Here is a 115343-nt window from a genome sequence, read left to right on the forward strand (position 1 = left end):
TTGGTCCAGGTCGATCACATCCATACCGGACGCCGAGCTCTCCACCGGTGCCTCAGAAGGTGTTTCCACCTCTTTGGTTGCCACCGCATCTGCCGATTTGGTCTCTTCCGCTTTGGATTTGGATTTCGAGCGGCGGCGGCGGCGCGATTTGGGCTTTTCGTCTTCCGCAGCCTGCGCCTCGGCATAGGCGCGTTCTTCTTCCAACAGCGCCTGACGATCCGCAACCGGGATCTGGTAATAATCCGGGTGAATTTCCGAAAACGCCAGGAAACCATGACGGTTCCCGCCATAATCCACAAAGGCCGCCTGCAGTGAGGGTTCAACCCGCGTCACCTTGGCCAGATAGATATTGCCAGCTAGCTGACGTTTGTTTTCCGATTCAAAGTCAAATTCCTCGACCTTGTTGCCGTCGACCACAACAACGCGGGTTTCCTCCGCGTGGGTGGCGTCGATAAGCATCTTTTTAGCCATATTGTCTTTCTGCACCCGTCATCAGGCGCACGTCCCGGCCGATCTGGCGGGCGCGTGTGTCTGGAAGGGTGGCTTGTCTGGGCGAAAAGTTGCGAGGGGGACAGCAATACCGTCAGGGGCGTCGGCCCCTGATCAAGTCTCTGCTCTGTCCTCACACGCATCATCGCGTTTCTTCTCCGGTGCCGGCGGCCATCCCGGTGCGGTTCCCCGCACCTCTCATAAAGGCGGTTTCCCGCGCTTTGTTCAAAGGCAGTTCCCTGCCCGGTGGCCCGCCCGGCCCCAATTATGTGCCGCCCCCAGTTGACCGGGGTGCGGCGATGTATCCGATCAGATCACGGTCGCTGTGCCGTGTAGGGTTCCGATCTTCAATTCCTGTCGTCCGAGGGGGTATTCAGCCACATATCTGGCGAACCTACCTAGCGCGACGCTCTCAGTCCGTTTCTCAGGCTTGGGCAATTTATCCCCGCGCCCCGGAGAAACCGGCAAAATTCTCGGGAAAAGCACACTCCTGGTGGCTCTCCGTAATATGCAACATAGGTGGCAAGGGGGGGGGATGACAATGGGCAAAATGCAGCGCAGCAATGCAAATCCCGATTTAACCCCGGTCACAGTCGCACGGCGCGTGGCCAACCCCTCTGGGAAACAGGCTCTCGCCAAAGGCGTGAGGGCACGATCAAAACACCGGAATGCGTGTAAAACCACCATGAAAGAGAGGGTATTCCCCCTCTCCCTCATGATTGACGGCCCTTATCCGGCAACCTTTGCACGGGCCCCCGTGGGGAGAGCCTCCTAAAAAGTGGCCGAGAGACTGAACGCCTCAATACTGACCACCGGAAGAGAGCGAGCCGAAATCGGCCTTGCCGGGCACCACCACCTTCTCACCGGTGGATGTGGTCACCACCGAGTTCCCATCACTTTCGCTCGGGGCAAACAGCGGCAGGTTTGACCCCATGGCAAAGCCACCGTCAAACATCACACCAAACAGCGGCTCTTCGCCATCACGGAAATATTCCGCCACCACATGCTCCCCCGACGCATCATTGGGAAGACGTGCACCGGTGAAGCGGTCGATCTTGATGAAATGCCCCCCTTCGGGCACTTTGAACGCCCCGCCGCCATATTCCTTGATCGCCTCTTTCATGAAGCTGTTGAAAACCGGGCCGCACATGCCCCCGCCCGACGCGCCGGGCATGGTGCGGGGACGGTCATAGCCGATATAACAGCCCGCCACGATATTCGAGGTAAAGCCCACGAACCACACGTCGCGCGCGTCATTGGTTGTGCCGGTCTTGCCGGCAGTCGGCACCGGCAGGTTCACCGTGCGCGAGGCCGTGCCGCGCTCGACCACTCCCCGCATCATCGAGGTCAGCTGATAAGCCGTGATCGAATCCATGACCCGCTCGCGGTTTGACACGATCCTGAGTTCCGCCCCATCGGCAAGTTGCGGATTGGCGCAATCCACACAGTCGCGCCGATCATGACGATAGATCGTCTTGCCCCAACGGTCCTGCACCCGGTCAACCAGCGTCGGCTCTACCCGCTCACCGCCATTGGCAAACATCGCATAGGCCGCCACCATCTTGAACAGCGTGGTCTCTTCCGACCCTAGTGAGTTCGCAAGAAAGGGGTTCATCTCCTCATAGACGCCAAACCGCTCGGCATAGGCCGCCACGGTATCCATCCCGATTTCCTGCGCAAGGCGCACGGTCATCAGGTTGCGCGACTGTTCGATCCCCGTGCGCAGCGGCGTGGGCCCGTAGAATTTGTTCGACGCATTCTTGGGGCGCCAGACCTTGCCGCCGCCCACCTGCACCTCAATCGGCGCGTCGATCACGATGGTTGCGGGCGAAAACCCACTGTCCAGCGCCGAGGCATAAACAAAGGGTTTGAAACTCGATCCCGGCTGACGGGTGGCCTGGGTGGCGCGGTTAAAGACGCTGTCCTGATAGGAAAAGCCCCCCTGCATCGCAATCACGCGCCCCGTGTTCACATCCATCGCCATGAACCCGCCCTGCACTTCGGGAACCTGGCGCAAACTCCAGCGCAGGAATGCGCCATTGTCGTCAACCAGGCGGCGCACCAGCACCACCTCACCCTGTTTCAGCAGGTCGCTGGCCACGCGGGCACTGCGCCCGAGCTTGCCGGTTTCCGGGTTACGGCGGCGCGCCCATTGCACGTCCTTGGCCGCAATCCAGTGACCATCCTCATCGTTCTCGACACCTTCGATGCCAATCCGCGCATCGTTTTTGCCCAGTTCCAGCACCACGGCGGGCAGCCAGCCCTCAATGTCACGTGGCATTTTTGCCTCGGCAAGCGCCGCGCGCCAGCTGGTTTGCGCCTGCAACTTATCAACCGGGATGGTCACACCGGTCGGGCGCCAGACACCTTGACGGCGATCATATTTCTCAAGCCCGTCCCGCAGGCTTTTGGCCGCCACATCCTGTAGATGAGGATCCACCGTGGCCCGCACGGTCATGCCGCCGGTGAAAAACTCTTCTTCACCGAAATCGCGTGACAGCTGACGGCGGATTTCATCCGTGAAATAGTCGCGCGGCGGCAGATCCTGGCGAAAGGCCGGGAAATCCCCCGCCTGCACCGAGCGCAGAGGCATTTCCAGCTCAGCCGCATAGGTGGCCTGATCCAGATAGCCGTTCTGATACATCTCGCGCAGCACATAATTGCGCCGCTCCAGCGCCTCCTTGCGATTGCGCACCGGGTGCAGCTTGGCAGGTTTTTTCGGCAAGGTCGCCAGATAGGCCGCCTCATGCGGGGCAAGCTGATCCAGCGTCTTGTTGAAATAGGTCTGCGCCGCTGCGGTCACCCCATAGGAATTCTGCCCAAGAAAGATCTCGTTCAGATAAAGCGCAAGGATCTGGTCCTTGTCGAGAGAGTTTTCCAGCCGCACCGACAGGATCAGCTCCTTGATCTTGCGCTCGGCAGACCGTTCCGACGACAGAAGGAAGTTCTTGACCACCTGCTGGGAAATCGTCGAAGCCCCCCGCAGGCGCCCCCCGCGTGCAGCTTCGATCGCCGCCGCCACAATCCCACGCAGGTCAAACCCCTTGTGGTTATAAAAATTCTTGTCTTCGGCCGAGATGAAGGCCTGCTTCACCATCTCCGGGATCTCATCCGCGGGGGTGTAAAGACGGCGTTCGCGGGCGAACTCATCCATCAGGTTGCCTTCACCCGAATAGACCCGGCTGATCGTCGCGGGCGTGTAATTCGCCAACTGCTCGTGACTGGGCAGGTCCTGCGAATACATCCAGAACACGCCACCAACCACCAAGGCGCCCATAAAGACCCCAATGGTAAGGAAGGTGAAAATCGAGCCAAAAATGCCAAGTATGAATCGGACCACGCGCGCCTCCGGGTTTTGTCCATCTTCCTATAAAGGGCGCGCAGGCGGGGGTCAAAACCCAAGCGCGGGGAAAAATCGGCCAAAACACGCCCGTTTGCGCCCCGGTTGCGATGCCCGCGCGCGCTTTCGCTCTTTTCCTTCTCCAAATACCTCGGGGTGAGCGCAAAGCGCGAGGGGCAGCGCCCCTAATTTGGGCCCCGATTTCTGCCCGGAATTCTCCCGGGATATTCTCAGCTTCCGCACCTTCACCGCATCGCCATTTGCATCCCCCTCTCCCCGCGCCTATGTCTTGGGGAACTGATTTACCGGAGGCCCCATGTTCCACCCCCTTCCCTTTCCCGTTCTTGATGCCAATGCCGGGTCCGGCACCGACAGTTTTGGCGAGTTGCCAAGCTGGGATCTGACCGATCTTTATGCGTCAGAAGACGCCCCTGAACTTGCCCGCGATCTGGACTGGATCGACAGCGCCTGCGCCGAGTTTGCCGAGACATATCAGGGCAAACTGGCAGATCTCGATGCGGCGGGAATGCTGGAATGCATTCTGGCAGATGAAAAGATCACCATGATCGCCGGGCGCATCATGTCCTTCGCCGGCCTGCGGTATTATCAGGAAACCACGGATGCAGAACGCGCGCAGTTTTTCCAGAACTGTCAGGAACGCATCACTGTCGGCACCGCCCCCCTGGTGTTTTTCTCGTTGGAAATCAACCGTCTGGATGATGACCTTCTTGAGGCATGGTTTGCCGAAAACGCCAAGCTTGCCCGCTACAAGCCGATCTTTGACCGGATGCGTGCGCTGCGCCCGCACCAGCTCTCGGATGAGCTGGAGCAGTTCCTGCATGACAAATCATCGGTGGGCGCCGGGGCCTGGAACACGCTGTTTGATGAAACCGTCGCGGGGCTGATGTTCACCGTGAACGGGGAAGAGCGCAACCTTGAAGCCACCGCCAACCTGCTCACCGAACACGACCGCCCGACCCGAGAAGCCGCCGCGCGTGAAATCGCCCGCGTGCTGGGCGAAAACATCAAGATCTTTGCCCGCGTGCACAACACGCTGGCCAAGGAAAAGGAAATCGAAGATCGCTGGCGCAACATGCCCAGCCCGCAGATGGGTCGCCACCTGTCCAACCATGTGGAGCCGGAGGTGGTCGAGGCGCTGCGCAATGCCGTGGTCGCCGCCTATCCGCGCCTGTCGCACCGTTACTACGAGCTCAAGCGCAAATGGCTGGGTCTGGACGTGATGCAGGTCTGGGACCGCAACGCGCCCTTGCCGATGGAAGATGACAAGCTGGTCGATTGGCCCGCGGCAGAGAAAATCGTGATGGAGGCCTATGGTGATTTTGATCCCCGTATGGCCGAGATCGCCAAGCCGTTTTTCACCGATGGCTGGATTGATGCAGGCGTGAAACCGGGCAAGGCGCCGGGCGCTTTTGCCCACCCCACCGTGACCGACGCCCACCCTTACGTGATGCTGAACTATCTCGGAAAACCCCGTGATGTCATGACCTTGGCCCATGAACTTGGCCATGGTGTGCATCAGGTTCTGGCCGCTGATCAGGGGGAACTTCTGTCCTCCACCCCGCTGACACTGGCGGAAACGGCCTCCGTCTTTGGCGAAATGCTGACCTTCCGCAAACTGCTCTCAGAGGCGAAAACCAAGGAAGAGAAAAAGGTGCTTCTGGCCGGCAAGGTCGAGGACATGATCAACACCGTGGTGCGCCAGATCGCGTTTTACGATTTCGAATGCAAACTGCATGAGGCGCGCGCCGAGGGGGAACTCACCCCCGATGACATCAACGCCCTGTGGATGTCGGTGCAGGCGCAAAGCCTTGGCGACGCGTTTGACTTCATGGAAGGCTATGAGACCTTCTGGTCCTATATTCCCCACTTCGTGCATTCGCCCTTCTATGTCTACGCCTACGCGTTTGGTGATGGCCTCGTGAACGCGCTTTATGCGGTCTATGAAGAAGGCGATGCAGACTTCCAGGACAAGTATTTCGAGATGCTGAAAGCAGGTGGCGCCAAGCACCACAAAGAGCTGCTCGCCCCCTTCGGGCTGGATGCGTCCGACCCCAAATTCTGGGACAAGGGCCTTGCCATGATCGAAGGGTTCATTGACGAACTTGAAGCGATGGAGTGAGGCACCTTTTAAAAAACGTGCCAAATGTCCAACCTTTGCTAAGATACCCTCGAGGAGCGGCAAAGGTTGGACCCCATGACCCTATCACATAAGACGGCCCCGCCGAAATCCGCCACCAGCCAATGGACGGTGCTTTTGGGGCTGTGCGGCTATTTCAGCGCGCTTTACCTGCTGCGGGGATCTCAGCTGAGCCGGGTTGAACTCGGGGCTGCGGCCATGGTGGCCACGGCGCTGCCAATGCTGTTGCATGAGGTGTTTATTGAACGCAGTTACCGGCGCAGCTCATCCGGATTGACCGGCTTTGCCGCCCTCTCCCGGGCAGAGATCGTCTGGGCACGTGTTGGCGTCAAACTGATCGGCCTTGCGGGCACATTGGCGCTGATTGCGCTTTTTTACTGGTTGTTTCCCGAATACCACCGGGATTTTTACCAGCCCTTCTGGACCGCCTGCCGCAGCTATCTGCCGATCCTTCTGGCCTTGGCGCTGCCCTATTTCTCGGTGATTGATGCGCGTATGCAGTCGCCGAAAGACGGGTATTATCACGCGGGTCTGCTCTTTCTTTTCCGCCTGGACAGGGTGGATCGCGCGGCCTTGCGCGATCATGCGCTTGGGTGGCTGATCAAAGCGTTTTTCCTGCCGCTGATGTTTGTCTACTTCAGTGCCAACGCAACCTCGCTGATCACGATAGATCCTTTTTCCGCCACAGACAGCATCCGGGCGGGGGTCAATTACATCTCCCGGCTCAGCCTCGGGATTGACCTTGCTTTTGTCAGCATCGGCTATGTGCTGACCCTGCGCCTGACCGACAGCCATATCCGCTCGCCCAACCCGCTGTTTTGGGGCTGGGTGGTCACGCTGGCCATGTATGTGCCGTTCTTTTCGGTGATCGGGCGCAAATATCTGGAATATAATGACGGCATTGGCTGGCTTGACATGTTCGGTCCCGACCAACAGGGCTGGGTCCTGCTCTGGGGCTTTGCAATTGTGCTCAGCAAGCTGCTCTGGGCCTGGTCCAACATGTCCTTTGGGATCCGGTTTTCCAACCTGACCCATCGCGGCATCATCACCAACGGGCCGTTTCGCTGGTTCCGCCACCCCTCCTATTTCTTCAAGAACATCTCGTGGTGGTTGCTGGCGGTGCCGTTCTTTTCACTGGAAAGCCCGCAGGAGGCGCTGCGCAATTCCCTTCTGCTGATGGGGATCAACCTGATCTATTACCTGCGCGCCAAAGCGGAAGAGGCCCACCTGTCGCAAGATCCGGTCTATGTGGAATATGCGCTGTGGGTGGAACAGCACGGGGCGCTCAGCCTGCTGCGAAAGGCACTGCCCTTTCTGCGTTATCGCCCGCCTGCCACCCTGTCAGATCCGGCCCCGGCCACACAATCCGGGCAATGAGGGACGCGCACGCCCCTCATCCAACCAGGCATTTTCCGGCGCAAAACCTTAAAGATTTGGGAAATAATCCTCGCATTCCCCATCGCGATAGACATCCGCGGTGCAGCAGTGCAGGCCGCCTCCGAAGGCATAAGCGTCGCGCAGCTCGACCTCGACCACTTCCATGCCCAGCTTGTCCATCTGCTCCGCCTGATAAACCTCTGACTTCTCGACACAAACCGTTTTCGGGTCCAGCACCAGCACGTTCATGCTGAGCCATGTGGAGGAATAACAGAGCGGCGGCGGGGTGTTATGGGCAGGCTGGGCGGCATCCACGATCTCCCATCCGTTCTTCTCAAACATCCCGCGCTGCTCTTCCGGCAGGCGGCGTTGCGGGTTGTTCACGATCAGCCCCGGTCGCAGCGGCGTAAAGGTCGCGTCGATATGGATCGGATAGGGATCCCCGGGGAAGTTCACCGTGTGCACGCGATGATCGGGGAAGTGACGGCGCAGCCATTCGATGCCCTTCAGATTGGTGGTGAACCCGTGTTGCACCACCAGATCACGGCCAAAACGCAACACGTCCGCCGCGTCAAACAGTGGCTCTTCCTCGGTGGTGACAAAGAACTTTTCCGCCGCCCATTCCAGACGCTTTTCCACGCCGATCTTGTCCGACAGGTAATCCGGGTGGTAATCGGCATCGGTCAGGCGCGGCTTCGGCGCGGCTTCATGGCGGAAATTGGGGTCCTCTTCCCAGTATTTCTTGAGCAGCGGGCGATAGTTCAGATATTCAAACCAGCGGCAGCGATAGGACATGGTGGCCTCAAGCATCTCATGGCCCACGGTCAAGAGCACATCGCGCGGCGGCATACAGCCGAACTGGCTGTCGGTGTGGAAATCCGGGGTGGTCACGGGTTGCGCGTGGTCAATCGACACCGGGCGATCCACGCGAATGCCACGCGCGCGCAGTTGGTTGGCGAAATTGTCCAAAAGTTCATTGGCGCGATCAATGGTTTCCTGCGGGCGACGGCCCCACTGGCCACGCATGTCGCTATCCTCGGGCACTTTCGCGTCCAGCGCCGGCTCTTCCGGCGGAATATGGCAATCATCGGCGCGCCCCACAATCACATGGCGCAGCGTATCCCATTCATTCCAGCTTTTGACTTCAGTTTTTTCCGGCGACCAGGCCATGTATGCCTCCCTCAGACGACTATAGGCGGGGAGACACAGGCGGGGCCCTCAATCTCCCGATTGAAAGTCCCGGCGTACAGGAGCGTAGAAAAGGAACCGAGGATACCCTCGCGGCGACGCCATCGCCGTGTCCTGTCAGGGTTCTAGCACCCATTTGAAAAGCGAAAAAGAGGATTTCGCCCCTATTTCAACTGGCTGTCTTTTGACCCCCGCCGGTTGATACCCGGACGCTGCTTGAACGCCGCATCGCGGTCACGCACGCAGTCGATACAGAGCTTCACACCGGGGATGGCCTCACGTCGGGCCTGGGGGATTTCCTCTTCGCATTCCGCACAATGGGTAAAGCTCTCCCCCACCGGGGACGCCTTTGCCCGCATCCGGGCCAGTTCATCCGACACTGACGCTTCGATCTGTTCACTGACTGCGCCATCGCGCGCCCATCCACCAGCCATGAGGATCTCCTTTCCCTCTCAAATCTACCCCACAACCGCCGGCATTCAAGCCGGTTTCCGCCGGGTTATCATTGGCAAACGGCGCCCCTTTGCGGTTCAATCAAAAAAACAGGGAGTAAGCGGTATGAAATGGGTCAAGCGTGGGCTGGCGGTGGTTCTCGGATTGGGGGTTCTGGCGGGGGCCGGATTTCTGATCTTTGCGCCGCGGATGGCAGATCAGGCGATGAACCCGGTGAATGACCACGCCCCCTACCCCATCTCAGACGCAGCCCGGGCATTGCATCAAAGCCTTACCATCGGGGACTGGCACGCCGACAGCCTGCTGTGGAAACGTTCGCTGCTGGAGCGTCATGACTATGGCCATGTGGATCTGCCGCGCCTGCAGGAAGGCAATGTGGCGGTGCAGGTGTTCACGGCGGTGACCAAAAGCCCGTCTGGTCTGAATTACGACGAGAACGCAGCGGATGCCCGCGATGACATCACGCTCCTGGCCGTGGGGCAGCTCTGGCCGCTGCGGACCTGGAGTTCGATCCTTGAGCGCGCGATTTATCAGGCCGAGCGGCTGCATGGGTTTGCAGCACAGGCCCCGTCCGATCTGCGGGTGGTCCGAACGCTTGGCGATCTGGAGGCGGTGCTGGCGGCACGCGCCGAGGGCGCCGATATGGTGGCCGGCATTCTTGGCGTCGAAGGGGCGCATCCCCTTGAAGGCAAACTGGAAAACCTCGACCGGCTGGAACGCGCCGGATATCGCCTGATCGGTCTTCAGCATTTCTTTGACAATGAATTGGGTGGGTCGCTGCATGGGCAGGGCAATCACGGGTTGACCGATTTTGGCCGTCAGGTGGTGGCTGAGGTCGCCGCGCGCGGGATGGTGCTGGATCTGGCGCATTCCAGCACACAGGTGGTGCGCGATGTGCTGGCCATGACCGACATGCCGCTGGTGATCAGCCATACCGGCCTGCATTCCCATTGCCAGACCAAGCGCAATATTCCCGATGACCTGATGCGGCAGGTGGCGGCCACCGGTGGTGTAATCGGCATTGGATATTGGGCGGATGTGACCTGTGATGACAGCCCGGCAGGGGTGGCCGCAGCAATCAGGGCAGCAATCGCTGCGGTGGGCGAAGACGCGGTCTCATACGGGTCGGATTACGATGGCACCGTGCGCGTGGGGTTTGACACGTCGGACCTTGCGGCCTTGACGCAGGCCATGCTGGATGCCGGGCTGAACGAGCGTCAGATCCGCAAAGTGTCCGGGGAAAACATGCTCCGCGTTTTGCGGGCGCGCCTCCGCCCCTGACTCTGGCCCTGTCTCTGGCCCTGGCCCTTGCCACAAATGAAAAAACCCGCGCCTGAAAGCGCGGGTTCCGGGGTGTCCCATCCCGGCGCGGATCAACGGCGCGGATCAGTTGTGCTCCAACAGACCCTTTTCCATCGCCAGCTCCTGCATCCGTTTCTGCAGCTTCTCAAATGCCCGCACCTCGATCTGGCGGATCCGTTCACGGCTGACATCATAGACGCTCGACAGATCCTCCAACGTCACCGGTTTGTCTTTCAAGCGACGCTGGGTCAGGATATCCTTCTCGCGGTCATTCAGCACATCCATCGCCTGTGTCAGCAGCTCGCGCCGCACCTCAAGCTCGTTTGTTTCCGCATAATCGGCGGCCTGGTCGGCATCTTCATCCTCCAGCCATTCCTGCCATTCCATCGCCCCTTCGCCATCGGCAGACACCTGCGCGTTGAGCGAGGCATCCCCCCCTGACAGGCGGCGGTTCATCGAGATGACCTCTTCTTCCGTCACATTCAGATCATTGGCAATCCGGGCCACATTTTCCGGGCGCAGGTCGCCATCTTCCAGCGCGCCAATCCGCGCCTTGGCCTTGCGCAGGTTGAAGAAGAGTTTTTTCTGCGCGGAGGTCGTTCCCAGTTTCACCAGCGACCAGCTGCGCAGGATATATTCCTGAATACTGGCGCGGATCCACCACATGGCATAGGTCGCCAGACGGAACCCTTTTTCCGGGTCAAACCGTTTCACCGCCTGCATCAGGCCGACATTTGCCTCGGAAATCACCTCGGCCTGCGGCAATCCATAACCGCGATAGCCCATGGCAATCTTGGCCGCCAGTCGCAGGTGCGAGTTCACCATCTGGTGGGCCGCATCCCGATCCTGATGGTCCACCCAGCGTTTGGCCAGCATGTATTCCTCTTCCGGTTCCAGCATCGGAAACTTGCGGATGTCCTGTAGATAGCGGTTCAAGCCCCCTTCCGGGGTCGGCGCCGGCAGATTCTTGTAGTTGCTCATCGTCTCTCAGGCCCTCCCGGCCATAGTCTCAGGCCCGAAATCGGGCCAAACTTATTCTGTGTGCTTCTTGAATGTATCAAGGCTTAACATCCAGATAGGATCTCTCTTGCAGGTTTCAAGTCCTCATAATCGAGGCAAGATGAAAAACCGTTAAAATCAGTTTATCGCTATATGCCCTCAGGAGCAGCCCTTGTGAAGCGACCTCACGGCTTCGTGCTTGAGGTTACATTGCGGGGAACACCAACTGCAGTCTGACCACCTGATGCCGTATGCTCCGGATGTCGGCGCCTCACATTTCCCACAGGTTTCGAGCATGTCCCTCATGGCCAACATCCCGCCCCGTCTTTCGAAGCAGTTCTTGCAATGAATACCCTCGATAAGAGAAATGGTGGACTTGGAACCACCTGACATTGTAACAAGCAATTATGTTTCCGAAGCCGGGCTTTATGAGCCTCATCAGACCTGTGACCCGGCTAGGACATCAGTATGGCGCCCTGTTTTGGCCTGTCAGATTTGGCTGTCAGATCGGGCGTTCTTTGCAAGTGTGAATGATTAAGGAGTTTGTTCATGAATTTCAAAAAGCTATCTCTTATCTCGGCCCTGGTCCTGGGACTGGCAGGCTGTAACGCCGAAACGCAGCAAGCCATGAAGGATGGTCTGCGGTCAGGCACGGCGCTGGAACGGATCGCGGCGTCCGGGTCATTTGTCGTAAAATCCGAACAGCATCTTGTCGAAAGATCCAAGGCACAGATCATGTCGGCGCTCGAAGATTTCTCAAGCCGGTGTCTGTCTGTCAGTGTCAAATACGGGCGGTTCCCGGGGGATGCCGCGGCGCAGATTGATTACGTCCCGCTCTTTACCAATGAAGATGGCACCACCCGCCATGTCCTGTTCCGCAAAATCGGCGGGCATTCCACCCTCGTCTTGGGCAAAGGTGGCAAAGGGTTCAATGCGGCGGTGTCGACGCGGATTGAACCGGTGAATGCCTCCTCCACCAAATTGACGATCGCAGCAACCGTGGGGCTGTCCAGCTATGTGAAGACGCTGGTCGCTGCCGCCCGTGGAGAGAGCATCGTCTGCCCGAAACTGCCCTAAAGCAGATGCCCGGGAACAGGCGCCACGGCCCTGTTCCCGATCTGATCCCGGTCTGGCCCAATCTGGTCATGGACGCGCTCAAATGCGCCTGCCCATGGCCAGATCACCTCTGGTTCAGATCACTTCACGGATTGTTCGCGCCCGTAAGACGAGGTCGTATTCGTGAGACAGGGCCGCCGCAACGGCAGAACCCGCCCGTTTTCCAGAAGATGGACAATGTGCCCATCACGGTTGGACGTCATTCTCAACTCATAGCTCGCGCCCGGTTTCGGCTCAAACAGATGGTCGACAACAACAGTGCCATCGATCTGTCTGCCGACCGTTTCAAACACCGTTCGCAGGTTGTAGGTCTTGCCCGGCGCGACGGCAATCGAACGCGGCAGATCCGCATTTCGAACCACGCCCTGGGTCTCAAACCCGCAGGTTGTCACCTCTTCGGCGATATAGACATTGGCACGACGCACCGCGAGCAGCGCCCCGCCAAGTTGCGGTGTGAGCTGCAAATTAACACCTGTCGTGGGTGACTGATAATCCGAAACGGTCGAGACACAGGCGGTGAGCAAGCTTGCCAGACAAGCTGAAAGGACAAATTTTTTCAAAACAATATGGACCTTTTACGGGTTGAACAAAAAACGTGCGTTTCAACCATTTCCTGAACGCCGCCCGAAGACAACCAAAAACTGGTGATCAGAGCTGTTTTTTCTGCACATCGTGCCAGGCGCCATCCCCAGATAACTGGCGAACCCATCTGATCCCCCTACAGCAGCGGTGCCATGGTCCCCACCGCGTTCATGACCAGCCGGCGCAGGCGCGACCATTGCGCCACATCTTCTGCATCAATCTCGTAAGCGTCTTCCCGAAACGCCTCTTGCTGAAGGCGGATTTCGCGGGTGAGCGCGGGGTCGTAGAGCAGCATCGTGTTTTCAAAGTTCAAATCAATGCTGCGCCTGTCCAGATTGGCAGAGCCAACAAACGCCACTTCCCCATCCACGGTGATCAGCTTGGCGTGCAAAAGACCCGGCTTGAACTCGTTGATCTCGACCCCGGCACGCAGGAAACTGGCGTAATAGCTTTTCGAGGCAAGGTTCACCACCCAGCTGTCATTGCGGGCCGGCAGGGTGATCTGCACCCGCACCCCCCGTTTCGCTGCCGAACAGATCGCCTGATGCAGCGCCTCGGACGGCACGTAATATGGCGTGGTGATCATCACCTCATGCTGGGCAGAGGCCAGAAGGGTCTGGATCATGTCCGACACGCCTTCGCGCGTCTGCACCGCCCCGGTGCCCGCCATCACCCCGACAAATCCCGCCTCCTCCCCTTCGTGACGTGGATCAGGGGCGGGACGTTCCAGCAGGGCCGAGATATCCTCCCCCCCATGGGCCATCCAGTCGCCGATAAACAGCCGCTGTGCCTGCCACGCAACCGGTCCTTCGATCCGCAGCATCGTGTCGACCCAGGGGGCATATTTGGCCTTGATGCGAAATTCGGGATCGGCGCAGTTCTGGCTGCCCAGATAGGTCACACCATGATCAATCACCACAATCTTGCGGTGGTTGCGAATATCCAGCCGCTGGTAAAGCGCGGCAATCAGCGGATAGGAGATGTCAAAGGCCACAACCGTCTGAACGCCTGCCTGTTGCATCTCGCGCCATAGCGGGTGGGACAACAGCCTGCGCGCGCCAAGCCCGTCAACAATCACCCGCGCAGATACCCCCCGCCCGGCCGCCGCCATCATCGCGCGTGCCACCCTTGTGCCATTTTCATCCGGCAGCCAGATATAAAACAACAGATGGGCATGATCCTGCGCGGCTTCGATATCCGCCACCAGCCAGTCGATGCTCTCATTGCTGTCCGCGGTAAGTTCCGCCCGGTTGCCGCCAACCGGGGCAAATCCGTTCACCGCAGCCGCACGGGCAAAGCTTGGCCGATAAGGCGACGGGATATCCGGGGAAGGAACATCCCCCTGCGGATGACGGGCCAACGCCTTGCGCAGCGTGGTCAGCTTGCGATCCATGCGCCAGCTCGCACTCGGGTCACCAAAAAAGAAATAGGCGATGATGCCCAGCCCGGGCAGCGCCATGATCACAGCCACCCAAGCCAGCCGCGATGCGGGCGAGCGATGGTCGCGGGTCAGGGCCCGCCCCATCACCGACAGGTGCAACAGAAAGACGAACAACGTCCAGCCAGATGCCCAGTCGGACGGCCAGTCGGTCAGAAAATCCGTTGCCCAATCCATGAGCTTATCCGTTTCGAAGAGCCTCTATCAGGGCCAGCATATCGTCCGGCAACGGCGCTTCAAAGCTGAGTTTTTCACCACTCACAGGATGTTTGAACCCCAAAGTGGCCGCATGAAGCGCCTGACGGGGAAAGACACGCGCAGCCTCAATCGCCCCTTCCCCGATCGCCTTGGCATTCAGTTTGCGCCGGCCTCCATAGGTCGGATCGCCGATCAATCCGTGGCCCGCATGGGCCATATGCACCCGGATCTGGTGGGTGCGCCCGGTTTCCAGCCAGCAGTCCACCAGCGCAGCCTGGGCGGGCGTGCCGAAGGCCTCGATAATGCGCGCGCGTGTCACCGCATGGCGCCCGCCGGAAAACAGCACCGCCTGTTTCTGCCGGTCTGTCTTGTGGCGGGCAAGCTGCGTGGTGATCTTGAGGATATTGCCCGGCTCAAAGCTTGCCCCTTTCACGCCCCCCAAACGCGGGTCAGCCTGATCCGGCGCCCCATGCACCACGGCGCGGTAATGACGTTCGGCCGTGTGGGCGGCAAACTGTTCGGCCAGCCCGTGATGCGCCGCATCCGATTTTGCCACCACCAGAAGACCTGACGTGTCCTTGTCAATCCGGTGCACAATCCCCGGGCGCGCCACGCCGCCCACACCGGACAGTTCGCCTCCGAAATGATGCAGCAGCGCATTGACCAGCGTCCCCCCCGGCGAGCCCGGCGCGGGATGCACCACCATGCCCGCAGGTTTGTTGACCACAATCAGGTCATCATCCTCATGCACGATATTCAGCGCGATATCCTCAGGCCCGATATGGCTTTCCACAGCCTGCGGCACGGCAATCACCAGCACATCGCCCTCGGCCACCCTGGCGCGGGGATCGGTGATGACCTCACCGGCGCGGGTGATCGCCCCCTCGGCCAGCAGTTTTGCCAGACGCGAGCGCGACAACGCAGCTTCTTCTGGCACATCACGGGCAATCGCCTTATCAAGACGCTTGGGCGGGTTTTCCGCGATCACAACCTCAATCAGGTGCACAGGGGCCGACATGGACAACACTCCTCAGGACGAAATCACCACGGAGACCCCGATCGACGGCACCGTGCGCTTTCTGAAAATTCTTGTGACCACGCTGACCGCAACCACGATTATTGGTCTCATAGTGCTGATCACGGTGATTGTCATGCGCTTCCAGCAAGAAAGCATGGTGCCGTTGCCACAAGAGCTGGTTCTGCCGCAGGGGGCTGTGGCGGTTGCGGTGACACGCGGTCCGGGTTGGTTTGCGGTTGTAACGGAAGATGAGCGGATCTTGATTCTCGAACCGGACGGACGGACCATTCGCCGCGAGGTGGCGATTTCAAAGGCACCGTGAACCGCACCGTAAACCGCACCCTGAACCGACAACCTGCGGAGCACATTCAGAAAATCCGCATGGCAACAAAAAAGGCACCACCGGATCAAACCAGTTGGTGCCTCTCTGTCCTCTCTCACCTTCACCATTTTGGCGGCGGTGGGAGGGTGGTACCGACACCCCGGCTCGAACGGGGGACCTCTTGATCCACAATCAAGCGCTCTAACCTACTGAGCTATGTCGGCACGTGAGCTGCGTCTTAAACCGAGCCTTCATCTTGCGCAAGAGGTGATGCTTGAAAAATTTTGAAAAGATCCGTAACTCGGGGGAAGATTTTTACGAGGCCCCGATGGCGGGCCGGACAGGAGCACCTGATGGGTATCAACGACGAAAGAGATATCGAAGCCAATCTACAGATCGGGCCAACCACCGACGGGATGGTGCGGTTGTTCGTGGAGGGCGGCGGGATCGAGATCCCGATGGATTTCGACCCGGAAGAAGCCGATGAAATTGCCGAGGAATTGCAGGCAGCGGCGGCACAGGCGCGTGCGATCTTGCAATCCGCTGCGGATAAATCGGACAAGGGCGGCAAAAAGAAACGCTGATCCCATTGTTTTCATGGTGGCCAGAGTTTCCATGGGTGAACAGAGGGGCGCTGCCCCTCGCCTTTGCAAGGCTCACCCCGGGATATTTCTGGCAAGAGGAAGAGGCGCGGATTTCCGGGCCTTTTTTGCTCCGGGCGTCAATTCGAGACAAGCGCCGCCACGCCGGGATCCCGAAAAGCGTGCAGGCGGCGCGCGGCATGGGTGGCAAATTTCTGGACCAAAGCTTTGCGCCTTGCGCCAGCCAGCCGATCCTCGGGCCCCATGCGCAGGATGTCGGCATCATAGCCATCCGCAATGATCAGCCCGGTGTCCTCGGGCAAAAGCGCGGTCGGGAAATCCGCGTCAACCGCCCAGAAATAGCGATCACACCATTCGAGATAGCCTTGCCATTTCCGATCGGAGGTAAAGTCCTCTCGGCTTGATTTGCATTCGATCACCCAAATCTCACCTTTTGGTCCCAGCGCCATCACGTCAACCCGCAGGCCACGTGCGGGGACCAGTTCTTCCACCGTCACAAATCCATGAGAGATCATGTGGCGGCAGACGCCACGGGCGAGGATCTGTCCGGGTTTCCGGTCGGGCTGCATGTCATTTGGCTGGGTCATATGCCATGTGAACAATTCATGAACAAATTGTCAATGGAGAGAGGGGTAAGGGAGCGGGAGATCGGTGATCCTACTCAGGATGCCTCTTGCATCACGCCCCCCCTGCCCCTATCTAGGCGGAGGCGGTTTCTGCCCTTTTTGTCACATGCGGGTAATATTCCGGTGGCCTTAAGCAATTCTGAGGGAGCTGGCTCTGGCATAGCCGTGGCTTTGTTACCTGGCGCCCACCTGTACATACAGGTCCTCAGGAATTCAGACCCCGACGACTGCGTGCGGTTCCGCCACCTTTATTCCGACCTTTGCTTCGCTGTTCCTCAGACAAAGAAAGCCCGCCAAGTGGCGGGCCTGAAACTTACAACTTTGACCTCTGGCACGCGGAGAAGTTTAATCTTTGTCCTTTCGGGCCAGAAAGAAGTTTAAACTTTGCCCCGCGGGTCGGTGATCCGGGGCTGACGATCTGCCCGTGCTTCGACCGGCACCGGGATCTGGGTGGCGACGGGAATGCGCTTGCCTTTGCCCGGCCCCTTGTCTTCGTTCCCCATTCGCATGATCACGATGGCAAACTGCACGCCGGAAAACACGATCCCATTGAACATGACCAGCATGGCAAGCGCGACCCACCCCATGTCAGAGTTTGAAATCAGGTGCCAGAGGTTCGCCACATTCAGATAGAGCAGCGCGCCAACAAAGATCGCGGACAGTCCAAAGCCAATCAGAACATGGGTGATATAAAGGCGGACAAATTTGGGCATGAGATTCCCCGGAGTTGTTTCATCCAACAGTCTAGCAGCTTACCAAGGAACGGAAAGGGGCACAGGGTCGCATCCCGCCAGATCGGCGCATTTCATCCCTCCACCCGCTCCGGTTCGATTTGATTCAAGACAAGGTTCACGCCGCAACGATCCCCTAAACTGGCCCCAAGACACCAAAAGGATATCCTTATGTTTCATAAACTTACCGGATTTTTTGCCGCAACGGCCACCCTCGCCTTGATGACCGGGGCCGCCACGGCCGAAGACTGGAGCCGCATTCAGACCGAAGAGGCCTTCAAGGGCTTGGCAGTGGGGCCGGTCTGGCATTTCTCCTCAGGCACACAAGAGGCGTTCGAAGACGGGACATTGACCGGTCATGTGCCGGGCTACGGCAATTTTCGCGGCACCTGGGAATGGCGCGACGAGATGTATTGCCGCAAGATCGATTTTTATGAGATCGACAAGAAAGGCGATGATTGTCTGATCATCGAAGCGCAGGGCAACGAAATCCGGATCACCCGTGATTTTGGCAAGGGCAAATCCTATACGGCCCGGTTACAACCCAAAGAATAATACATCTATTTCAGATTGTTACACGGATCAGAACAGAAAAAGGCCAGACAGTGCGTCTGGCCTTTCCTTGTTTGTAAATGGGCAGCAAACCGGAGGTCAGAACGCTTCGGGCTTGGCCTCACGGGCCATGTGATCCAGAACCGCATTTGTGAATTTCGCCTCGTCCCCCTCCGGGAAAAACGCCTTCACCACATCCACGAATTCAGTGATCACGACCTTCGGCGGCGTGTTGCTTTCGACCAGTTCGGCGCCTGCGGCACGGAAGGTGGCCCGCAAGGTCGGGTCAATGCGCGCAATCGGCCATTTTGCCACCAGCGCACGATCCGTCATCTGGTCGATCTTCGCCTGATGGTTCACCGCATCTTCGATCAGTTTGCGAAAGAGCTTGGTATCGCCTTCCGCCATGGTGTAGCCATCGAATTCTTCGCCAAAGCGGAAATCTTCGAACTCCACCCGCACCTTGTCCACGGTCTGACCGGCCGCTTCCATCTGAAAGAGGGCCTGCACCGCAAACAGGCGGGCTGCGGATTTCATCTGACGTTTCTGGTTGCCGGAAAGGGTCATGCCGAGGGGGTATCCTGCGAGGTTTCTTGTGCATTCCCAGCCAGGCGATAGCTTTCCCCCATGGGCTTGAAGCCGATCCCCTTGCTGGTGTCGCCCCATTTGCGCGAAAGCGCGATCAGATGCAAGGCCGCAGCAGCAGCCCCGCCGCCTTTATTTTGCCCCTCAACCTCGGCCCGCACCTCTGCCTGGGGGCGGTTTTCCACGGTCAGGATGCCGTTTCCGATGCACAGACCGTTCAGGCCCATCAGCTGGATCGCCCGCGAACTGTCATTGCAGACCGTCTCGTAATGTGTTGTTTCGCCACGGATAACACAGCCAAGCGCCACATAGCCGTCGAAGTTGGACATCCGTTCGGCGATGGAAATCGCGGTGGGCACTTCCAATGCGCCCGGCACTTCCACCAGGTCCCAGCTGCCCCCCACGGCCTCAATTTCCGCCTTGGCCCCGGCCACAAGATTATCAGCAATGTCCTTGTAATACGGCGCCACCACGATCAGCAGCTTGACCGGTTTGTCAAATTCCGGGCGCGGCAGGATATAGTGTTGTTCAGCAGCGGCCATGATCAATCCTCCTGAATGGGGCGGGTGGCGGTGATGTTCAGCCCATAGGCGTCGACACCGATATAGCGGGTATCGGGGCTGTCGGTCAGCAGCACAAGGTCGCTGAGGCCCAGCGCCGACAGGATCTGCGAGCCAAGCCCGATATTGCGCACGGTGCCGGGTTCTTCTTCATCGCGGGCATAAAGCGTCTTGCGCGGTTCACGGAACAGGCAGACCACGCCACGCCCTTCCTTGGCAATGATCTGCATGGCGCGCGGCAGCTCATCGGCCGGTTTCGGTCCCATCCCCAGCACATCCTGCGCTTCATTCAGCGCATGGGTGCGCACCAGAACGGGATCAGCGGTGGAGATGTCGCCCTTGATCAGTACCACATGTTCGATCTCGTGGGTCAGGTCGGTGAAAATGCGCATTTCCCACTCCCCTCCATATTCGGAGGTGATCTTCTCGCAGCCGGTTTCGCGCACAAGGTTGTCGTGGCGGCGGCGATAGGCAATCAGGTCCGAGATCGTGCCGATCTTCATCCCGTGTTTCTTCGCAATTTCAACCAGTTCCGGAAGGCGGGCCATGGTGCCGTCCTCATTCATGATCTCACAGATCACACCAGAGGGGTTGCGACCAGCCAGCCGGGCAATGTCCACGGCGGCCTCTGTATGGCCGGCCCGCACCAGCACCCCGCCATTGCGAGCACGCAGCGGGAAAATATGGCCGGGGGTGGCAATTTCGGCCGGACCATTGGCCGGGTTGATCGCAGCGGCCACGGTCAGCGCACGGTCAGCGGCGGAAATGCCGGTCGACACGCCTTCGCGCGCTTCGATCGAGGTGGTGAAGGCTGTTTCATGACGGGACGAGTTGTGCATCGCCATCATCGGCAGTCCCAGCTCTTCGATCCGACGTGCTTCCATCGGCAGGCAGATCAACCCGCGCCCGTGGGTGGCCATGAAATTCACGACCTCCGCAGTACAGGCATCTGCCGGGATCACAAAATCCCCTTCGTTTTCGCGGTCTTCATGATCCACGAGAATGATCATCCGTCCCTTGCGGGCCTCTTCGATGATCTCCTCGGCCGGGGAAATGGCGTCGGCAAGGCTGGCCTCGACCGGGCCCGGCGTTTCATAGGTGGTGCTGTCGCTCATGTCAGGGGTCCCCAGATGGCAGTTCCAGTTCTTTGGCCCGCAATACCTTAGCCCAGAGGGCAAGGAAAGCCAAAAGGCGACAGTTTGACCCGCACACGCGCGCGTGGTCATGGCAATTGCGCGTGGCGGGTGCCTTTTTCAGGTTCTGAGCCTGATCCGCGTTTGCTGTCCACTGCCCTCGATCTGGTATTTCTCGGGACGGGCTTCGAAGTATTTTCGCCAGGTTTTCTCATCGAAATCCGCAAGCGTCACCCTGGCCTGAGACACCACATTCGGGTTGACCTGCGCAATCAACAACCCTGCGGGGCTTGCCGCGAACACCTCTTCGACCCGCCGGTCATTTTCCCCCGGCGGTGAGGCAATGGTCACCCAATCGCTACAGGATTTGCGGAAATGCTCGGGCGCTTTGCTCTCTCCGACCCCGACCACCCAAACGCCCCGCTCGCGCAACAGCGTTGCCGCGTGCGAGAAGTCGCCATCCGAGCTGGCAAGGACCACACAGGTCACACGACGATCCAGGCAAAGCTCCATCGCCTCCAGTGCCAAAAGGATATCGGCCGCGTTCTTACCAGTCCCGGAATGCACCAGCTTGATGCCCGGCGCCTCATCCCAACCGGGAATGCGTTTGGCATTGCCATAAACCCGGCGAATGGTCAGCTCCCCTGCTCGCCTTGCCTCGATAATGATTTTCCCAGCCAGCGCACTGGATATATTCTCTCCGTCAATCAACAGGGCCACCTGCCTGATCGCCGGAGAGAGATCGTCCTTCGCCATAAATTAACCTCCTCAATAAATTCAATCATTAAAGCGTTTCGAGATTAACTTGAGATATGTGTTTATTCCGAAACGCCCACGACATTGAAATCTCTTGCGGCGTTTCGGCTTTTCCCTGTCTCGGGTTAAAGTCGAAACGCATTAGAGGAAAGATAAGCGAGCGCCTCCCAATTGCGAGTAGATCAAAGGATTGGGCTCGGGGAGCTTGATGGCGTGTGGACGGCGGGATCATGGCATCTGACGCAGGATCGTCTGGGACTTTCAATCGGGCGGCCCCGCGTCCGACACCGCCCGGACACCGCCCGGTCACCGCCTGGTCTGTTCTACGAGATCAGAATTGCCACAAGGCCGGCACAAAGCGATAGGCGTCGCCATCGCGCGCCACATGGCCGACACCGGGGAACGGGAAGTGATAGCCCAGAACCGCAATCCGGTCGGTTGCGGCCATATCCAGAAGCCGCTTGCGGGTGGCGCCCGTTTGCGCCCCATCCGCATCGCGGCCACTGAACCATTCAGGATGGGCGAAATTCAGCACCGCATGGGTCATGCAATCGCCCAGCGCCAGAAGTTGCTGCCCCTCGCTTTCCACCATCACCGACATATGGCCCGGCGTGTGGCCAGGGCTGTCGATCATGCGAATGCCCGGCGCAATCTCCTGATCATGGCGCGCAAGCGTCCATTCCAGACCTTCGGCATTGATTGAGTTGACCGCCCCCAGCACGAATTGCTGATCCTCCGGGGCCACCCGGTTCACCAGCCCATCCTGCAACCAATGGGCCCGCTCGGCCTCTCCGATCACGTATTCGGCGTCGGGAAGGATCGGTTCGTCGAAATCATCGCGAATGCCCCAGATGTGATCCGGGTGGGCATGGGTGATCGCCACATGGGTGATGGCAAACGGGTCGATCCCGGCGGCTTCAAGGTTGCCCATCAGTCGCCCGGTGGTGTCAAACCATCGGTTGCCGGATCCCACATCCACCAGAACCTTAGCCTCCCCCAGTTCGATATACATGTGATTGGTGTGAGAATATCCCATTTCAGGATCAATCAGATGTTCAGCCAGAAAAGCACGTCGCTCCTCTTGCGGTGCATTCATCGCCTGCCCCCCGAATGGGAGGGTGAAAAACCCATCCGAAACAATGGTGATCCTTGCCTGCCCGAGCGTGAAGCTGAAATGTGCGGGATTGCCCTCTGCAGGGGCGCCAAGCATTGCTTTTGCCGTGGCGGGCATGGCAAAGGCAGGGGCCAGCGCGGCCATGCGCAACAGCTCACGTCTGTTGAAATTGGGGCGAGTGGGTTTGAACAGGCTCATCACGGGCTCCCTTGGATGGTTCACCCGTCAAGTCATATGCGAATTTATGAATTTAGCAACAGGAGTGTTGCCCCAATGAAACCAACCAGTGAGATCACCCCGGTGTAGCCAACAAAGTGTCCACACCGCTCAGACGGCACGGCAGATTGGGCTCAGCCCCCGTATTCCGCCAGCCGCGCCACGTAACGTGCCAGCGTATCGATTTCGAGGTTGATCCGGTCACCGACCCTGGCATTCCCCCAATTGGTCACCTCTTTCGTGTGTGAAATCAGGTTCACGCCAAACACGTCCCCTTCAACCTCATTCACCGTCAGCGAGGTGCCATTCAGCGCCACCGACCCTTTGGGAGCGATGAATTTGGCCAGCTCAGAGGGGGCGTGGAACTGCACACGGGTGCTGTCCCCCTCGGTCTTCATCGAAATGATGTCCGCCACACCATCCACATGGCCAGACACGATATGGCCGCCCAGCTCATCCCCGACCTTCAGCGCACGTTCAAGGTTGACCTGACGCCCGACCTGCCAGTCGCCCAGATTGGTTTTCGAAACGGTTTCCGCCGAGATATCCACGTCATACCAGTTGTCGCCCATCGCCACCACGGTCAGGCAGACCCCGTCCGATGCGATCGAGGCGCCAAGATCAATCGTCGCCGTGTCGTAGGCGGTCTCGATCCGCGCGCGCAGGTCGCCTTTCTGCTCCAGCGTCACAATGCGCCCCACATCGGTGATAATCCCGGTAAACATCCGCCTCTCCCTTTCAAGATGGCCCGTTTCAACTCAGCCAAACACCTAGCGCGCGGCATGGGATTTGCCAATCCCTGCTCACTCCGTCTTGCAAAAATACCCTGCAAGGCGCAGCGCCGCCCCCTCCTCTTCACCAAAAATGAACCAGATGAGACATATTTTGGCCGCACAGGGCCCTTAGGCTATTTGCGGGTTTGCGCCGCGATGCGCTGGCCCTATAGTCTGGCCAATGGGCTGAAATACCCGCAGAAATGAGTTTCGACGTGATCACCGGTGACAACCACAACTTCCTGTTCCTGCAAGGCCCGCACGGGCCTTTCTTCTGGCGTCTGGGGCAGATGCTGCGCCGGGCGGGGGCCACGGTCTGGCGGGTCGGGTTCAATTGCGGGGACGAGGCTTTCTGGCGTGATCATGACAGCTATATCGCCTTCACCGAACCGCAGGAGAACTGGGCCAGCTCTTTCACGGCCTTGCTGGATGAAAAATCCATCACCGACATCGTGCTTTACGGCGACACCCGCCCGATCCATGCCGAAGCCGTGCGGATCGCCAAGGCCCAGGGGATCACCGTGCATGTGTTCGAGGAAGGGTATCTGCGCCCCTATTGGGTGACCTATGAAAGGGGCGGATCCAACGGCAATTCCCGCCTGATGGAGATGTCGATCCCACAGATGCAGCAGGCCCTTGAAGGGGTGGATCTGGACCAGCCCGAAGCGCCCTCGGTCTGGGGGGATATGCGGCACCATATCTTTTACGGCGCGCTTTATCATTGGTTCGTGATGTTTCGAAATCGCCGCTATGCGAATTTCAAACCCCACCGCGCCCATTCGGTCACGCAGGAATTTCGCCTCTACCTGCGCCGCCTCCTTTTGATGCCTGCCCAGTCCATCGAACGCAGGCTGGCCACGATCCGGGTGAAATATGGGGGGTTTCCCTATCATCTCGTGCTGCTGCAACTGGAACATGATTCCAGTTTTCAAATGCATAGCCCGTTTGAAAACATGACCGCATTTCTGGAATTGGTGATGGAAGGGTTTGCCAAAGGGGCAGCGCCACACCATCACCTCGTCTTCAAGGCCCACCCGCTGGAAGATGGCCGAGCCCCCATTCGACGTGAAATCAAACGCCTGTCCCAAAAACACAACCTCGAAGATCGGGTGCATTACGTGCGCGGCGGCAAACTCGCCCAACTGCTCAATCACACCCGCTCGGTGATCACCGTCAATTCAACCGCCGCCCAGCAGGCCCTGTGGCGCGGCCTGCCGATCAAGGTCTTCGGGGCGGCGGTCTATGCCAAGCCCGAATTTGTCTCAACCCAGGGCCTGCCGGAGTTTCTGGAACAGCCAACCCGGCCGGATCGAAGCGCCTATCGCGATTATCGCCAGTATCTTCTGGAGACCAGCCAGGTGCCCGGCGGGTTTTATTCCGCGCGCGGCAGGCGGCAGCTTTTGCGGCTGGTGGTGGACATGATGCTTGCCCCGCGCGACCCTTACGATGCGCTCTCCACAGGCACAGCGGCGCCACGGCAACAGTTGCATATCGTCCATTGACCACAACAAGGAAGTGCTGGATTTTTCTGCATTTCCTGCATAATCTACCTTTTAATAACAACGAAAACCGAGGCCATCCTCCAACAAAGGAGCCCGAGCAGTGACGAAAATGGGCAAAGTAATTGCGCGCCGTGCGGCGCTTTTGGTGTTGGCAGGCACTGTTGCCGCCTGCGGTCTGCCCCGTGTTGGCCCAAATAAATCCGAGATTTACGCAGGCAGCGTGGAACGGCAGGGCGACGCCTTTATCGTCGCGGTCAATGACCGCGTGACCCGCGCGACGGCGGTTGTGCCCGCGCTTGGATTTGATGAGAAATTTCAAAACGCTTCAATTGTCGGCTCCGATACGATCAGCGCCGGTGACGTGCTGGGGATCGCGATTTGGGAAAACGTCGAGGACGGGATCCTGACCACCGCGGGCGCCCCTGCCACGCTGGATGAAATCCAGGTGGATGGCGCGGGCTATATCTTCATTCCCTATGCAGGACGTATCAAGGCGTCGGGCAACAGCCCTGAAACCATTCGCCGGATCGTGACCTAGAAACTGGCAAGCCAGACCCCCGACCCGCAGGTTGTCGTGCGTCGTCTGGCGGGTGACGGCTCCACCGTCACCATGACAGGGGCCGTATCCGGCCAGGGTGTCTATCCGATCGAACGCCCGACCCGCACCCTGTCTGCCATGCTGGCCAAGGCTGGCGGCGTGGCCGTGCCCCCTGAGATCGCCAAGGTCAAAGTCAGCCGAGGCGCCCAGACCGGCGAAATCTGGTTCCAGGACCTGTTCGACAATCCTCAGCTGGATATCGCCCTGCGCGGCGGTGACCGTATCCTGGTCGAGGCGGACACCCGCGCCTATACCGCACTGGGGGCGACCGGCGGTCAGGCCCGCGTGAAGTTTGAAACCAAGACCCTGTCTGCCATCGAAGCCCTCGCACAGGTCGGTGGCCTGCAAAGTGCCGTGGCCGATCCGACCGGCGTGTTTGTCTTCCGCAACGAACCCGCTGATATCGCCAATCAGGTGCTGGGCCGCGATGACCTGATCGGGCCGCAGCGTCTGGTCTATGTTCTGAACCTGACCGAACCCAATGGCATGTTCATGGCGCGTGATTTCGTGATCCGCGATGGCGACACGCTTTATGTCACCGAAGCACCCTATGTGCAGTGGACCAAACTGCTGTCGACCATCACAGGCACGCTGTCCAGCGCCGGGTCGATCACCTCGCTTGGCAACTCGCTGCAATAAGGCCGCTGCCGTGGCCCGACCACAGACAGATCAAAACGCCGCCGGGGAGAATTCTTCCCGGCGGCTTTGCGTTTACAATGGCGGCTTTCTCACCCAATCGCGCATCCGCCGGATCCTGTCGCTGGCGGGTTGGCGGGTGGAAATTGGCCTGCCGGGCGACGGGGACTGGGTTGGCACCTGGGGCAAAAGCCCCACCTCTGGCCGGGGTGAACGGATCTCGGACTGGAAAAACAGCCCGGTTCTGCGGGTCGAGGATGCCTTTCTCCGCTCTGTCCTGCCTGGACGCGAAGGTGAGCCCCCGATGGGGCTTCTGCTCGACGATATGGGGGTGCATTTTGACAGTTCAGCCCCATCCCGACTGGAGCAGATCCTGTCCGAACACCCGCTGGATGACACCCATCTGCTGAACCGCGCCCGTGATGCCATGGCCCGCCTGCAAGGCGCCCATCTGTCGAAATATAACGCATTCGACCCGGCCATCCCCGCACCTGATGCGCCTTATGTGCTGGTGATCGACCAGACGATGGGAGATGCGTCAATTGCCCATGCAGGCGCATCTGAAGGCACCTTTCGCGACATGCTGGTCGAGGCCCGTCTGGCCCATCCCCATGAGCGCATCCTGATCAAGACCCACCCGGAAACACAACGCGGCCACCGGCAAGGGCATTATGGGCAAGAAGATGAAAACGATCAGGTCCGCCTGATCACCGATCCCGTCAGCCCGTGGGAGCTGCTGTCCGGCGCCACCGCCGTTTACACTGTCAGTTCCGGCATGGGGTTCGAAGCCATTCTGGCCGGGCACAAGCCGCACGTGTTCGGACAGCCCTTTTACGCCGGATGGGGGCTTACCCAGGATGAGCGTCCACCAAACCGTCGAAGCCGCCCCCTCACCCGCGCACAGATCTTTGCCGGGGCAATGATCCTTTACCCCACCTGGTATGATCCGTTTCGTGACCAGCTTTGTGAGATCGAAACCGTTATCGACAATCTGGAAGCCCGCACGCGGGCCTGGCGTGAGGATCATCGCGGTTATGTCGCCTCCGGGATGCGGTTGTGGAAACGCGCGCCCCTGTCGCGGTTCTTCTCGGCGCAGGGCACGGCCCCGTCGATGATCTTCGACAACCGTGCGGCACGCGCGGCGGAAGGGGCCGCGCTTGTCCAGCGTCCGCTGATGGTCTGGGCTGGCAAGGAAGAGCCGGAACACAACGGCGACTCTCCTCTTTTGCGTATTGAAGATGGCTTTCTGCGCTCTCGCGGCCTAGGCGCGGAGCTGGTCCCACCGCTCTCCCTCGTGCGCGACGATCTGGGTATCTACTATGACCCCACCCGTGAAAGCCGGCTGGAGCGGATGATTACGGCAAGGGCATCCCTGCCGGAACACGCACGCAACCGGGTTGAACAGTTGCTGGGTGCCTTACGTCACGCACAGATCGACAAGTATAATCTCAGCCGTCCGGCCCCTGATCTGAGCGCCCTGCCGCCCGGGCCGCGCATTCTTGTCCCCGGTCAGGTCGAAGATGATGCCTCGATCCGTCTGGGCACAGGTGCGGTGGGCACCAATCTTGCGCTGCTGGAACATGTGCGACGCGAAAACCCGCAGGCTGTCATCCTCTACAAACCCCACCCGGATGTGGAGGCGGGGTTGCGCGACGGGATCATCCCGGAGGCAGAAATGGCGCGGCTGGCGGATTTCGTAGCGCGAGATGCCAGCCCGATGGCGCTTCTGGATCAGGTGGATGAGGTCTGGACCATGACCTCAACCCTGGGGTTCGAGGCGTTATTGCGGGGTGTGCCAGTCACCTGCCTTGGGGCGCCATTTTATGCGGGCTGGGGACTGACACGGGATCTTGGCGAGGTGCCCGACCGCCGTCAGGCCCGCCCGGATCTTTTCGCTCTGGCCCATGCCGCGCTGATTGATTACCCGCGCTATTTTGACCCGATCACCAGGTCGGCCTGTCCGGTGGAAGTGGTGGTTGAGCGTCTTGCCAGCGGGGATTTGCCTGCCAGAGGGCGGGCCAACCGTCTTTTGGCAAAACTGCAGGGCGTGTTTGCCAGCTACGCGTATCTGTGGCGATGACGCTCAGGGGCTCTGCCCCTCGGGCTGCGCCCTCACCCCGGGATATTTGAGACCAGAAAATAAGGGCGTTTCAGCCGCCCCCCAAGACCGGAAAACGAGGCGGCGGAAGGTGGAAACGTCGCAGGAAGCTTATGCGCGGGCGCGCGACCAGCGGTGGAGCACATCCCCGCCAAGGGCGCGGGTTTCAATGAGTGTGAACCTCGGAGCATCAGCCAGGTGCGTGATGCCCATTCCCGCCAGCGCGGGGCGGCCTTCGGCGCCCAGGGCGACGCCTGCGGTCATTCCAATGAGTTCATCCACCAGATCCGCGCGCAGGAGCGATGCAGCCAGCGCGCCCCCACCTTCGCAAAACACCCGTGTGAGCCCTTGCCCGGCCAGCGCATGGAGCACCGAACGCGGATCCAGAACGCCGTCAGCCTCTTCGACAGCAAGGCAGGTTGCCCCGCAGTCTTGCCAGAACTTGATGCGCTCGGGCGGTGCTTTGGCACCATGACAGAGGATCACAGGAACTTCCCTCGCGGTGCGCGACAACTGACTGTCCTCCGGCAGGCTCAGATGGCGCGACAGAACAATGCGGGTGGGCTGATGCGCGACGCCGAGGCCGCGGATGGTCAGGCCGGGATCGTCATCACGCGCTGTGCCGCCCCCCACCATGACCGCATCGTGCCGGGCGCGCAGGGCATGCACATAGCGGCGGGCATCAGGGCCGGTGATCCACTGGCTTTCGCCCGAGGCGGTTGCAATCCGGCCATCAAAGCTGTTTGCCAGTTTGAGCGTCACCCAGGGGCGGGTCTTGGTCACTTTGAGCAGGAACCCGGCAAGGTCACGGCGCGCCTCATCTGCACAAAGCCCGGTCTCCACCTCAATCCCAGCCGCGCGCAGCATGGCAAATCCGCCTCCGTCAACACGCGGATCCGGATCACCAAGTGCCACCACAACCCGCGCCACACCGGCGTCAATCAGGGCCTGCGCACAGGGCGGGGTTTTGCCATGATGGGCGCAGGGTTCAAGGGTGACATAAGCGGTTGCCCCTTTGGCATTTCCGGCCTGGGTCAGGGCGACCACTTCGGCATGAGGGCGACCGCCCTTCTGGGTCCAGCCACGGCCAATGATCCGCCCGCCATTTTGATCTGGTCGCACCAGCACACAGCCCACGGCCGGGTTTGGGGCGCACAGCCCCATGCCGCGCCGACCAAGGGCCAGCGCGAGTTTCATATATCTGAGGTCGTTCACTCTTCTTCGGCGGGATAGTTCGGGCGCAACTCACTGACAAATTTGTCAAAATCATCCGCCGCCTGGAAGTTTTTATAGACCGAGGCAAAGCGCACATAGGCCACGGTGTCGATCCGTGCGAGGCTTTCCATAACGATCTCGCCGATTGTCTTGGACGGGATATCCGTCTCTCCCATGCTTTCCAGACGCCGCACGATGCCGGAAATCATCTGGTCGATCCGTTCAGGTTCCACCGGGCGTTTCTGCATTGATATACGGATTGAGCGTTCCAGCTTCTCACGGTCGAAATCTTCACGTCGCCCGTTGGACTTGATCACCACGAGATCGCGCAGCTGCACCCGTTCATAGGTGGTGAAGCGTCCGCCGCAGGCTGGGCAAAACCGCCGACGACGGATGGCCACGTGATCTTCAGCCGGGCGGCTGTCTTTCACTTGAGTGTCGATATTACCGCAAAACGGGCAGCGCATGGAGGCGTCCCTTTCCTGTTTGTGACCGCAAAGAGCCGGGAAAACCGCCTCATAGCGTGGGTGGCAACCCAGTTATCCACAGTCACTATATGGGGCACACTAGGGTTTGTGTAGGGGGTAATTGCCTGCGCTAGATGAAGAATTGCTCCTGTCCAGTGGGAAAAACGCACAAAGCGTCCCCCTCACCCTGCCGGTATCAACATCCCGACCACCTGCCGGTGATGCGGGGCATCCCGATGTTCGAACAGGTAGATGCCCTGCCAGGTCCCAAGCGACAGACGGCCATCCAGGACCGGAATATTCAGACTGACCGGCAGCATCGCTGCCTTGATATGCGCAGGCATATCATCGGGGCCCTCATAGGTATGGGTCAGGTAAGACATGGACGGATCGGTGGTTGGCGGCACCAGCCGGTGGAAAAAATTGCGCAGATCCGTCTGCACCTCGGGGTCGGCGTTCTCCTGAATGAGCAGAGAGCAAGAGGTATGGCGCACAAAAAGGGTGAGCACTCCGTCCCGCACGCCCTGCCCGCCACATTCCTCCGTGACAAATCGCGTCACGTCGCGGGTGAACTCATAAAGCCCCTGACCATGGGTCGAAACTGTGAACCGCATCCGCATCAGACCGACCGGAACAGCCGGTCCCCCATCTGGTCGATGAAAATCTTCGCCTTGCGCAGACTTTCCTCTGTGGCGGCCTCCTTCGACCCAATCACATCCGCCCGGATCATCATGTGGGATTTCAATTCGCCCCCGATCTCTTTTTCAATCCGGGCCGCAATGCGAAAACCGCCAGGCTCTTTGACCGGTTCGGGAAAAATCGTGAAACCGTCATAGATCTGCGGATCTGGCCCGGCATCATTGGCCGCGGAACGGGCCCCGAAGAGTTTGGATAAGAGGGACATTGGGGGATCCTTAATTTGCGGCGGTAAGGTTGGGCGTCACCGCCATCCGCCGGGGGCATCTTGGGCTCGACACTACAGAAATGCCCAACCAGTTGTCATCACAAGATTGGCACCGCTTACTAGGCCGACCTGTGATATACTCCCCCTGTCACATCTGAAAAAAGGAGCGCCCCCATGACCCGGATGACCGCCAAGGACTTCGATCAGGACCTTCTGGAACTGTATGATTTCTATACCCACGGGATCATCACCAAACGGGAGTTTCTTGACCGAGCGGCGAAGTTCGCCGTTGGCAGTGTGACGGCGGCCATGCTTCTGGATCAACTCAGCCCGAACTATGCGCTGGCAGAACAGGTGTCGTTCAATGACCCGGATATTTCAGCCGAGTATATCACCTATCCCTCCCCGCAGGGGCATGGCGAGGTGCGCGGATATCTGGTGCGCCCAGCAGGGACAGAGGCCCCGTTGCCGGCCGTTCTGGTGGTGCATGAAAATCGCGGGTTGAACCCCTATATCGAAGACGTGGCCCGCCGGGTGGCCAAGGCGGGTTTCATGGCGCTGGCGCCGGATGGGCTAAGCTCGGTTGGCGGCTATCCCGGCAATGACGCTGATGGGCGCGAGTTGCAACGCAGCGTGGATGGCACCCTGTTGATGAATGATTTCTTCGCCGCAGCCGAACACCTCATGACCCGAGCCGACAGCACCGGCAAGGTTGGTTGCGTTGGGTTCTGTTATGGTGGCGGGGTCTGCAATGCTCTAGCGGTGGCCTATCCGGAACTGGCGGCCTCGGTGCCGTTTTATGGTCGACAGGCCAAGGCAGGGGATGTGCCGAAAATTCAGGCCCCGCTGCTTTTGCATTACGCTGAGCTGGACGAACGGATCAACGCAGGCTGGCCCGACTATGAGGCGGCGCTGATGGAACATGGCAAAACCTACACGGCCCATATCTACCCGGGCGTGAACCACGGTTTCCACAACGACAGCACCCCCCGCTATGACGAGGCCGCAGCCGAACTTGCCTGGTCGCGCACAGTGGCGTTTTTTGAGACATATCTGACCTGAAACCTGCGCCTCACTGGCACAAAATCGGAACCGCCAAACGCAGCGCCAAACTCCCTATTCAACGCCTTTACCCGACATTTTGACACCGGCCAGTATCGTCCTGGCGCCCAAGAAACATGCCGCCCCGATCACCAGCAAACCCGTTCGCGGAGTGGGTTACGGGTGCAAAATCCAACTCAGGAAACGAAGGGCATTCAGCATCACAAAAAGCCGGCCATATTCCGTAATAAGGATCGCAAAGATGAGCAGATTTATTCCCAGACGAACATTGAGCATCCTCGCAAAGGGCTGCTTTCGGGTTTTATGCCGCAAACGTTTCTGAGCGATCTTTCCTCCCAGAGCTCCACCAAAAAGAAACCACATCTGCAAAGTGGTTTCACTAATGCGCCAGTCCCCTCGTTCCGCCCTGCGTTTATCCAAGAACATCAGAAAGTAGCTGACGGAACTGGTGAAACAAAACCAACCAAAGATAAGTGAAGACGTATTCAATTGGGTCTCCAAAAATAAATTGATTTGAAAAAACAAAAACGCCCCCTTGCGGGGGCGCTTTGATCACTGGTCCAGGAAGCTGCGCAGCTTGCGCGAGCGGCTGGGGTGCTTCAGTTTCCTGAGTGCCTTGGCCTCGATCTGGCGGATCCGCTCGCGGGTCACGCTGAACTGTTGACCCACCTCTTCGAGTGTATGATCGGTGTTCATGCCGATGCCAAACCGCATCCGCAGCACCCGTTCTTCGCGGGGCGTGAGCGAGGCCAGAACGCGGGTCGTGGTTTCCTTGAGGTTCTCCTGAATGGCGCTGTCCAAGGGCAGCACGGCATTCTTATCCTCGATGAAATCACCCAGCTGGCTGTCTTCTTCGTCGCCAATCGGCGTCTCCAGAGAGATCGGCTCCTTGGCGATCTTCATCACCTTGCGGACCTTCTCAAGCGGCATCTGCAGCTTTTCGGCCAGTTCTTCCGGGGTCGGCTCGCGACCAATTTCGTGCAGCATCTGGCGACCGGTGCGCACCAGCTTGTTGATCGTCTCGATCATATGCACCGGGATACGGATGGTGCGCGCCTGATCCGCGATCGAGCGGGTAATCGCCTGACGAATCCACCAGGTCGCATAGGTCGAGAATTTGTAGCCGCGACGATATTCGAACTTGTCCACCGCCTTCATCAGGCCGATGTTACCTTCCTGAATAAGATCAAGGAATTGCAGCCCGCGGTTGGTGTATTTTTTCGCGATCGAGATCACCAGGCGAAGGTTGGCTTCGACCATTTCCTTCTTGGCCTGACGGGCCTCTTTTTCACCCTTCTGAACCTGCTGCACGATGCGGCGGAATTCCGGGATGTCGACGCCGACATATTGGCCGACCTGCGCCATGTCACCGCGCAGTTTTTCCACCTTGTCGGCGGATTTCTCGATGAACATCTGCCAGCCACGCCCGGATTTCTGGGTCATGTCGTCAAACCAGGTCGGGTCGAGTTCACGGCCGCGATAGGCATCGATGAATTCGCGGCGGTTGATCCGCGCCTGATCGGCCAGCTTCACCATGGAGCTATCAATCGACATGATCCGGCGGTTGATGCCGTAAAGCTGGTCGATCAGCGCCTCGATCCGGTTGTTATGCAGGTGCAGCTCATTCACCAGCAGAACAATTTCCGAGCGCAGCTTTTGATAGGCGCTCTCTTCCTTATCGGTGAAACTGTCATCTTCGTTCAGGGTTGCGCTCATGCGCAGGTCCTGCATTTCACTCAGCTCCGCGTAATCACGGGCGATCAGCTCAAGCGTTTCCAGAACGCGAGGTTTGAGAGCGGCCTCCATCGCCGCAAGCGACATGTTGGCGGCTTCGTCCTCATCATCGTCGTCGTCGTTATTCAGCGGGTTGCCATCCGCATCAAGCTCTTGTTCTTTTTCCTTTTTTTCAGCCTTCGGCGCTTCGGATCCCGTGCTCCCCAGCACGGTTTCCTCTTCATCGTCATCATCCAGCTGGTTGCCAAAGGTGGCATCAAGGTCGATCACATCGCGCAGAAGAATGTCTTCGGACAGAAGTTCATCGCGCCAGATGGTGATGGCCTGGAAGGTCAGCGGGCTTTCGCACAAGCCCGCGATCATCGTGTTGCGCCCCGCCTCGATCCGCTTGGCAATCGCGATCTCGCCTTCGCGCGACAACAGCTCAACCGAGCCCATTTCACGCAGATACATGCGCACAGGATCGTCGGTGCGGTCGAGCTTTTCGGTCTCGGCGGTGGCCACAGCCACTTCGCCGCCCGCGTTTTTCACGACCAGTTCGCCAGCGCTTTTCTCTTCTTCTTCCGCCTCTTCATCTTCGATGATGTTGATGCCCATCTCGGACAGCATCGACATCACGTCTTCAATCTGTTCCGAACTGACCTGATCGGGCGGCAGAACCTGGTTGAGCTGATCGTAGGTGATGTAGCCTTTTTCACGAGCTTCCGCGATCATCTTCTTGACGGCGGCTTGACTCATATCGCCGATCGGTTCGGCGTCCTGATCGTCCTTGCGGTCCGATGCGGTGTCTTTGGCGGCCATGGGCACTCCTTGCACTGCGGTCCGATCTGTTGGCCTCTGCCGGGTCCCATCCGGCACGGGGCGAATCGGAGGCGATTGATTCGGGTTGTCGAATCAAAACATTCGAATCGTTGATTCGCCAACCCATGTAATGTGTTTTTGCGTGTGATTCACGCGGAAACCTCCAAAGGGCTTCCCGATTTCCCTAGCTACCGCCGTCTTTCCCCTTGGTCAGGGACAGCCCGGCGAGCATCCGGTCAAATACATCCTTCTCCTCACGGCTGATCAGCAAACCATTTGCCGCCCGTTCAAACGTTGTCTTGTCTTCCGTCTGGTTGACCGTCGCCCGGTTGCGCGCCTCAGCGGCCTGCGCAAGACGCCAGGTCACCCCCTCATCCGCAACCCCGTCCAGATCCCGCGCAGCATCCCCCACCTCGCTTTGAACACTCGGCAGCGCCTCAAGACGTCGCAGAGCGGACATGACCGTTGCTTCGGCAATTTCCGTATCTTCCGGCTGACGAACGCCTGCCGATATTTTTACATGGTTGAGCGCAAACAGTTTTTCAAGGCAGGCCGCACCAAGACGGTTGCATATTTCATCCCGAAGGATCTGCTCGCCGTCCAAGGCATGGCTCAGAAGGATACGCTGGATCTCTGCATGTTCCCGATCCCGCATCTCAATGCGCTCAAGCCGGCTTTCCACACCTTCCAGCAGGTCCGGACGCAGCACCAAAACCGCAAGAACAACCGCCTCGCTCAACAAAAGCTCCGCCTCACCACTTCCCCCGGCCAGCAAAGAGCTTTTTGTCGTGGGCAGAACCGGGTTCTGGACCTTGCCCGAACCGCGACGGGCCTTCCAGTCGCCTTTGTTGTTCCAATCGGTTTTGTTGGATTTCGGGCGGGCCCGAAACAGATCCCACCGCATATCCTTGATGGCCTGCGCATAATGTGCGCGGATTGAAGGATCGGAAATGCGGGAGATCACCTCACGCAGATCCTTGTCCAGAGCGGCCTTGCGTTCCGGGCTGTCGAAAACCCGGCCTTCGGTCTCTCGCCGCCACAGAAGATCGACCATGGGCACGGCCACATTCAGCGCCGCCTGCATGGCCTGCGGCCCCTGCGCCTTGATCAGGTCATCGGGGTCCTGCCCCTCTGGCATGATGGCAAAACGCAGCCCCTTGCCCGCCTCCAGAAGCGGCAGGGCCAGATCAATCACCCGCATCGCAGCACGCAGCCCGGCCGTATCTCCGTCCAGCGCAATCACCGGTTCCGGGTGGATCCGCCACATCAGATGCAGCTGCTGTTCCGTGATCGCCGTGCCCAGCGGGGCGACCGTTGAGGCAAACCCGGCCTCGGACAGGGCAATCACATCCATATAGCCTTCGGCCACGATCAGCGGCTGGCCTTTGCCCGAGGCCGCGCGGGCGGGACCGACATTGTAAAGGGAGCGCCCCTTGTCAAAAAGCTCGGTTTCCGGGCTGTTCAGATATTTCGCATTGTCATTCGGGTCCATCGCGCGCCCACCAAAGGCAATGCAGCGCCCGCGCGCGTCGCGGATCGGGAACATGATCCGCCCCCGAAATGTGTCATAGGGGTTGCCCCCCTTCTGGCTGGGTTTGGCCAGCCCGGCACCAAGGATCAGGTCATCTGCAACCCCCTTGCCCTTCAGGTGATCCCACAGCCCTTGCCACAGATCCGGGGCAAAGCCGATCCCCCAACGCTCCTGCGCGGCGTCATCAAGTCCCCGCCCGACCAGATAATCACGCGCAGCCGCCCCGGCGGCTGTCTTCAGCATCAGGCGGAAATGGGCCACTGCCATCTCCATCACCTCGGCCAGCTGGGTGCGGCGGTCGGCCTTTTCCTGCGCGCGCGGATCACGGGCGGGCATCTGCAACCCGGCCTCTCCGGCCAGGATTTCCACCGCTTCCATGAAGCCGACATTTTCCGTGTCCTTCACGAAGGAAATCGCGTCCCCCTTGGCGTGACAGCCAAAGCAGTAATAAAAGCCTTTTCGGTCATCCACATGAAAAGACGCGGTTTTTTCGTGGTGGAACGGGCATGGCGCCCACATGTCGCCCTTGCCAGGCTGCGATTTTCGCTTGTCCCACATGACCTTGCGACCGACCACATCCGAGAGGGTCAGGCGCGTGCGCAATTCATCAAGGAAACCGGGTGGCAGAGACATGGTTCTTTATCCGCCGAATTGCGAACCGAGTCCAGCGGGTAGTCAGGCCCCAACGGCGCCGCGCACCATATCCCAATAGATATCGGCCACGGCTTCCTGGCTCAGACGCCCACCTTCACGATACCAGGTATTGACCCCTGTCAGCATCGCGATCACCGCCATGGTGGCAAGCCGTGTGTCAGGCACATTGATCACGCCAGCCTCATGCCCCGCATCCAAAATGCGCTCCAACGCGCGCTCATACTGACGGCGCAGGGCTTCGAGTGTGGCGAAGTTTTCCTCACTCAGATTGCGCAACTCCATATAGGCGATGAATACCGCATCGGGACGTTCCAGGTGGAAATGGATGTGAAAACGCGAGAAAACTTCCAGCTGCTCAAGCGGTGTATTCCCCTTTGGCTCCTCTTCCCAAGCGGCCAGCAATTCGTCCATATGGGCGCGCATCAGGTCAAACAACAGGCTTTGCTTGTCTTTGGTATAGAGATATAGCGCCCCGGCCTGCACCCCGACCTCACGCGCGATCTGGCGCATGGAGACAGCGGCGTATCCGTGGCGCGCAAAGAGGCGAAGCGCTGCCTCTCGCACCCTGGGGCCTGTGATATCACTGTGGGATCCGGTTTTACGTGCCATGAGGACATGATAACTGAACAATCGTTCAAATAAAAGCCCAACCTGCCACCTCTCCCACGCTACCTGACCCCTTCCGCTTGCCCCCTGATCAGGGCAGAGCTATGGTCTGCCCCATGCCCTTTCGCCACCTTCAGTTTGCGAGTCAGATGCCTTCCCTTTTCCAATTTCCTGCTGTGATCTTGATTGTGACAGCCCTGATCGGCTGCTCTGCTCCCTCAGGGATCGACATCCCCATGTCACCAGCGGCACTGCGCGCAGATTATCCGCGCATCCAACCTCTTGACCTGCTGCTGGCCCAGCGCACGGATGTCAGCACCGCCACCGACTTTGCCGCCCCTCTGGCCAGCCGGGCCAGTGCCCTGCGGGCCCGTGCGGCCCGGCTGCAGGGGCCAATTGTGGATCAGGCCACACGGGCGCGCATGATGGGCGCCTTGCGTCGGCACTGACGGGCACATTCCGCCTGCAGGCGTCCCCTAGAGGAATTCTTTCCGGTCTGACCGCATTCCGCCAACGATCGCATTGCGTCCTTGACCGCCATTCGCTAGACCTCGCGGGACGCAAAACATCACCGCATCTGATGGAGAACAACATGAGTGACAAATCCGCCTCCGGCGCGCCGCTTCGTCTAGGCATTGCAGGGCTTGGCACTGTTGGCATTGGTGTGGTGAAAATTATCCGTCGTCAGGCGCAGCTTTTGGAAGCGCGGGCCGGTCGCCCCGTGGTGATTACCGCTGTTTCCGCCCGGTCCAAGGACAAGGATCGCGGTATCGACCTGTCGGGGTATGCCTGGGAAGACGACGCCGTTGCTCTCGCAAAACGGGACGATGTGGACGTTTTTGTCGAACTGATGGGGGGCCATGATGGCCCCGCCAAAGCTTCGGTCGAGGCAGCGATTGCAGCGGGTAAGGACATTGTGACGGCCAACAAGGCGCTTTTGGCCCATCACGGACAGGAGCTCGCCCTGGCGGCAGAAGACGCTGGTGTCCGGCTGCGCTATGAGGCGGCGGTCGCAGGGGGTATTCCCGTGATCAAGGCCCTGACCGAAGGGCTTGCCGGGAATGACATCACCCGCGTCATGGGGGTGATGAACGGCACCTGCAACTATATCCTGACCCAGATGCAGGCCACCGGGCGCGGATATAATGCCCTGTTTGAGGAATGTGCCGAGCTGGGATATCTGGAAGCGGATCCGAACCTTGACGTGGGCGGCATTGATGCCGGTCACAAACTGGCGATCCTGTCGTCGATTGCTTTTGGCACCCAGGTCAACTTTGATGCGGTTGAACTGGAAGGCATCCAGCGCATTCAACTGGAAGATATTGAACACGCAGCGGAAATGGGTTTCCGCATCAAGCTTCTCGGGGTTGCGCAGATGACTGGTCGGGGGCTGGAACAGCGTATGTCACCCTGCCTCGTGCCCGAAGCTTCTCCGTTGGGGCAACTGGAAGGTGGCACCAATATGGTGGTGATCGAAGGGGACGCGATTGAGCAGGTTGTGCTGCGCGGCCCCGGTGCCGGTGAAGGCCCGACCGCCAGCGCGGTGATGGGCGATGTCATGGATATTGCCCGCGGATTTGCCCTGCCCACATTTGGCCAGCCCGCCCGCACCCTGCGCCCTGTGAATGGCGCCAAGGCCGCAAAGCCTGCCCCGTATTACATCCGGATGACGCTGCTCGACAAACCCGGCGCTTTGGCCAAGGTGGCGGCTGTGCTCGGCGATGCGGCGGTTTCAATCGACCGGATGCGGCAGATCAGCCATGAAAAAGAGCGCGCCCCGGTGTTGATCGTGACGCATAAATGCACCCGTGACGCGCTGGACACGGCCCTGTCGGGGCTTGCCAAAACCGGCGTGGTGGATGGAGAGCCGGTTGCGATCCGCATCGAAAAGGTGTGATGGCCGGGAGTGAATCACCTGATGACTTCAGAAAAAGGCGCCCTGACCGGGGCGCCTTTTGTCTTTGAACCCCCTGAGAGGGGCGCTGCCCCTCGGGCTTTGCCCTCACCCCGGGATATTTGAAACAAGGAAAACGGGGGGCTGGCGACTTATTCCGGGATTGATGGCGCGAAAAGGGGTCCATTCCCCTTGCCCCGATAGCGCCCCACCACTAAACCCGTGCCAACTGGATTATTCGAGGATTGCTCTCATGGCTGATAAAGTCGTTTTCGCTGACCGTATGTTGTCGCTGGGTCTGGCCCGTGTTTCCGAAGCTGCCGCGATGGCATCCGCCACGCTGGTGGGACGCGGCGACGAGAAGGCGGCCGACCAAGCCGCCGTGAACGCGATGCGGGATCAGCTGAACCTGCTGGAAATCGCCGGCACGGTTGTGATTGGCGAAGGCGAGCGCGACGAGGCCCCGATGCTTTACATCGGCGAGGAGGTCGGCACCGGCGAAGGCCCTGCCGTGGACATCGCGCTGGACCCGCTGGAAGGCACCACCCTGACTGCAAAAGACATGCCCAACGCGCTGACCGTGATTGCCATGGCCCCGCGCGGCACGCTTTTGCACGCGCCGGATGTATATATGGAAAAACTGGCGATTGGGCCGGGTTACCCAACCGATGTTGTCAGCCTTGAAATGAGCCCGGCTGAGCGCGTGAAAGCCCTGGCCGCAGCCAAAGGTTGCGCCACCTCGGACATCACCGTCTGTGTCCTGGAACGTCCGCGCCACGAAGAGATGATCGAGGGCATCCGTTCGACCGGCGCCGCGATCCGCCTGATCACCGATGGGGACGTGGCCGGTGTGATCCACTGCGCCGAGGCCGATATCACCGGCATCGACATGTATATGGGCCGTGGCGGCGCCCCCGAAGGGGTGCTGGCAGCCTCTGCGCTGAAATGTATGGGCGGGCAGATGTGGGGTCAGCTGACCTTCCGCAATGATGACGAACGTGGCCGCGCCGCCAAGGCAGGCATCACCGATCTTGATCGCATCTACACCCGCGACGAGATGGTCACCGCCGATGTGATCTTTGCCGCCACCGGTGTGACCGACGGGTCGATCGTGTCGGGCATCAAGCGTGAACCCGGCTTCCTGACCACCGAAACCCTGCTTATGCGGTCGAAAACCGGTTCGGTCCGTCGCATGATCTATCGCAACCCGATCAAGGCAGGCTGAACCGGATGGTGCGTGCGCTGATCCTTGTGGATATTCAGCAGGGGTTTGACGATCCCTATTGGGGCGCGCGCAACAATCCGGATGCGGAACAAAAAGCGGGTCAGCTTCTGGCGCATTGGCGCGCGCAGGGCTGGCCCGCTTTTCTGATCCAGCACCTGTCAACCAATCCTGACAGCCCGCTTTTCCCCGGAAAACCCGGCGTCGAGCTGCATCCGGCGATTGCCCCCAAGGGCGAGGCGGTCATTCAGAAATCCGCTAATTCCGCCTTTATCGGCACAGATCTGGAAGAACGCCTGCGCACCCTCGGCGCTACAGATCTGGTTGTCGCGGGGATCACCACACCGCATTGCGTATCCACCACCTGCCGCATGGCGGCCAATCTCGGCTTCAACGTAACGCTGGTGCATGACGCGACCGCAGCCTTTGCAGAAGGGGCCAATACGGCCTGGCGCGAAGGTGGCCCGGTGGATCCTGAACAGATCCATCAAAGTGCAATCGACCATATTTCAGGTGAATTTGTCACTGTTAAATCCGTGGCCGAGGTGCTGGTATGACAGCACCGGGAATGAGCTTTCTCGGGGTAGACAGCTCTGCCACGGGCCGACGCTGGGTCGGACCGGGGATTGAGGCAGAACGCCAGGGCGAACACCTGCACCAGCTGACCCAATTGCCCCTGCCCCTGTGCAAAATCCTTGCGCAGCGCGGCATAGGTGCTGAGGGGGCTGCGGAATTCCTCGACCCCACGCTCAAGGCGCTGCTGCCAGATCCACGTGGCTTGAAGGATATGGAGATCGCCGCATCCCGCACCTTGCAAGCCTTTGATCAGCGGGAAAAAGTCGCCGTATTTGCCGATTATGACGTGGATGGGGCAACCTCGGCCGCGCTGCTCATCAACTGGTTTCGTCAGATGGGGCGCGATGTCACGCTTTATATCCCCGACCGGATCGACGAAGGCTATGGCCCCAATGTCCCCGCGATGGAACTGCTGGCAGCGGATCATAGCCTGATCATCTGCGTTGACTGCGGCACGCTGAGCCATGAGCCGATTGCCGCCGCGAAAGCCAAAGGCGCGGATGTGGTGGTGCTCGATCACCACCTGGGGGGCGAAACCCTGCCGCCTGCCGTGGCGGTGGTGAACCCGAACCGCCAGGATGAACTGGACGCGCCGGGCTATCTCTGCGCGGCGGGAGTGGTGTTTTTGATGCTGGTCGAACTGGGCCGGATGTTGCGCGAGGCGGGGCGCACCGGACCTGACCTGATTTCCATGCTCGACCTCGTGGCCCTTGGAACGGTTGCGGATGTGGCGCCGCTGATTGAGGCGAACCGGGCATTGGTGCGTCAGGGCCTGAAGATCATGGCCCGCCGAGCGCGCCCCGGCATGGTGGCGCTGGCGGATGTATCCGGCATGAACGAAGCGCCCCGCGCCTATCACCTTGGCTATATGATGGGGCCACGGGTGAATGCCGGGGGGCGTGTTGGCCGGGCCGATCTCGGCGCGCGCCTGCTGTCGACCATGGATATGCACGAGGCGCAGGCCATTGCGGCACGGCTGAATGACCTGAATGCAGAGCGGCGCGAAATCGAAGCCAATGTGCAGGCCCTTGCGCTGGAACAGGCCGAAGCCCGCGGACTGGACGCCCCTCTGGTCTGGGCCGCCGGTGAGGGCTGGCATCCCGGTGTGGTTGGCATCGTGGCCTCCCGCCTGAAAGAGGCCACCAACCGCCCCGCTGTCGTGATCGGATTTGACGGCAATGACGGCAAAGGATCCGGGCGCTCAATTGCGGGGGTCGATCTTGGGGCATCCATTCAACGACTGGCCTCGGACGGAGACATTCAGAAAGGTGGCGGGCACAAGATGGCCGCAGGGCTGAGCCTGTCGCGTGACCAGCTGGAACCGGCCATGAACCGCCTGAGCGACCTTCTGGCAAAACAGGGGGCCGGATTGCAGGGGGCCGCTGACCTGCGCCTTGACGGTGTGCTGATGCCCTCAGCCGTTACCGTGGACCTGATCGAAGAACTGGAACAGGCCGGACCGTTTGGGGCCTCTGCCCCTGCCCCGCGCTTTGCCTTTCCGGATGTGCAGATCCTGTTCGCAAAACGGGTTGGGCAAAACCATCTGAAACTCAGCTTCGGCGACGGGATGGGCACGCGGATTGATGCCATTTCTTTTGGGGCTTTTGATGGGCCACTCGGTCCTCTTCTGGAAAACCATGCCGGTCGCCGCTTTCATCTGGCCGGCAAGCTGGAGGTGAATCACTGGCAGGGCAGATCAAGCCCGCAGCTGCGCCTTGACGACGCCTCAACCGCCTGATCCTAAACGGTTTTCAAGTTTTTTACAAAAAGCCGATTTTCCCCCTTGCGTGCCCAGTCCGCTTCCCCTAAAACCCGCCTCACACGACAGAGTGGCCCGTTCGTCTATCGGTTAGGACGCCAGGTTTTCAACCTGGAAAGAGGGGTTCGATTCCCCTACGGGCTGCCACTTCTCCCTTTTCAGCGACAATCAGCACAGACCCTCATGACTTTGGTCTTCCGATGACCACAGCGGCGATGTCATTTCCGCGCGATGCCCGTGTAATTTCCCCGATTTCCGCATTCACACACCACTGCTCTGTGCGTATTGTCAGTGTAAAGCGGCAGGCACAGCATCTGAAGTGACCCAGGGAGGAACGCGTGAAAATCGACCTGAATTCTGATCTGGGGGAAGGGTTTGGCCCCTGGCCCATGGGCGATGACGCCACCATGCTGTCGATTGTCACCAGCGCCAATATTGCCTGCGGTGGACATGCCAGCGACCCGGACACCATGTTCAAAACCCTCGCTCTGGCAGCAAAGCATGGTGTGACTGTGGGGGCGCATCCCGGTTATAATGATCGCGAAGGGTTTGGCCGCCGTGTGATCCCGATGACGCCTGAAGAAATCACCCATATGGTTGCAGCCCAGATTGGCGCGCTGATCGGGGTGGCTGCTTTGGTCCCTGTCAAAGTGTCCTATGTCAAACCGCATGGGGCGCTGGCCAATCTGGCCGCAGCGGACGATCGCGTCGCCACGGCCATCGCCAAAGCCATTCACAAAATCGACCCCGGTCTGGCCGTTCTGGCCATTTCAGGCACCGCGTTTGAAGACGCCGCAAAGGCAGCGGGATTGGACACATATTCCGAGATCTTTGCCGATCGCGGCTATCTTTCAACGGGTCATCTGGTGCCGCGCGGACACCCCGAGGCGATGATCGAAGATGCCAAAATCGCAGCAGACCGCCTGATTTCCATGCTTCAGACCGGTCTGATGCCGGTGATTGATGGCGACCCGATCAAACTGGATGCCCATTCCATCTGTGTGCACGGGGACGGCCCCGCAGCCGTATCCATGGCGCGCGAAATCCGTAGCCGCCTGGAAAGCGCTGGCATTACACTTGCGGGTTTTGCAACCAGATGACGCCCCGGTTTCCACATTTTGTACCGGTAGCAGACCACGCCTTGTTGGTGGAACTGGGGGAAGAGGTCTCGGAGCGCCTGTCCCAGCAGGTGCTGGCACTGGATCACGCCATTGCGGCCACCCCGCCCCTCGGGGTGCAGGAGGTGGTCCCGGCTCTTGTCAATCTTCTGGTGGAATTTGACCCGCTTGTCACCGATCATGACGCGCTGCAAGCGAGCCTCGTTGATTTGTTGCAGACCCTGGCCGACATTCGCGTTCCCGTGACCACGCATCAGGTCGATATCTGTTATGATAGCGACCTGTCACCAGACCTGAATGCGGTGGCGTCGGCCCTAGGCGTCAGTATCGACACGGTGATCAATGCCCATCTTGGGTCGAAATTTCGTGTTGGCATGTACGGGTTTGCGCCCGGATATGCCTATCTGACCGGACTGGATCCGATGCTCAACCTGCCGCGCAAATCAACCGCCCTGCGCGATGTTCCTGCCGGCAGCGTGATCATTGCAGGGCCTCAATGTCTGGTTACCACCCTGACCATGCCCACCGGCTGGTCAATCCTCGGCCGCTCCCCCACCCGGATTTTGCGCCACTCGGAAGATCACCCGTTTCTATTCAACGTTGGGGATCACGTGCGCTTCAATCGCATCGACCGCGCGACATATGACGCCCACCTTCGAGGAGAGGCCTCACATGGGTGACGCAAAACTGTCCGTCCGCTTTGCAGGCCCCTTTGTCAGCTTTCAAGACGGGGGACGCCCCGGACATATGCGGTTTGGGGTGCCCCGTTCGGGTCCGATGGATCGGCTGTCCTTCAACGCGGCCAATGCCGCATTGGGTAACAACCTGAATTCCACGGGCATCGAAGTGTCGATGGGGGGGCTGGTGCTTGAGTGCCTGGAAGGGGCGGTCACCCTCGCGGTGACCGGTGGTGAATTTCTCTGCGATCATCCGCGCGGGAAAAGCCTGGATTGGCAGGTTCTCTCCCTTTTTGCAGGCGAAACTCTGAGCTTGCGGGCAGGCCCTTCTGGCAGTTGGGCCTATCTGGCCTTTTCCGGCGACCTTCAGGTTTCAAACTGGCTTGGGGCCAGCACCACGCACTCCATTTCAAATTTGGGTGGCGGGGCCATTCACACGGGACACATCATCACGGTTCAGGCGGCGGAGCTGCGCGAAGACCGGCTCGGCCCCGTTCCCCGCCCTGATTATAAGGAAAATCAGGGGGTTGCCCGTGTCGTAATGGGACCGCAGGACCGATTTTTCCCTCAGGTCTCTCTTGATGCTTTTGCCACGGAAAGTTTTGCACTGACGACGAGCTTTGATCGAATGGGGGTGCGCCTTTCCGGCCCTCCCCTTTCGTTCAAGGATGCGTTGTCCATCCCGTCCGAACCGGTTGCACGCGGATCCATTCAGGTCGCCGGGGACGGCACGCCAACAATTCTGCTGGCAGATCACCAGACAACGGGCGGATATCCCAAAATTGCCACGATCATATCAGCCGATCTGGATCATGTGGCCCAGCTGCGCGCCGGTGACAGTCTGCGCTTTGAACAAGTTACGGCCCAGGAGGCAGTTGAAATCGTACGAGAAAAGGCCTCCACTGCCGCGAAGTATCTCGAAAAAATCAGCATCTCCAGAGGGACGCTGGCCCAGCGGTTGCATCGTGAAAACCTGATCAGCGGAGCGGTGGATGCGCGCCCGGATCAGGCCTGACCAAGCGGGCGCGGCAACGGTGTTTGAAATCTTCCAATATTGCAAAAAACAGGGGTTGCGTCCCCGCCGCGCTTCCCCTAAAAGCCTTCTCACGCCAAGCGCGGCCCGTTCGTCTATCGGTTAGGACGCCAGGTTTTCAACCTGGAAAGAGGGGTTCGATTCCCCTACGGGCTGCCATTTCTCCCATGAAATCTATCATGCAGCCAGATCGGCATATGCTGTTACATCGGCGGGCCCTTCTTTTTTTTGCACGGTTTTTTTGAAGCGCAATCCTGTCTGCACCTCTTTCTCAAAGATGCTGTTTCTACCGCGAAAAAAGGCAACTTGGGAATTTATCCGCCATTTTCAGAGGGCGTCAGCGCAGATGAAAGCGTGTCGCAGAGCCTGAAGACAAAAAGTCGACGGCAATGATCTCACCAGCTTCCCCAAAAACCGGAACCAGAGTGAGGCACGCCCGTGCGCTGTCCAGTCCCCGTTTGATTTCACGGCAGAATTTACCGTCCTCGAGGCTCCAGTCACCCGCGTAGGAAATACCGTTGTAAATCCCATCAAAGGTGCCGTCCGCGTAGATATGGGCATTCTTCACATGTTCGTTCTCAAGCTTTCGCCCAAGAATAGATTGAACCGTCTGCCCGCTGTCGGATGCAGCAAACTCGGCCCAGACCGCACTTCCCAACAATGGAACCAACACGCCTGCTGCAAGCACGTTTTTCATCATGAAAACACCAACGTAACCCTACCCTTTGTCACCAGAGCGAGCGGTAAGCAAACCCAGCAGATGTGTCAAGCACCGCGCATCGCCCCCCCGGCACTTACCCGGCAAAGAGCGCGTTTCTCTCATACATCATTCAGGCCGGGCAGCGAAACCACATCTGGTTCAATCCGACCTGAGCACCTTGGAGTAGATCGTATATTGCGCGCGCCCCGCCTTTTTCGACGCATATAGCGCCACATCCGCATCATCGACCATCTGGGCTGCATCTGGTTGTTCATAGTCGGTGCTTTTAACGATCCCGACACTAGCAGAAATCATGCAACTGTCTCCGCGAAAAGATATCGGTTCTTCAAGCTTTTGGATCATCCTCTGCGCGATGGAGGACAGCCCGCGATCATCTGTCAATTTGGGAAGCACAATGACAAATTCATCACCGCCCACCCGGGCGACAGTATCCCCTTCCCGCGTCTCTTCGGTCAAAACAGAGGCCACCTTTTGCAAAACACAGTCACCGGCTGCATGACCTTTGGTGTCGTTGACCGCTTTGAAAAAGTCGAGATCCAGATGCATCAATGCAAAATTTTCCTGACGTTCCAGCAACCTTTTCACAACCAATTCAAAGGAGCGGCGGTTGTGAAGGCCGGTTAGTTCGTCAGACAGGGCCTCAGCTTCGGCTTCGTTCTTTTCGCCATATAACCGGAGCGCCATCTTGTTCGAAAGCTCCATCGCCGCGGAATTTGCCTCAACCAGATAGAGGAGTTCAACGGTCAGATCCGTTGGAGCAAAGTCGGACCCGGCAAGATCGTAGACCCGGACAGCATCCACCACGCCAATTCCAAAAGACAGGTTCAGAAGGATTAGTTCCGATCCTGGCAGGCATGTAAGATTCCCAATCAACGGCAATCCGAACTGGTCGCGGATGCGCATGTAAAGCTTCACACCATCGAATTGACGGATCTGCTCCATATTGCTTATGCGTTTCGGGCGGCGCAGCTCAACCAGCCGAAAGATGCTCATGCCTTGAATTTTCTTGTCGGGAAACACTTTCTTCAGTGTCGGACCAGCGTGAACTACCCCGCCTTTTGAGTTGAGCACAACCCCCATCGGCATCATGTGGTCGATGGCTTCGAAACTAACCGTCAATGGCAGATGCACTGTCATTCCGCACCTGCCGCCAAGTCGAATTTGCGCCCCTCTGCATGGGCAACATCAAGCAAATATACCATCAACTCCTCCGTCTCGCCCGTGCGGCCATTGTGATCCAGCAAGGCCAAGGCCCCATAATCATCAGCAAGTGCGCGCAATGCCCCCAGAATGACATGTCCGAACCCAGGAACAGGATGGCGGATCATCACCTGATAAGATCCTTCCGAAAGCTCATCCACCTCGATTTCCGGCATATCAAGCTCGGCCACAGCAAGGCGTGCGCGCCCGGGCAGATCCTCAAGAGAATTGAGAAATTCGGTATAATTCACCCCACCAAAGCGCAGCAAACGGCGCACGCGGGAGGAGCGTGGATCGACAATCAGGAAGGTTCCGTAATCTTCAAGCAGGGTTTCATGTGACTTGCCCAGCTTTCGCGCCGCCGTTTCCACCATCTCCTGCGACATGTTTGTTTCGTAATGAAACATTGGCTCGAAGCTTTCAAATCCAAGCCCGAGTTCCCCCACAATTTCACGCCAGAACTCATTGCCGTAGGTTCCACGCAAAAATACTTCAAATGATCGGTTAATCAGACCATGCATTGCCTTCTGATCCTCATCAAACATGCAATAAACGTAGACGAGGGGAGTTAAAAAAAAGGAAATGCGACTTTGGAAAGGAGGGAAAGTTTCCCTCTTTCCCCATTGTTTTCAACGATTACACAAATATTTAATCAGATCTGTGCATCAAATATGTATCAAAGTCGTGCCAACCAACTGGGCAGGTGACCGATATCCGGCATCACCGCGTCAGCAAATGGGGCCAGTTCCTCTTCACTGGCAAGACCCGTCAGAACCCCAACGGTTTTCATCCCGGCAGCCCGCCCGGCATGAAGGTCATGCAGGCTGTCACCCACCATGACCACATCTTCCGGGGCCACCCCCAGTTGCTTGGCGAATGCAAGACATTGCCCCGGTGCAGGCTTTCCACCAAATCCACTGTCATAGCCAACCACGAAATCGAACAGGTCAGTGATCCCTGCCCCCTCCAGATGCGCCCGCGCAGGCATTTCTGCATCATTTGTGGCCACCCCCAGACCAAGCCCGAGGGACCGCAAATGCCCAAGCACATCCCGCAGGTTGACGGCCTGCGCCTGAGGGGCCGTTGCAGCTTCCTCGTTAAGGATGGTTTCCAATTCGTCAGGGGAATGATCAAAAAAACCAGACAATGCGTTAACCACTTCCTCCGGGGTGCCGGCGATCACAATACTGTCTCGGTCAAACTGCCCCGCATCATAGTCGAAACCGATGGCATTCCCGACCTCACGCGCTCGGTCAATATCCTCACCCGTCAGGCGTTTCAAAACGGCGCGCGCCCAACTTTCCCAGGTCGCCGCGAATTGAAACAGGGTCCCGTCCTTGTCAAACAGCAAGGCTTTCACAGTCATTTGGCTTCCTCCCTAACCGCATGCCCGCAATCAACAACTTGGAAATCGGTGCAGGTCAAGTCCAATTCATTTGCCCCCCACCAGGCAGTGCATGTCGGGCCCGCATTGGCGCATCATACGGCAGCGTATTTGCACGACAGAACTCGACAACCCAATCATCGTCCATCGTAAGGAAATCAAGGACTGCGGCCAGAAATTCTGGGTTGCCAGCCCCCTGTTTCAAGTCGTCAATTCCTGCCCCGCTTGCGCCCAGGAACACCGGCAGCAGCTCCTCATTGCCTACCAGCCAGGTCAAAGCCGTTAACCCAATGACCTCTGCATCTTCAGGTTTCATTCATCTTTCCTTCCTTTGGAAAGGTTTTCTTAACCAAATTCCCGCAAGCTGAACATACGCAAAACTCAGACATGCAAGGACCTCATATGTCAGGACGCATCCTCATCGCGGACGACGTGGCTACAAACCGTATTGTGCTGAAGGTGAAACTCACCTCAGCCTGCTACGATGTCGCCCAGGCCGCGAACGTGTCAGATGTCATTGCGATGGCTTCCCAGCAGCGCCCGGATCTGATCCTTCTTGGTCAGACCCTCGAAGGGGGCGGCGGGATTGAGGCCTGTCGTCGCCTGAAAGCCATCAAGGACCTGAGCGCCATTCCGGTGGTGATCATCTCTCCAACAACAGACCGGAACGCACGGCTTGAGGCCCTTCGTGCCGGGGCAGAAGATTTCCTGAGCAAACCGCTCGACGAAACCACCCTTCTGGCCATCGTGCGCAACCTCATGCGTGCCCATGCCGCGCGACAAGAGATGCAGCGGCGTCAGAAACTGGCCGAAGAAATGGGCTTTGCCGAACCGTCCTCCTCTTTCCAGCGCCTTGCCCGGATTGCCCTGCTGGCCCCGGCCGTGGAAACCGGCCTAATGTGGCGCAAAGCCCTGACGCAGGAGCTGGGCCAGAAGGTAGATGTCATCAGCAAAGGCAAGGCGCTTGAAGACAGTGCACAGGGGAATTCCGTCCCGGATGTGTTTGTTATTGCGTCTAATCTGACAGAACAGGGAGATGGGCTGCGGCTGGTGTCCGAACTGCGTTCGCGCCTGTCCACCCGCCACTCCGTCATCATTTTTATTGACGACATCCGCAACGGCCCTGCCGCGGCCATGGCTCTGGATCTTGGGGCAAATGCGGTGATGCCTGGGCATTTCGATGCAGAAGAGATCGCCGCGCGGCTGGAGCTTCTTATCCCGGCTAAGTTCATTTCTGACCGGCTACGCAACACTGTTGACCAGCGACTGTCCATGGCGGTCACGGACCCGTTGACCGGGCTTTATAACCGCCGCTATGCCAGCAGCTATCTTGAACGGCTGGAAATCCAGTCGCAACAAAGCGGCAAGGGTTTTGCGGTGATGCTGATGGATCTGGACAGGTTCAAATCCATCAATGATCGCCACGGTCACATTGTTGGTGACGACGTTCTGGTAGAGGTTTCGGCGCGCCTCCGGGACGGGATCAGGGATATGGATCTTCTGGCGCGTTACGGTGGCGAAGAGTTCCTGATCGCAATGCCGGATACCGAGTTTGAGGGGGCGATGGCGATGGCTGAGCGTTTGCGGGCGATCGTTGGCAATCAGCCCGTCCTGTCCCCCAGCTCCGGGGCTAATGTGCCGGTCACCATGTCAATCGGCGTTGCGGTGGCACATGCCGGGAAGGTTGCACCCGGTGAGGTTCAACGGCTGCTTCAAAGCGCTGATCGCGCTTTGTATGCCGCAAAATCCGAAGGTCGAAATCAGGTGACCTTTATCCAAAGCGCAGCCTAGACAGAAGAACAAAAAGAAAACAAATCTTCACTCGCGTTGCGAAAGTTTTCTTTTGATAAAAGGCACTTAGACAAGCAACCTACAGTTCCCCCTATCAATCACCCAACAGGCTGGAACACGCTGCTGCCCGCTTGACCCGGGCTGAACGGATCAGCGTTTTTCACAATCATAGTCATTTCTGATTGGATGTTTCCGGCGGTCAAAACGCACATTTTGCGACAGTGCCTCTGCAAGCTCCTGCCGTTCCTCATGGCTCATCTGCTCAATGCGATCCAGGACCAGCCCACGCGCCACATCCCCAAATTCCAGCACGCGATTTCGTTGCGCTGTCATGATGCTCTCAAGCTGACCACGGTCATAAGGATCGGCTCGCAAGAGCTCCAACATGCGATCAAAGTCGCGTTTGAGGGCCGTGCGTTTTTCACGAAAACTGCCTTGCTGCTCTCTGAGCGCCCGACCGATGGCCCGGCGATCTTCGCGCGACAACGACGACGCGATCGGTCCCAGCCCGAGATCGCGGATCAAACCCCGCTCGGGTCCCCGCGGATCAAATCCGTGTCCCCCCCTGTCGGAGATCTTGGCCCCGGCCACCAGACCAATCACCAAAAGATTGAGGGTCAGGGAGGCAACAAAAAGCGCCCGCACCCATTTGCGCCTCTTGCGCACAGGGATCTGTTCAGGCTGTGGGGGTGTTTGATGATCAGTCATACTCATCCTTCCTCTGCCAGCATCAGGTCTTCGGAGAAATAGCTCGGGCTAAGGTCTTCGGGGGCATACAGAATTTCGGCGGTCGTGTAATCCCCTGCCAGCACCAGCCCACCGGAAAGCACTTCAAGCTCATCAGGGGCCGCAAACCCGATCCAAAGCCCGGCCACCGTTGCGGTTGCCATACCGGCAAGGGCGGGCCAGCCCCCGATCTGTGAAAGCAGCTCTTGCCAGAAGGACTTCGGCCGCGATGCCGGGGTAAGAACGGGGGAGGAGGGCTGATGGGTCTGTGCATCCTGCAAGATCGCAGCCACCAACCTGTCAGACGGCGCGATTGTCGCCGCACGGCCAGCCTGAAAGAACGTCTCCAATTCGAGATCATCAACGGGGTCTTTATCCATCTTCGCCATATCCCAACTCCTCGCGTCGCCCGGCCAATGCGGCCGCCAACGCCCGTTTGCCCCGAGCGGTCAGACTTTCCACCGCTTCGACGCTGATTTCCAATATTTCGGCAATCTCGGGGTTGGACGCCCCTTCGAGATGCCGCAGGGACACCGCGATACGTTGCCGTTCCGGCAGGGCCATCAGGGCCGTCTGCAAAGCATTTGCCCGGTCCTGCTCCATCATGCTTTCGACCGCACTGGGCATGTCGTCAGCTGGTTCTTCGATGGCGTCAATATCAACCGAACGCCGCTTGCGCAGCCGGTCCGTGCAAAGATTGGACACCACCCTGTAAAGCCAGGTCGTGACTTTCGCTTCGCCTTGGCGCCAGTTTGGGGCCTGTTTCCACAGCCGGAGCATGGCCTCTTGCGTGACATCCTCTGCCTCGGCCCGGTCCCCCCCCAACAGGCGCGCGGCATAGCCCATCACCCGGGGGGCAAGGCGTGCGGTCAGGACCTGCGCAGCCGTCGGGTCGCCGTTGCCATAAAGGATCAACAGGACCTCATCCGAACCGTCAGTATATGCGTCAAGCGCCATATTCATATTGTGTGACTAACCCGGTCCCAGATCCAAAACAACGGTTTCACGGGGATCACGCCCCATACGGGGCGCGACCATTCCGGACCTTGTTAATTGCCACTACGTCCTTTGCCATGCTTTTCCCATTTTCCCCCGTGGTTTTTCCGACCTTTTGTCCGGGTCCAGATTTCTTTCTGCGCCTGGTCAAATTCGGCGGCGGAGAGGGCATTGTCATCATCGGTGTCAAACCGGTCGATCATCCGCTCCAGCCGGGCCTGATCGGGCATCATTTCTGCAGCAGAGAGAGTGCCGCTTTTATCGGCGTCCTGCCGGTCGATCATCTTTTCGGCAAACCAGGCCATGCGCTGCTCCGGGCTGGGCATCCACCCTCGCCCGTCCTGCCCGTTCCGGCCACCCTGACGCTTGGCATTGCCATCCGCCATCCGGTCAGCCATCCGGGCCTCAGCCTGCGCTTTGATTTCATCCAGATCCAACTGCCCGTCACCGTTTTTATCCGCCGCGGCAAAACGCGCCTCAGCCTGAGCTTTCAGGTCATCCACGGTGATCTGACCATTTTTGTCCAGGTCGAGATCGGCAAACTCCATCTGCAGAACCGAACGCATTCCCCCCATCTTGCCAGCAAAACCAGCTTTCCCGCCATGGGCGCTGGCCGCAAGCGAGGTCAGGGTCACGGCCGATCCGGCCAGAAGGGCAATTGCCGCGATTTTTGTTGCACGTTTCATGTCATACTCCAGTGGTCAATCTGTTCCGGGTCGCCTTGTCCGACCCATGCTGTTGGCCTGTCCCTGCCGGAGCCTTTTTGTCCGGCGTCATATGCATTGAACGTGTGGTCCCAAGGTTTCCGTCGCACTTTTCTACGCTCACCTGAATGTGCCTGCCCGAAATGGGGGCCACGCATGGGCAACCAACCAGAGAAGCTACGCAGGGTTACGCTTGACCCTCTGGCTGAATTGACCATGGGTTAGGGCAGTGACGATAAGGGGCCTGACATGGACAAATCCAAGATCATTCGCAACGCCGCAACGGTGATCCTGATCCGCGACGCGGAAACGGCCCCCCAGGTTCTGATGGGGCAGCGCGGGGCAAAAGCGGCCTTCATGCCAAACAAATTTGTTTTTCCCGGTGGCGCCGTGGATACCGCTGACGGCGCGGTGCCACTTGCTCAAGGGGGGGCGGAACCCTGTCTGACCCGGCTGGGAGAGGACGCGGACCCCAACCTGGCCCAGGCCCTGCTGGTGGCGGCCATTCGTGAGCTTTGGGAAGAGACCGGTCAAATCCTTGGCGCACCGGGGACATGGCCCGGCGATGTGCCCGCAGACTGGAAGAGCTTTTCCGAGGCCGGGTATGTTCCCTCTGCCGATGGGTTGGCCTTTGCGTTCCGGGCGATCACCCCCAAGGGGCGCCCGCGCCGATTTGATGCTAGATTTTTCGTGGCAGACGCGTCGAAACTGAAAACGGATCCGGATGATTTTTCCCGCGCTTCAGATGAGCTGAGCCATCTGCAATGGATCCCGATGGACAAGGTGCGTCGCTTTGACCTTCCTTTCATCACGGAGGTCGTTCTGGCTGAGATTGCCGGGAACCTTCCCAATCTCGGAGCGCCGGAACAGGTGCCTTTTTTCAACAACACTGATGAAGAAAGCCTGTTTGAGCGTCTGGGTGGAGTGGGGCCACTCTCCGCACAGGGATGAGGTGCAGTGGGCGCAATGCGTTTGTTGACCTCGCTACGCTCGGCAAGGGGGGCGCCGCCCCCGGCTGCGCCTCCCCCGAGGTATTTGCGGCAAGAAAAATCAGAGAAACAGCACCAACACCAGCACGGACAAAAGGATCAGCGCCGTGCCGGTGATCTCTCGTCTGGTGACAGTTTCACGAAAGACAAAAATCGCAGCGGCATAGCTGAACAGGAGTTCCACCTGCCCCAGCGCTTTCACAAGCGCGGCGTTTTGCAGGGTAAAGGCGGTGAACCAGCAGAAACTGCCGATCATTGAGCTGAGCCCCACCAGCACCCCAACGCGCCAGGCGTGCAGCACGCGCAAGATCTCTCCCGGTTCGGAAAAGCGCATCCAGATGGCCATGATGACGGATTGATATGCGGTCACGCAGGCGAGTGTGAAACCGGCCCGCACAATCACATTCTCGATCCCAAGCGAAAGCGACGCCCCCCGATAACCGGTTGCCGAGACGGCAAAAAGCAGACCAGAAAGCAGGCCCAGACCCGCGGCCCGATTAAAGAACCGCTTCCAACCCGCGCCACCTTCCGGTGGGTCGGATAAGGCGATCAGCCCTGCAAATCCGATCGCAATGGCAAACACGCCCCATAAACCGACCCCTTCGCCCAACACAACCAGACCGACCAGGGCGGTCAGCACCACTTCGGTTTTCTTGAAGGTAATCCCGACCGCGAAATTGCGTTCGGCAAATAACGCAACCACGCACATTGTGGCGAGGATCTGGGCAAGCCCCCCTGCGGCGGCAAAGGTGAAAAACCGGGCATTCGGCGGTGGGAGCGAAATATCCACAACGGAAAGATACGCCCAGAGCAGCCCCGCCACCAAAGGCGCCGAATAGACAAAGCGGGCAAAGGTGGCCCCTTTGGTGGAAAGCTTTGTGTCTTTCAGCCGTTTTTGCAGCATGAAGCGCAAATTCTGACTGAAAGCTGCGGCAATGGTGATGGGGATCCAGGCTTGCATGATCCCCATCTGCCATGGGTGCCTTTAAAAAGCTAGCCTACCTTGATGGACCGCCCCACCCCTTCCGGTGCGGGCAGTTTGGCATGGGCCATCGCGATTTCCACCAGCCTCGCTTCGATATGGTCTGCCGGGGGGGCAGGACGGCGGGTATCCAGGCTGACATGCAGGAGCACATGTTCCCCGGTCGCAAGCAGGCGCTCACCTTCATACATGCTGTGGAACAGGTGCATCTTTTTGCCTTTGCCATACAGGCACCGGGTTTCCACACGGATACGTTGCCCCAGATGGGCCTCTTCAAGATGTCGGATATGGGTTTCGGCGGTGAAATAGCTGCCACCGGTGGCGATATAATCCGCATCACAGCCGATAATTTCCATGAACCGGTCGGTGGCACGCGCAAAGGCATCCAGATAGCGGCTTTCGGTCATGTGGCCGTTATAGTCCAGCCAGTCCACGGGGATCGCGGTGGCCAATGTGGTGATCGGTCGGGATATGTCGACCTCTGCATGTCCCAGACGTTTGTCGACGTCATTCAGAAGGCGCCCTGCCCCCCAATCGCGCCCTTTGAGCGCCCGCATCATGGCCACCAGATTATCGTCACGGCTGCGTTCCAGCTCACGGATCGACATATGGCCGGATTGCGCGTCTGACTGGTCTGCAATCAGGTCCACCAGTTCGTCGGTGAATTCCGGCACATCCATCAGCTTGGTCCAAGGCCATTTCAGCGCCGGGCCGAACTGCGCCATGAAATGCTTCATACCCGCTTCGCCACCGGCAACACGGTAGGTTTCAAATAACCCCATCTGCGCCCAACGCAGCCCAAAGCCGAACCGCATGATATCGTCGATCTCTTCGGTGGTTGCGATGCCATCAGACACCAGCCAAAGTGCCTCTCGCCAGACCGCTTCCAGCAGGCGATCCGCAACATGCGCGTCGATTTCTTTCTTGATCTCAACCGGTTTCATGCCGATTTCGGTCAGGATACCCATTGCCCGTTCCCGGATGTCGGGAGGGTTCGCATCCGTCGGCACCAGTTCCACCACCGGCAAAAGATAAACCGGGTTGAACGGATGGGCGACCAGAACCTGCCCCGCGCGCGCAAGCCCCTCTTGCAGCTCCGACGGCTTGAAGCCCGATGTCGACGACCCTACGATGGTGTCCTCACCGATCGCATCCATCAACGCGCCATAAACCTTCTGTTTCAACTCAAGCCGCTCTGGCACACTTTCCTGCACCCAGACCGCGCCATCCACCGCATCTGCCAAATGCTCGTGAAAGCTGAGCGTCCCTTCGTCGGGCATCATCACATCAGACAGGCCCGGCAGCGCGCGACGGGCATTGTCCAACACCTCACCAATCTTGCGCTCGGCCTCGGGATCGGGGTCAAACACCCGCACATCCCATCCCATCAAAAGGAACCGGGCGGCCCATCCGCCACCTATCACGCCCCCGCCAATGATCGCTGCTGTTTTGGTCATGTTCTCTCCCTGCTGGCCGGATCAGTTCATTTTGAGCCGCGCCAGATTGTAGCCATTGAAATCAAATACTTCTCGGGCAGCCTTGATCCGATCCTCCCCCCCGGACCGGGCACGATCAAGGATCCAGCCAAAACTGCCCGACGGGGTGCCGATTGCGGCGGTGCGATACCCTTCGTCAACCCACAGCACCCAATACTCGGTCTGGTAAGGCTTTTCGCCCAGCGTGAACCGCCCCGCCTGGGGCTGGTCCACATCATAGATGTCGCTTACCCGGCCTCGTGCGTTGTAAAGCGCGATCTGGCGGACCTCCCCCGCATGAACGCGAAATTCGACCACACCGTTCTCCGGCATTTCTCCGGGGTGGACGAATTCCCCGCGGAACTGCCACTTCCCGGCAAAACGCTCTGCATCGAAACGGGTTGTCGAACTGATCCTGGTTTTGGTGTCGCGGTGGAATTCCACCCCACCTACGCCACTGTCCAGACAGGCGGACAGTCCAACCACCGCCAACACAGAAAAAAGAAGCCGTCCAACCGTTCCCGTCATTATACCCTCGTCATAGCCTATCCCCCCGGGCCACCCGGCGGTTCAGCTTCTTCATGCGGCAACCGGGGGACGTTTCACAAGCCCCAGCTTTTTGCGCACCTCTTCAGGGCCGATGATGCGGGCGCCCATGTTGGTGATGATGGTGGCGGCGCGGTCGACCAGTTGAGCATTGGTGGCCAGCACGCCTTTTTCCAGCCAGAGGTTGTCCTCGAGCCCGACCCGCACATTGCCGCCCGCCAGCGTGGCCGCCGCCGCATAGGCCATCTGATCGCGCCCCAGCGAGAAGGCCGACCAGGTCCAGTCAGAGGGAACATTGTTGACCATCGCGAGGAAAGTGTTCATGTCATTGGGCGCGCCCCACGGCACCCCCATGCACAGCTGCACCAGCGCAGGACTGTCCAGAACCCCTTGTTCTACAAGAGTTTTTGCATGCCACAGATGACCGGTGTCAAAGGCTTCGATCTCGGGTTTCACCCCCAGTTCGGTCATCATCCGCCCCATGGCTTCCAACATGCCGGGCGTGTTGGTCATCACGTAATCGGCCTCGGCAAAATTCATTGTGCCACAATCGAGCGTGCAGATCTCGGGCAGGCATTCGGCAACATGGGCCATGCGTTCGGTGGCGCCGATCATGTCGGTGGCCTCGGGATTGATCGGAAACGGGCTTTCGGGGTTGCCGAACACGATGTCGCCCCCCATCCCGGCGGTCAGGTTCAGAACCACATCCACCTCGGCGTCACGAATGCGGTCGGTCACTTCGCGGTAAAGCGCGAGGTCGCGCGACGGGGCGCCTGTGTCCGGGTCACGCACATGGCAATGCACAATCGCCGCCCCGGCCTTTGCCGCATCAATTGCAGACGCCGCAATCTGCGCAGGGCTGCGCGGAACATGCGGGCTGCGATCCTGCGTGCCGCCTGATCCGGTCACAGCAGCGGTGATGAAAACTTCACGGTTCATTTGAAGCGGCATTTGGGCCTCCCTGTTCATTTCCTTCATATTGCGATGCTTGACCGGAGCGAGTTTACATTTAACGATGGAAACATGATGAAAAGCGCAAAAATCTTCCAGCCTGCGACCGCCCCCCTTCGCATCGGCCTGCTCATTCTCAATGCCGCGAACACCTTATCCCTGGCCGCCGTGGTTGATCCCCTGCGTGCGGCGAACAGGCGTGCCGGACGGGAGCTTTTCCAATGGGATTGGTTTACGGTCGATGGACAGGCCGCCACACTGACATCCGGCCTCGCGGTCCCCGGTGTCCCGCTGTCGCAAGAGATCGAGATGGATGCGCTCTTTGTGATCGCCGGGTTTGAGCTTGAAGAGCAAGCCACCCCGCAGCTCAGCCGCACCCTGCGTGGGCTCGCCCGCAAAGGAATGACACTGGGGGGGGTGGACGGCGGGCCATGGATCCTGGCGCGCGCCGGTTTACTCGACAGCTATCGCGCCACAACTCATTGGGAAGACTTGGAAAAGTTCACGGTGCAGTTCCCCGAAATTGATGTTGCAAAAGACAGGTTTGTGGTGGACGGAGATCGCCTGACAACCGGCGGGGCCGGGGCAGCCCTTGACCTGATGCTTCACCTGATCCGCATCCGGCACGGGGATGCTCTGGCCATGCGGGTTGCAGGGGCATTGATCTACGAACCCGCCTCCTCAGATACCCGCCCGCAAAGCGTCACCTCCCCTGCCCGACTGAACGCCCGTGCCCCGAAAGTGGCGCAGGCGATCCGTTTGATGGAGGAACATCTGGAGGATCCGCTGCCGATACGGGCGCTTGCACGTCAACTTGGGCTCAGCCCCCGCAGTTTGGAAACCCGTTTCAAATCTGCCCTTGGCACCTCTCCCGGTGCTTATTTCCTGACCCTGCGCCTGGATGAAGCGCGCCGACTGGCCACCGACACGGCGCTGCCGGTAAGTGAGATCGCGTTGCGGACCGGGTTCGGATCACCTGCTAGTTTTGCGCGCGCCTTCAAATCGGCCCATGGCCAAAGCGTAAGTCACCTGCGAGACCGCAGATGACTTTTTCTTGTTAAAAATATCCCCGCCGGAGGCCTCGGACCCAGCCACATGCGAAGCGTGAATTAAAACGGGAACGGATGCGCCCGGTGGGCCAGATCAATATCTGCCATCACCTCCTCCGACAGCACCAGATCCTTGCCCGCCAGAATGCGCGACAACTGATCCGTGTTCGACGCGCCAAAGATGGTGGAGCCGATGAAGGGGCGTGACATGACAAAAGCCAGCGACATCTGTACCACGTCAAGCCCGTGCTTTTTGGCCACCGCCTGATAGGCCTCCACCGCTTCGAACGCGCGCGCGGTCTTGCGCCCGCCCAGTTCCGGATAGATCTGCATACGCGACCCTTCCGGGATGGCGCCATGCTGGTATTTCCCGGTCAACAGCCCGGTGGCGAGGGGGGAATAGGACAGGATCCGCACGTCTTCATTGTGGCACAGTTCCGCAAGATCCGTGTCGGCCTGACGATACATCAGGCTGTATTCGTTCTGGATCGACACCACCTCGGGCGCCCCCATCTCGCGCGCCAGTCGCAGCCATTGCATTGTGCCCCAGGCGCTTTCATTCGACAGGGCGAAATGGCGCACCTTGCCGGCCTTGACCGCCGCCGTCATCGCCACAAGCACCTCGCGCATATGCGCTTCCGTTGCCACCGGGTCCTGTCCGGTGGGATCATAGGTCCAGTTCTGGCGAAACGCATAGCTGCCCCGGTCCGGCCAGTGCAACTGATAGATGTCGATATAATCCGTACCCAGCTTGCGCAGGCTGTCATCAATTGCGCCGGGAATGATCGCGCCGTCAAATCCGCGCCCTTCGCGGATAAAGCCCCCGTTCACCCCGGACACTTTGGTGGCTATCACCACCTGCTCACGCCGCTTCGACCGCGCCAGCCAGGATCCGATCACCCTCTCGGATTTGCCGCAGTTTTCGGCCCGGATCGGGTTCACCGGATACATTTCGGCCGTATCAATGAAGTTGCCACCATGATCGAGGAACATGTCAATCTGGTCATGCCCCTCTGCTTCTGTATTGGTGCTGCCCCATGTCATTGACCCGAGGCAGAGTGTGCTGACCTCCAGCGCACCCCGTGCAAGGCTGTTCATCTTCATGACAATTCTCTCCTGTTGCGCTGTCTTTTCGGGTCAGATCGTGGCATTCACACCGCCGCCATCCAGCAGCACATTTTGCCCCACGATGAAACCAGCGTGCTGAGAACAGAGAAAGGCACAGGTCGCGCCAAATTCCTCAACTGTTCCATAGCGGTTGGCGGGGATCGTGGCCATACGCGCGGTGCGGGCTTCCTCCATCGTGATCCCCTGTTGGGCCACGACGCCACCGTCCAGCGCCACCGCCCGGTCGGTATCATGAATGCCGGGGAGCAGATTGTTGATCGTCACCCCGTTTGCCGCCACCTGCCTGGCGGTGCCCGCAACAAAACCGGTCAACCCGGTGCGCGCGGTATTGGACAGCCCCAGCACCGGGATCGGCGCCTTCACCGATTGCGACGTGATGTTCACCACCCGGCCCCAGCCCCGCTCCATCATGCCCGGAACCAGCGCCTGCATCAGGGCAACGGGGGTGAGCATATTGGCATCAATGGCGGCGATAAAATCCTCCCGCCCCCAATCCTGCCACATCCCCGGCGGCGGACCGCCTGCATTGGTGACAAGAATGTCGACCGCACCCGCGGCCTCCAGAACGGCCGCCCGCCCCTCTTCGGTGGTGACATCAGCAGCAACCGTTGTGATCGTCACGCCGGTCTCGGCACGCAGCGCCTCAGCGGCCGCTTCCAGCACCTCGGATGAGCGCGCATTCATCACGACATCAACGCCTTCGCGCGCCAGCGCCTGCGCGCACCCGAACCCCAATCCCTTGGAGGAGGCACATACGAGAGCTTTCTTGCCAGAAATTCCCAGATCCATATCAATTCTCCCTATTTGCCCCAGCCCTAACACTCCGGTTCGATCTGGGAAAGAGAGGACGCGGCCAGAGTGTTTACAGTTTGTTGACCAATTCGCCCCAATTCCGGGCCCGGACAGAATTGACCCACTCCTGCATTCATTCTAGAATTTCAGATCGACCCAACCGCAACAACGCAACTGCGACAGGGACTTACAGAATTCATTTCAGGTTGAAACATGTCCAGCTTTGCCGCCCCCGAACACGCAGACTTGCCGTCATTGACACTCCCCGTGCATGACGCAGGTGATTTTCGTGTCGTGCAGGGGGTGAATGAAGGGGACGCTCTGGGCGATGCGTCAGAGCTGCTTTTGGAAGATGATTATGCGCTGATCACCCCTCGCACCCCGCTTCTGTCCATGACCATTCCCGACCATGACGGGCCGCTATGTATCGCTGAAGGATCAGAAGTCGGCACGCCGGGGGCGCCCGTATTTCTGGACTGCGTGCTGACCTTCATGCCCCCCCATGGAGAGACATTGGAGGCGATTGTGCTGGTCGAAACCACGCCGGACAGGACCCGCATCGCCGCCATTTATCTCTACCCGCTGACACCAATGCGCTCCGGGGTTCAATATACGCTGGTGACGATCAACACCGAAAATCCCCGCGCCCGACTGGCACAGACCGCTTCGGTTTCGTTCACCCGTGGCACGCGGATCACGCTGACGGACGGGCGACAGGCACCGATCGAAACCCTCGCCCCCGGTGACCGGATCCTTACCCGTGACAGTGGCCCGCAACCCATTCGCTGGATCGGTCAGCAGACGGTGCGCGCCACCGGGGCCTTTGCGCCGATCACCATCGCGGCAGGGGCGCTGAACAACGAAGCAGAGCTGACCCTTAGCCCGAGCCACCGTTTGTTCATCTACCAACGCGTTGACGCCCTGAAAGCGGGACAGAAAGAGGTGCTGGTGCGCGCGCGCGATCTGGTGGGCGGCCCGGATGTGACCCGCAGCGAAGGCGGCTTTGTCGACTATTACCAACTGCTCTTCGACAAACACGAAATCATCTATGCCGAAGGTATCCCTGCCGAGAGCCTGTTTGTCGACCAGATCAACAGCCCGGCCCTGCCCGAGGGGCTTGCCCCTCACGCCCGGGGAACCCATGCCCGAGAGCTGGGTAAGGATGCGCTGGTGCAATGCGCAAAACCTGACAACGCGCTTGGAGCATTGCGCGCGGTCAAGGGCGCAGGTCCCCGCGGGTTTTGAAGGGCGGCGATTTCCGCTGTCCTTTGAACGGATCAGCCCTCCCCCGGCCATGATGGGTCGCGCGCCCCATTGCACCCGTGACCTTGCACGGCTATAGCGACATCATGTTGGATACGCACACAAACCGCCCCGAATTGCCGCCCGAAATTGCGCGCCGCCGGACCTTTGCGATCATTTCGCACCCGGATGCGGGCAAAACCACGCTGACGGAAAAGTTCCTCCTTTATGGTGGCGCCATTCAGATGGCTGGGCAGGTGCGCGCCAAGGGGGAAGCACGGCGCACGCGCTCGGACTTCATGCAGATGGAAAAAGACCGGGGCATTTCGGTCTCGGCCTCGGCAATGTCCTTTGATTTCAGAAACTTCCGCTTCAACCTGGTGGACACGCCCGGTCACTCCGATTTCTCGGAAGATACCTATCGCACGCTGACCGCGGTGGATGCGGCCGTCATGGTGATCGATGGCGCGAAAGGTGTGGAAAGCCAGACCCAGAAACTGTTTGAGGTCTGCCGCCTGCGGGACCTGCCGATCCTGACCTTCTGTAACAAGATGGACCGCGAAAGCCGCGACACGTTTGAGATCATCGACGAAATTCAGGAGATGCTGGCGATCGACGTCACCCCCGCCTCCTGGCCGATCGGCATGGGGCGTGACTTCATGGGCTGTTACGATCTGCTGAATGACCGGCTGGAACTGATGGACCGGGCCGACCGAAACGTGGTGGCGGAAACGATCCAGATCTCGGGTCTGGACGACCCGAAGCTTGCGGAGCATGTGCCTGCGCATCTTTTGGAACAGTTCCTTGAAGAGGTGGAAATGGCCAAGGAGCTTTTGCCAGCGCTGGATCCGCAATCGGTTCTGGAAGGGCATATGACGCCGATTTGGTTTGGCTCCGCGATCAACTCTTTCGGCGTTCAGGAGCTGATGAATGGCATTGCCGATTTTGGCCCTGAACCGCAGCCGCAACAGGCCGAACCGCGCCAGATTTGCCCCGATGAGAAAAAAGTCGCGGGCTTTGTTTTCAAGGTTCAGGCCAATATGGACCCGAAACACCGTGACCGTGTGGCCTTTGTGCGGCTCGCCTCGGGGCATTTCAAACGGGGTATGAAGCTCACTCATGTGAGGTCGAAAAAGCCAATGGCCATTTCGAACCCGGTGCTGTTTCTGGCCTCGGACCGTGAGCTTGCGGAAGAGGCCTGGGCGGGGGATATCATCGGCATTCCCAACCACGGACAGCTGCGCATTGGCGATACGCTGACCGAGGGGGAAATGCTGCGCGCCACCGGCATCCCAAGCTTTGCGCCGGAACTTTTGCAAGGCGTGCGCGCGGGTGATCCGATGAAGGCCAAGCACCTTGAAAAAGCCCTGATGCAATTTGCCGAAGAGGGCGCGGCTAAGGTGTTCAAACCGCATATCGGTTCAGGCTTTATCGTGGGTGTTGTGGGAGCGCTGCAATTCGAAGTGCTCGCCTCGCGGATCGAGATGGAATACGGGCTGCCGGTGCGCTTTGAACCATCGCAATTCACCTCGGCCCGCTGGGTGTCTGGGGCGAAAGATGTGGTCGAGCGACTGATCAACACCAATAAGCAACATATCGCGCATGATCATGACGGAGACCCCGTGTTTCTGACACGTCTTCAATGGGATATCGACCGTGTTGAACGTGATTTCGAAGGGGTGAAACTGACCGCGACCAAGGAAATGATGGTTTAAGCTTGACCCGTTCTTTCCGGCATTGAATTCTATCAATGATAGATTCTAATGTCGGAGATTTCCCGTGAAACAGGTTTTACTCGCCAGCGTGATGTTGCTTGTGTCTCATCCCGCGCTTGCAAAAAACTCTGCAGAAAGCGAGATCGCAGCTTGCGCAGCTCAGCGTGGGAGTTTGGAGCGACTGCAATGCTACGACGATCTTGCTGAAGCACTTAATCTTAATGGACCGCAGACCGCCGAAGTCACCGGTGTCGAAGGAAACACTGGTAAGTGGGATATACGAGAGAAAATCAATCCGATTGATGACAGCAAAACTGTTGTCCTGGCACTGGAGGCAGAAACCGGGCAAAACAGGTGGGGAAACAAAGTTGGGCTAGTCATCCGGTGTCAATCCAACAAAACTGAAATGTATATTGTTTGGAATGACTATCTAGGAAATGACGGGACTTATGATAACGAAGTGAAATACGTTCTCACGCGAATTGGCGATGCTAAAAGCGAGACTGAGAAATGGGGATTGTCGACCGATTCCAAAGCCACATTCACCCCCGGCTCCCCAATACCGAGATTGAAAAAAATGGTGAAAAGCGATTCATTTGTCGCGCAAACAACGCCATACAACGAAAGCCCGGTTACCGCAGTGTTTAACATTTCAGGACTTGAAGCGGCTCTTTCCCCCGTAATGAAGACCTGCGGTTGGTCACTTTGAATTAATTCATACCACACACTTCTCCCCGTTCCTTCAACACTGGCACTTACATCAATCCGCCACGACAAAAAGAGTATGTGACAAGCAAGCGACGCCGGGATAATCTGCGCGTAATTCTCGTGTCTGATAGGAGTACCCTATGAAAACCAGTCCCCTCGCCTTTGCCGCTGTTTTCGGCACCGTTGCACCGGGTTTTGTTCAGGCCGAGACATCGGTGGATCTGGATATCTGGCGCGTCTTGTCAGAAATCCAGATTGAGGAAATCGTCTCTGAAACCAGCTATGAAGTGCGCAAGACCTTCCCGAAGGACATGGACGCGGATCTGGAAGGGGTTGAGATCACAGGTTACGCTGTGGCCATGCTGCCGGGTGGAGAAATTCGTGATCTGATCCTGACCTCGGACACCGGCAATTGCCCGCTTTGCGGTGGGTTTGGCCACAATGCCACGCTGCAGGTAACGCTGGACACGCCGTTGATGGGGTTTGATGACGGGGCCCGGATCACCGTCTCAGGCACCCTGAGCCGCGTGGAAGACAGCGACACTTGGCAAGCCGCCAAATTGACCGGGGCGCGCATCGTCAAGCTTTGACCGCGGGGGCTGTGATGGTGCAAAACCTTCCGCCCCTTCCCCCATCCCCCTTGCAGAACCGTGTCCTGCCCACAGGAGAGATTGTCGCTCATCCAGCCCGTGGGATGTTTACCGGAAACCGGGGTATTTTGTCGTTTGACAAGGGGCGACTCGGCAGCTCGCGCTGGAAACACCCCCATTGGATCATCTGCACACTGACCCATCCCAGGGGGAAATATCACGGCCCCCAGCCTGACCACGCATGGACGCCACTGTTTTTCCTGGATGAAGCAGTCGCATTGTCTGCTGGGCATCGCCCCTGCGCCTATTGCCGCCCGGCCGCCTATCGCCGGTATAAATCCCTTTGGCAATCGGCATTTGGGACCGCATCGCACACAAAGATAGACAAGGCATTGCACGCAGCGCGTGTCACCCGCCAGCGGCAACAGATCCGGCATGAGGCCTCCCTTTCCCATCTGCCGGACGGCGCATTCGTCAGATTTGGAGATCAGCCCCACCTCCTGTCCGGGAAATGGCTGCTGCCCTTCTCTCCTTCGGGATACGGATCCCCTGTTCCACGGCCACACCACCAGGTTCAGGTGCTGACACCGCGCCCCAGCTTGCAGATCCTCGCCCTGGGCTATGCCCCAAAACGACATGAAAGCGGCCATCTGGCTTAGAAATGTAGCAACAATCGCAAGATATTGCGGGAATCGTCCATATTTCCGGGGAACGCGTTGACCATGGACGGATTTTTCTTTACCCCTTCCTCATCCGAGAGGGCGCGCTGAAAAATGCCAGGCGCGTCACGGCCATCCGGGCCTCCTTTCCTAGATGCACGGGCCAGAAGTGTCCGTGAAATATGGACATATATGACCAAATTTTCTGATCTGAAACTCAGCCCCAAGGTTTTGAAAGCCATTGATGAAGCTGGGTATGAAACCCCGACCCCTATTCAGGCTGGCGCGATTCCCCCTGCTCTTGAAGGGCGCGATGTGCTGGGCATTGCCCAGACAGGCACCGGCAAAACCGCCTCGTTCACCCTGCCCATGATCACCGCCCTTGCGCGTGGCCGGGCGCGGGCAAGAATGCCCCGTTCGCTGGTGCTTTGCCCCACGCGCGAACTGGCGGCGCAGGTGGCGGAGAACTTTGACATTTACGCCAAGAACGTGAAACTGACCAAGGCGCTTTTGATCGGCGGCGTCAGCTTTAAAGAGCAAGACCAACTGATCGACCGGGGCGTTGATGTGCTGATTGCCACGCCCGGCCGCCTTCTGGATCATTTTGAACGCGGCAAGCTGCTGCTCACGGGCGTGCAGATCATGGTGGTGGACGAAGCCGACCGAATGCTCGACATGGGGTTCATTCCCGATATCGAACGCATCTTCGGCCTCACCCCATTCACCCGCCAGACCCTGTTCTTCTCGGCCACGATGGCGCCTGAGATCGAGCGGATCACCAATACGTTCCTGTCAAATCCCGAGCGGATCGAAGTGGCCCGTCAGGCCACCACGTCGGAAACGATCACGCAGGAGCTTTGCATGTTCAAAGCGACCCGCAAGGATCGCGCAGCGTCGCAGAAACGCAAAGTGTTGCGCGCTCTGATCGACCGCGAGGGCGAGGCCTGCACCAACGCCATTATCTTCTGCAACCGCAAGACCGATGTGGATATCACCGCGAAATCGCTGAAGAAATACGGCTATAACGCCGCTGCGATCCACGGCGATCTGGATCAGTCGAAACGGATGGAAGTGCTGGACGGGTTCCGCGCGGGCACATTGAATTTCCTCTGCGCGTCTGATGTGGCGGCACGTGGTCTGGACATTCCCAATGTCAGCCATGTGTTCAATTACGACGTGCCGGGCCATGCTGAGGACTATGTCCACCGGATCGGGCGCACCGGACGCGCCGGGCGTAGCGGCAAGGCAATCATGATCTGCGAACCCCGTGACGAGAAGAACCTCGATGCGGTGGAACGTCTGATCGAAAAGGAAATTCCTCGGATCGAGAACCCGGTGCCGCCGGAAGAGCGCAAGTCGCACGCGCGCAAGGCCACGGATAAGAAAACGGACAGCCCGTCGAAAAGCGAAAGCAAATCATCAAAACCTTCCGCCAGCAGCTCCGCACGCAGCAGCAAAGACAGCCCGGCCTCGACCGCCCCATCGGCTCCTGCCCCCAAGCAAAGCGAGCGTTACCAGAGTGACAGCCGCAGCTCTTCGCGCGGGCGCAGCAATTCCGGCCGTCGTGACAATGGCAGGATCATGGGAATGGGGGATCACACCCCTGATTTCATCGCCAAGAGCTTTGATGAGCGGCGTGAAGGGTAAAACCCTCTGAACAAACAAAAAAGGCGAGCCTGGTGGCTCGCCCTTTTTTTCGTTCCGACGTCGCGCCTTATCCTTCGAGACGACTGACCACAACGGTGACCTCTGGCTTGCGGCCGATTTCATCATTGGTGGTTTTGCGGGCAATGCGTTTGAGCTCTTCACCCAGCTTGTCGTCATCGCGCAGGGTCTTGCCCCCGGCCCGCATCAGGAACTGGCCAAGGTCTTCTTCCAGAACATCCACCAGTGGCGCGCGGGAATGGCCCAGTTCGGGCAGGCCCATGATCTCAACCCAGGGTTCCCCCAGCGGTTCATCATTCTCGACAATCACATTCACGATCACATGGCCATTCAGCGCAAGCCGGATCCGATCACGCACGATCCCGTCCAGCGCACCGATCAGGATGTCTCCATCCAGATAGATCCGGTCTGCTTCGACATGTTCCACCACATGGGGCGCGTCGCCGGTCAGGTCACAAACGGCGCCATTCACGACAACCATGGCGCTACGCCCATGTTCCTGCGCCAGCTTGGCATGTTCACGCAGGTGACGGTGCTCGCCATGCATCGGGATCACCATCTGCGGGTCAAAAATCTCATGGGTGCGCAGCAGGTCCGGACGGTTGGCATGACCCGAGACGTGATAGAGATCACTTTCGGCGATCACGTCCACTGCCATTTCCGAAAAGGCGTTCATGATCCGACCCACGCCGCGTTCATTGCCCGGAATGGTCTTGGACGAGAACAGGAACATGTCCCCTTCCTTCAGCGACATGCCCAGATATTTGCCCCGTGAAAGCTGGGCCGAGGCCGCACGACGCTCGCCCTGACTGCCGGTGACAATCAACATCAGGTTTTCACGCGGGATGTCGCGGGCATCCTCGGCGGTCACGGTTTTCGGGAAATCGCCAAGCACACCGGTTTCGACCCCGGCCTGGATCATCCGGCGCATGGCACGACCAAGCAGGCAGACCGAGCGACCTGCCGCCGCGCCCGCTTCGGCCAGCTGTTTCACACGCGCGACATTTGAGGCGAAAGTCGTGGCCACAACCATATGCGGTGCGTCTTTGACAAGGTCACGCAACGGCGCGCCGACCGAGGCTTCGGTGCGGCCTTCGTGGTGCGAAAACACATTGGTGGAGTCACACACAAGCGCCTTGACGCCGGGCTTTGCAACTTCGCGCCACAGCTCTTCGTCAAACGGATCCCCCAGCACCGGGGTCGGATCCAGTTTGAAATCCCCCGTATGCACGACACGGCCAGCAGGCGTATCAATCACCAGGCCCGAGCTTTCCGGGATCGAGTGCGAAAGCGGCAGGAACGACACTTTGAACGGCCCGGCCTCGATCACCTGCGGATAGACACCCGCCGCGATCACCACCTCTGGCACCTGCCCCGCTTCTTCCAGCTTGCGCTGAGCGTGATGACGGGTGAAGGGGCGGGCATGGATGGGCGCCTTGAGTTTTGAGTAGAGCCGGCCAACCGCGCCCACGTGGTCCTCATGGGCATGGGTGATGAAAATCGCATCCAGCCGATCGGCATTGGCCTCAAGCCAGCTCACATCCGGCATGATCAGGTTCACCCCCGGCGTGCTGTCCATATCCGGGAAGGTCACCCCCAGATCGACGAGGATCAGACGTTCCTTACCGGGTTTGCCATAGCCGTAGACATAGGCATTCATGCCGATCTCGCCGGCGCCTCCGAGCGGGAGATAGATCAGGCGATCACTGGTCATATATTGCCCTGTTCCTTGTTGTAGTCATAGATTTTAACCAACCCGTGCAGGGTCAGGTCATGTTCGATAAAGTCGTAAAGTTCTGCCCCTTGGGCAAAGAGGGACGACAACCCGCCGGTGCCGATCACCTTCATCGGCTTGCCATATTCCACTTTCACCCGGCCGATCAGCCCCTGCACGAGCCCCACATAGCCCCAGAAGATCCCGGACTGAATGCAGCCAACCGTATTGGTGCCGATCACCTTGTCAGGTTGGGTTACATCCACATGGGGAAGAGCTGCCGCCCCCTGGTGCAGGGCCTCAAGTGACAGGTTCACCCCCGGCGCAATCACCCCGCCAATATAGGCCCCATCCTCGGCCACCACGTCAATATTGGTGGCGGTGCCAAAATCCACCACCATGCAGTTGCCACCATGACGGTCAAAGGCGGCCACGGCATTTGCGAGCCGATCCGGGCCGGGCACCGCGCCTTCATCCACCCGAGGTGGGATCGGAAGCAGGCAATCGGGTTTGCCCACCACAAGCGGGCGGCAACCGAAAAAACGGTCCGCAAAGACACGCAGGTTCCACACAACCCGCGGCACGGTTGAGCTGATCACCACCCCGGTAATATCCGGTTTGATGCCGTAATGGCTCATCAGTGTGGAGAACCAGGTGAAATAGGCATCCGCCGTGCGCGAATGATGGGTCGAGGTCCTGAGCGTGCACAGAAACTGTTCGCCGTCCCAAATCGAGAACACCGTATTCGTGTTGCCGGTATCAATGGCCAGAAGCATGTTCTGTCCCCCTCAAAAGAAAATCTCGGCTGCGGGGATCACCTCGCGCCCTGTCGCGGTAGATAGAACAAGGTTGCCCTCTCCGTCCACCGTGTCAAATCGCCCCTGGTATTCATGCTGCATGGTGCGCGCGATGATCACCTCACCCAGTTTGGCCGCCCGCGCCAGCCAGGCCTCGCGGATAGGTTCAAAACCGTAGGTGCTGAACTGGGTTTCGTAATGGGCATAGGAGGGTGCCAGAAGATCCAAGAACGCCTCTGGATCAAGTTGAACACCGGTTTCCCCCGCAAGGCTGACCGGTGCAACGGCACCGGGTTCGACCATCGCGCTGTCCGGCGCGTCGATCAGGTTGACACCGATCCCGATGGCCAGATGAGCCTGCCCGGTGCCATAGCCACCGCTTTCCAGCAGGATCCCGGCCACCTTGCCACCATTCAGCAGCACGTCATTTGGCCATTTGAGCGTCAGCCCGGAGGTGCGCCCAGTGGCCTGCGCAAACGCATCGTAAAGCGCAAGCGAGGCCACGAAGCTGCGCAGCGCCACCAGATTGGGGGGCTCTTTTGGGCACATCACCAGCGTAGCGGCAAAATGCCCCTTTGGCGCCACCCAGACCCGCCCACGGCGGCCCCGGCCTTTGGTCTGTTCAAGTGCAAGGATCCATGTCGGACCAAGAAGACCCGGCGCAATGCGCCGGGCCTCTTCATTTGTGCTGTCGACTGAGGTCAGAACCCGCCGACCAAAGCCGTCGGGCCACTTATTTGACAAGAGCCGCCGCGGCAGCCTGTGCCGCCCCTTCGATGCCGAAGAAGTTCACAAAACCCACCAGCACGATCACGGCCGAGGCCATCAGGGCCGTCCAGGCGGCGGGCGACATGTTCACTTCCACGCCTTCGTTTTCATCGCCAAAATACATGAAGTAGACGATCCGCAGGTAATAGAAGGCACCGATGACAGAGGCGATCACCGCAGCAACAGCAAGCCAGGTCATACCTGCATTCACCGCAGCAATCAGCACACCCAGCTTGGCAAAGAAGCCAAGCATCGGCGGCACACCTGCAAGGCTGAACATCAGGATCAGCATGGCCAGCGCCTTGGCTTTGTCGACCGATGCGAACTGGTGCAGCGCGGCAATGTCAGTGACCGGCTGACCGTCCCGCTCCATCGACATGATGAAGGCGAAGGTGCCGACATTCATGGCCACGTAAACGGCCATATATTGCAGCATCATCTGCACCCCATACTCGCTGCCCGCAGCCAGACCCAGCAGGGCAAACCCCATATGAGCGATCGACGAATAGGCCATCAGGCGCTTGATATTGCGCTGCCCGATTGCGGCAAAGGCGCCAAGGAACATGGAGAGCACGGCCAGAAGGGCAATGATCTGCTGCCAATCGCCAATTGCCGACCCGAACGCGTCGAACATCACGCGGGCAAACAGGCCCATGGCGGCGAATTTCGGTGCAGTTGCAAAGAAGGCGGTGACAGGCGTCGGCGCCCCTTCGTAAACATCCGGGGTCCACATATGGAACGGAACAGCGGAGACTTTGAACGCAAGGCCGGTTGCGATGAACACGAGGCCCACCAGCAGGCCAAGCCCCACATGACCATCATTTGCGGCGGTAATGATACCCGCAAAATCAGTGGTGCCAGCATAGCCATAAGCCAGCGAGGAACCGTAAAGGAGCAGGCCAGACGACAGGGCGCCCAGCACGAAATACTTCATACCGGCTTCAGTCGATTTGGCGCTGTCGCGGTTCAGCGAGGCCACCACATAGAGGGCAAGCGATTGCAGCTCCAGCCCCATGTAAAGCGACATGAGGTTGCCGGCTGACACCATCATCATCATGCCGACGGTCGAAAGGGCAACCAGAATGGGGTATTCGAATTTCAGCAATCCACGGCGCGACATGGTCGCTTCGCCCACCACCAAAACAGCTGCCGCAGCAAGCAGGATCGCAACTTTGCCAAACCGTGCATAGGCATCGTCAATGAACATGCCATTGAAGGCCGAACTGGCCCCCTCACCGCCTGCAATGATCACCGCGAGGGCAACCATGACACCAGCGGTGACCCAGGTCAGCAGCTTGGCCATCGTATCTTTGCCGGTATAGACCGCGCCCAGAAGGGCGGCCATGGCATAGACCGACAGCAGGATCTCGGGAAGAACCGTTTGAATGTCGACAGAGCTCATAATCCGCCCCCTTTAGTGCGAGGTTGCCGCTTGCATCACCTCGGCCGTGTCGGCCGGGAGTGCAGCGTGGTAGTTGTTGAGAAGTGCCTCAACCGACGGTCCGATGATATCGGTCACCAACGACGGATAGACACCCAGGATCAGGGTCATGGCAACCAGCGGGGCAAAGATCATCTTTTCCCGTTTGTCCATGTCGGTGATCGCCTTCAGGCTTTCCTTGATCAGGTCGCCAAAGACCACCCGACGGTAAAGGTAAAGCGCGTAAGCGGCCGAGAAGATCACACCGGAGGTTGCCACCAGGGCCACCCAGGTGTTGGCCTGGAACATACCCACCAGCGTCAGGAATTCACCCACAAAGCCCGAGGTGCCCGGAAGCCCGACATTGGCCATGGTGAAGAACATGAAGATCAACGCATAGGACGGCATCCGGTTCACCAGCCCGCCATAGGCGCTGATGTCACGGGTATGCATCCGGTCATAGATCACGCCGACACACAGGAAGAGTGCGCCCGAGATGAAGCCGTGGCTGATCATCTGGAAAATCGCCCCGTCCACACCTTGCTGGTTCGCAGCAAAGATACCGGCGGTCACATACCCCATATGGGCAACAGACGAATAGGCGATCAGCTTTTTCATATCCTCCTGCACCATCGCCACAAGCGAGGTGTAGACAATAGCGATGGCGGAGATCCACAGGATGAAACATGCCATCGTGTCTGCCCCGACCGGGAACATCGGCAATGAGAACCGCAGGAAGCCATAGCCGCCCATTTTCAGAAGGATCGCGGCCAGAACCACCGAACCGGCGGTCGGCGCCTGCACGTGTGCATCCGGCAACCAGGTATGCACCGGCCACATCGGCATTTTCACCGCGAAAGAGGCGAAGAAGGCCAGGAACAGCAGGGTCTGGATCCCGCCGACGATGTGAATCCCCATGAAGGTGATGGTCTCACTGTCAAACTTGTGACCGGCCAGCACCTCGAAATCCGTGCCCACTTCCAGCGCCATATAGACCATGGCAACCAGCATCAGGACCGAACCGATGAACGTGTAGAGGAAGAACTTGAACGCGGCATAGATCCGGTTCGCGCCCCCCCAGATCCCAATGATCAGGAACATCGGGATCAGGCCTGCTTCGAAGAACAGGTAGAACAGAACCAGGTCCAGCGCCATGAACACGCCCAGCATCAGGGTTTCCAAAAGCAGGAAGGCAATCATGTATTCCTTCACACGCTTTTCGACACCCCAGCTGGCCCAGATGGTCAGCGGCATCATGAACGTGGTCAGCATGACAAACAGGACCGAAATCCCGTCGACACCCATCTTGTATTTCAGGCCCATGATCCAGTTTGCCTCTTCGACAAACTGATACCCGGTGTTCTCGGCATCAAACCCGGTCAGGACCAGGAGCGAGAACAGGAAGGTGGCAATGGTTGCTGCCAGCGCCAGCCATTTGGCATTGCGTGCAGCCGCCTTGTCATCTCCGCGCAGGAAGAGCGCAAGGATGACCGCCGCAACCAGCGGCAGGAAGGTAATGATGGAAAGCAGGTTATTCATTAGTGCGACCCACCGTTGATAAGCATAAGCGAAACCAGAGCAACGATGCCGAGGATCATCGCAAAGGCATAGGTGAAGACATAACCGGACTGGGCCCGGCCGGCCTGTTTGGTGACCCAGGGCACAAAGCCCATGGCCACACCGTTCAGGAAGCCGTCAATGGTATTCCCGTCACCGCGTTTCCACAGGAAACGACCGATGGCAAAGGCGGGCTTGACGAAAATCGCATCGTAAAGCTCGTCGAAATACCATTTGTTCAGCAGGAACTGGTAAATCGCCGGGAAAGTGTTGGCCAGGCGTTTCGGCAAGGACGGGTTCACGATGTAGAACCAGAACGCAACCACAAACCCCAGAACCATGGCGATGAAAGGCGAAACCTTGACCCAGGTCGGGGCATGGTGCGCCTCATCCATCACATGATTGTCCGGCGCCATGAAGATGGCGCCCACAGGTGCTGCGTGGGCCATGTCCGTCGCTTCGTGATCGTCACCATGAGCCGCATCCACAGCCGGAGCATGATCATCCGTCGCCGCTGCGCCATGATCTCCCGCATCCGCGGTCTCATGGGCTTCGATGCCGAAGAAGTGGTTGACCTTGTGATGATCGCCAAAGAACGACCCGTACCAGATCATCCCCGAGAAGATCGCGCCAAGGGCCAGAACCCCAAGCGGAACCAGCATCACCATCGGGCTTTCATGGGCATGATCATGGGTGTGCTTGTCGCCACGCGCCTTGCCATAGAAGGTCAGGAACATCAGGCGCCATGAATAAAAGCTGGTGAAAAGCGCGGCAATGACTAGCATCCAGAAGGCATAGCCCCCCTGCGTGCCTGCATAGGCGCTTTCAATCACGGCATCTTTCGACAGGAAGCCCGCAAAGCCGATATGGGTCAGCGGAATGCCAACACCCGTGATGGCCAGCGTCCCGATCATCATCGCCCAGAACGTCACCGGCATCTTCTTACGAAGGTTGCCATAGTTGCGCATGTCCTGCTCGTGATGCATCCCGTGGATCACCGAGCCGGCCCCAAGGAACAGCATGGCCTTGAAGAAGGCGTGGGTGAACAGGTGGAACATGGCAACCGAGTAGACGCCAACACCCGCGGCCACGAACATGTAGCCCAGCTGGGAACAGGTCGAATAGGCAATCACGCGTTTGATGTCGTTTTGCACAAGCCCCACGGTCGCGGCGAAGAATGCGGTGGTGGCCCCCAGCACAACGATAAAGTCGGTGGCCGCCGGGGCGTATTCCATCAGCGGCGACATGCGGCAGACCAGGAATACACCCGCGGTCACCATGGTCGCGGCGTGGATCAGGGCCGACACCGGGGTCGGGCCTTCCATCGCATCCGGCAACCAGGTGTGCAGGATCAACTGGGCCGATTTACCCATTGCACCGACAAACAGCAGGAAGGCCAGCAGGTTGGCCGCGTTCCACTCGGTCCAGAGGAAATGGATCTGCGTTTCCGCCAGCTGGGGGGCAGCGGCAAACACGTCGTCAAAACGGATGCTGTCCGTCAGGTAGAACAGACCGAAGATCCCCAGAGCGAAGCCGAAATCCCCCACGCGGTTCACCACAAAAGCCTTGATGGCCGCAGCGTTTGCAGAGGGTTTTTTGTAATAGAACCCGATCAGCAGGTAAGACGCCACACCCACGCCTTCCCAGCCAAAGAACATCTGCAGCAGGTTGTCGGAAGTGACCAGCATCAGCATGGTGAAGGTAAAGAAGGACAGGTAGGCAAAGAAGCGCGGACGATAGCTGGCATCACCAAAGTGATCGTCATGCGCCATGTAGCCCATCGAATAGAGGTGCACCAGCGACGAGACCGAGGTGACGACAATCAGCATGATCGCGGTCAGACGATCCAGACGGATCGACCAGTCCACGCTCAGCGAACCCGACGACACCCAGTCCATCAGGTGAACGGTCTGGGTGTCCGACCCAAGCCCGAAAAAGATGCTCCAGGACAGAGCGGCGGAGAGGAACAGAAGCGCGGTGGTCAGAACCTGCGCGCCCTTGTCCCCGATCACGCGATGGCCGAAGCCCGCGATCAGCGCGCCGATGAGCGGCGCAAAAAGAACGATCGTAGCTGCCATTGCCTCAGCCTTTCATCACGTTGACATCTTCCACGGCAATCGAGCCGCGGTTACGGAAGAAGCTGACGAGGATGGCCAGGCCAATTGCGGCCTCGGCCGCGGCAACCGTCAGCACGAAGAGGGTAAAGACCTGACCGGTCAGATCCCCCAGATAGCTGGAAAAGGCCACAAGGTTGATGTTCACCGCCAGAAGCATCAATTCGATGCTCATCAGCAGGATGATCACGTTCTTGCGGTTCAGGAACAGCCCGAAAATGCCGATGACGAACAAAGCCGCCGCGACGCCCAAATAATGCTCAAGTCCTACCATTATGTCCTGTTCCCTTCTTGGACCACGCAGATCGCGGCCCGCTTCTTATCGTATGTTTCTGTCCGGATCATGATGTCAGCCCACTCACAACCCCTGGCCCGGTTTCACGTCGATGATTTCCATCGCCTTGGCCGGGTCGCGGTGCATCTGTGCCATCACGTTTTGGCGTTTCACATGGGTGCGGTGGCGCAGCGTCAGCACAATCGCTCCGATCATGGCGACCAGCAGGATCAGCCCCGCCAGTTGGAAGAGGAGGATGTAGTCGGTGTAAAGCACCAGACCCAGCGCCTCAGTGTTGTGGATCTCTGCAATCGCCGGGGTGATCGACTGGCGCGCAGCCTCGGCCCCGTCAGCGAAATGCCAGGTGCCGAAGATCGTGCCCAGTTCCATCAGCAGGATCACACCGATCAAAAGCGCCAGGGGCAGCGATTGGGCGATCTCGGCCTTCAACTCGGCGAAATCCACATCCAGCATCATCACCACGAAGAGGAACAGAACCGCGACGGCGCCCACATAGACGATCATCAGGAGCATCGCCACGAACTCGGCCCCCAGCAGAACAAACAGACCGGTTGCGCCCACAAAGGCGGTGATCAGCCAAAGGACCGAATGCACCGGGTTGCGTGCCATAACAGTGAAAAATCCACCCGTGACCGTGGTCAGGGCAAAGAGGTAAAAAGCGTAGTCGGCAACGCTCATGCGTCCCCCTCCTCGTTTTCGTCAAAGACAGCTTGCGCTTCTTCCAGCGCCCGGTTCATCGCCGGCAGGCCGCCCAACATGGACATTTGATAGATCACTTCCGCGATCTCTTTTTCGGATGCCCCCGCTTCAAGAGCGTGGCGCACGGTGATTTTGATCTGCGGGCCAGCTTGCGCCCCCGCGGCCACCAGACCGGCGAGTGCAACCAGCATCCGCGTCTTGGTGTCCAGACCATCTTTGTTGAAGGCATTGCCAAACATCAGGTCCATCATGTCTTTCGGCATGGTGGGCATCAGCTTATCAAGGCCTTCGGGCACGAACTTCTCCAACGCCGGATTGAAGGCGCGCAGCATATGCGTGCCCTGCTCCAGCATCTCGGCGTATTTCTTGGAAAAGTCGTTCATGTTCTTTCTCACCCTTTAGCGATACGGCGCGTCCAGCTCGATATTGCGCGCGATCTCGGCTTCCCAGCGTTCGCCGTTCTCCAGCAGTTTTTCCTTGTCGTAAAACAGCTCTTCGCGGGTTTCGGTGGCAAATTCGAAATTCGGCCCCTCAACAATTGCATCCACCGGGCAGGCTTCCTGGCAGAAACCGCAATAGATGCATTTGGTCATGTCGAGGTCGTAGCGCGTGGTGCGGCGCGAGCCATCTTCGCGCGGCTCCGCGTCGATGGTGATCGCCTGCGCCGGACAAATCGCTTCGCAGAGTTTACAGGCAATGCAACGCTCTTCCCCGTTGGGATAACGGCGCAGCGCGTGTTCACCGCGGAAACGGGGCGACAAGGGTCCCTTCTCATGCGGATAGTTCAGCGTTGCCTTCGGTGCGAAAAAGTATTTCAGGCCAAGCTGAAACCCTTTCACAAAGTCCGCCAGCAGGAAATATTTGGTTGCGCGAGCGTAATCAAAAGCCATCTATCAGCCCCCCACTGCCCAGCGGGCATACGTGCCCCAGAATGCCCCGTATTGGGCGAAGAATGCGACCAGAACAACCCAGGCCAGCGACAGCGGCAGGAATACTTTCCAACCAATGCGCATCAGCTGGTCATAGCGGTAGCGCGGCGTGATGGCCTTCACCATCGAGAAGACGAAGAAGAAGAAGAAGATCTTGATCGCCAGCCAGAAGAACCCATCCGGCAGTGCCTCAACCGGCGACAGCCAGCCACCGAAGAACAGGATCGAAATCAGCGTACACATCAGAACGATGGCCACATATTCACCGATCATGAACAGAAGGAACGGTGTCGAGGAATATTCCACCTGATAGCCCGCCACCAGTTCCGATTCCGCCTCTGGCAGGTCGAACGGCGGGCGGTTGGTTTCGGCCAGCGCCGAAATCAGGAACAGGAAGACCATCGGGAAGTGCGGCAGCCAGTACCAGCTGAAGAGGCCAGCCCCATCCTGCGCGCGCACGATGTCACCAAAGTTCATCGACCCGGTGGTGATGATCACACCGATGATGATCAGACCGATGGAGACTTCGTAAGAAATCATCTGTGCCGCAGAGCGCAGCGAGCCCAAGAACGGGTATTTCGAGTTCGACGCCCAGCCGCCCATGATCACGCCGTAAACCTCAAGCGAGGAGACCGCGAAGACAAACAGGATCGCCACATTCACATCCGCCAGCACCCAGCCGTCGTTGAACGGGATCACCGCCCAGGCCACCATGGCAAGCACGAAGCTCATCATCGGGGCAAGGAAGAAGACAAAACGGTCGGCCCCTGCGGGCACCACGATTTCCTTCAGCACATATTTCAGGAAGTCCGCAAAGGATTGCAGCACCCCGAAGGCACCCACCACGTTGGGACCTTTGCGCATTTGAACAGCTGCCCAGACCTTGCGGTCAAAATAGAGCAGAAAGGCCAGCGCCACCAGAAGTGGGACCACGATCAGCAAACACTGACCAATGATCAAAAGCGCGATGCCCAGGTTGGTTGTCGTGAAGAATTCATACATATCTCTTCATGCCCTCAGACCGTCGGTATTCCGTTTTCAAGACAATTCTGCACAGTCACTTCCGCGTCGATCGTTTTCAGACCCTTTGGAAGCGCGGCCGAAATCACGTAAGCCGCATTGCCTGTCCAGGTATTGCCCCTGTCATTCACTGTTGTGCGCACATGACGGGCAAATCCGTACCCGCGAATAAGCGCATATTGCGCGGCCGCGCATTCCGCATAGGCCGCCACATCTTCGTTGCCACGCGCACCAGTCATGGTGACGTGAAAATTGACCAGATCCCCATCCAGAAGCTGCGTCTTCACCCCAAGGTATTCTGGGCTAAAGGGTTGCGGTTCCTCGGTTTTCTGCGGCTCAGACGGCACACAGGCAGACAGGAGAGCCGCCAGAGCGCCCCCCGTCATCATTGCCTGTGTTCCGATCTTACGCATTGTCCGGATCCCGTCCTGTTCGTGTTACTCTGCTGCCAGCTTTTCAGACTGACGCGCCCGTGCCTGGGCAGACAGCTCTGCCATCACCTCAGAGGCGCGTGCAATCGGGTTGGTCAGGTAGAAATCGCCGATCACATAGCGGAAGCTCGCTTTGCCAAGTGACCCGGTGGTGAGCGGTTGCCAGCTGTTTTCAACAACCTGGTCAATGGCAGCCAGATGCGGCACCGCGTCAACCATGGCCTGACGCAGACCCGCGAGGCTGTCCCACGGAAGGGTCTGACCCAGCTCGGCCGACAGGGCGCGCAGAATGGCCCAGTTTTCCTTGGCCTCGCCCACCGGGAAGGCGGCGCGTTGCGCAAGCTGTGGACGCCCTTCGGTGTTGACGAAAAGACCTGCCTCTTCCGTATAAGCCGCCCCCGGCAGGATGATATCGGCGCGCATGGCACCGCGATCCCCGTGGCTGCCCATGTAAATCACGGTTGGGCCCGCATCGATGTCGATCTCGTCCGCGCCCATGTTGAAGATCACCTCTGCATCATGGGTGGCCGCCTCGATGCCGCCTTCGGTCACAGCACCCACATCCAGTGCGCCCACACGACCGGCCGCCGTGTGCAGAACCATCAGTTTGGAGCCGGTATCTTCGGCAAGCTTCATTGCAGCGGCGAGAACCGCGAGACCATCCGCCTCGCGCAGAGCGCCCATGCCAACGATCACAACAGACGGTGCGTCTTTCACGGCGCCGTAGTCTTTGTTCAAAAGGCTTTCCAGCGCAGCGCGGTCATTGCCAACATGTGCATATTCATAAGTCAGATCAGTGGCGTCCCCCACCAGACCGACATTGGCACCTTTCAGCCAGGCCTTGCGGATCCGCGCATTCAGAACCGGCGCTTCGACACGCGGGTTGGTGCCAATGAGCTGAATGAACTTTGCATTGTCGATGTCTTCGATCGACGCGGTGCCCACATAGCCCGAACGGTTGTCGGTGGGCAGGCGCGCGTTATCGACACGGCATTCCACCTTGCCGCCCAGCCCTTCGATCAGGGTCTTGAGCGAGAACGCCATTTCGACATTGGCCAGATCCCCAATGAGACCAGCAACCTTCTTGCCTTTCATCGCCTCGGCTGCTGCGGTCAGAGCTTCGCCCCAGCCCGCTTTGCGCAGCTTGCCATTTTCACGGATATAAGGCGTGTCCAGACGCTGACGGCGCAGACCGTCCCAGATGAAGCGGGTCTTGTCGGAAATCCATTCCTCGTTCACGCCATCATGGTTGCGCGGCAGGATCCGTTTCACTTCACGGCCCTTGGTGTCGACGCGAATGTTTGACCCAAGCGCATCCATCACATCAATGGTTTCGGTCTTGGTCAGTTCCCACGGACGGGCGGTGAACGCATAAGGTTTTGAGGTCAGCGCGCCAACCGGGCAGAGGTCAATGATATTGCCCTGCAGGTTGCTGTCCAAAGTCTGGTTCAGATAGCTGGTGATTTCCGCATCTTCGCCGCGACCGGTCTGACCCATCTGGGTGATGCCCGCGACCTCGGTCGTGAAGCGCACGCAGCGGGTGCAGGAAATGCAGCGGGTCATCGTGGTCGACACAAGCGGACCAAGATCCAGATCATCCACGGCACGTTTCTGTTCCTTGAACCGCGAACCGGACAGGCCATAGGCAACCGCCTGATCCTGCAGGTCACATTCGCCACCCTGATCGCAGATCGGGCAATCCAGCGGGTGGTTGATCAGCATGAATTCCATCACGCCTTCGCGGGCCTTCTTGACCATTGGCGAGTTGGTTTTCACCACCGGCGGCTGGCCTTCCGGCCCCGGGCGCAGATCGCGCACCTGCATCGCGCAGGAGGCTGCGGGTTTGGGCGGGCCGCCCACAACTTCGACAAGGCACATGCGGCAGTTGCCGGCAATCGACAGACGCTCGTGATAACAGAAACGCGGCACTTCCACGCCTGCTACCTCACAAGCCTGGATCAGCGTCATCGCGCCATCCACTTCGACTTCCATATCGTCAATGACGATCTTTTTCAGGTCGCTCATCACGGTCCCTTTTCATCCTGCAAGAGGCCCATGCCCCCTGCCCTTTCCTTGCCTTTACCCGCAGGCCCTGCCGTCACTTCGACAGAAGCTTGCCCGTAAAAGTTCCTTTATCCATTTCTGCGCGGCCCACCGCACAGTAACTTTCCTCGTCGCCCTTTCGGGCGCCCATATCCGCAAGCATCGGTTCGGCAATGGCCCGAAACCGTTCCTGCTCTTCCTCGCTGTCCACATAGGCCACGGTCTCGCGGATCGAGTAGCCCAGAGAATGCGCATAGGCCTGAAGGGCCATCGCCTTGTTGAACAGTCGAAACTTGCGCAGGCTCAGCGTGTCGCAGTTTTCGTCGATCAAATGGGCAAGTGCTGCCCAAAGCAGTTCGTTATGCACCCGCGTATCTTTGCGCATCACCGCGTAATCCACCGCAAATGCGGATGTGGCGATATTTGCGGCAAGAACACTGGCGAGAACGGTTTTGAACTTGGTCATGAAATCACTCCTTTTGCTGTGCAAAAGGTGGAAACCCGCCCCCATGACATGCAATAACAACGCCCGTCAGCAGGCGATTTAACGCCTGCTTCCAAGATGTTACGCATGGGGGGACACGTTTTCATGACGTTGTTTCTTCCTGCTCTTATTCAGCCGCGATGCTGGCTTTGCCCTGCTTGTTGACCCGGATGCGATCTTCGATCTCGTCGCGGAAATTGCGGATCAGACCCTGGATCGGCCAGGCGGCTGCATCACCAAGGGCGCAGATCGTGTGACCTTCCACCTGCTTGGTGACATCCCACAGCATGTCGATCTCTTCCACATCTGCTTCGCCCCGCATCAGGCGATCCATCACCCGCATCATCCAACCGGTGCCTTCGCGGCACGGTGTGCACTGGCCGCAGCTTTCGTGTTTATAGAATTTCGACAGGCGCCAGATGGCCTTGATGATGTCGGTCTGCTGATCCATCACGATCACGGCAGCGGTGCCGAGGCCCGAACCGAGATCATTGCGCAGATAGTCGAAATCCATGATCGCGTCGCGCATGTTTTCGCCACGCACACAGGGCACCGAAGACCCGCCGGGGATCACAGCCTTGAGGTTGTCCCAACCGCCGCGAATACCGCCGCAATGCTTTTCGATCAGCTCTTCGAACGAGATCGACATCGCTTCTTCGACCACACAGGGATTGTTCACATGTCCCGAAATGCCAAAAAGCTTGGTGCCCGCATTGTTCGGACGCCCAAACGAGGTAAACCATTCCGGGCCGCGCCGCAGGATGGTCGGCACCACGGCAATCGATTCCACGTTGTTCACCGTCGTCGGGCAGCCATACAGGCCAGCCCCCGCCGGGAAGGGCGGTTTCATGCGCGGCATGCCTTTTTTGCCTTCAAGGCTTTCGATCAGCGCAGTTTCCTCACCGCAGATATAGGCGCCGGCGCCGTGATGCAGGAACAGGTCGAAATCCCAGCCCGACCCTGCGGCGTTCTTGCCGAGCAGGCCCGCATCATAGGCTTCATCAATCGCAGCCTGCAGCGCCTCACGCTCGCGGATGAATTCACCGCGGATATAGATGTAGGCCGTGTTGGCATTCATCGCAAAAGACGCAATCAGTGCACCTTCGATCAGCGTGTGCGGATCGTGACGCATGATTTCGCGGTCTTTACAGGTGCCGGGTTCGGACTCATCCGCATTGATCACCAGATAGGCCGGGCGACCGTCGCTTTCCTTGGGCATGAACGACCATTTCAGACCGGTCGGGAAGCCCGCGCCCCCGCGCCCGCGCAGCCCCGAGGCCTTCATCTGTTCGATGATCCAGTCGCGACCCTTCTTGATGATCCCGGCTGTGCCGTCCCAGTGGCCACGTGCCTTGGCGCCCGCAAGGGTGCGCTCGTGCATGCCATAAAGGTTGGTAAAGATCCGGTCTTTATCCTGCAGCATTCGCTCTTATCCTTCATCATTCCGGCGGCTCTTGCGCCAGATCCGATACGTTAAGACCAGGCCAAACACAAACCCGGCCAGGGCCATCAGATCCACCAGCGCCATGGTCCGATTAGACCATTCGAGGCTTTTCCCGACCCAGGCAGCACCGACCCACAGCGCACCGGTCAAGGCAATGACGATCCCCGCCATGCGCCCGTCCCGGCCAATACTGTTCAATGGGTCCTGTGCCATCGTCATACTTTCATTCCGCCCTTAATAGACGTCGCCCTTTTTCACCTTGTTCGAAAACGCGGTCTCTCCGCCCTCGGCAAGGATCTTGGCCTGTTCGACCCAACCATCCCGTTCGATCCGGCCTTTGAATTTCAGATTGTCATCCACCCAGGCAATCTCGTCCGCGGTCCATTTTGCGATCTGGTCGAAATGCCAGAACCCCAGTTCGTTCAGGGTCTGCTCCAGCTTGGGACCAACACCTTTGAGCTGTTTGAGGTCATCGGCGCCAGCCTTGCGCGGCGCTTTCATGACGCGCGGCTTCTTGGCCTCACCGGTGGTGGCCGCAGGGGCCTCAGCCTTGTCAGCTTTCGCCTTCTGTGCGGGCTCAGCTTTCTCAGCCTTCGCTGCCGCAGGTTTGGCTGCTTTCTTCTGCTGGTTGGCAGGCTTGCCCGCCTCCGCCGCTTTCGGCGGGGCCGTCTTGGCACCGGTGGCATTCTTGCCCAGCCACGGGGTCGAGAGCGGCACTTCGGTGCCGTCGATCCGCTTGATGCTGTCGCCGATATCCGTGGCCAACTGCACCGAGGCGTTATACTGCGCCTTGCCGCTTTCAAATTCGGTGAGCGAGGTCAGACCGGCCAGCGGCTCTGCCCCGTAACGACCGTTTTGCGGGCCGGGCACCGGCACGGTGCCTGCGGCCATCTCGTCGATCATCTTGGCAAAACCTTCGGCGGTCAGATCCTCGAAGTAATCTTTGCCGATCTGCGCCATCGGCGCGTTGGTGCAGGAGCCAAGGCACTCAACCTCTTCCCAGCTGAACTTGCCATCCGCCGACAGGGTATGCGGCTTGTCGGCAATCTTCTCACGACAGACGGCAATCAGGTCTTCCGCGCCGCAAATCATGCAGGACGTGGTGCCGCAGATCTGGATATGCGCCACGGATCCAACCGGTTGCAGCTGGAACATGAAGTAGAAGGACGCCACTTCCAGCACACGGATATAGGCCATGCCAAGCATGTCAGCCACGGCTTCAATCGCGGGCTTCGAGAGCCAGCCTTCCTGCTCCTGGGCACGCCACAGAAGCGGGATCACCGCCGAGGCCTGACGCCCTTCGGGATATTTCGTAATCTGCCCTTCCGCCCAAGCAAGGTTGGCGGGTGTGAAAGCAAAGCTTTCGGGCTGTTCATGATGCAAACGGCGGAGCATTAGCGGTCGATCTCCCCAAACACGATATCCATGGTGCCGATAATGGCGGCGACGTCGGCGAGCTGGTGGCCACCGGCCACGTAATCCATCGACTGAAGATGCAGATAGCCCGGCGCGCGGATCTTGGCGCGGTAGGGTTTGTTGGACCCGTCAGAGACGAGGTAGACGCCGAACTCACCTTTCGGTGCCTCCACGGCAGCATACACTTCGCCTGCCGGAACCTTGAACCCTTCGGTGTAGAGCTTGAAGTGGTGGATCAGGCTTTCCATGTCACGCTTCATGTCGCCGCGTTTCGGCGGGGTCAGCTTGCCACGGGCCAGAACGTCGCCCTGCCCTTCGGGCGCGCGCAGTTTGGCAATCGCCTGATGCATGATTTTCAGCGACTGGCGCATCTCTTCCATGCGGACCAGGTAACGGTCATAGCAGTCGCCGTTCTTGCCCACCGGGATCTGGAAATCGAACTCATCATAGCATTCATAGGGCTGCGCACGACGCAGATCCCAGGCCAGGCCCGAGCCGCGCACCATCACGCCCGAATAACCCCAGTTCAGAATGTCCTCTTCATTCACGACGCCAATATCGGCGTTCCGCTGTTTGAAGATCCGGTTTTCGGTCAGCAGCCCGTCGATGTCGTCGATCTTTTCCGGGAACTCATTGGCCCAGGTTTCGATATCGTCAATCAGTTCCGGCGGCAGGTCCTGATGCACACCACCGGGACGGAAATAGTTGGCGTGCAGGCGGGCCCCGCAGGCGCGCTCGTAAAAGATCATCAGCTTTTCACGCTCTTCAAAGCCCCAGAGCGGCGGCGTCAGCGCGCCCACGTCCATAGCCTGCGTGGTGATGTTCAGCAGGTGGTTCAGGATCCGGCCGATTTCCGAATACAGCACCCGGATCAGCTGCCCGCGACGCGGCACCTCAACCCCGGCGAGCTTTTCGATCGCCAGACACCAGGCATGTTCCTGGTTCATCGGCGCCACATAGTCGAGCCGGTCGAAATAGGGGAGGTTCTGCAGATAGGTGCGGCTTTCCATCAGCTTTTCGGTGCCGCGGTGAAGCAGGCCGATATGCGGGTCAGCGCGTTCCACGATCTCGCCATCCAGCTCCAGCACCATCCGCAGCACGCCGTGCGCGGCCGGGTGCTGCGGGCCGAAGTTAATATTGAAATTGCGGATCTTCTGTTCGCCGGTTTCGGCGTCATTGAAGCCTTTGGTTCCGTCCATCATACGTTCACCATCTTCTGGGTCCATTCCGCCGGCAGTTCACCCATGAACTTTTCGACGAAATTGTATTGCGGGTTCAGGGCCTGTCGCAGTTTTTCGACGGGCGCCGCGAAATTCGGGTAACGCAGCCCTTTATGGACGCGTTTCTCAAAAAGGGCCTTGGCCGGTTCAAGACCTGCAAAAGCGCACAGGCGTTGAATGGCATCGTCCGAGAACAGGGTCTCGTAATATTCGAAATGCACACGTTCGCGCGGGACAACCTTCAGCAGGTTGTTGATCGTGCGGCGGTAGTTCGAACGCAGGATGTGCAGATCGCTGTCGTCTTCCGAGAGGAATTTTTCGACCTTGCGGTTGAGCTTGTCCAGGTCCCCATGGCTGTCCATGCGCAGATGCGACAGGATCCGCTCCACCGGGTCCCGCATCAAAAACAGGAAACGGGCATTTTCGGACAGATCCGCCATCTTTTGAAAGCTTTGTGCCGAAAGAGATCCGTAAGACGGGGTGAAATCCACCGCCAGCCCGGCTTTGCCATGATCCGAGATGAAATCCAGATATGCCGCGTCGTCACGGGTCTGGCCATCAAAGCAAGTGACCCAGTTGTCAATTGCCGCGATGGCCGCGTCCTGGAACGCCTTGGCTTCTGCCTTCTTCTCGCTTTTGTTGGCCTGGGCCAGATCCGCACGTCGGGCGCGGTGCTGGTCCAGCCAGAACCCGCCACGACCGCCTTCAAGACTGTCCCAGTAATGCACTTCCTTCAGCGCGCGCGTCTTTGCTGTGGGGTGGTAATAGAAATAGTCGAAAAGCCAGCTGGTGCCGGATTTCGGTGCCCCCACACAGTAAAGAATGTTTTGCGCGCTCATGCCCTGATCCTGCCCGATTACTTTCCGGCCTCGTCAGATTTCTCATCACCGGGCAGGACATAGTTGGCCCCTTCCCATGGCGACATGAAATCGAACTGGCGGTAATCCTGGGTCAGCGACACGGGTTCATAAACCACGCGTTTTTCAACCTCGTCATAGCGCACTTCGGTATAGCCGGTGGTCGGGAAATCCTTGCGCAGCGGATGGCCGCGGAAACCGTAATCCGTCAGCAGGCGGCGCAGGTCCGGGTGACCCGAGAACAGGATACCGAACATGTCGAACACTTCGCGTTCGAACCAGCCGGCCGAGGGGTGCACCTCGGTGATCGACGGCACCATTTCCTCTTCCCGCACGGCCACTTTCACGCGGATGCGCTGGTTGGTGTACATCGACAGGAAGTGGTAAACCACGTCGAAGCGTTCCTCACGCGACGGGTAATCCACCGCTGTCAGGTCCACGAGCGTCGAGAATTTGCAGGTCTTGTCGGACTTCAGGAACTCGATGAACGAGGGGATGGCCGACAGCGGAACCGTGACGTTCAGCTCGCCAAAGGCAACCTCCCAGCTCAGCACGCAATCCGGGCGCTTCGCTTCCAGCATTGCGCCAAGCTCTTTCAGGTTGGCGGTGTTCGGGGTTTCACTCATCGCTTACCTCACAATCGTGCCGGTGCGGCGGATTTTGCGTTGCAGCTGCAGGATACCGTACACCAGCGCCTCAGCGGTCGGCGGACAGCCGGGCACATAGACGTCGACCGGCACAATGCGGTCACAGCCGCGCACAACCGAATAGGAATAGTGGTAATACCCGCCACCATTTGCGCAGGACCCCATCGAGATCACGTAACGCGGATCGGGCATCTGGTCGTAAACCTTGCGCAGCGCGGGGGCCATTTTGTTGGTGAGCGTCCCTGCCACGATCATCACATCCGACTGACGCGGGGAGGCGCGCGGCGCGATGCCATAGCGTTCAAGGTCATAGCGCGGCATCGAGGCGTGCATCATTTCCACGGCGCAACAGGCCAGACCAAAGGTCATCCAGTGCAGCGACCCGGTGCGGGCCCAGTTGATGATGTCATCAGTGGTGGTCAGCAAAAAGCCCTTGTCTGCCAGCTGATCATTCAGCAGGCGGGTGGCGTGTTCACGGTCGCCCTGCGCCGTGTTTGCTCCGGTCATCACTCCCATTCGAGCGCCCCTTTCTTCCACTCATATGCAAAGCCGATGGTCAGCACGGCGAGGAACACCATCATCGACCAGAAGCCAACCAGCCCAACCCCTTTGAAGGCCACAGCCCAAGGGAACAGGAAAGCAATTTCCAGGTCGAAAATGATGAACAGGATCGACACCAGGTAGAACCGGACGTCGAACTTCATCCGTGCGTCATCAAATGCGTTGAAACCGCATTCATAGGCGCTGAGTTTTTCGGGATCAGGATTGCGAACAGCCAAGACGACGGCGGCGATGATCAGCACAAGACCGATGACAATGGCAAGTCCGAGGAAAATGATGATCGGGAGATATTCCCTGAGAAGGTCTTCCACGTGTGGCTCCTTTTATGCGGCCCTGTTCCGGGCAAATCCGCATTCTGCTAGCTATGTGCGGTTTACCGCCGCACCGGTGTCGGGTCAACCAAGCGGGGTAAATATTCGGGTCTGTGAATGTTACCGCAAGAGCTTGCCTCACTTGTGAAATATCTCGTTGTTTATAAGGGGTTTCCACTGAAAACCCTATAAAACAACAGGGCGAATTTCATCACCTGTTAACCAAAATTTTAGGAGATGTCTCACCCGAGACACCTCCTTTTTTCAACAACATGATATTTGGGGGCTTGAAAAGAGACTCACCAATCCTAGATTTCGATCCCCCCGAGCCCAAAACGGGGAAAAATACTCGGATTTACGACACTCCTCGTGCAGATTACGACTGCCAGCTGGGCTTTTCCTTGGCAAAGAAGGCAGCAATACCTTCCTGTGCTTCGGTGCTTTCCCAACGAGAGACAAGCCCCGCAATGGTCTCGTCAATGATCTCTTCGGTGATCGGCGGCCCCAGACGACGGGCCAGCGCCTTGGCATCTGCCACCGCGCCGGGGGCACAGTTGAGGTAAGGGGCGACCTCTGCCTCTACCGCCGCATCCAGATCTTCCGGGGCAACCGCTTTGGCCAACAGCCCCAGTGTCACCGCCTCATCCGCGTCGAAAATCCGTGCGGACATGAACACGCGCCGCGCCATTGCTTCCCCCAGACGGGCAAGCACATAGGGCCCGATCGTGGCCGGGATCAGACCCAGCCGGGTCTCGGTCAGACCGAACTTGGCGCCTTTGACTCCGATTGAAATATCGCTGACCGACGCCATGCCGACACCGCCCCCAAACGCCTGTCCCTGCACCTTTGCAATGAGGGGTTTTGGCATGATATTCAATGCGTTGAGCATCATGGCCAGTTTCTTGGCCTCAACCCCGCGCGTGACCGGATCAGCCGCCATCTGACCCTGCATCCAGCGCAGATCGCCCCCGGCACAGAAGCTTTTGCCGTCACCTGTCAGGATCACCACGCGCACATGATCATCCGCGCCAAGTTTCTGCGCCGCATCGGTCAGTTCCTCGATCATCTGCGCGGACATGGCATTGTGCTTGTCCGCGCGATCCAGCAACAGGGTGGCCACGCCACGCTCATCCGTCGAAATCGAAATTGTCTGATAGCTCATCTTTTACCCCTCGATGCGCATTTGCCGCGCCATATCTGCGGCCTTGTCCAGAATGTTGCGGTCCAGCCCGGTGGTCATGCCCAGCGAGACCACGCGATCATGCACCGCCTCGCTGGCGACATTGCCCTGGGCGCCCGGCGCATAAGGACAGCCGCCCAGCCCGCCCACAGCCGCGTCGAAGACCCGCAGCCCTTTGGCGATCGAGGCTTCGATATTGTCACAGGCCCGGCCGGACGTGTCGTGATAGTGACCGGCAAACATCTCTGGCCCGGCCACATCCAGCACCGCGTCCAGCATGGTCGAGATGCTTTCGGGTGTGGCCCGGCCAATCGTGTCGCCCAGGCTGATTTCGTAACAGCCCATCTCGATCAGCTTTTCAGCCACCCAGGCAACCTTGCTGGCGGGCGTCGGCCCGTCGAACGGACAGTCTGTCACGCAGGAAATATAGCCGCGCATTTTCACATTTGCCGCTTTTGCGGCCTCAGCGACCGGCAGAAATCGCTCAAGGCTTTCCTCAATCGAACAATTGATATTGGCCTTTGAAAACCCTTCGGAAGCAGAGCCGAAAATGGCAATTTCATCGGCTTTGGCCGCCATTGCCCCTTCGAATCCGCGCATATTCGGCGTCAGCGCCGCATAAGAGATCCCCGGAGCGCGGGTGATGCCCGCCAAAACATCCGCTGAATCCGCCATTTGCGGCACCCATTTCGGACTGACGAAACTGGCCACCTCGATGCGTTTGAACCCCGCCCCCGACAGCAGGTCGACCAGGGCAATTTTCTCCGCCGTTGGAATCTGGCGTTTCTCGTTCTGCAACCCGTCGCGCGGGCCCACTTCGAAGATTTCTACATAATCCGACATGGCTGTTCTCACATTTCCGGGACAGGATAGAAATCCTGCGCATAAAATCTTTGTTCCCCTTCGCGGGCGACCGTGCGCTGGTGCGAGGGCATTGCCTGCATGCGCGCATGATAGGCCTGAATATTGGGGAACGCGTCCAGTTTCACGTAATAAGGCGCGGCAAACAGGTTGAAGCCGAACATGATGTCCGCCGCTGAAAATCCACGGTCAAGCAGCCATTCCCGCCCCTCAAGCCGCGCGTCAAGCCCGGCAAGCGTGTGGCGCAACCGCGCCACGTTCAGCTTCAGCACAACCGGGCTGGCCTTGGCGGGCGGGCGCAGAAACACCATCTGCAGGTTCAACTGCTCAATCAGGCTGGCCATGGTTTCCGAATAGTGGATCCATTGCAGGTAATCCGGCCGCTCGGCCTCGCCCGGTGCCACCCCAAGTTCCGGCGCATAGCGTTCCACCAGGTATTCGGTGATCGCCCCGCTTTCACTCATCGTGATGCCATCAATTTCAAGCGCGGGAATGCGGGTGGCGGGGGACACGGCGTTGAGCCCCCCCTGGAACATTTCCTGTGAACCGATCTGATACTCCACCACCTCACATGGCTGCCCGATCCGATCCGCAAGCCCGATCTCTTCGATCAGCCACAGCACCCGGAACGAGCGGCCATATTGCACATGGTGCAGGCGGAAAGGATGATCACTCATCCTCGTCCTCCTCCAGTCGCACCAATGGCGCCCCCGCTTCGACCTGATCACCGGCGGCGCACAGCACCTCGGCCACCACGCCATCGCGCGCCGCTTCCAGCGAGTGTTCCATCTTCATCGCTTCGAGGATGGCAAGGCGATCCCCCTGCTTCACCTCTTGGCCCGCCTGAGCAAAGACCGCCTTCACGAGACCCGGCATCGGGGCTTCGATGACCCCTGCCCCGGCGCCCGCGCCAGCGTCGCGATCCAGCGGATCCGCCACGTGGAATTCCAGCCCGGACTGGGCAAAGACCGTCACCACATTGCCCGCTTTGGCCACACGCGGTCCATGATCACCACCCAGTTCCCACTGGCCGTTGATACGACGGGCCTCGACCTTCTCGTCGCCCACGGTGACCACGTGATGATCTGCCCCGTGAGAACACACCACAACTGCAACTTCCTCACCCGCATGGGTCAGGGTGACAAAGTGGTTGAGACCCCCCCAGAGGGTAAATCCGGTGCCTTTTGGCTTGAGCAGGTCCAGCGCCGAAAGCGCGGCGGCGGCGATATCGCTCGGGCGCGGGCCGGGTTCGGCAATCAGCGCCTCAAGATCCCGGTCAATCAGGCCGGTATCCACATCACCGACAGCAAAGCCGTCATGCCGCGTCAGTGCACCGAGGAATGCAAGGTTGGTCACCGACCCGGCCACTTCGGTCTGGGTCAGGGCCGCATTCATTTTTTGCAAGGCCGCGGCACGGGTCGCGGCATGCACCGTGATCTTGGCAATCATCGGGTCGTAGAACGGGCTGATCGTATCCCCCGCCCTGACGCCGGTATCTGATCGCGCCCCTGCGGGGAATTTCAGATGGGTCAGCGTGCCGGTAGCGGGCAGGAAGCCCTTGGGGACATCTTCCGCATAAAGGCGCGCCTCAAAGGCGTGACCGTTGATCGACAGCTCCTCCTGCTGCTTCGGCAATCCCTCACCTGACGCCACGCGAAGTTGCCATTCCACCAGGTCAACACCGGTGATTTCTTCGGTCACGGGATGTTCCACCTGCAGGCGGGTGTTCATTTCCATGAACCAGAACCCATCGGTGCGCAGACCGTTTGAGCCATCCACGATGAACTCGACCGTGCCCGCGCCTTTATAGCCGATCGCCTCGGCGGCCCGCACACCGGCCATCCCCATCGCCTCGCGGACCTCTTCGGTCATGCCCGGCGCAGGGGCTTCTTCGATCACCTTCTGGTGGCGGCGCTGCAGCGAGCAGTCGCGTTCAAACAGGTGCACCGCTGACGTGCCATCGCCAAAGACCTGCACTTCGATATGGCGCGGGGAGAGGATGTATTTCTCGACCAGCACATCAGGATTGCCAAAGGCGGTCTGCGCCTCGCCCTGGGCCGAGGCCAGCGCATCGGCGAAATCCTTGGGGTCATCCACACGGCGCATCCCTTTGCCGCCACCGCCAGCCACGGCTTTGATCAGCACCGGATAGCCCATTTTCTCAGCTTCGGAGGCCAGGAAAGCAGGATCCTGGTTTTCGCCATGATAGCCGGGCACCACGGGCACCCCCGCCTCGACCATCAGCTTTTTCGCAGCGTCCTTCAGCCCCATTTTGCGGATCGCATCCGCCGAGGGGCCGATAAAGGTCAGGCCTGCCTTCTCAACCGCATCCACGAAGTCGGGGTTTTCCGACAGGAAGCCATATCCCGGGTGGATCCCCTGGGCGCCGGTTTCAAGGGCCGCCTGGATGATACGATCACCGAGAAGATAGCTTTCCGCGGGTTGCGGCGGACCGATATGCACGGCCTCATCCGCCATCATCACATGGCGCGCCCCAGCATCTGCGTCCGAATAGACGGCCACGGTGGCAACCCCCAATTTACGGGCGGTTTCCATGACCCGACAGGCAATTTCGCCCCGGTTGGCAATCAGAATTTTCTTGAACATCTTATTGTTCCTTTTATCGGGCGGAGGCATTGGGGGCTGTCCGCCCCCAAACCCCTGAGAGTATTTTCGCCAAGAAGAAAGGCGAAACCGTTACATTCTGAAAACGCCGAACTTGGTGTCTTCGATCGGGGCATTGAGGGCGGCCAGGAGCGAGAGGTAGAGGACTTCGCGTGATTTACGCGGGTCAATCACCCCGTCATCCCAGAGCCGTGCCGAGGCATAAAGCGGGTGGGATTGTTCCTCGAACATGTCGATGGTGGGCTGTTTGAAGGCGGCTTCTTCTTCCGCCGACCAGGTCCCACCTTTGCGTTCAATCCCGTCGCGCTTCACGGTGGCGAGTACGCCTGCGGCCTGTTCGCCCCCCATCACCGAGATGCGCGAATTGGGCCAGGTCCACATGAAGCGCGGCTGATAGGCGCGGCCGGCCATGCCGTAGTTCCCCGCGCCATAAGAGCCGCCCACAACCATGGTCACTTTCGGCACGTTGGTGGTGGCCACAGCGGTCACCATTTTCGCGCCATGGCGGGCAATGCCTTCGTTTTCATATTTGCGACCGACCATGAAGCCGGTGATATTTTGCAAAAACACCAGCGGGATTTTCCGCTGCGAGCAAAGCTCGACAAAATGCGCGGCCTTTTGGGCGGCTTCCGAGAAGATCACGCCATTGTTGGCAATGATGCCAATCGGGCAGCCCATCAGATGGGCAAAGCCGGTCACGATGGTTTCGCCGAAACGGGGTTTGAACTCGTCAAAACGCGACCCGTCGACAATGCGCGCGATCACTTCGCGGATGTCATAGGGGGTCTTGAGGTCGGCGGGCACCACGCCCAGCAGTTCCTCGGCGTCATAAAGCGGCTCTTCCGGTTCCTGCCACTTCACCGTAAACGGCCTTTCGCGGTTCAGGCTTTCCACGGCGCGGCGCGCCAGAGCCAGCGCATGGGCGTCATCTTCGGCCAGGTAATCGGCCACGCCAGAGAGGCGGGTGTGCACGTCACCGCCGCCAAGGTCCTCGGCGGAAACCACCTCGCCCGTGGCAGCCTTTACCAGCGGGGGGCCTGCCAAGAAGATGGTGCCCTGTTCTTTCACGATGATGGTCACGTCCGACATGGCGGGCACGTAGGCGCCACCTGCGGTGCAGGACCCCATCACAACGGCGATCTGCGGGATACCTTTGGCGGACATGCGCGCCTGATTGTAGAAGATGCGGCCAAAATGGTCGCGATCCGGGAACACTTCGTCCTGGTTGGGCAGGTTGGCCCCGCCGCTGTCCACAAGGTAAATGCAGGGCAGGTTGCATTCCTCGGCAATCTCTTGCGCCCGCAGGTGTTTTTTCACCGTCATCGGGTAATAGGTGCCGCCTTTCACGGTGGCATCATTGCACACGATCATGCATTCCTGACCGTGCACCTGGCCGATCCCGGCGATCACACCCGCGCAGGGGGCGGCGTCATCATACATGCCATGGGCAGCTGTGGCACCGATTTCAAGGAAGGGGCTGCCCGGATCCAGAAGGTTCGACACCCGGTCACGCGGCAGCATCTTGCCACGCGACAGGTGACGGTCGCGCGAGCGTTCGCCCCCGCCCTGCATCGCCTTTTCAGCAGCCTCTGCCACCACATTCAGCGCGTTCAGATGGCCGTCACGATTGGCCTTATAGGCTTCTGATCCCGGCATTGCTTGTGAGTTCAGTTTCATTCTGTGCATCCTTCATGGTTGCAGTTCGCGGCCTGATCCGCCGCAAGGTTTTGTTCCAGAGACCAGGCTTGCCGCGCAGTCAAATCAAGGTAGCAGGACAGGCTGGCGGGTCCGCCGCCCGTGCCACCCCCCCAGGTCGAGCGTTCATATTCGCAAGACGCATCCCGAAAGGGGATCCAAGCACGTTGCATCGCACGCAGGGCCTCGGCCTGGCTGGGCACACTTGCCCCCAGCTCTGCCATCTCGGCATCCACGATTTTGCTTTGCTTCATCAGCAATCCATACGCCGCGTTCAACCGACGGTCCCAATCATGCGCTTCTGCATCAAGACATTGCACCATACTTGCGGTGCTCCATCCGTATTCACCCGCTTCCATGCAAGCATTGGCCGACGCCCCGAAACACTGATGCGCCTCGCCTTCCCCCCCTTTTTCCGCCAGACAATTCAGCGTGGCATCAAAAGAATAGGTGATGTCCTGCGCCAAGGCCGGAGCCCCCACGCAGGTCAAGGCGCATATGATCGCCCAGCGCTTCATTACTGGTTCGCCATCAGCTCACGGCCGATCAGCATCCGGCGGATTTCCGAGGTGCCGGCGCCGATTTCCATCAGCTTGGCGTCGCGGAACAGGCGCGAGACGGTGCTTTCGTTCATGAAGCCGGTGCCGCCCATTGCCTGCACGGCCTGGTGCGCCTGCACCATCGCCTGTTCAGAGGCGTACAGCACACAGGCGGCGGCGTCCTGACGGGTCACCTGACCCCGGTCACAGGCCTTGGCGACCTCGTAGATATAGGCGCGGGCCGAGTTCATCGCGGTGTACATATCCGCCACCTTGGCCTGCATCAGCTGGAACTCACCGATTGGCTTGCCGAACTGTTTGCGTTCTTTCAGATAGGGCATGATTTCATCCATGCAGGCGGCCATGATGCCGGTGCCAATCCCCGACAGAACCACACGTTCGTAATCCAGCCCGGACATGAGCACCTTTACGCCTTTGCCCTCTTCGCCCAGCACGTTTTCAAACGGCACTTCCACGTCTTCAAAGATCAGCTCAGCGGTGTTTGACCCACGCATCCCCAGCTTGTCGAAATGCGGCGAGGTCGAGAAACCTTTCATATCCTTTTCAATCAAGAAGGTGGTGATGCCTTTGGGGCCCGCATCGGGGTCGGTCTTGGCGTAAACTACCAAAGTGTCCGCATCCGGGCCATTGGTGATCCAGAACTTGGTGCCGTTCAGCACGTAATAACCATTGCGCTTTTCGGCGCGCAGCTTCATGCCCACCACGTCGGAACCGGCCCCGGCTTCGGACATGGCCAGCGCGCCGACATGTTCGCCCGAACACAGCTTCGGCAGGTATTTCGCCTTTTGCTCATCAGTCGCATTGCGGCGGATCTGGTTAACGCAGAGGTTCGAATGCGCCCCGTAGGACAGTGAGATCGAGGCCGAAGCACGGGCGATCTCTTCGACGATCACAACATGCGCCAGGTAAGACATGTCCGAGCCGCCAAATTCCTCAGGCGTCGTGACCCCCAAGAGGCCCAGCTCACCAAATTCGGTCCACAGCTCGTTCGGAAACTCGTTGGTCTTGTCCGCCTGCTCGGCCAGCGGTTTGATCCGCTCCTGCGCAAAGGCGTGCACCATTTCACGCACGGCGTTGACGTCTTCTCCGAGGTCGAAATTCATGGAATTTGTGAACATAATGTGGTCCTCCGGGATGGGCCGGTTGCGACGGCCGGAATTAAGTGTCGCCCATTATTGAACGCTTGTTCATTTCCTAGACCGGGAGGCAGATTCGGGTCAATGGGGACGCAGCGTCGCAAATCCCCATGCCAGGCAGATCAGAAGGTGAAACGACGCGTGCCCAGACGCTGGGCAGGTCTGCCGTCAATCGGGAACAGAGGAGGTTATGGCGCCCGGTTCTGAGACGCCACGGCCACTTCGTCGCGGATGATCCGCGCGATTTGGGCGCAATCATCAAGGCTGAAGGTCAGCGGCAGGCGCAGATCCAAGACCGCCCTCAGGATCCGGTCCGTCCTCGGCAGGCGGGGCGGGTCTGCATATCGCCAGCTGTCATATCGGCTGGTAAAACCCGTGGGCTCTGACGCGCCAAACCATTTCAACTCAACACCGCGCGCCGCACAACGCCTTACCACGTCCTCCACCTTTTCTGCCGCCCAGTCCAACAGCAGGAACTGGAAAGACGACATGACATAGTCTTCCGCCTCAGGGCGATCAATCAACGTCAGTCCGGACGTTTGCGCCAGCCCCGCCTCGACCGCGCGATACCGGGCATTCCACCCAGCACATTGGTCCCCTAACCTGGCCAGCTGAGGCCGCAGGATCGCCGCGCGCAGATTGTCCATACGACCAGAGATATTCGGGGTGAGGTATTTGATCTCAGCAAAGGCCTCGGGCGGCGGGGCGGCCAGATGACGTTCATAAAGCATGTAAGATCCCGACAGGATCGTGGCCCGTGCCATCAGGTCAGGATCATCCGAAATCAACAGCCCGCCTTCCCCGGAATTCAGGTGCTTGTAGGTCTGGGTCGAATAGGCGGCCATCGCCCCGTGCCGCCCGGACAAAACCCCGTTCCAGCGCGCGCCCATCGTGTGGGCGCAATCCTCGATCACCACCACCCCGGCCGCATTGCAAAGCGCCATCAGCCGGTCCATGTCGCAGATATGCCCGCGCATATGGCTGAGCAGCAGAACTTTGGCCTGGGGCAGCTTTGCCTCCAGATCCTCCAGATCAATCGTCAGCGCCTCGGTGACCTCGACAAAAACGGGCCGTGCCCCCAGTGACACGATGGCCCCAGGGACCGGAGCCAGGGTAAAGGCGTTGGTCAGCACCGCTTCCCCCGGTTGCACCCCCACGGCACGCAGAGCGGTTGCGATGGCATAGCCGCCCGACGACACGGCCAGCGCGTATTTCGCGCCCATTGCGGCGGCAAATTCCTGCTCCAGAAGCGCAGTTTGCGACAATTCTTCCTCGGCGACGTTATAGCGATGCAGGCGCCCATGGCGCAGCACCTCAAGCGCGGCGGCAACCGCATCGTCGGGGATCGGTTCCTGCTGGGTAAAATTTCCGGAAAAGATCTCTTGTTCAGTCATATGCGCGCCTTTCCCCAAACCACCCGCCCCCTACTGTCACGCCGTGACCGGCAGGCCAATCAACCGGGCGACAATGTCGTCCAGATGATCGAAATGGTCCAGCATCGCTTCGGGGGCAAGCCGCGACACGCCCTGCCCCTCCGGACCGAACCCCACCAGAATGCAGGGCACGCCGGCTGCGCGCGCCGTTTCCCGGTCGGTCATGGTATCCCCGATGATCAGCGACGCCTCGACACGACCGCCAGCCTGTTCGACCGATGCCAGATAGGGTGCGGGGTCCGGTTTGCGGGTGGGCAGAGTGTCTGCACCGATCAGCGACGTGAACAGGTCCCGGATCCCCAGTCGCGCCAGCAGAAGATCGGCCAGCCCCTCAGGCTTGTTGGTGCAGATCCCCACCGCATAGCCCTGCGCGCGCAACCGTTTCACCGCCGCCACTGCGCCGGGATAAAGCCTTGTATGCCGGTCGATCCCGATACGGTAATGGTCCAGCAGGTTGGGGAACTCACGCTCCACATGGGGGTCGCGCTGCGAAACATCCCCATGCCCCAACCGCTCGAACCCCAGATGCAGCATCGCGCGCCCTCCGTGAAAGGCGGTCAGGGCATCCGCCACCGGATCAAGCGGCTGCCCCTGTCCCAGCGCCTGAAAGCAGGCATTGGCAGCGGCGATCAGATCGCCGGATGTGTCCGCCAGCGTCCCATCAAGATCGAAGATAACAGTCTGCATCTGCCCCTCTTTTCTGCGGTGATCGGGTTTCGGCAAAAACACGCCAGTTGCGGCGTCGATATGGCCCGATGTGTAATCCATGGTAAAGTTAAGTGAACCTAGCCCTCTTGCGGGCGCTTACCCAAGAGGTAAAACGGGACCAACGGATTTAAAAGAGCAGATCACCATGACCACACCCTTGCCCACCGCCCTGATCCTGCTGGCCGCAGGACGCGGCACACGGATGAAATCGGACCTTCCCAAAGTGTTGCACGAGGTGGGCAATGCGCCGCTGTTTGCCCATGCGCTGGCCTCGGGCCGTGATCTGGCGGCAGAGCGCACGGTGATGGTGGTGGGCCATGGGGCGGATCTGGTCAGGAAAGCCGCCCATGAGATCGACCCCGACATCACGCTGGCCGTTCAGGAAGACCAGCTTGGCACCGGCCATGCCGTGTTGCAGGCCCGCGAGGCACTGGCTGGCTTTGAAGGTGACGCGATTGTCCTCTATGGTGATACGCCTTTCATTCGCCCGGAGACGCTTCAGGCCATGGCCGACGCACGCCAGAACGGCGCGGATGTGGTGGTGCTTGGCTTTGAGGCGGCTGATCCTGGCCGATATGGCCGCCTGGTTGTGGAAAACAAAACCTTGACCCGCATTGTCGAATTCAAAGATGCCAATGACGCGGAACGCGCCATAACGCTTTGCAACAGCGGTGTGGTTGCAGCGGACGCCCAGACCCTGTTTTCGCTGATTGACGGCGTGGGCAACGACAATGCGTCGGGCGAGTATTACCTGACGGATATTGTGGAAATCGCCAATAGTCGGGGATTGCGGGCCGTGGCCGTCACCTGCGACGAGGCGGAAACGCTCGGCATCAACTCCCGCGCGGAACTGGCTGCCGCAGAAGAGCTGTTTCAGACCCGCCGCCGCGCAGAGCTGCTGGAGGACGGGGTGACACTTCAGGCCCCAAAAACCGTGTTCTTCTCACTCGACACCGTGGTGGGGCGCGATGCCTTCATCGAACCGAATGTCTATTTCGGCCCAGAGGTGACGGTGGAAAGCGGTGCACGGCTGCGGGCCTTCAGCCATTTCGAAGGCTGCCACGTCTCCACCGGCGCCATCGTCGGGCCCTATGCGCGGCTGCGCCCGGGGGCCGAGCTTGCCAATGGCGCCAAGATCGGCAATTTCGTGGAAATCAAGAATGCGCAGATCGGCGAAGGGGCCAAGGTCAATCACCTGTCTTACGTGGGGGACGCGACTGTGGGAGACGAGGCAAACCTGGGTGCGGGCACCGTCACCTGCAACTATGATGGCGTGATGAAACACCACACCCATATCGGCAAACGCGCCTTTATCGGCTCTGACACGATGCTGGTGGCCCCGGTCCGTGTGGGGGATGAGGCGATGACAGCGTCAGGTTCGATCATCACCCGGGACGTGCCCGACGGGGCGCTGGCGATTGCGCGGGCGGATCAGCAGATCAAACCGGGCCTTGCGGTGAAACTGTTCAAAAAACTCAAGGCGCTCAAGGCGCGCAAACAGGAAGGCAAGTGACATGTGCGGAATTGTTGGCGTTCTAGGCAATCACGAAGCCGCCCCGATCCTGGTCGAAGCGCTGAAGCGGCTGGAATATCGCGGCTATGACAGTGCGGGTATTGCAACGGTAAACGACGAGGGGGCGCTGGCCCGTCGCCGCACCGTGGGCAAACTGGTGAACCTGTCGGACCATCTGGTGCATCATCCTCTGGCTGGCAAATCCGGCATTGGCCACACCCGCTGGGCCACTCATGGCGCCCCGACCACCGACAATGCCCACCCCCATCGCGCGGGCACCGTGGCGGTGGTCCATAACGGGATCATCGAGAACTTCCGAGAACTGCGCGCGGAACTCGCCGCTGAAGGGATCCATTTCTGCACGGAGACCGATACCGAAACTGTCGCCCTGATGACCCAAAGCCGGATCGACAAAGGGGCCAGCCCGGTTGACGCCGTGCGCGCCACGCTGGCCCGGCTGGAAGGTGCCTTTGCCCTCTGCTTCCTGTTTGATGGTCATGACAACCTGATGATCGCCGCACGCAAGGGCAGCCCGCTGGCCATTGGCCATGGGGATGGTGAGATGTTTGTCGGGTCAGATGCCATTGCGCTGGCCCCGATGACCGACCGGGTCACCTATCTGGAAGAAGGCGACTGGGCCGTGATCACCCGCGCAGGCGCCGAGATCTTCGACGCGGAAAATCGCCAGACCAACCGCCCGATGAAACAGGTCCGGATGGATGCAACCATGGCCGAAAAAGGCGGCTACAAACACTATATGGCCAAGGAAATCGCCCAGCAGCCCACCGTGGTTGGTGAGGTCATTTCGGCCTATGCGAAAAATGGCCAGATCACCATGGAGCTTGAGGGGGTGGATTTCGCCGCCATCGACCGGCTGTCAATTGTCGCCTGCGGCACGGCCTATTATGCTGGCCTGACCGCAAAATACTGGTTCGAGCACTATGCCCGCCTGCCCGTGGACATCGACGTGGCGTCCGAATTCCGTTACCGCGAAGCCCCGTTCAGCCCACGCACGGCGGCGCTGTTTGTCAGCCAGTCCGGTGAAACCGCCGATACGCTGGCGGCCCTGCGCTATGCCAAGGGCAAGGCCGATCATATCCTCAGCCTGATCAATATGCCCGAAAGCTCGATTGCGCGCGAAAGTGACGTGGCGGTGGAAATCCACGCCGGTGTCGAAGTCTCAGTCGCCTCGACAAAAGCCTTCACCGCACAGCTGACCTGCTTTGCCCTGATGGCCCTGAAAGCGGCCCATGCGCGTGGACATCTGAGCGCGGACGGGCTTGCCACCAAGCTGGCTGAGCTGCGCCAGCTGCCCGGCCTCATGTCCGCCGCCCTGTCAATTGATGAGGAGACCCGCAGGATCTCCTCCAAGCTGGCCGAAGCGCGGGACGTGCTGTTTCTGGGACGCGGCCAGATGTTCCCTCTGGCTCTGGAAGGCGCGCTGAAACTCAAGGAAATCAGCTATATCCATGCAGAAGGCTATGCCTCGGGCGAGCTGAAACACGGCCCGATTGCGCTTGTGGATCAGCACACGCCGATCGTGGTGATGGCCCCCCATGACGGCCTTTTCGACAAGACCGTGTCGAACATGCAAGAAGTGATGGCCCGTGGTGGTCGGGTGCTTCTGGTCTCAGACGCGCGCGCGGCCCAAAGCTCGGGCGATGGCGTCTGGAACGCAATTACCATGCCCGAAGCGCCCGAACTTCTGCAACCGATCCTCTATGCGATCCCCGCGCAGCTGCTGGCCTATCACACCGCAATTGCCAAAGGCACCGACGTGGATCAGCCACGCAATCTTGCCAAATCCGTAACGGTGGAGTAACGCCGCCGATCAATCCCGAAAGGATCCCCATGGCCAAGCAGTTTGACCGGATCGACGACAGCCACCGCAGCTTCATCGAAGCGCAACCGATGTTTTTCACAGGCACAGCCGCGCCGAACGGGCGGGTCAATGTCTCGCCCAAGGGGATGGACAGCCTGCGCGTTCTGGGACCAAACCGGATCCTTTGGCTGAATTACACCGGGTCGGGAAATGAAACCGCCGGACATCTGCGCGCCGCAAACCGGATGACCCTGATGTGGTGCAGTTTTGCAGCGCGCCCGCTGATCCTGCGCGCCTATGGCACGGCGCGGGCCATCCACCCGCGCGACACGGATTGGGCAGAGCAGGCGGCCCTGTTTGGGACCCCGTTTGGCGCACGCCAGATTTATGACATGCAGGTCGAACTGGTGCAGACCTCCTGCGGCTATGCGGTGCCCGAGATGGAGTTGACCCGCCAGCGCGACACGCTTATCACCGCGCTTCACGCCAAAGGGGAGGATCTGACCCCCTATTGGTCCGAGAAGAACACCACCACAATTGACGGAATGCCCACCGGTATTCTGGGAGATGACACATGATCCTTGAGGATGCCCTGAATGCCATGCGCGCCTATGCCGACCCGCAACGGGCGGTCGAAAGCGCAGCCTATCACAAACAGACGCGCGAGGTGCTGGGCGTTTCAAATCCCGTGCTGAACGATCTGACCAAAACCTGGCGTCAGGCGCTGAGCGTAGAGGAACGCGTGACGCTTGCAGACGCACTTTGGAATAGCAATATTTTCGAAGCCCGGATTGCTGCTGCCAAGCTGCTGACACAGGCGCGTATCCGCCCCGATCAGGCCGTATGGGACCTGATCCAGAGCTGGGTGCCACAGTTTGACAGCTGGGCCATTGCCGATCACGCCTGCATGGCGGGGCAAAAACGCCTGGTGGCGGACCCGTCCCGCCTGAACGAGGTCGAGGAGTGGGTGCGCGCGGCCCCCTGGCCCGATACGCTCTGGATCCGGCGTGCAGCCCTCGTGATCACCCTGCCCTGGACCAAACAGAACCACCCCAAACCCGAGGAAGAGGCCGCCCGTGAGCGCATCCTGGGATGGGTCGCAGAATGTGCCACGCTGAAACACGGGGCCATGCAAAAGGCGGTGGCCTGGTGGCTGCGCGACCTGTCGAAACATGACGCCGCCCGCGCGCGCACTTTTTTGATGGAGCACGGGCCGATCATGAAACCCTTTGCGGTGAAAGAAGCCGGGCGCCATATCGGCTTTACGGTCGCGGACCTGCCGGAACCTGCCCCGGAACCCGCCATTACGCCGGACCTTTCAGACGAAAGCCCCGCGCAGGAATAAAGCCCTGTGAAAAAATAGAAAAGCCGGGGAATGTTCCCCGGCCCTCATCTCAGTTCACGGCGCAGTTCTCGGGCAGTTCTCACCGCAGCTCTCGGCGCATGATCTTCCCGGTGGCGGTCATGGGCAGGTTTGTGACAAATTCCACCAGCCGCGGCGCCACATGCGGGCTGATCCGCGCCTTGACCAGTTCCACCAGTTCGTCATCCTTACCAGCCGGGTCCACCCCGTCACGCAATACAACCACCGCCTTGACCACCTCCGTGCGCAGCGGATCCGGCACCCCAACCACAGCCGCCATCACCACGTCAGGATGCGCCATCAGGCAGTTTTCAATCTCGGACGGGCCAATCCGATAGCCTGCCGAGGTGATCACGTCATCATCGCGCGAGGCAAAGGTGAAATAGCCCTCGCCATCCCGTGTCGCCAGATCCCCCGTGCGCATCCAGGGTCCGGTGAATTTCTGTTCCGTCTTCTCCGGCAGGTTCCAATAGCGCAGAAACATGACCGGGTCCGGTGCGCGCACGGCAATTTCGCCCATTTCCCCCGGCGCACATTCGCGCCCGCTGGCATCCAGAACCGTCACCTCATGCCCCGGAATGGCCTGCCCCATCGCCCCCGGCTTGACCTGCATCGCCCCCGCAACGGAGGAAATCACAAGGTTGCATTCGGTCTGGCCGTAAAACTCGTTCAGTTCGACCCCCAGCACATCACGCGCCCAGCCAAGCAGTTCCGCCCCGAGGCTCTCACCACCTGTTCCGATTGAGCGGATATGCACCCCGTCAGGCGGGGCCTCGGACTGGCGCATCAGTTTCAGCGCCGTTGGCGGCAGGAACAGGTTGCGGATCTTGTGATCAGCAATCATCCGATAGGCCACACCCGCATCGAATTTACGCATCCTGTGACTGACAATCGGCACGCCGAAATAAAGGAACGGAATGGCCAGATCCATCAGTCCACCGATCCAGGCCCAGTCGGCCGGGGTCCAGCCCTTGTCGCCCGGTTGCGGGAAATCGGGATTGAACGTCTCGACGCAGGGCAAATGCCCCAGCAAAAAGCGATGCGCATGCAGCACCCCTTTGGGAGGGCCGGTGGTGCCCGAAGTGTAGATCATCAGAGCAGGATCTTCCGCCAGCGTGTGCTCCCGCTCCGTCAAGGGGGACGCCTTGGTGATCTCAGCATGGAAATCCAGCACGTCACCGCCTGCGCCATCCACCAAGAACACCTGCTCCAACCCCGGCAACCCAGCACGGATTTCCGTGATTTTCGCAAGGTTTGCACGGTCCGTCACCACCACCTTTGCACCGCTATCCGACAGGCGATAAGCCAGCGCATCCGCACCGAACAGCGTAAAGAGTGGCAAGATCACCGCACCGATTTTGTAGGCGGCAAAATGGCTGATCAGCACATCAGGCCCCTGCCCCAACAGCACCGCAACCCGATCCCCTTTCTGCACGCCCGACGCCCTGAGTACAGTGGCGAAACGATCAGAAAGCGCGCTCAACTGGCCATAAGTCCAGTCCTGCACCTGCCCATCCTGTGCCACATGGGTCAGCGCCACGCGGGTGGGATCAATTGCGGCCCAACTGTCGCAACAGCGTTCGGCAATGTTGAAATAGTCGGGAATGTCCCAGCGAAACGCTGCGCGCATTTCGCCCCATTGGCCCCAACCGGTCACGGTTTTTCGCGCCCGCCCTTCGGCCTGCCAAGTCTGATCCATCACAGGTCTGACACCTCAACCTCATGTAGCCCCGCAAGAGGAAGGTCCAGCAGGCGCAGCGCCGACAGGGAAAGCCGGCTACCGCCTCCCGCGGGCCCGGGGATCGGGCGCAACTCCACCTTGACCGTGCGCCCGGTCTGCTTGGACGTCACCCGACCCTCCTGCACCGATTTCACCAGCGGCGTTTCCAGCCAGAACCCCGGCTGAGCAACATCCCCCAGCGTGGCGATTGTGCTGCCCAACCGGGCATTGGACACGGGGGTGGCGGCCACGGCTTCTTGCCGGGCCTCATTGTTGGCCGTATCAAATTGTTCAACAGTCACAGCCCCTTGAGGCGGAGGCGGCAACTCCGTGACAGCTCCAGCCTCAGATGAGTTTGCATCCGAAACCGGGGGCGCTGGCGGGTTTTGCTTCACCTCAAACTCAGCACAACCAGACAAAATCAACACAAAAGCGGGTATGGAAATCAACTGTTTCATACTGCGAAGCGTGACGCAAAATTGATCGTGGATCAATGGGGATTTACCTGTCCAACCCTTGCATCCCCCAAGGTCGAAGCATAGGGTCACGCCATGAAAACGCCGAACGACATGACCACCTCGCCTTCCTCCGATGCGCCGCGCCTGGTTGATCCCTTTCAGCGACCGGTCACCTATCTGCGCCTGTCCGTGACCGACCGTTGTGATTTCCGCTGCACCTACTGCATGTCTGAACACATGACGTTCCTGCCGAAAAAGGACCTGCTGACCCTGGAAGAGCTGGACCGGATCTGCACCGCTTTCATCGGGCTGGGGGTGACAAAGCTGCGCATCACTGGGGGCGAACCCCTGGTGCGCCGGGGCATCATGGAGTTTTTCCGCGCCATGTCACGCCACCTGGACAGCGGCGCCCTGAAGGAACTCACCCTCACCACCAACGGATCACAACTACATCGTTTCGCGGACGAGCTTTACGCCTGTGGTGTGCGCCGCGTGAATGTTTCCCTCGATACGCTGGACGAAGATAAATTTGCAAAAATCACCCGGTGGGGTCGGCTGCCACAGGTCTTGCGCGGCATTGAAGCGGCCCAGAAGGCCGGGCTGCGCGTGAAAATCAACGCCGTGGCGGTGAAAGATTTCAACCAGGAAGAACTGTTTGACCTGACCCGCTTCTGCGCCGAACGCGATATGGACCTGACCTTTATCGAAGTGATGCCGATGGGGGACATGGATGAGGTCGCCCGCTTGGGCCAGTTCTGGTCCCTCACCGATCTGCGCAACGAATTGGCCACCCGCTACACACTCACCGATCTGGGTGACAACACCGGCGGTCCGGCGCGCTATATGCGGGTCGAAGAAACCGGGCAGAAAATCGGCCTGATCCAACCGCTCAGCCATAATTTCTGCGAAAGCTGCAACCGGGTCAGGATGAGCTGCACCGGGCAGCTTTATACCTGCCTTGGCCATGACGGCATGACCGACCTGCGCGCGCCCCTTCGCGAAAACAATGATGACGCCCATCTGGTCGAGGCGATCCACGCCGCCATCGCCCGCAAACCCAAAGGCCATGATTTCGACTATTCACGCCAGAAAGTCAGCGGCCAGACCCAGCGACACATGAGCCATACCGGCGGCTAAAACGTCTTTACTTACAACCGGGGCGAGGAAAACCGAAACGCCGCAAAAGACCTCAATCTCGTGGGGCTGACAGAACAAACACACCCCTCAGATCTCTCCAGAAACACGTTCCTCCCCGGCCAGTTGCCTGATGCCCCGCCCCCTTCCCCTTGCTTCAAATATCCTGGGGGAGCCGAAGGCGGGGGCAACGCCCCAAACAGGCTCACAACGTGAGCCACCAACAGCGCGCCCAAAGCGCAAGCTTGGGCGCCCTTTGCCCTGACATCACTCAATCGGCATGCGCTGCTCAGCTATCTCCGCCCACCAGCTGCACCCGGCCGGGATCACCTCGTCATTGAAATTATAGGCGGGATGGTGCACGGCGGCCGTGTCTCCATTGCCCACAAGGATATAGGCGCCCGGACGCTCTTCCAGCATGAAGGCGAAATCTTCTCCTCCCATGACCAGCGGCGCCTCATCACAGCTCCCCGATACGCTGCGGGCCACGTCTGCAGCAAACTCAGTCTGCGCTTCATGGTTCACCATCACCGGGTAATTGCGATCGTATTCCACCCGGGCGCATCCCCCAAACGTGGTGGCTATTCCTTCGCAGATGGCTGTGATCCGGTCCTGCGCCAGATCCCGGACCTCCTCTGACAGGGTCCGGGTTGTGCCTTTTATTACAACCTGTTGCGGGATGACATTGAAGGCGGTCGACGACGTCTCGAACGAGGTGACAGAGACCACAAGCTGATCGACAGGATTGGCATTGCGCGCCGCAACGGTCTGAAGCGCCATCACAGCCTGCGCCGCCATCACAGTCGGATCCACCGTGGTATGCGGCTTGGCAGCATGCCCGCCCTTGCCCTCGAATGTCACTTTCCACACATCGGTTGCTGCAAAAAACGGCCCCGGGCGGATCGCGAAACTGCCCGTGGGCACACCGGGCCAGTTATGCATGCCATAGACTTCCTGAATGCCGAAACGCGCCATCATCCCGTCATCACACATTTCCTTGCCCCCACCGCCGCCTTCTTCGGCGGGCTGGAAGATCACCACCAGTGTTCCGTCAAAATTCCGGGTCTCCGCCAGGTATTTCGCCGCCCCCAGCAGCATCGCCGTATGGCCGTCATGGCCACAGGCATGCATTGCTCCGGGGGTTTTCGAGGCATAATCCAGCCCGGTCTCCTCATGAATGGGCAGCGCATCCATATCGGCGCGCAGACCAATCACCTTGCCGGAGGCAGTTTTGCGCCCCTTGATGACCCCAACCACACCGGTGCGCCCAATGCCCGTGACCACCTCATCACAGCCGAATTCCGCCAGCTTATCCGCCACGATCTGCGCTGTGCGATGGGTGTCGAACAGGATCTCGGGATGGGCGTGAAAATCACGTCGCCAGGCGGTGATTTCGCCCTGCAACTCGGCAAATCTATTCTTGATGGGCATATCGCCGTCCTTTCCGGCCCGCTCCGGGCGCAAACTGATTATAACGCGGGGCCAAGCTCTAACGGTGCCCCATCCGAGAACCGCGAAAAGCGGAAGCGTGAGATATCATGCCCCGGCGCGCGCCCCTGCACAAGATCCGCCACGATCCGACCAAAGCCGGGACCGATACCAAACCCGTGGCCACTCATGCCAGTGGCCAGGATCAGCCCCGGCAGGCCCGGCACCGCGTCCACGATTGGCACCACATCTGGCATCGCATCAATCATCCCGGCCCAAGCGCGTTCCAGCCCGACCTCTCCCAGATCCGGGAACAGGGTGGCAAATCCACGGGCCAATGCATCCACCTTACCGAGATGAGGACGGGGGTTCAGAACCCGCATCCGCTCAAAAGGGCTGACCTCATCGTCACGCCAGCGCCGCGGTGTGGTCCAGGCATCCGGGTATCCGTTTGGCGCTGCGGGCAGATAGCGGGTGCCAAAGGGATCCTGTTTTACCAGGGGCCAGAAGGCGCGACAGGCCCGGACCGCATCTGGACCAATCATGAATTCGTGAAACCCACCCGGCGCAAGCGTATAGCCCCCATCGGCACGCCTGCGAAACGACACCGGACCGCCCCCCGTGGCGGCAAAACTGGCAACCTCCGGCAAGGGTTTGGTCTGGGCCACGGTTGCGCGCACGGCCAGTTGCGGGATCGACACCCCATGGCGACGCAGAAACAACGAGGACCATGCCCCGGCCGCCAGCACCACCTGACGCGACTTTATGATGTGCCCCCTGTCGGTCAGAACCCCCGTGACCTCTCCGCCTGACCGATCAAGCCCGCGCACCGCGCAATTCTCAACGATACAGCCCCCTTCCCGCGCCGCCAGTCGCGCAAGAGCTGGCACCGCGAGAAAAGGTTCAGCGCGCATGTCGGTCTCGGTCCACAGGGCCGAATGAAACCGTGTCCTGGCCCCTCGCATCAGGTCAGCCGTGGCATCCCCATTCAAAAGGCGCGTGGACAGGCCATGTTCTTTTGCAACGGCCAGAAATGGCAGGAACTCCAGCTCCTCCTGCGGATTGGCTGCAAGATAGGCCACGCCGGACTGCCTGAGGCCAATATCTGTGTCCAGCTGAGCGGCCAGTTCCTGCCAGAGCTGCTGCGCATGGCAGGCAATCGGAACTTCGGCGTGATCACGGCCCTGAACCCGGATCCAGCCCCAGTTGCGCCCGCTTTGCTCCCCCGCGACACGGCCTTTCTCAAGCACAACAACCTTGAGCCCGTCACGGGCGGCAAAAAGCGCGGTTGTGATACCGATCACGCCGCCCCCGATGACCACCAGATCAGCGGTTTCGGGCAACGGGTTCTCATGCACGACAGGAGAGGTATCGGCGATCGGGAACGGCTTCATGTAACACCTCATCTCTGATCACTTTGGCCAAACGGAATTCCTATCTCGGCACGCTAAAGCGTTTCGGGATAAACTTGAAACACATGTTTGTTCTGAAACGCTCACAACATTGAGATTTCTTACCGCGAAATCCGGTCCTGAAAAGAACTGAACTACCGGGATGCCCCATCCTGCTTGATGCAGCACCCAAACCGGATGCAAAAAAGGGAGATCTGACCGACACATTGGCAGATGCCCAAACAGCGGCCCCTGCGACAGCGGCCACCATGAAAGGACGATCTTTCATTTAAACCCGGTTGTGGAATTTTTTCCCTCAAACCCCACCCATTCGCAAACAATCTTTTCTTGCATCAGGCCACCCAACCCGACATTGGAAACACATTCCAATAAGCGGAGATGTGAAGATGTTCGAAACCCTTGTCATTGAGGGGCTGGGTCTTGAAGAGCTGAGCCCGCGCACGGCCTCTGTCTGGTTTGGGCTGACCCTCGGGATCGGCTTTGGCATTCTGGCTTTTGCGACCGGGTTTTGCCTGCGTCGCGGGCTGGTGGGCGCCCGATCCGAGCGCCTCTCAGCGATGACCACATGGCTTTTGGTCCTGTCGGTCGCCCTTATTGGCACGCAGGCACTTGGCTGGATCGGCGTGATCGAGGTCACCGAACATCGGCTGCTCTCGGCCCAGCTGCCCCTGTTGCAAACCGGGCTGGGGGGCGCGCTGTTTGGCGCGGGGATGGCTTTGACACGGGGGTGCCTGTCACGACTGACGGTGCTGTCCGGCAGCGGCAATCTGCGGGCATTGACGGTGCTTGGCGTGGCGGCCCTTGTGGCGCTTGCGACCCAAAAAGGTGTGCTTGCCCCGCTGCGAACCGCCCTCGCCGGATATGAGATCGAGGTGACACGCCTGCCGCAACTTTTCACCTTTCTGCCCCTGCTGATCACGCTTTTCCTGCTTATCAGAACCCGGCTTTCGGCCCTGCAACTTATCCTTTCGTCCCTGCTTGGCGTTTTGGTTCCGCTCGGCTGGCTTGGCACGGGGCTTTTGCTTCAGGACGAGTTTGACCCGATTGCCGTCGATAGCCTGTCTTTCACCGGTCCCTGGGCCGACAGCCTGTTCTGGTCCGTCGCCTCATCGTCGATCGCTGCAGGGTTTGGCACCGGCCTGATTGGCGGTGTCATTCTTGGCGGGCTTGTCCTGTCGCTGATCACCCGCCGCTTTCAATGGCAGGGATTTGAAAACCCCGCCCAGATGGGGCGGTATCTGGTTGGCGGGGGTTTGATGGGGTTTGGCGGCGTGCTGGCAGGCGGCTGCACCGTGGGGGCAGGCCTGTCGGGCCTTGCGATCCTGTCGACCACGGCCCTGTTCGCTCTGGCGGCGATCATCACCGGCGCGCTGATCATGGACCGTGTGATCCTGCGCGCCGTCAATGCTCGATCGAGTGGCGGATCCGGCGCACCATCATCCAAACCAGCGCCACAACCGGCAGCGTAAGCCCCGCGGTCAGCATCCCCTTGGAAATCCCCAGCCAACTGGCAAGCGGATAAGCAAAATAGCTGGCCAGCGAAACCGCGTAATAGCTGATCGCCACCACCGACAGCCCCTCGACCGTTTCTTGCAGCCGCAGCTGCAACTGCGCCCGCTTGTCCATGCTTTCCAGCAACGCCTGGTTCTGTGCAGAGCGTTCGACATCAACCCGGGTACGCAACAGGTCCCCTGCCCGCTTGGCCCGCTGCGCCATGGCGGTCAGCTGGCGTTCCGCACTTTCCACCGTGCGCATCGCAGGATCATAGCGGCGCATCATGAATTCCTGCCAGGTCTGGCGCCCCTCGAACCGTTCTTCGCGCAACACTTCGATACGTTGATCAACAATGGCGCGATAGGCCTGCGTCGCGCCGAACCGGAACGACGTTCTGGCCATCAGATCTTCCAGCTCCGCCGAAATCGACAAAAGCTCATCCAGGGTCGAGGCCGCATCCCCCCCCTGACCCATTTTCTGCACCAGCCGGGACAGCTCTCCATCCAGTGCGCCGAGACGGGAATGCAGGTTGCGCGCGCGCGTCAGACCAAACATGGACATCGACTTATAGGTCTCGATCTCGCAAATCCGCTGCACGATACGACCGATGCGCCGACGTCCTGTTCCGGGGGCCGTAAACACGGAAAACCGCATATGACCCGCCGGATCGATGCGAAAATCCCCCATCAGGATCGCCGCCCGGTCGAGCACCCAGCTGACCGCCACGCTTTCCGCAACAAACCATTCAGAGATCGCCTTGCACATCTCTTCCTTCGGGGGTTGTTCCTGGATCTGGATCAGGGCAGACGTGACCCGGACACCCGGCGCACGCGCCACCCAATCATCTGGAAACACGTCAAATTTCGAAGGATCAAAGGGCCGATCTGCAAGCCCGTCCATGAAAACCGTGTAGGTCACGAACTCGGTATGGCTTTCCCATTTCAGGTGATGGCGACCAATCTGCCCGTAATAATGGCTGGCATTGGGCTGCGGATGCGGGGCGCCGTGGCGATCCAAAAGCTCGATCAGATGCGCCCGATCCGCATCCCGGTCGCGGCTGGCTGCATCCGAGCCAGGTTTCACCGCAAGATAGGCTGCAACGGCAGGGGTCTGAACCGGCGGGAAAGGCCGGGCATGTAGTTCATTGGCCAGACCATAGCGGTCCGGGTGATCTGCTAATGGAAACATCGCACGCTTCTCCTTCTACCCCGGCGATGTCGTTACATTCGCATCGGGGCAACCTCCTGAACCGAAGCGTTAACAGAGCCGACACACATTGCAAGTATTTATAAACACGTTATTTTTTCGGAGATTTGCATACTGCTGAATACCGTTATCGCAAACGTGGAAATCCTTCCCCCATCTCCACATCCAAACGGAATGTCAGAGCAGCGCCCGAACAAGACGGGTGAAATCTTCCCCCCGCTTCTCAAAATCCGGATACTGATCGAATGATGCCGCAGCCGGGGCAAGAAGCACGGTATCACCGTCCTGCGCATCCCGGGCCGCAGCCCTCACGGCGAGTTCCATCGTGTCGCAGATTTCATGGGGCAAATCCCCGATTTGCAAAGCAAATTCACGCCCCGAATGTCCGATCAGATAGGCTTTCGTCACATTGCCCAACTGATCTTTCAGACTTTCAATGCCGCCATCCTTGCCCAGCCCCCCCGCAATCCAACGGATATTTTTGAAGGCCGCAAGGGCCGCGCGGGCGCTGTCCACATTGGTGGCTTTCGAATCGTTCACAAACGCCACGCCATCTTTTTCGCCCACCAATTGGGAGCGATGCGGCAGGCCGGCAAAACTGGCAAACCCCGCTTCGATCTGTCGCGGTGCCAGCCCCAATGCACGCCCCACCGCATAAGCACAACAGGCATTCTGGTGGTTGTGACTGCCCGGCAGGCCCTTGATCGCCCGCAGGTCGATCGATGCCACCTGTCGGCCTTTGCGATACTCAGACAAGAACCCCTTGCGGGCAAAGACCTGCCACCCGGGACCAGACAGTTTACGCGCCACCGACACCCGGATCACCCTGTCATCCGCGGCCCCTTCGGACAATTGTCCAGCAAGGAACACACCTTCTTTCTCATCCACACCGATCACCGCACGATCTGGTCCCCCTTCGGCAAACAGGCGCCGTTTCGCGGCAAAATACCCGCCCATCCCGCCATGGCGATCCAGATGGTCGGGCGACAGATTGGTAAACACCGCCACATCCGGTGTCAGCGCCCGCGCAAGATCTGTCTGATAGCTCGACAGTTCCAGCACCACCACCTCACCATCATGAGCCGGGTCGATATCAAGAACCCCACGGCCAATATTTCCCGCCAGCTGCGCCGGCCGGCCTGCCGCTTCGATCATATGATGGATCAGCGCCGACGTGGTCGATTTGCCATTGGACCCGGTCACCGCCACCACCTTTGGCAGCTTTTCAAAATTGTCCCATTCCTGCGTGGCAAAACTGCGGAAGAAAAGCCCGATGTCATTGTCCACCGGCACGCCTTCCTCCATCGCCCGCGCGATCAGTTTGTTGGGATCGGGATAGAGATGCGGTATGCCGGGGCTGACGATCAGCGCAGAAACATCTTCCCACGCATTGCCCTTGTGAAGATCATGCAGGCTCAGCCCCTGCGCTTCGGCCCGGTCGCGCGCCTCCTGCCCATCATCCCAGCACAGCGCAACCGCACCACCTGCTTCCAACGCGTGGGCCGTCGCAAGACCTGAACGTCCCAGCCCCAGGACCGCAACCTTCTGACCTTCATAACCTTTGACCGGGATCATGCGCCTGCCTCCATCATTGTGTCTCTTCGCTAAAGCATTTCCAGACTGGGGTGGATCAGAACTGCATTTGGAAATGTTCACAACCCATTTCGTCCAGGCGGTTCGACTTTTGCCATATTCCGACTAAAAAGTCGAAGCGACTTAAACCGGCTACGGCCAAAACAAAAGCCCCGCCCTTTTCCTCTTGCAAAAAATATCCCCGCCGGAGGCATCCGACGGGGACAGGACCACAGCGCTTATGTTCTGCGATCACCGGATCTTCAACGTTGCAAGACCAATCAGCGCAAGGATCAGAGAGATGATCCAGAACCGGATCACAATCTGCGGCTCTTTCCAGCCTTTATGCTCAAAATGGTGATGGATCGGCGCCATCAGGAAAACGCGTTTTCCGGTGCGCTTATAGTAAAGCACCTGAATGATGACCGAGAGGGCCTCGACCACAAAAAGACCGCCGACAATGGCCAGAACCAGCTCGTGTTTGGTCGCAACCGCAATGGCACCCAAAGCTCCGCCAAGCGCCAGCGACCCGGTATCCCCCATGAACACCGCCGCAGGGGGGGCATTATACCACAAAAAGCCCAAACCGCCGCCGATCAGGGCCGAGGTGAAGATCAAAAGCTCGCCCGTGCCCGGCACATAATGCACCTCGAGATATTCGGTAAAGTCGACCCGCCCCACCGCATAGGCAATGATGCCCAGCGTGGCGGCCGCAATCATCACCGGCATCACCGCAAGCCCGTCCAGACCATCCGTCAGGTTCACCGCATTGGCGGACCCCACGATCACGATCATCACGAAGGGGATAAACAGAAAACTCATATTGAGCAGCGCATCCTTCAGGAACGGAAATGCCAGCTGATATTGCAAAGCCTCCGGGTGGTAAGCCGAGGCCCAGATGGCGGCAATGGCGGCAATGGCCAGCCCCAGGGCCAGCCGGATCTTGCCCGACACGCCAGCCGTGTTGTTTTTGGACACTTTCGCATAATCATCCGCAAATCCGATCAGCCCGAACCCGTAGGTGACAAACAGCGTGATCCAGATAAACGCATTGTCCAGCCGCGCCCAGAGCAACGTCGCCACCAGAAGCGCCGAGAGGATCAAAAGCCCCCCCATGGTCGGCGTCCCCTGTTTTTCCAGATGGCTCTGCGGCCCATCATCACGGATTGGCTGCCCCTTGCCCTGCTTGCGACGCAGGATATTGATCAGCGGCTTTCCGAACAGGAAACCAAACAGAAGTGCGGTGAAGAACGCCCCGCCCGAGCGAAAGGTGATGTAGCGAAACAGGTTGAACACGTCGCCACCATCCGAAAACTCGGTGAGCCAATAAAGCATCAGGACCATCCCTTCATTACGCGACCTCCGAACCGGGCCGCCTGTCGTCTTTTACCTGCCACCCGCCCCGCTTCACGGGGAAAAGCGCGTCATACTGATCAGCGTTTCGGATGGCCCAATTTGCGCAGTGCGTCAACTGCAAGGCTGACCTTGGACCCTTTGGACCCCTTGACCAGCACAATATCGCCGGCATCCACCAAACCGGAAAGCTGCGAAAGGATTTCAGGCGCGCT

110 protein-coding genes, 3 tRNA genes and 1 pseudogene (2 of these 114 running past the window's edge) are annotated in these 115343 nt (G+C 59.4%); 35 read left to right on the plus strand and 79 right to left on the minus strand.

What is annotated here, in order from left to right; translation table 11 throughout:
* Together XMD517_RS04855 and XMD517_RS04860 are read right to left on the minus strand one after the other, a co-directional pair.
* A protein-coding gene (locus XMD517_RS04855) for a ribonuclease E/G (RefSeq protein WP_173486423.1) crosses the window boundary here: on the minus strand, positions 1–471 show its 5' end (the start). It extends 2631 nt beyond the left edge of the window; 471 of the gene's 3102 nt are visible here — the first part of the coding sequence; its start codon is at positions 469–471; its stop codon lies beyond the left edge, outside the window.
* Positions 472–1288: 817 nt separating this feature from the next.
* Positions 1289–3829 carry a penicillin-binding protein 1A gene (locus XMD517_RS04860; protein ID WP_173486424.1) on the minus strand — a complete coding sequence of 847 codons (2541 nt, stop codon included), beginning with the start codon at positions 3827–3829 and terminating at the stop codon, positions 1289–1291.
* Between the two features lie 316 nt (positions 3830–4145).
* Here XMD517_RS04860 and XMD517_RS04865 point away from each other — a divergent pair, with 316 nt between their 5' ends.
* Entirely contained in the window at positions 4146–5969 is a 1824-nt protein-coding gene (locus XMD517_RS04865) for a M3 family oligoendopeptidase (RefSeq protein WP_173486425.1), read from the plus strand.
* A gap of 75 nt (positions 5970–6044) precedes the next feature.
* The gene (locus XMD517_RS04870) at positions 6045–7364 is read left to right on the plus strand and encodes an isoprenylcysteine carboxylmethyltransferase family protein (RefSeq protein WP_173486426.1); all 1320 of its coding nucleotides are present in this window, start codon (positions 6045–6047) and stop codon (positions 7362–7364) included.
* A 48-nt stretch (positions 7365–7412) separates the two neighbouring features.
* Here the strand turns inward: XMD517_RS04870 and XMD517_RS04875 are convergent, their stop codons facing one another.
* Positions 7413–8534, minus strand: a complete 1122-nt coding sequence (locus XMD517_RS04875) for a serine/threonine protein kinase (RefSeq protein WP_173486427.1) — start codon at positions 8532–8534, stop codon at positions 7413–7415.
* A 182-nt stretch (positions 8535–8716) separates the two neighbouring features.
* A complete protein-coding gene (locus XMD517_RS04880) occupies positions 8717–8986 on the minus strand; it encodes a DksA/TraR family C4-type zinc finger protein (protein WP_055191724.1) in 270 nt (89 codons plus the stop codon).
* Positions 8987–9110: 124 nt separating this feature from the next.
* Between XMD517_RS04880 and XMD517_RS04885 the strand changes: the two genes are divergently transcribed.
* On the plus strand, positions 9111–10286 hold the full coding sequence (locus XMD517_RS04885; protein WP_173486428.1) for a dipeptidase: 1176 nt from the start codon (positions 9111–9113) through the stop codon (positions 10284–10286).
* A 105-nt stretch (positions 10287–10391) separates the two neighbouring features.
* Here the strand turns inward: XMD517_RS04885 and rpoH are convergent, their stop codons facing one another.
* Positions 10392–11288 carry an RNA polymerase sigma factor RpoH gene (gene rpoH / locus XMD517_RS04890; RefSeq protein ID WP_055191723.1) on the minus strand — a complete coding sequence of 299 codons (897 nt, stop codon included), beginning with the start codon at positions 11286–11288 and terminating at the stop codon, positions 10392–10394.
* Positions 11289–11855: 567 nt separating this feature from the next.
* Here rpoH and XMD517_RS04895 point away from each other — a divergent pair.
* Positions 11856–12383 carry a hypothetical protein gene (locus XMD517_RS04895; RefSeq protein WP_173486429.1) on the plus strand — a complete coding sequence of 176 codons (528 nt, stop codon included), beginning with the start codon at positions 11856–11858 and terminating at the stop codon, positions 12381–12383.
* 119 nt (positions 12384–12502) lie between these two features.
* Here the strand turns inward: XMD517_RS04895 and XMD517_RS04900 are convergent, their stop codons facing one another.
* The 3 genes from XMD517_RS04900 to XMD517_RS04910 form a co-directional block, all read right to left on the minus strand.
* The gene (locus XMD517_RS04900) at positions 12503–12886 is read right to left on the minus strand and encodes a hypothetical protein (RefSeq protein WP_173486430.1); all 384 of its coding nucleotides are present in this window, start codon (positions 12884–12886) and stop codon (positions 12503–12505) included.
* Between the two features lie 254 nt (positions 12887–13140).
* Positions 13141–14619: a cardiolipin synthase gene (cls, locus tag XMD517_RS04905; protein WP_173486431.1), complete on the minus strand. Its 1479-nt coding sequence runs from the start codon at positions 14617–14619 to the stop codon at positions 13141–13143.
* Positions 14620–14623: 4 nt separating this feature from the next.
* On the minus strand, positions 14624–15658 hold the full coding sequence (locus XMD517_RS04910) for an RluA family pseudouridine synthase (protein WP_173486432.1): 1035 nt from the start codon (positions 15656–15658) through the stop codon (positions 14624–14626).
* On the opposite strand from XMD517_RS04910, the gene XMD517_RS04915 reads away from it, so the two are divergent.
* Positions 15657–15980 (plus strand): DUF6476 family protein, encoded by a 324-nt coding sequence (locus XMD517_RS04915; protein ID WP_173486433.1) that lies wholly within the window; start codon positions 15657–15659, stop codon positions 15978–15980. The genes XMD517_RS04910 and XMD517_RS04915 overlap by 2 nt on opposite strands.
* A gap of 147 nt (positions 15981–16127) precedes the next feature.
* On the opposite strand, the gene XMD517_RS04920 is transcribed toward XMD517_RS04915, so the two are convergent.
* Positions 16128–16204: transfer RNA gene (locus tag XMD517_RS04920), tRNA-His, on the minus strand.
* 129 nt (positions 16205–16333) lie between these two features.
* Between XMD517_RS04920 and XMD517_RS04925 the strand changes: the two genes are divergently transcribed.
* Positions 16334–16564 carry a DUF6324 family protein gene (locus tag XMD517_RS04925; protein WP_055191708.1) on the plus strand — a complete coding sequence of 77 codons (231 nt, stop codon included), beginning with the start codon at positions 16334–16336 and terminating at the stop codon, positions 16562–16564.
* Between the two features lie 137 nt (positions 16565–16701).
* Here the strand turns inward: XMD517_RS04925 and XMD517_RS04930 are convergent, their stop codons facing one another.
* Together XMD517_RS04930 and XMD517_RS04935 are read right to left on the minus strand one after the other, a co-directional pair.
* Positions 16702–17169 (minus strand): MmcB family DNA repair protein, encoded by a 468-nt coding sequence (locus tag XMD517_RS04930; RefSeq protein ID WP_254449699.1) that lies wholly within the window; start codon positions 17167–17169, stop codon positions 16702–16704.
* Positions 17170–17585: 416 nt separating this feature from the next.
* Positions 17586–17921 (minus strand): hypothetical protein, encoded by a 336-nt coding sequence (locus XMD517_RS04935; RefSeq protein ID WP_173486434.1) that lies wholly within the window; start codon positions 17919–17921, stop codon positions 17586–17588.
* Between the two features lie 189 nt (positions 17922–18110).
* Between XMD517_RS04935 and XMD517_RS04940 the strand changes: the two genes are divergently transcribed.
* A complete protein-coding gene (locus tag XMD517_RS04940) occupies positions 18111–18494 on the plus strand; it encodes a hypothetical protein (protein WP_173486435.1) in 384 nt (127 codons plus the stop codon).
* Between the two features lie 96 nt (positions 18495–18590).
* On the opposite strand, the gene nusB is transcribed toward XMD517_RS04940, so the two are convergent.
* From nusB to XMD517_RS04970, 6 genes are all read right to left on the minus strand, one after another.
* Complete coding sequence (gene nusB, locus XMD517_RS04945) at positions 18591–19058, minus strand: transcription antitermination factor NusB (RefSeq protein WP_055191702.1); 468 nt, start codon at positions 19056–19058, stop codon at positions 18591–18593.
* Positions 19055–19618: a 6,7-dimethyl-8-ribityllumazine synthase gene (locus XMD517_RS04950; protein WP_055191700.1), complete on the minus strand. Its 564-nt coding sequence runs from the start codon at positions 19616–19618 to the stop codon at positions 19055–19057. The genes nusB and XMD517_RS04950 overlap by 4 nt, the downstream gene beginning before the upstream one ends.
* Positions 19619–19620: 2 nt before the next feature.
* Complete coding sequence (gene ribB, locus XMD517_RS04955; RefSeq protein ID WP_173486436.1) at positions 19621–20751, minus strand: 3,4-dihydroxy-2-butanone-4-phosphate synthase; 1131 nt, start codon at positions 20749–20751, stop codon at positions 19621–19623.
* A gap of 138 nt (positions 20752–20889) precedes the next feature.
* Positions 20890–21525 carry an NYN domain-containing protein gene (locus XMD517_RS04960; protein ID WP_173486437.1) on the minus strand — a complete coding sequence of 212 codons (636 nt, stop codon included), beginning with the start codon at positions 21523–21525 and terminating at the stop codon, positions 20890–20892.
* Positions 21526–21856: 331 nt separating this feature from the next.
* Entirely contained in the window at positions 21857–22837 is a 981-nt protein-coding gene (locus XMD517_RS04965; protein ID WP_173486438.1) for an MBL fold metallo-hydrolase, read from the minus strand.
* A 152-nt stretch (positions 22838–22989) separates the two neighbouring features.
* The gene (locus tag XMD517_RS04970) at positions 22990–23580 is read right to left on the minus strand and encodes a riboflavin synthase (RefSeq protein ID WP_173486439.1); all 591 of its coding nucleotides are present in this window, start codon (positions 23578–23580) and stop codon (positions 22990–22992) included.
* 263 nt (positions 23581–23843) lie between these two features.
* Between XMD517_RS04970 and XMD517_RS04975 the strand changes: the two genes are divergently transcribed.
* The 3 genes and pseudogenes from XMD517_RS04975 to XMD517_RS04985 all read left to right on the plus strand — a co-directional run bounded on the left by XMD517_RS04975 (position 23844) and on the right by XMD517_RS04985 (position 28444).
* Complete coding sequence (locus tag XMD517_RS04975; protein ID WP_371734399.1) at positions 23844–25130, plus strand: capsule biosynthesis protein; 1287 nt, start codon at positions 23844–23846, stop codon at positions 25128–25130.
* Positions 25131–25239: 109 nt separating this feature from the next.
* A pseudogene (locus XMD517_RS04980) lies at positions 25240–26367 on the plus strand (polysaccharide biosynthesis/export family protein).
* Between the two features lie 10 nt (positions 26368–26377).
* Positions 26378–28444 (plus strand): capsular polysaccharide biosynthesis protein, encoded by a 2067-nt coding sequence (locus XMD517_RS04985; RefSeq protein WP_368493355.1) that lies wholly within the window; start codon positions 26378–26380, stop codon positions 28442–28444.
* 129 nt (positions 28445–28573) lie between these two features.
* Here XMD517_RS04985 and ribD read toward each other — a convergent pair whose 3' ends face one another.
* The 4 genes from ribD to XMD517_RS05005 all read right to left on the minus strand — a co-directional run bounded on the left by ribD (position 28574) and on the right by XMD517_RS05005 (position 31048).
* Positions 28574–29659 carry a bifunctional diaminohydroxyphosphoribosylaminopyrimidine deaminase/5-amino-6-(5-phosphoribosylamino)uracil reductase RibD gene (ribD, locus tag XMD517_RS04990; RefSeq protein ID WP_173486442.1) on the minus strand — a complete coding sequence of 362 codons (1086 nt, stop codon included), beginning with the start codon at positions 29657–29659 and terminating at the stop codon, positions 28574–28576.
* Positions 29660–29673: 14 nt separating this feature from the next.
* Positions 29674–30144 carry a transcriptional regulator NrdR gene (gene nrdR, locus XMD517_RS04995; RefSeq protein ID WP_173486443.1) on the minus strand — a complete coding sequence of 157 codons (471 nt, stop codon included), beginning with the start codon at positions 30142–30144 and terminating at the stop codon, positions 29674–29676.
* Positions 30145–30326: 182 nt separating this feature from the next.
* The gene (locus XMD517_RS05000) at positions 30327–30764 is read right to left on the minus strand and encodes a secondary thiamine-phosphate synthase enzyme YjbQ (RefSeq protein ID WP_173486444.1); all 438 of its coding nucleotides are present in this window, start codon (positions 30762–30764) and stop codon (positions 30327–30329) included.
* A complete protein-coding gene (locus tag XMD517_RS05005; protein ID WP_173486445.1) occupies positions 30764–31048 on the minus strand; it encodes an HlyU family transcriptional regulator in 285 nt (94 codons plus the stop codon). Before XMD517_RS05005 ends, XMD517_RS05000 begins: the two co-directional genes overlap by 1 nt.
* A gap of 174 nt (positions 31049–31222) precedes the next feature.
* On the opposite strand from XMD517_RS05005, the gene yghX reads away from it, so the two are divergent.
* The gene (gene yghX / locus XMD517_RS05010; RefSeq protein ID WP_173486446.1) at positions 31223–32110 is read left to right on the plus strand and encodes a YghX family hydrolase; all 888 of its coding nucleotides are present in this window, start codon (positions 31223–31225) and stop codon (positions 32108–32110) included.
* 156 nt (positions 32111–32266) lie between these two features.
* Here the strand turns inward: yghX and XMD517_RS05015 are convergent, their stop codons facing one another.
* The 4 genes from XMD517_RS05015 to XMD517_RS05030 all read right to left on the minus strand — a co-directional run bounded on the left by XMD517_RS05015 (position 32267) and on the right by XMD517_RS05030 (position 37439).
* The gene (locus XMD517_RS05015; RefSeq protein WP_173486447.1) at positions 32267–32635 is read right to left on the minus strand and encodes a DUF1294 domain-containing protein; all 369 of its coding nucleotides are present in this window, start codon (positions 32633–32635) and stop codon (positions 32267–32269) included.
* Positions 32636–32662: 27 nt separating this feature from the next.
* Positions 32663–34645, minus strand: coding sequence for an RNA polymerase sigma factor RpoD (gene rpoD, locus XMD517_RS05020; protein WP_173486448.1), 1983 nt, complete (start codon positions 34643–34645; stop codon positions 32663–32665).
* 184 nt (positions 34646–34829) lie between these two features.
* Entirely contained in the window at positions 34830–36809 is a 1980-nt protein-coding gene (gene dnaG, locus XMD517_RS05025) for a DNA primase (protein ID WP_173486449.1), read from the minus strand.
* Positions 36810–36851: 42 nt separating this feature from the next.
* A complete protein-coding gene (locus tag XMD517_RS05030; protein ID WP_173486450.1) occupies positions 36852–37439 on the minus strand; it encodes a TetR/AcrR family transcriptional regulator in 588 nt (195 codons plus the stop codon).
* Positions 37440–37672: 233 nt separating this feature from the next.
* Between XMD517_RS05030 and XMD517_RS05035 the strand changes: the two genes are divergently transcribed.
* From XMD517_RS05035 to XMD517_RS05080, 10 genes are all read left to right on the plus strand, one after another.
* Positions 37673–37885: a hypothetical protein gene (locus XMD517_RS05035; RefSeq protein WP_173487922.1), complete on the plus strand. Its 213-nt coding sequence runs from the start codon at positions 37673–37675 to the stop codon at positions 37883–37885.
* A 143-nt stretch (positions 37886–38028) separates the two neighbouring features.
* A complete protein-coding gene (locus tag XMD517_RS05040) occupies positions 38029–39333 on the plus strand; it encodes a homoserine dehydrogenase (protein WP_254449700.1) in 1305 nt (434 codons plus the stop codon).
* A gap of 250 nt (positions 39334–39583) precedes the next feature.
* On the plus strand, positions 39584–40555 hold the full coding sequence (gene glpX / locus XMD517_RS05045; protein ID WP_173486453.1) for a class II fructose-bisphosphatase: 972 nt from the start codon (positions 39584–39586) through the stop codon (positions 40553–40555).
* Positions 40556–40560: 5 nt separating this feature from the next.
* On the plus strand, positions 40561–41109 hold the full coding sequence (locus XMD517_RS05050) for a cysteine hydrolase family protein (protein ID WP_173487923.1): 549 nt from the start codon (positions 40561–40563) through the stop codon (positions 41107–41109).
* An 11-nt stretch (positions 41110–41120) separates the two neighbouring features.
* On the plus strand, positions 41121–42866 hold the full coding sequence (recJ, locus tag XMD517_RS05055) for a single-stranded-DNA-specific exonuclease RecJ (protein ID WP_173486677.1): 1746 nt from the start codon (positions 41121–41123) through the stop codon (positions 42864–42866).
* A 93-nt stretch (positions 42867–42959) separates the two neighbouring features.
* Positions 42960–43034: transfer RNA gene (locus XMD517_RS05060), tRNA-Glu, on the plus strand.
* A 191-nt stretch (positions 43035–43225) separates the two neighbouring features.
* On the plus strand, positions 43226–43987 hold the full coding sequence (locus tag XMD517_RS05065) for a 5-oxoprolinase subunit PxpA (RefSeq protein ID WP_173486455.1): 762 nt from the start codon (positions 43226–43228) through the stop codon (positions 43985–43987).
* Positions 43984–44685, plus strand: coding sequence for an allophanate hydrolase subunit 1 (locus XMD517_RS05070; protein WP_173486456.1), 702 nt, complete (start codon positions 43984–43986; stop codon positions 44683–44685). The genes XMD517_RS05065 and XMD517_RS05070 overlap by 4 nt, the downstream gene beginning before the upstream one ends.
* On the plus strand, positions 44678–45697 hold the full coding sequence (locus XMD517_RS05075) for a biotin-dependent carboxyltransferase family protein (protein WP_173486457.1): 1020 nt from the start codon (positions 44678–44680) through the stop codon (positions 45695–45697). Before XMD517_RS05070 ends, XMD517_RS05075 begins: the two co-directional genes overlap by 8 nt.
* A gap of 102 nt (positions 45698–45799) precedes the next feature.
* Positions 45800–45874 (plus strand) — tRNA-Glu (locus tag XMD517_RS05080).
* Positions 45875–46052: 178 nt separating this feature from the next.
* On the opposite strand, the gene XMD517_RS05085 is transcribed toward XMD517_RS05080, so the two are convergent.
* The 5 genes from XMD517_RS05085 to XMD517_RS05105 all read right to left on the minus strand — a co-directional run bounded on the left by XMD517_RS05085 (position 46053) and on the right by XMD517_RS05105 (position 49336).
* The gene (locus XMD517_RS05085; RefSeq protein WP_173487924.1) at positions 46053–46415 is read right to left on the minus strand and encodes a hypothetical protein; all 363 of its coding nucleotides are present in this window, start codon (positions 46413–46415) and stop codon (positions 46053–46055) included.
* Between the two features lie 159 nt (positions 46416–46574).
* On the minus strand, positions 46575–47573 hold the full coding sequence (locus XMD517_RS05090; protein ID WP_173486459.1) for a diguanylate cyclase domain-containing protein: 999 nt from the start codon (positions 47571–47573) through the stop codon (positions 46575–46577).
* A complete protein-coding gene (locus XMD517_RS05095) occupies positions 47570–48157 on the minus strand; it encodes a heme NO-binding domain-containing protein (protein WP_173486678.1) in 588 nt (195 codons plus the stop codon). Before XMD517_RS05095 ends, XMD517_RS05090 begins: the two co-directional genes overlap by 4 nt.
* A gap of 155 nt (positions 48158–48312) precedes the next feature.
* Entirely contained in the window at positions 48313–49002 is a 690-nt protein-coding gene (locus tag XMD517_RS05100) for an HAD family hydrolase (protein ID WP_173486460.1), read from the minus strand.
* Positions 49003–49057: 55 nt separating this feature from the next.
* The gene (locus XMD517_RS05105) at positions 49058–49336 is read right to left on the minus strand and encodes a DUF3572 domain-containing protein (RefSeq protein WP_173486461.1); all 279 of its coding nucleotides are present in this window, start codon (positions 49334–49336) and stop codon (positions 49058–49060) included.
* Between the two features lie 86 nt (positions 49337–49422).
* On the opposite strand from XMD517_RS05105, the gene XMD517_RS05110 reads away from it, so the two are divergent.
* A complete protein-coding gene (locus XMD517_RS05110; RefSeq protein WP_173486462.1) occupies positions 49423–50811 on the plus strand; it encodes a diguanylate cyclase in 1389 nt (462 codons plus the stop codon).
* A gap of 150 nt (positions 50812–50961) precedes the next feature.
* Here the strand turns inward: XMD517_RS05110 and XMD517_RS05115 are convergent, their stop codons facing one another.
* The 4 genes from XMD517_RS05115 to XMD517_RS05130 all read right to left on the minus strand — a co-directional run bounded on the left by XMD517_RS05115 (position 50962) and on the right by XMD517_RS05130 (position 53219).
* The gene (locus XMD517_RS05115; RefSeq protein WP_173486463.1) at positions 50962–51519 is read right to left on the minus strand and encodes a periplasmic heavy metal sensor; all 558 of its coding nucleotides are present in this window, start codon (positions 51517–51519) and stop codon (positions 50962–50964) included.
* A gap of 2 nt (positions 51520–51521) precedes the next feature.
* On the minus strand, positions 51522–51926 hold the full coding sequence (locus XMD517_RS05120; RefSeq protein WP_173486464.1) for a hypothetical protein: 405 nt from the start codon (positions 51924–51926) through the stop codon (positions 51522–51524).
* A complete protein-coding gene (locus XMD517_RS05125) occupies positions 51910–52500 on the minus strand; it encodes an RNA polymerase sigma factor (protein ID WP_173486465.1) in 591 nt (196 codons plus the stop codon). Before XMD517_RS05125 ends, XMD517_RS05120 begins: the two co-directional genes overlap by 17 nt.
* A gap of 86 nt (positions 52501–52586) precedes the next feature.
* Entirely contained in the window at positions 52587–53219 is a 633-nt protein-coding gene (locus XMD517_RS05130; RefSeq protein WP_173486466.1) for an EF-hand domain-containing protein, read from the minus strand.
* A gap of 267 nt (positions 53220–53486) precedes the next feature.
* Here XMD517_RS05130 and XMD517_RS05135 point away from each other — a divergent pair, with 267 nt between their 5' ends.
* Positions 53487–54188 (plus strand): NUDIX hydrolase, encoded by a 702-nt coding sequence (locus XMD517_RS05135; protein ID WP_173486467.1) that lies wholly within the window; start codon positions 53487–53489, stop codon positions 54186–54188.
* A 99-nt stretch (positions 54189–54287) separates the two neighbouring features.
* Here the strand turns inward: XMD517_RS05135 and XMD517_RS05140 are convergent, their stop codons facing one another.
* From XMD517_RS05140 to XMD517_RS05155, 4 genes are read right to left on the minus strand one after another with little or no spacing between them, the layout of a single operon-like run.
* On the minus strand, positions 54288–55187 hold the full coding sequence (locus XMD517_RS05140) for an EamA family transporter (RefSeq protein WP_173486468.1): 900 nt from the start codon (positions 55185–55187) through the stop codon (positions 54288–54290).
* 32 nt (positions 55188–55219) lie between these two features.
* Positions 55220–56665, minus strand: coding sequence for a carnitine 3-dehydrogenase (locus tag XMD517_RS05145; RefSeq protein WP_173486469.1), 1446 nt, complete (start codon positions 56663–56665; stop codon positions 55220–55222).
* Between the two features lie 21 nt (positions 56666–56686).
* Positions 56687–57211: a lipocalin family protein gene (locus XMD517_RS05150; RefSeq protein WP_173487925.1), complete on the minus strand. Its 525-nt coding sequence runs from the start codon at positions 57209–57211 to the stop codon at positions 56687–56689.
* Between the two features lie 51 nt (positions 57212–57262).
* Positions 57263–58180 carry a 3-keto-5-aminohexanoate cleavage protein gene (locus XMD517_RS05155; protein ID WP_173486471.1) on the minus strand — a complete coding sequence of 306 codons (918 nt, stop codon included), beginning with the start codon at positions 58178–58180 and terminating at the stop codon, positions 57263–57265.
* 72 nt (positions 58181–58252) lie between these two features.
* Between XMD517_RS05155 and XMD517_RS05160 the strand changes: the two genes are divergently transcribed.
* A complete protein-coding gene (locus XMD517_RS05160) occupies positions 58253–59227 on the plus strand; it encodes a GlxA family transcriptional regulator (RefSeq protein WP_254449703.1) in 975 nt (324 codons plus the stop codon).
* A gap of 62 nt (positions 59228–59289) precedes the next feature.
* Here XMD517_RS05160 and XMD517_RS05165 read toward each other — a convergent pair whose 3' ends face one another.
* Together XMD517_RS05165 and XMD517_RS05170 are read right to left on the minus strand one after the other, a co-directional pair.
* Complete coding sequence (locus tag XMD517_RS05165) at positions 59290–60333, minus strand: aldo/keto reductase (RefSeq protein ID WP_173487926.1); 1044 nt, start codon at positions 60331–60333, stop codon at positions 59290–59292.
* Between the two features lie 33 nt (positions 60334–60366).
* On the minus strand, positions 60367–61146 hold the full coding sequence (locus tag XMD517_RS05170; RefSeq protein WP_173486473.1) for an SDR family oxidoreductase: 780 nt from the start codon (positions 61144–61146) through the stop codon (positions 60367–60369).
* A gap of 216 nt (positions 61147–61362) precedes the next feature.
* Between XMD517_RS05170 and XMD517_RS05175 the strand changes: the two genes are divergently transcribed.
* From XMD517_RS05175 to XMD517_RS05200, 5 genes are all read left to right on the plus strand, one after another.
* On the plus strand, positions 61363–62394 hold the full coding sequence (locus XMD517_RS05175) for a Hint domain-containing protein (RefSeq protein ID WP_173486474.1): 1032 nt from the start codon (positions 61363–61365) through the stop codon (positions 62392–62394).
* A 104-nt stretch (positions 62395–62498) separates the two neighbouring features.
* A complete protein-coding gene (locus XMD517_RS05180; protein WP_173486475.1) occupies positions 62499–64106 on the plus strand; it encodes a peptide chain release factor 3 in 1608 nt (535 codons plus the stop codon).
* Positions 64107–64170: 64 nt separating this feature from the next.
* Positions 64171–64815 carry a type VI secretion system-associated protein TagO gene (locus XMD517_RS05185; RefSeq protein WP_173486476.1) on the plus strand — a complete coding sequence of 215 codons (645 nt, stop codon included), beginning with the start codon at positions 64171–64173 and terminating at the stop codon, positions 64813–64815.
* Positions 64816–64954: 139 nt separating this feature from the next.
* The gene (locus XMD517_RS05190) at positions 64955–65404 is read left to right on the plus strand and encodes a hypothetical protein (RefSeq protein WP_173486477.1); all 450 of its coding nucleotides are present in this window, start codon (positions 64955–64957) and stop codon (positions 65402–65404) included.
* Positions 65405–66255: 851 nt separating this feature from the next.
* A complete protein-coding gene (locus XMD517_RS05200; protein ID WP_173486479.1) occupies positions 66256–67710 on the plus strand; it encodes a DEAD/DEAH box helicase in 1455 nt (484 codons plus the stop codon).
* Positions 67711–67777: 67 nt separating this feature from the next.
* Here the strand turns inward: XMD517_RS05200 and XMD517_RS05205 are convergent, their stop codons facing one another.
* From XMD517_RS05205 to XMD517_RS05355, 31 genes are all read right to left on the minus strand, one after another.
* Positions 67778–69442: a ribonuclease J gene (locus XMD517_RS05205; protein WP_173486480.1), complete on the minus strand. Its 1665-nt coding sequence runs from the start codon at positions 69440–69442 to the stop codon at positions 67778–67780.
* Positions 69439–70218, minus strand: coding sequence for a type III pantothenate kinase (locus XMD517_RS05210; protein WP_173486481.1), 780 nt, complete (start codon positions 70216–70218; stop codon positions 69439–69441). The genes XMD517_RS05205 and XMD517_RS05210 overlap by 4 nt, the downstream gene beginning before the upstream one ends.
* Positions 70219–70230: 12 nt before the next feature.
* Entirely contained in the window at positions 70231–70983 is a 753-nt protein-coding gene (locus XMD517_RS05215; protein WP_173486482.1) for a biotin--[acetyl-CoA-carboxylase] ligase, read from the minus strand.
* A complete protein-coding gene (gene nuoN / locus XMD517_RS05220; protein ID WP_173486483.1) occupies positions 70973–72409 on the minus strand; it encodes an NADH-quinone oxidoreductase subunit NuoN in 1437 nt (478 codons plus the stop codon). Before nuoN ends, XMD517_RS05215 begins: the two co-directional genes overlap by 11 nt.
* Positions 72410–72421: 12 nt before the next feature.
* Positions 72422–73966, minus strand: a complete 1545-nt coding sequence (locus tag XMD517_RS05225; RefSeq protein WP_173486484.1) for an NADH-quinone oxidoreductase subunit M — start codon at positions 73964–73966, stop codon at positions 72422–72424.
* Positions 73966–76062, minus strand: a complete 2097-nt coding sequence (gene nuoL / locus XMD517_RS05230; RefSeq protein WP_173486485.1) for an NADH-quinone oxidoreductase subunit L — start codon at positions 76060–76062, stop codon at positions 73966–73968. The genes XMD517_RS05225 and nuoL overlap by 1 nt, the downstream gene beginning before the upstream one ends.
* A gap of 4 nt (positions 76063–76066) precedes the next feature.
* The gene (gene nuoK, locus XMD517_RS05235) at positions 76067–76372 is read right to left on the minus strand and encodes an NADH-quinone oxidoreductase subunit NuoK (protein ID WP_055191590.1); all 306 of its coding nucleotides are present in this window, start codon (positions 76370–76372) and stop codon (positions 76067–76069) included.
* 84 nt (positions 76373–76456) lie between these two features.
* Entirely contained in the window at positions 76457–77071 is a 615-nt protein-coding gene (locus XMD517_RS05240) for an NADH-quinone oxidoreductase subunit J (protein WP_173486486.1), read from the minus strand.
* Positions 77068–77475 (minus strand): carboxymuconolactone decarboxylase family protein, encoded by a 408-nt coding sequence (locus XMD517_RS05245; RefSeq protein ID WP_055191586.1) that lies wholly within the window; start codon positions 77473–77475, stop codon positions 77068–77070. Before XMD517_RS05245 ends, XMD517_RS05240 begins: the two co-directional genes overlap by 4 nt.
* A 15-nt stretch (positions 77476–77490) precedes the next feature.
* Positions 77491–77982 (minus strand): NADH-quinone oxidoreductase subunit NuoI, encoded by a 492-nt coding sequence (gene nuoI / locus XMD517_RS05250; protein ID WP_055191584.1) that lies wholly within the window; start codon positions 77980–77982, stop codon positions 77491–77493.
* Between the two features lie 3 nt (positions 77983–77985).
* The gene (nuoH, locus tag XMD517_RS05255; protein ID WP_173486487.1) at positions 77986–79023 is read right to left on the minus strand and encodes an NADH-quinone oxidoreductase subunit NuoH; all 1038 of its coding nucleotides are present in this window, start codon (positions 79021–79023) and stop codon (positions 77986–77988) included.
* A gap of 14 nt (positions 79024–79037) precedes the next feature.
* Positions 79038–79454, minus strand: coding sequence for a hypothetical protein (locus XMD517_RS05260; RefSeq protein WP_254449705.1), 417 nt, complete (start codon positions 79452–79454; stop codon positions 79038–79040).
* A 24-nt stretch (positions 79455–79478) separates the two neighbouring features.
* Positions 79479–81497, minus strand: coding sequence for an NADH-quinone oxidoreductase subunit NuoG (gene nuoG, locus XMD517_RS05265; RefSeq protein ID WP_173486488.1), 2019 nt, complete (start codon positions 81495–81497; stop codon positions 79479–79481).
* 73 nt (positions 81498–81570) lie between these two features.
* Positions 81571–81981 (minus strand): DUF5333 domain-containing protein, encoded by a 411-nt coding sequence (locus XMD517_RS05270; protein ID WP_173486489.1) that lies wholly within the window; start codon positions 81979–81981, stop codon positions 81571–81573.
* A 145-nt stretch (positions 81982–82126) separates the two neighbouring features.
* Positions 82127–83422 (minus strand): NADH-quinone oxidoreductase subunit NuoF, encoded by a 1296-nt coding sequence (gene nuoF, locus XMD517_RS05275; RefSeq protein WP_055191574.1) that lies wholly within the window; start codon positions 83420–83422, stop codon positions 82127–82129.
* A gap of 6 nt (positions 83423–83428) precedes the next feature.
* The gene (locus tag XMD517_RS05280) at positions 83429–83662 is read right to left on the minus strand and encodes a DUF5337 domain-containing protein (RefSeq protein WP_254449706.1); all 234 of its coding nucleotides are present in this window, start codon (positions 83660–83662) and stop codon (positions 83429–83431) included.
* A 15-nt stretch (positions 83663–83677) separates the two neighbouring features.
* The gene (locus XMD517_RS05285; protein WP_173486490.1) at positions 83678–84838 is read right to left on the minus strand and encodes an NADH-quinone oxidoreductase subunit E; all 1161 of its coding nucleotides are present in this window, start codon (positions 84836–84838) and stop codon (positions 83678–83680) included.
* Positions 84838–86058, minus strand: a complete 1221-nt coding sequence (locus tag XMD517_RS05290) for an NADH-quinone oxidoreductase subunit D (protein WP_055192455.1) — start codon at positions 86056–86058, stop codon at positions 84838–84840. The genes XMD517_RS05285 and XMD517_RS05290 overlap by 1 nt, the downstream gene beginning before the upstream one ends.
* On the minus strand, positions 86058–86918 hold the full coding sequence (locus XMD517_RS05295) for a sulfotransferase (protein WP_173486491.1): 861 nt from the start codon (positions 86916–86918) through the stop codon (positions 86058–86060). Before XMD517_RS05295 ends, XMD517_RS05290 begins: the two co-directional genes overlap by 1 nt.
* Before the next feature lie 17 nt (positions 86919–86935).
* Positions 86936–87562 (minus strand): NADH-quinone oxidoreductase subunit C, encoded by a 627-nt coding sequence (locus XMD517_RS05300; protein WP_173486492.1) that lies wholly within the window; start codon positions 87560–87562, stop codon positions 86936–86938.
* A gap of 3 nt (positions 87563–87565) precedes the next feature.
* Positions 87566–88099 (minus strand): NADH-quinone oxidoreductase subunit B family protein, encoded by a 534-nt coding sequence (locus XMD517_RS05305; protein WP_055191565.1) that lies wholly within the window; start codon positions 88097–88099, stop codon positions 87566–87568.
* Positions 88090–88455, minus strand: coding sequence for an NADH-quinone oxidoreductase subunit A (locus tag XMD517_RS05310; RefSeq protein WP_055191563.1), 366 nt, complete (start codon positions 88453–88455; stop codon positions 88090–88092). Before XMD517_RS05310 ends, XMD517_RS05305 begins: the two co-directional genes overlap by 10 nt.
* A 376-nt stretch (positions 88456–88831) precedes the next feature.
* The gene (locus XMD517_RS05315; protein WP_173486493.1) at positions 88832–89617 is read right to left on the minus strand and encodes a crotonase/enoyl-CoA hydratase family protein; all 786 of its coding nucleotides are present in this window, start codon (positions 89615–89617) and stop codon (positions 88832–88834) included.
* 3 nt (positions 89618–89620) lie between these two features.
* Positions 89621–90478 carry a hydroxymethylglutaryl-CoA lyase gene (locus XMD517_RS05320; RefSeq protein WP_173486494.1) on the minus strand — a complete coding sequence of 286 codons (858 nt, stop codon included), beginning with the start codon at positions 90476–90478 and terminating at the stop codon, positions 89621–89623.
* A gap of 8 nt (positions 90479–90486) precedes the next feature.
* On the minus strand, positions 90487–91173 hold the full coding sequence (locus XMD517_RS05325) for a glutathione S-transferase family protein (protein WP_173486495.1): 687 nt from the start codon (positions 91171–91173) through the stop codon (positions 90487–90489).
* Positions 91166–93103 carry an acetyl/propionyl/methylcrotonyl-CoA carboxylase subunit alpha gene (locus tag XMD517_RS05330; protein WP_173486496.1) on the minus strand — a complete coding sequence of 646 codons (1938 nt, stop codon included), beginning with the start codon at positions 93101–93103 and terminating at the stop codon, positions 91166–91168. Before XMD517_RS05330 ends, XMD517_RS05325 begins: the two co-directional genes overlap by 8 nt.
* A 90-nt stretch (positions 93104–93193) precedes the next feature.
* Positions 93194–94798: a carboxyl transferase domain-containing protein gene (locus tag XMD517_RS05335; protein ID WP_173486497.1), complete on the minus strand. Its 1605-nt coding sequence runs from the start codon at positions 94796–94798 to the stop codon at positions 93194–93196.
* Positions 94795–95334, minus strand: coding sequence for a lysozyme inhibitor LprI family protein (locus XMD517_RS05340; protein WP_173486498.1), 540 nt, complete (start codon positions 95332–95334; stop codon positions 94795–94797). The genes XMD517_RS05335 and XMD517_RS05340 overlap by 4 nt, the downstream gene beginning before the upstream one ends.
* Positions 95334–96494, minus strand: coding sequence for an isovaleryl-CoA dehydrogenase (locus tag XMD517_RS05345; protein ID WP_055191550.1), 1161 nt, complete (start codon positions 96492–96494; stop codon positions 95334–95336). Before XMD517_RS05345 ends, XMD517_RS05340 begins: the two co-directional genes overlap by 1 nt.
* A gap of 206 nt (positions 96495–96700) precedes the next feature.
* Complete coding sequence (locus XMD517_RS05350; RefSeq protein WP_173486499.1) at positions 96701–97906, minus strand: DegT/DnrJ/EryC1/StrS aminotransferase family protein; 1206 nt, start codon at positions 97904–97906, stop codon at positions 96701–96703.
* Between the two features lie 36 nt (positions 97907–97942).
* On the minus strand, positions 97943–98632 hold the full coding sequence (locus XMD517_RS05355; RefSeq protein ID WP_173486500.1) for an HAD-IA family hydrolase: 690 nt from the start codon (positions 98630–98632) through the stop codon (positions 97943–97945).
* A 178-nt stretch (positions 98633–98810) separates the two neighbouring features.
* Between XMD517_RS05355 and glmU the strand changes: the two genes are divergently transcribed.
* Genes glmU through XMD517_RS05375 form a run of 4 tightly spaced genes read left to right on the plus strand, consistent with a single transcriptional unit; the run spans position 98811 to position 103333 of the window.
* The gene (glmU, locus tag XMD517_RS05360) at positions 98811–100166 is read left to right on the plus strand and encodes a bifunctional UDP-N-acetylglucosamine diphosphorylase/glucosamine-1-phosphate N-acetyltransferase GlmU (RefSeq protein ID WP_173486682.1); all 1356 of its coding nucleotides are present in this window, start codon (positions 98811–98813) and stop codon (positions 100164–100166) included.
* Position 100167: 1 nt separating this feature from the next.
* Entirely contained in the window at positions 100168–101988 is a 1821-nt protein-coding gene (gene glmS, locus XMD517_RS05365; protein ID WP_173486501.1) for a glutamine--fructose-6-phosphate transaminase (isomerizing), read from the plus strand.
* 29 nt (positions 101989–102017) lie between these two features.
* On the plus strand, positions 102018–102566 hold the full coding sequence (locus tag XMD517_RS05370) for a pyridoxamine 5'-phosphate oxidase family protein (protein ID WP_173486502.1): 549 nt from the start codon (positions 102018–102020) through the stop codon (positions 102564–102566).
* A complete protein-coding gene (locus XMD517_RS05375; RefSeq protein ID WP_173486503.1) occupies positions 102563–103333 on the plus strand; it encodes a DNA alkylation repair protein in 771 nt (256 codons plus the stop codon). Before XMD517_RS05370 ends, XMD517_RS05375 begins: the two co-directional genes overlap by 4 nt.
* Before the next feature lie 79 nt (positions 103334–103412).
* Here XMD517_RS05375 and XMD517_RS05380 read toward each other — a convergent pair whose 3' ends face one another.
* The gene (locus tag XMD517_RS05380; protein WP_254449707.1) at positions 103413–105050 is read right to left on the minus strand and encodes an AMP-binding protein; all 1638 of its coding nucleotides are present in this window, start codon (positions 105048–105050) and stop codon (positions 103413–103415) included.
* Positions 105050–105373, minus strand: a complete 324-nt coding sequence (locus XMD517_RS05385; RefSeq protein WP_368493352.1) for a D-galactarate dehydratase — start codon at positions 105371–105373, stop codon at positions 105050–105052. Before XMD517_RS05385 ends, XMD517_RS05380 begins: the two co-directional genes overlap by 1 nt.
* A 249-nt stretch (positions 105374–105622) precedes the next feature.
* Here XMD517_RS05385 and moaA point away from each other — a divergent pair, with 249 nt between their 5' ends.
* Entirely contained in the window at positions 105623–106666 is a 1044-nt protein-coding gene (moaA, locus tag XMD517_RS05390; RefSeq protein ID WP_254449708.1) for a GTP 3',8-cyclase MoaA, read from the plus strand.
* Between the two features lie 264 nt (positions 106667–106930).
* Here moaA and XMD517_RS05395 read toward each other — a convergent pair whose 3' ends face one another.
* Together XMD517_RS05395 and XMD517_RS05400 are read right to left on the minus strand one after the other, a co-directional pair.
* Positions 106931–108094 carry a M20 aminoacylase family protein gene (locus XMD517_RS05395; RefSeq protein ID WP_173486505.1) on the minus strand — a complete coding sequence of 388 codons (1164 nt, stop codon included), beginning with the start codon at positions 108092–108094 and terminating at the stop codon, positions 106931–106933.
* Positions 108095–108132: 38 nt separating this feature from the next.
* Positions 108133–109485, minus strand: coding sequence for an FAD-binding oxidoreductase (locus tag XMD517_RS05400; protein WP_173486506.1), 1353 nt, complete (start codon positions 109483–109485; stop codon positions 108133–108135).
* Positions 109486–109889: 404 nt separating this feature from the next.
* Between XMD517_RS05400 and XMD517_RS05405 the strand changes: the two genes are divergently transcribed.
* On the plus strand, positions 109890–110972 hold the full coding sequence (locus XMD517_RS05405; RefSeq protein WP_173486507.1) for a YeeE/YedE thiosulfate transporter family protein: 1083 nt from the start codon (positions 109890–109892) through the stop codon (positions 110970–110972).
* On the opposite strand, the gene XMD517_RS05410 is transcribed toward XMD517_RS05405, so the two are convergent.
* The 4 genes from XMD517_RS05410 to murF form a co-directional block, all read right to left on the minus strand.
* A complete protein-coding gene (locus XMD517_RS05410) occupies positions 110905–112185 on the minus strand; it encodes a DUF3422 family protein (RefSeq protein ID WP_173486508.1) in 1281 nt (426 codons plus the stop codon). The genes XMD517_RS05405 and XMD517_RS05410 overlap by 68 nt on opposite strands.
* Before the next feature lie 195 nt (positions 112186–112380).
* The gene (gene murD / locus XMD517_RS05415) at positions 112381–113778 is read right to left on the minus strand and encodes a UDP-N-acetylmuramoyl-L-alanine--D-glutamate ligase (protein ID WP_173486509.1); all 1398 of its coding nucleotides are present in this window, start codon (positions 113776–113778) and stop codon (positions 112381–112383) included.
* A 249-nt stretch (positions 113779–114027) separates the two neighbouring features.
* Entirely contained in the window at positions 114028–115110 is a 1083-nt protein-coding gene (gene mraY / locus XMD517_RS05420; protein WP_173486510.1) for a phospho-N-acetylmuramoyl-pentapeptide-transferase, read from the minus strand.
* 98 nt (positions 115111–115208) lie between these two features.
* A protein-coding gene (gene murF, locus XMD517_RS05425) for a UDP-N-acetylmuramoyl-tripeptide--D-alanyl-D-alanine ligase (RefSeq protein ID WP_173486511.1) crosses the window boundary here: on the minus strand, positions 115209–115343 show its 3' portion. The gene runs 1284 nt beyond the window's last position; the window shows 135 of its 1419 coding nt (coding positions 1285–1419); the start codon falls outside the window, past its right edge — the gene reads right to left on this strand; it ends in the stop codon at positions 115209–115211.

Source organism: Aliiroseovarius sp. xm-d-517 (genome assembly GCF_013283135.1).
Taxonomy (GTDB): domain Bacteria; phylum Pseudomonadota; class Alphaproteobacteria; order Rhodobacterales; family Rhodobacteraceae; genus Aliiroseovarius; species Aliiroseovarius crassostreae.

Coding starts and splice junctions, on each gene's coding strand:
- XMD517_RS04940 (WP_173486435.1), top strand. CDS start 18,111: ATGTTTCATAAACTTACCGGATTTTTTGCCGCAACGGCCACCCTCGCC.
- XMD517_RS05410 (WP_173486508.1), bottom strand. CDS start 112,185: ATGTTTCCATTAGCAGATCACCCGGACCGCTATGGTCTGGCCAATGAA.
- XMD517_RS05325 (WP_173486495.1), bottom strand. CDS start 91,173: ATGAGTGATCATCCTTTCCGCCTGCACCATGTGCAATATGGCCGCTCG.
- XMD517_RS05315 (WP_173486493.1), bottom strand. CDS start 89,617: ATGAGCTATCAGACAATTTCGATTTCGACGGATGAGCGTGGCGTGGCC.
- XMD517_RS05200 (WP_173486479.1), top strand. CDS start 66,256: ATGACCAAATTTTCTGATCTGAAACTCAGCCCCAAGGTTTTGAAAGCC.
- nuoF (WP_055191574.1), bottom strand. CDS start 83,422: ATGCTGCAGGATAAAGACCGGATCTTTACCAACCTTTATGGCATGCAC.
- XMD517_RS05350 (WP_173486499.1), bottom strand. CDS start 97,906: ATGACTGAACAAGAGATCTTTTCCGGAAATTTTACCCAGCAGGAACCG.
- XMD517_RS05405 (WP_173486507.1), top strand. CDS start 109,890: ATGTTCGAAACCCTTGTCATTGAGGGGCTGGGTCTTGAAGAGCTGAGC.
- XMD517_RS05030 (WP_173486450.1), bottom strand. CDS start 37,439: ATGGCACGTAAAACCGGATCCCACAGTGATATCACAGGCCCCAGGGTG.
- XMD517_RS05330 (WP_173486496.1), bottom strand. CDS start 93,103: ATGTTCAAGAAAATTCTGATTGCCAACCGGGGCGAAATTGCCTGTCGG.
- XMD517_RS05035 (WP_173487922.1), top strand. CDS start 37,673: ATGTCACCAGCGGCACTGCGCGCAGATTATCCGCGCATCCAACCTCTT.
- XMD517_RS05085 (WP_173487924.1), bottom strand. CDS start 46,415: ATGATGAAAAACGTGCTTGCAGCAGGCGTGTTGGTTCCATTGTTGGGA.
- XMD517_RS05335 (WP_173486497.1), bottom strand. CDS start 94,798: ATGAAACTGAACTCACAAGCAATGCCGGGATCAGAAGCCTATAAGGCC.
- nuoL (WP_173486485.1), bottom strand. CDS start 76,062: ATGGCAGCTACGATCGTTCTTTTTGCGCCGCTCATCGGCGCGCTGATC.
- nuoG (WP_173486488.1), bottom strand. CDS start 81,497: ATGAGCGACCTGAAAAAGATCGTCATTGACGATATGGAAGTCGAAGTG.
- XMD517_RS05040 (WP_254449700.1), top strand. CDS start 38,029: ATGAGTGACAAATCCGCCTCCGGCGCGCCGCTTCGTCTAGGCATTGCA.
- XMD517_RS05170 (WP_173486473.1), bottom strand. CDS start 61,146: ATGGATCTGGGAATTTCTGGCAAGAAAGCTCTCGTATGTGCCTCCTCC.
- XMD517_RS05110 (WP_173486462.1), top strand. CDS start 49,423: ATGTCAGGACGCATCCTCATCGCGGACGACGTGGCTACAAACCGTATT.
- XMD517_RS05115 (WP_173486463.1), bottom strand. CDS start 51,519: ATGACTGATCATCAAACACCCCCACAGCCTGAACAGATCCCTGTGCGC.
- XMD517_RS05180 (WP_173486475.1), top strand. CDS start 62,499: ATGTTGGATACGCACACAAACCGCCCCGAATTGCCGCCCGAAATTGCG.
- XMD517_RS05300 (WP_173486492.1), bottom strand. CDS start 87,562: ATGAGTGAAACCCCGAACACCGCCAACCTGAAAGAGCTTGGCGCAATG.
- nusB (WP_055191702.1), bottom strand. CDS start 19,058: ATGACCCTTTCCGGCAACCAGAAACGTCAGATGAAATCCGCAGCCCGC.
- XMD517_RS04865 (WP_173486425.1), top strand. CDS start 4,146: ATGTTCCACCCCCTTCCCTTTCCCGTTCTTGATGCCAATGCCGGGTCC.
- rpoD (WP_173486448.1), bottom strand. CDS start 34,645: ATGGCCGCCAAAGACACCGCATCGGACCGCAAGGACGATCAGGACGCC.
- XMD517_RS05140 (WP_173486468.1), bottom strand. CDS start 55,187: ATGCAAGCCTGGATCCCCATCACCATTGCCGCAGCTTTCAGTCAGAAT.
- XMD517_RS05100 (WP_173486460.1), bottom strand. CDS start 49,002: ATGACTGTGAAAGCCTTGCTGTTTGACAAGGACGGGACCCTGTTTCAA.
- XMD517_RS04885 (WP_173486428.1), top strand. CDS start 9,111: ATGAAATGGGTCAAGCGTGGGCTGGCGGTGGTTCTCGGATTGGGGGTT.
- XMD517_RS05190 (WP_173486477.1), top strand. CDS start 64,955: ATGAAAACCAGTCCCCTCGCCTTTGCCGCTGTTTTCGGCACCGTTGCA.
- XMD517_RS05155 (WP_173486471.1), bottom strand. CDS start 58,180: ATGCCGCTTCAAATGAACCGTGAAGTTTTCATCACCGCTGCTGTGACC.
- XMD517_RS05095 (WP_173486678.1), bottom strand. CDS start 48,157: ATGCATGGTCTGATTAACCGATCATTTGAAGTATTTTTGCGTGGAACC.
- XMD517_RS05305 (WP_055191565.1), bottom strand. CDS start 88,099: ATGGGAGTGATGACCGGAGCAAACACGGCGCAGGGCGACCGTGAACAC.
- XMD517_RS05295 (WP_173486491.1), bottom strand. CDS start 86,918: ATGAGCGCGCAAAACATTCTTTACTGTGTGGGGGCACCGAAATCCGGC.
- XMD517_RS05005 (WP_173486445.1), bottom strand. CDS start 31,048: ATGTCCCTCTTATCCAAACTCTTCGGGGCCCGTTCCGCGGCCAATGAT.
- mraY (WP_173486510.1), bottom strand. CDS start 115,110: ATGCTTTATTGGCTCACCGAGTTTTCGGATGGTGGCGACGTGTTCAAC.
- XMD517_RS05370 (WP_173486502.1), top strand. CDS start 102,018: ATGGCCAAGCAGTTTGACCGGATCGACGACAGCCACCGCAGCTTCATC.
- XMD517_RS04970 (WP_173486439.1), bottom strand. CDS start 23,580: ATGTTTACCGGGATTATCACCGATGTGGGGCGCATTGTGACGCTGGAG.
- XMD517_RS05245 (WP_055191586.1), bottom strand. CDS start 77,475: ATGAACGACTTTTCCAAGAAATACGCCGAGATGCTGGAGCAGGGCACG.
- XMD517_RS05225 (WP_173486484.1), bottom strand. CDS start 73,966: ATGAATAACCTGCTTTCCATCATTACCTTCCTGCCGCTGGTTGCGGCG.
- XMD517_RS05260 (WP_254449705.1), bottom strand. CDS start 79,454: ATGCGTAAGATCGGAACACAGGCAATGATGACGGGGGGCGCTCTGGCG.
- XMD517_RS04950 (WP_055191700.1), bottom strand. CDS start 19,618: ATGGCCGCTGCTGAACAACACTATATCCTGCCGCGCCCGGAATTTGAC.
- XMD517_RS05105 (WP_173486461.1), bottom strand. CDS start 49,336: ATGAAACCTGAAGATGCAGAGGTCATTGGGTTAACGGCTTTGACCTGG.
- XMD517_RS05075 (WP_173486457.1), top strand. CDS start 44,678: ATGGGTGACGCAAAACTGTCCGTCCGCTTTGCAGGCCCCTTTGTCAGC.
- XMD517_RS05320 (WP_173486494.1), bottom strand. CDS start 90,478: ATGTCGGATTATGTAGAAATCTTCGAAGTGGGCCCGCGCGACGGGTTG.
- XMD517_RS05375 (WP_173486503.1), top strand. CDS start 102,563: ATGATCCTTGAGGATGCCCTGAATGCCATGCGCGCCTATGCCGACCCG.
- XMD517_RS04965 (WP_173486438.1), bottom strand. CDS start 22,837: ATGAGCCTGTTCAAACCCACTCGCCCCAATTTCAACAGACGTGAGCTG.
- glpX (WP_173486453.1), top strand. CDS start 39,584: ATGGCTGATAAAGTCGTTTTCGCTGACCGTATGTTGTCGCTGGGTCTG.
- nrdR (WP_173486443.1), bottom strand. CDS start 30,144: ATGCGCTGCCCGTTTTGCGGTAATATCGACACTCAAGTGAAAGACAGC.
- yghX (WP_173486446.1), top strand. CDS start 31,223: ATGACCCGGATGACCGCCAAGGACTTCGATCAGGACCTTCTGGAACTG.
- XMD517_RS05090 (WP_173486459.1), bottom strand. CDS start 47,573: ATGACAGTGCATCTGCCATTGACGGTTAGTTTCGAAGCCATCGACCAC.
- XMD517_RS05000 (WP_173486444.1), bottom strand. CDS start 30,764: ATGCGGATGCGGTTCACAGTTTCGACCCATGGTCAGGGGCTTTATGAG.
- XMD517_RS04870 (WP_173486426.1), top strand. CDS start 6,045: ATGACCCTATCACATAAGACGGCCCCGCCGAAATCCGCCACCAGCCAA.
- ribD (WP_173486442.1), bottom strand. CDS start 29,659: ATGAAACTCGCGCTGGCCCTTGGTCGGCGCGGCATGGGGCTGTGCGCC.
- XMD517_RS05160 (WP_254449703.1), top strand. CDS start 58,253: ATGATGAAAAGCGCAAAAATCTTCCAGCCTGCGACCGCCCCCCTTCGC.
- XMD517_RS05285 (WP_173486490.1), bottom strand. CDS start 84,838: ATGCTCCGCCGTTTGCATCATGAACAGCCCGAAAGCTTTGCTTTCACA.
- XMD517_RS05205 (WP_173486480.1), bottom strand. CDS start 69,442: ATGACCAGTGATCGCCTGATCTATCTCCCGCTCGGAGGCGCCGGCGAG.
- XMD517_RS05145 (WP_173486469.1), bottom strand. CDS start 56,665: ATGACCAAAACAGCAGCGATCATTGGCGGGGGCGTGATAGGTGGCGGA.
- XMD517_RS05120 (WP_173486464.1), bottom strand. CDS start 51,926: ATGGCGAAGATGGATAAAGACCCCGTTGATGATCTCGAATTGGAGACG.
- XMD517_RS04895 (WP_173486429.1), top strand. CDS start 11,856: ATGAATTTCAAAAAGCTATCTCTTATCTCGGCCCTGGTCCTGGGACTG.
- XMD517_RS05400 (WP_173486506.1), bottom strand. CDS start 109,485: ATGAAGCCGTTCCCGATCGCCGATACCTCTCCTGTCGTGCATGAGAAC.
- XMD517_RS04935 (WP_173486434.1), bottom strand. CDS start 17,921: ATGCCCAAATTTGTCCGCCTTTATATCACCCATGTTCTGATTGGCTTT.
- nuoN (WP_173486483.1), bottom strand. CDS start 72,409: ATGAGCTCTGTCGACATTCAAACGGTTCTTCCCGAGATCCTGCTGTCG.
- XMD517_RS04925 (WP_055191708.1), top strand. CDS start 16,334: ATGGGTATCAACGACGAAAGAGATATCGAAGCCAATCTACAGATCGGG.
- XMD517_RS05050 (WP_173487923.1), top strand. CDS start 40,561: ATGGTGCGTGCGCTGATCCTTGTGGATATTCAGCAGGGGTTTGACGAT.
- XMD517_RS05380 (WP_254449707.1), bottom strand. CDS start 105,050: ATGGATCAGACTTGGCAGGCCGAAGGGCGGGCGCGAAAAACCGTGACC.
- XMD517_RS05165 (WP_173487926.1), bottom strand. CDS start 60,333: ATGAAGATGAACAGCCTTGCACGGGGTGCGCTGGAGGTCAGCACACTC.
- XMD517_RS05240 (WP_173486486.1), bottom strand. CDS start 77,071: ATGAGCGTTGCCGACTACGCTTTTTACCTCTTTGCCCTGACCACGGTC.
- XMD517_RS04915 (WP_173486433.1), top strand. CDS start 15,657: ATGGACAACACTCCTCAGGACGAAATCACCACGGAGACCCCGATCGAC.
- moaA (WP_254449708.1), top strand. CDS start 105,623: ATGAAAACGCCGAACGACATGACCACCTCGCCTTCCTCCGATGCGCCG.
- XMD517_RS04960 (WP_173486437.1), bottom strand. CDS start 21,525: ATGGCGAAGGACGATCTCTCTCCGGCGATCAGGCAGGTGGCCCTGTTG.
- XMD517_RS05345 (WP_055191550.1), bottom strand. CDS start 96,494: ATGTTCACAAATTCCATGAATTTCGACCTCGGAGAAGACGTCAACGCC.
- dnaG (WP_173486449.1), bottom strand. CDS start 36,809: ATGTCTCTGCCACCCGGTTTCCTTGATGAATTGCGCACGCGCCTGACC.
- XMD517_RS05150 (WP_173487925.1), bottom strand. CDS start 57,211: ATGACGGGAACGGTTGGACGGCTTCTTTTTTCTGTGTTGGCGGTGGTT.
- XMD517_RS05395 (WP_173486505.1), bottom strand. CDS start 108,094: ATGCCCATCAAGAATAGATTTGCCGAGTTGCAGGGCGAAATCACCGCC.
- XMD517_RS04910 (WP_173486432.1), bottom strand. CDS start 15,658: ATGTCGGCCCCTGTGCACCTGATTGAGGTTGTGATCGCGGAAAACCCG.
- rpoH (WP_055191723.1), bottom strand. CDS start 11,288: ATGAGCAACTACAAGAATCTGCCGGCGCCGACCCCGGAAGGGGGCTTG.
- recJ (WP_173486677.1), top strand. CDS start 41,121: ATGAGCTTTCTCGGGGTAGACAGCTCTGCCACGGGCCGACGCTGGGTC.
- XMD517_RS05135 (WP_173486467.1), top strand. CDS start 53,487: ATGGACAAATCCAAGATCATTCGCAACGCCGCAACGGTGATCCTGATC.
- XMD517_RS04880 (WP_055191724.1), bottom strand. CDS start 8,986: ATGGCTGGTGGATGGGCGCGCGATGGCGCAGTCAGTGAACAGATCGAA.
- murD (WP_173486509.1), bottom strand. CDS start 113,778: ATGATCCCGGTCAAAGGTTATGAAGGTCAGAAGGTTGCGGTCCTGGGG.
- XMD517_RS05070 (WP_173486456.1), top strand. CDS start 43,984: ATGACGCCCCGGTTTCCACATTTTGTACCGGTAGCAGACCACGCCTTG.
- XMD517_RS05175 (WP_173486474.1), top strand. CDS start 61,363: ATGTCCAGCTTTGCCGCCCCCGAACACGCAGACTTGCCGTCATTGACA.
- XMD517_RS05270 (WP_173486489.1), bottom strand. CDS start 81,981: ATGACCAAGTTCAAAACCGTTCTCGCCAGTGTTCTTGCCGCAAATATC.
- XMD517_RS05280 (WP_254449706.1), bottom strand. CDS start 83,662: ATGACGATGGCACAGGACCCATTGAACAGTATTGGCCGGGACGGGCGC.
- XMD517_RS04875 (WP_173486427.1), bottom strand. CDS start 8,534: ATGGCCTGGTCGCCGGAAAAAACTGAAGTCAAAAGCTGGAATGAATGG.
- glmS (WP_173486501.1), top strand. CDS start 100,168: ATGTGCGGAATTGTTGGCGTTCTAGGCAATCACGAAGCCGCCCCGATC.
- ribB (WP_173486436.1), bottom strand. CDS start 20,751: ATGAGCGACAGCACCACCTATGAAACGCCGGGCCCGGTCGAGGCCAGC.
- cls (WP_173486431.1), bottom strand. CDS start 14,619: ATGGATTGGGCAACGGATTTTCTGACCGACTGGCCGTCCGACTGGGCA.
- nuoK (WP_055191590.1), bottom strand. CDS start 76,372: ATGGTAGGACTTGAGCATTATTTGGGCGTCGCGGCGGCTTTGTTCGTC.
- XMD517_RS05125 (WP_173486465.1), bottom strand. CDS start 52,500: ATGAATATGGCGCTTGACGCATATACTGACGGTTCGGATGAGGTCCTG.
- XMD517_RS04930 (WP_254449699.1), bottom strand. CDS start 17,169: ATGACCCAGCCAAATGACATGCAGCCCGACCGGAAACCCGGACAGATC.
- nuoH (WP_173486487.1), bottom strand. CDS start 79,023: ATGTATGAATTCTTCACGACAACCAACCTGGGCATCGCGCTTTTGATC.
- XMD517_RS05130 (WP_173486466.1), bottom strand. CDS start 53,219: ATGAAACGTGCAACAAAAATCGCGGCAATTGCCCTTCTGGCCGGATCG.
- XMD517_RS05340 (WP_173486498.1), bottom strand. CDS start 95,334: ATGAAGCGCTGGGCGATCATATGCGCCTTGACCTGCGTGGGGGCTCCG.
- XMD517_RS05355 (WP_173486500.1), bottom strand. CDS start 98,632: ATGCAGACTGTTATCTTCGATCTTGATGGGACGCTGGCGGACACATCC.
- nuoI (WP_055191584.1), bottom strand. CDS start 77,982: ATGGCTTTTGATTACGCTCGCGCAACCAAATATTTCCTGCTGGCGGAC.
- XMD517_RS05290 (WP_055192455.1), bottom strand. CDS start 86,058: ATGGACGGAACCAAAGGCTTCAATGACGCCGAAACCGGCGAACAGAAG.
- XMD517_RS05210 (WP_173486481.1), bottom strand. CDS start 70,218: ATGCTTCTGGCCATTGATACCGGCAACACGAATACGGTGTTCTCGATT.